At 61.6% G+C, this 105548-nt stretch carries 109 protein-coding genes and 2 pseudogenes; 52 read left to right on the top strand and 59 right to left on the bottom strand.

Translation table 11 applies throughout. The annotated features are described in order from the left end of the window. Both RWT78_RS00005 and RWT78_RS00010 read left to right on the top strand, forming a co-directional pair. A partial coding sequence (locus RWT78_RS00005) for a nucleotidyltransferase family protein (protein WP_314672854.1) occupies positions 1-532 on the top strand: 532 nt, incomplete at its 5' end. A gap of 58 nt (positions 533-590) precedes the next feature. Then, positions 591-1394 (top strand): transglutaminase family protein, encoded by an 804-nt coding sequence (locus RWT78_RS00010; RefSeq protein ID WP_030536536.1) that lies wholly within the window; start codon positions 591-593, stop codon positions 1392-1394. A 9-nt stretch (positions 1395-1403) separates the two neighbouring features. Here RWT78_RS00010 and RWT78_RS00015 read toward each other — a convergent pair whose 3' ends face one another. The 4 genes from RWT78_RS00015 to RWT78_RS00030 form a co-directional block, all read right to left on the bottom strand. Beyond that, a complete protein-coding gene (locus RWT78_RS00015) occupies positions 1404-2375 on the bottom strand; it encodes an alpha/beta hydrolase (RefSeq protein WP_054825391.1) in 972 nt (323 codons plus the stop codon). Between the two features lie 143 nt (positions 2376-2518). Further along, the gene (locus tag RWT78_RS00020; protein WP_054801947.1) at positions 2519-2956 is read right to left on the bottom strand and encodes an SRPBCC family protein; all 438 of its coding nucleotides are present in this window, start codon (positions 2954-2956) and stop codon (positions 2519-2521) included. 76 nt (positions 2957-3032) lie between these two features. Next, a complete protein-coding gene (locus tag RWT78_RS00025) occupies positions 3033-3563 on the bottom strand; it encodes a gluconokinase (RefSeq protein WP_020909302.1) in 531 nt (176 codons plus the stop codon). 12 nt (positions 3564-3575) lie between these two features. Next, positions 3576-4964: a gluconate:H+ symporter gene (locus RWT78_RS00030; RefSeq protein WP_314672900.1), complete on the bottom strand. Its 1389-nt coding sequence runs from the start codon at positions 4962-4964 to the stop codon at positions 3576-3578. Positions 4965-5097: 133 nt separating this feature from the next. Here RWT78_RS00030 and RWT78_RS00035 point away from each other — a divergent pair, with 133 nt between their 5' ends. Continuing rightward, positions 5098-5826, top strand: a complete 729-nt coding sequence (locus RWT78_RS00035; protein WP_047272025.1) for a FadR/GntR family transcriptional regulator — start codon at positions 5098-5100, stop codon at positions 5824-5826. Positions 5827-5923: 97 nt separating this feature from the next. Then, the gene (locus RWT78_RS00040) at positions 5924-6931 is read left to right on the top strand and encodes an NAD(P)H-dependent glycerol-3-phosphate dehydrogenase (RefSeq protein WP_003940093.1); all 1008 of its coding nucleotides are present in this window, start codon (positions 5924-5926) and stop codon (positions 6929-6931) included. Between the two features lie 54 nt (positions 6932-6985). On the opposite strand, the gene RWT78_RS00045 is transcribed toward RWT78_RS00040, so the two are convergent. The 13 genes from RWT78_RS00045 to RWT78_RS00105 form a co-directional block, all read right to left on the bottom strand. Then, positions 6986-7822, bottom strand: coding sequence for an NAD(P)-dependent oxidoreductase (locus tag RWT78_RS00045; RefSeq protein WP_314672919.1), 837 nt, complete (start codon positions 7820-7822; stop codon positions 6986-6988). Between the two features lie 173 nt (positions 7823-7995). Then, positions 7996-8715, bottom strand: a complete 720-nt coding sequence (locus RWT78_RS00050; RefSeq protein ID WP_003940327.1) for a M50 family metallopeptidase — start codon at positions 8713-8715, stop codon at positions 7996-7998. Beyond that, positions 8712-9899, bottom strand: coding sequence for an ATP-binding protein (locus tag RWT78_RS00055; protein WP_007729973.1), 1188 nt, complete (start codon positions 9897-9899; stop codon positions 8712-8714). Before RWT78_RS00055 ends, RWT78_RS00050 begins: the two co-directional genes overlap by 4 nt. A gap of 170 nt (positions 9900-10069) precedes the next feature. After that, a complete protein-coding gene (locus tag RWT78_RS00060; protein WP_314672931.1) occupies positions 10070-11500 on the bottom strand; it encodes an aldehyde dehydrogenase family protein in 1431 nt (476 codons plus the stop codon). A 4-nt stretch (positions 11501-11504) separates the two neighbouring features. Beyond that, the gene (locus tag RWT78_RS00065) at positions 11505-12602 is read right to left on the bottom strand and encodes an NAD(P)-dependent alcohol dehydrogenase (protein ID WP_054825389.1); all 1098 of its coding nucleotides are present in this window, start codon (positions 12600-12602) and stop codon (positions 11505-11507) included. Continuing rightward, positions 12602-13891 (bottom strand): cytochrome P450, encoded by a 1290-nt coding sequence (locus tag RWT78_RS00070; protein WP_314672935.1) that lies wholly within the window; start codon positions 13889-13891, stop codon positions 12602-12604. Before RWT78_RS00070 ends, RWT78_RS00065 begins: the two co-directional genes overlap by 1 nt. Before the next feature lie 240 nt (positions 13892-14131). Beyond that, on the bottom strand, positions 14132-15418 hold the full coding sequence (locus RWT78_RS00075; protein ID WP_314672937.1) for an MFS transporter: 1287 nt from the start codon (positions 15416-15418) through the stop codon (positions 14132-14134). Next, complete coding sequence (locus RWT78_RS00080) at positions 15408-16709, bottom strand: FAD-dependent oxidoreductase (protein ID WP_314672941.1); 1302 nt, start codon at positions 16707-16709, stop codon at positions 15408-15410. Before RWT78_RS00080 ends, RWT78_RS00075 begins: the two co-directional genes overlap by 11 nt. Positions 16710-16734: 25 nt before the next feature. Next, entirely contained in the window at positions 16735-19029 is a 2295-nt protein-coding gene (locus RWT78_RS00085) for a CoA transferase (protein ID WP_314672943.1), read from the bottom strand. After that, positions 19026-19874 (bottom strand): MaoC/PaaZ C-terminal domain-containing protein, encoded by an 849-nt coding sequence (locus tag RWT78_RS00090; protein WP_314672945.1) that lies wholly within the window; start codon positions 19872-19874, stop codon positions 19026-19028. The genes RWT78_RS00085 and RWT78_RS00090 overlap by 4 nt, the downstream gene beginning before the upstream one ends. A gap of 131 nt (positions 19875-20005) precedes the next feature. Further along, positions 20006-20482 carry an HtaA domain-containing protein gene (locus RWT78_RS00095; RefSeq protein WP_314672948.1) on the bottom strand — a complete coding sequence of 159 codons (477 nt, stop codon included), beginning with the start codon at positions 20480-20482 and terminating at the stop codon, positions 20006-20008. Continuing rightward, positions 20475-20669 (bottom strand): ferredoxin, encoded by a 195-nt coding sequence (locus RWT78_RS00100; RefSeq protein ID WP_054825380.1) that lies wholly within the window; start codon positions 20667-20669, stop codon positions 20475-20477. Before RWT78_RS00100 ends, RWT78_RS00095 begins: the two co-directional genes overlap by 8 nt. 2 nt (positions 20670-20671) lie before the next feature. After that, complete coding sequence (locus RWT78_RS00105) at positions 20672-21592, bottom strand: SDR family NAD(P)-dependent oxidoreductase (RefSeq protein ID WP_054825379.1); 921 nt, start codon at positions 21590-21592, stop codon at positions 20672-20674. Between the two features lie 179 nt (positions 21593-21771). Between RWT78_RS00105 and RWT78_RS00110 the strand changes: the two genes are divergently transcribed. Both RWT78_RS00110 and RWT78_RS00115 read left to right on the top strand, forming a co-directional pair. Beyond that, entirely contained in the window at positions 21772-22188 is a 417-nt protein-coding gene (locus RWT78_RS00110) for an OB-fold domain-containing protein (RefSeq protein ID WP_054825378.1), read from the top strand. Beyond that, positions 22185-23339, top strand: coding sequence for a thiolase C-terminal domain-containing protein (locus tag RWT78_RS00115; RefSeq protein WP_054831219.1), 1155 nt, complete (start codon positions 22185-22187; stop codon positions 23337-23339). Before RWT78_RS00110 ends, RWT78_RS00115 begins: the two co-directional genes overlap by 4 nt. A 54-nt stretch (positions 23340-23393) precedes the next feature. Here RWT78_RS00115 and RWT78_RS00120 read toward each other — a convergent pair whose 3' ends face one another. Together RWT78_RS00120 and RWT78_RS29160 are read right to left on the bottom strand one after the other, a co-directional pair. Next, positions 23394-23825 carry an FCD domain-containing protein gene (locus RWT78_RS00120; protein ID WP_314672959.1) on the bottom strand — a complete coding sequence of 144 codons (432 nt, stop codon included), beginning with the start codon at positions 23823-23825 and terminating at the stop codon, positions 23394-23396. A gap of 54 nt (positions 23826-23879) precedes the next feature. Next, a pseudogene (locus RWT78_RS29160) lies at positions 23880-24038 on the bottom strand (GntR family transcriptional regulator); the annotation flags it as partial. Between the two features lie 71 nt (positions 24039-24109). Between RWT78_RS29160 and RWT78_RS00125 the strand changes: the two are divergent. Next, a complete protein-coding gene (locus tag RWT78_RS00125) occupies positions 24110-24658 on the top strand; it encodes a hypothetical protein (protein ID WP_314672961.1) in 549 nt (182 codons plus the stop codon). A gap of 327 nt (positions 24659-24985) precedes the next feature. Here the strand turns inward: RWT78_RS00125 and RWT78_RS00130 are convergent, their stop codons facing one another. After that, positions 24986-26026, bottom strand: coding sequence for an FAD-binding oxidoreductase (locus tag RWT78_RS00130; protein WP_314672963.1), 1041 nt, complete (start codon positions 26024-26026; stop codon positions 24986-24988). Positions 26027-26149: 123 nt separating this feature from the next. Here RWT78_RS00130 and RWT78_RS00135 point away from each other — a divergent pair, with 123 nt between their 5' ends. After that, a complete protein-coding gene (locus tag RWT78_RS00135) occupies positions 26150-27004 on the top strand; it encodes a hypothetical protein (RefSeq protein WP_314672965.1) in 855 nt (284 codons plus the stop codon). A 76-nt stretch (positions 27005-27080) separates the two neighbouring features. Here the strand turns inward: RWT78_RS00135 and RWT78_RS00140 are convergent, their stop codons facing one another. Genes RWT78_RS00140 through RWT78_RS00150 form a run of 3 tightly spaced genes read right to left on the bottom strand, consistent with a single transcriptional unit; the run spans position 27081 to position 28621 of the window. Further along, complete coding sequence (locus tag RWT78_RS00140) at positions 27081-27521, bottom strand: MaoC/PaaZ C-terminal domain-containing protein (protein ID WP_314672967.1); 441 nt, start codon at positions 27519-27521, stop codon at positions 27081-27083. Next, on the bottom strand, positions 27518-27967 hold the full coding sequence (locus tag RWT78_RS00145) for a MaoC family dehydratase N-terminal domain-containing protein (RefSeq protein ID WP_019745537.1): 450 nt from the start codon (positions 27965-27967) through the stop codon (positions 27518-27520). The genes RWT78_RS00140 and RWT78_RS00145 overlap by 4 nt, the downstream gene beginning before the upstream one ends. Positions 27968-27976: 9 nt before the next feature. Next, entirely contained in the window at positions 27977-28621 is a 645-nt protein-coding gene (locus RWT78_RS00150) for a TetR/AcrR family transcriptional regulator (protein ID WP_003939902.1), read from the bottom strand. Positions 28622-28734: 113 nt separating this feature from the next. Here RWT78_RS00150 and RWT78_RS00155 point away from each other — a divergent pair, with 113 nt between their 5' ends. Further along, positions 28735-29616, top strand: a complete 882-nt coding sequence (locus RWT78_RS00155; RefSeq protein ID WP_314672977.1) for an alpha/beta fold hydrolase — start codon at positions 28735-28737, stop codon at positions 29614-29616. Between the two features lie 430 nt (positions 29617-30046). On the opposite strand, the gene RWT78_RS00160 is transcribed toward RWT78_RS00155, so the two are convergent. After that, the gene (locus RWT78_RS00160) at positions 30047-30559 is read right to left on the bottom strand and encodes a DUF4259 domain-containing protein (protein WP_314672980.1); all 513 of its coding nucleotides are present in this window, start codon (positions 30557-30559) and stop codon (positions 30047-30049) included. Between the two features lie 87 nt (positions 30560-30646). Beyond that, entirely contained in the window at positions 30647-31222 is a 576-nt protein-coding gene (locus RWT78_RS00165) for a TetR/AcrR family transcriptional regulator (protein WP_314672982.1), read from the bottom strand. Between the two features lie 123 nt (positions 31223-31345). Between RWT78_RS00165 and RWT78_RS00170 the strand changes: the two genes are divergently transcribed. From RWT78_RS00170 to RWT78_RS00185, 4 genes and pseudogenes are all read left to right on the top strand, one after another. Further along, positions 31346-32263, top strand: a complete 918-nt coding sequence (locus RWT78_RS00170) for an alpha/beta fold hydrolase (RefSeq protein ID WP_054825373.1) — start codon at positions 31346-31348, stop codon at positions 32261-32263. After that, complete coding sequence (locus RWT78_RS00175; protein WP_003939963.1) at positions 32260-33261, top strand: NADP-dependent oxidoreductase; 1002 nt, start codon at positions 32260-32262, stop codon at positions 33259-33261. The genes RWT78_RS00170 and RWT78_RS00175 overlap by 4 nt, the downstream gene beginning before the upstream one ends. A gap of 23 nt (positions 33262-33284) precedes the next feature. Continuing rightward, a pseudogene (locus tag RWT78_RS00180) lies at positions 33285-34142 on the top strand (alpha/beta fold hydrolase). Between the two features lie 296 nt (positions 34143-34438). Continuing rightward, complete coding sequence (locus tag RWT78_RS00185; protein ID WP_314672990.1) at positions 34439-36394, top strand: AarF/UbiB family protein; 1956 nt, start codon at positions 34439-34441, stop codon at positions 36392-36394. A gap of 389 nt (positions 36395-36783) precedes the next feature. On the opposite strand, the gene RWT78_RS29165 is transcribed toward RWT78_RS00185, so the two are convergent. From RWT78_RS29165 to RWT78_RS00205, 4 genes are all read right to left on the bottom strand, one after another. Beyond that, on the bottom strand, positions 36784-37140 hold the full coding sequence (locus RWT78_RS29165) for a hypothetical protein (protein WP_378504361.1): 357 nt from the start codon (positions 37138-37140) through the stop codon (positions 36784-36786). Positions 37141-37178: 38 nt separating this feature from the next. Further along, positions 37179-37463, bottom strand: coding sequence for a hypothetical protein (locus RWT78_RS00195; RefSeq protein WP_003939785.1), 285 nt, complete (start codon positions 37461-37463; stop codon positions 37179-37181). A 127-nt stretch (positions 37464-37590) separates the two neighbouring features. Then, complete coding sequence (locus tag RWT78_RS00200) at positions 37591-39198, bottom strand: AMP-binding protein (protein ID WP_314672997.1); 1608 nt, start codon at positions 39196-39198, stop codon at positions 37591-37593. Positions 39199-39301: 103 nt separating this feature from the next. Beyond that, positions 39302-39493 (bottom strand): hypothetical protein, encoded by a 192-nt coding sequence (locus RWT78_RS00205; RefSeq protein WP_042447067.1) that lies wholly within the window; start codon positions 39491-39493, stop codon positions 39302-39304. 25 nt (positions 39494-39518) lie between these two features. Here RWT78_RS00205 and RWT78_RS00210 point away from each other — a divergent pair, with 25 nt between their 5' ends. Continuing rightward, positions 39519-40034 carry a CGNR zinc finger domain-containing protein gene (locus RWT78_RS00210; protein ID WP_003940315.1) on the top strand — a complete coding sequence of 172 codons (516 nt, stop codon included), beginning with the start codon at positions 39519-39521 and terminating at the stop codon, positions 40032-40034. Positions 40035-40044: 10 nt separating this feature from the next. Here the strand turns inward: RWT78_RS00210 and RWT78_RS00215 are convergent, their stop codons facing one another. The 3 genes from RWT78_RS00215 to RWT78_RS00225 form a co-directional block, all read right to left on the bottom strand. Further along, entirely contained in the window at positions 40045-40677 is a 633-nt protein-coding gene (locus RWT78_RS00215; protein WP_042447070.1) for a hypothetical protein, read from the bottom strand. Between the two features lie 87 nt (positions 40678-40764). After that, positions 40765-41301, bottom strand: a complete 537-nt coding sequence (locus tag RWT78_RS00220) for a hypothetical protein (RefSeq protein ID WP_007729952.1) — start codon at positions 41299-41301, stop codon at positions 40765-40767. 150 nt (positions 41302-41451) lie between these two features. After that, positions 41452-42615, bottom strand: a complete 1164-nt coding sequence (locus RWT78_RS00225) for an LLM class flavin-dependent oxidoreductase (protein WP_003940457.1) — start codon at positions 42613-42615, stop codon at positions 41452-41454. A 157-nt stretch (positions 42616-42772) separates the two neighbouring features. Here RWT78_RS00225 and RWT78_RS00230 point away from each other — a divergent pair, with 157 nt between their 5' ends. From RWT78_RS00230 to RWT78_RS00240, 3 genes are all read left to right on the top strand, one after another. Continuing rightward, positions 42773-44104: an MFS transporter gene (locus tag RWT78_RS00230; RefSeq protein WP_064444197.1), complete on the top strand. Its 1332-nt coding sequence runs from the start codon at positions 42773-42775 to the stop codon at positions 44102-44104. Positions 44105-44245: 141 nt separating this feature from the next. Continuing rightward, positions 44246-44911, top strand: a complete 666-nt coding sequence (locus RWT78_RS00235; protein WP_007729937.1) for a TetR/AcrR family transcriptional regulator — start codon at positions 44246-44248, stop codon at positions 44909-44911. Further along, the gene (locus RWT78_RS00240; protein WP_314673014.1) at positions 44908-46563 is read left to right on the top strand and encodes an FAD-binding dehydrogenase; all 1656 of its coding nucleotides are present in this window, start codon (positions 44908-44910) and stop codon (positions 46561-46563) included. Before RWT78_RS00235 ends, RWT78_RS00240 begins: the two co-directional genes overlap by 4 nt. An 8-nt stretch (positions 46564-46571) precedes the next feature. Here the strand turns inward: RWT78_RS00240 and RWT78_RS00245 are convergent, their stop codons facing one another. After that, positions 46572-46709, bottom strand: a complete 138-nt coding sequence (locus RWT78_RS00245) for a hypothetical protein (protein WP_153211511.1) — start codon at positions 46707-46709, stop codon at positions 46572-46574. Positions 46710-46756: 47 nt separating this feature from the next. Then, a complete protein-coding gene (locus tag RWT78_RS00250) occupies positions 46757-49123 on the bottom strand; it encodes an arylsulfatase (RefSeq protein ID WP_007729931.1) in 2367 nt (788 codons plus the stop codon). Positions 49124-49240: 117 nt separating this feature from the next. Here RWT78_RS00250 and RWT78_RS00255 point away from each other — a divergent pair, with 117 nt between their 5' ends. Beyond that, the gene (locus tag RWT78_RS00255) at positions 49241-50452 is read left to right on the top strand and encodes a DUF2254 family protein (RefSeq protein WP_314673021.1); all 1212 of its coding nucleotides are present in this window, start codon (positions 49241-49243) and stop codon (positions 50450-50452) included. A 94-nt stretch (positions 50453-50546) separates the two neighbouring features. Continuing rightward, the gene (locus tag RWT78_RS00260) at positions 50547-52379 is read left to right on the top strand and encodes an APC family permease (RefSeq protein WP_314673184.1); all 1833 of its coding nucleotides are present in this window, start codon (positions 50547-50549) and stop codon (positions 52377-52379) included. An 8-nt stretch (positions 52380-52387) separates the two neighbouring features. Here the strand turns inward: RWT78_RS00260 and RWT78_RS00265 are convergent, their stop codons facing one another. After that, positions 52388-53461 (bottom strand): VIT1/CCC1 family protein, encoded by a 1074-nt coding sequence (locus RWT78_RS00265; protein WP_007729922.1) that lies wholly within the window; start codon positions 53459-53461, stop codon positions 52388-52390. 25 nt (positions 53462-53486) lie between these two features. Next, positions 53487-54332 (bottom strand): alpha/beta hydrolase, encoded by an 846-nt coding sequence (locus RWT78_RS00270; protein WP_003939910.1) that lies wholly within the window; start codon positions 54330-54332, stop codon positions 53487-53489. 190 nt (positions 54333-54522) lie between these two features. Between RWT78_RS00270 and RWT78_RS00275 the strand changes: the two genes are divergently transcribed. After that, positions 54523-55164 carry a DUF4232 domain-containing protein gene (locus RWT78_RS00275; RefSeq protein ID WP_314673030.1) on the top strand — a complete coding sequence of 214 codons (642 nt, stop codon included), beginning with the start codon at positions 54523-54525 and terminating at the stop codon, positions 55162-55164. Between the two features lies 1 nt (position 55165). On the opposite strand, the gene RWT78_RS00280 is transcribed toward RWT78_RS00275, so the two are convergent. From RWT78_RS00280 to RWT78_RS00290, 3 genes are read right to left on the bottom strand one after another with little or no spacing between them, the layout of a single operon-like run. Then, positions 55166-56236 (bottom strand): ABC transporter permease, encoded by a 1071-nt coding sequence (locus RWT78_RS00280; RefSeq protein ID WP_314673033.1) that lies wholly within the window; start codon positions 56234-56236, stop codon positions 55166-55168. Then, positions 56233-57102 (bottom strand): ABC transporter ATP-binding protein, encoded by an 870-nt coding sequence (locus RWT78_RS00285; RefSeq protein WP_314673034.1) that lies wholly within the window; start codon positions 57100-57102, stop codon positions 56233-56235. The genes RWT78_RS00280 and RWT78_RS00285 overlap by 4 nt, the downstream gene beginning before the upstream one ends. Next, positions 57099-57515, bottom strand: a complete 417-nt coding sequence (locus RWT78_RS00290) for a GntR family transcriptional regulator (protein WP_003939899.1) — start codon at positions 57513-57515, stop codon at positions 57099-57101. Before RWT78_RS00290 ends, RWT78_RS00285 begins: the two co-directional genes overlap by 4 nt. 308 nt (positions 57516-57823) lie before the next feature. Between RWT78_RS00290 and RWT78_RS00295 the strand changes: the two genes are divergently transcribed. The 4 genes from RWT78_RS00295 to cobU are packed head-to-tail and all read left to right on the top strand — an operon-like array spanning position 57824 to position 61932. Then, entirely contained in the window at positions 57824-58783 is a 960-nt protein-coding gene (locus tag RWT78_RS00295) for an ABC transporter substrate-binding protein (RefSeq protein WP_054827054.1), read from the top strand. Between the two features lie 7 nt (positions 58784-58790). Continuing rightward, the gene (locus tag RWT78_RS00300; protein WP_042953073.1) at positions 58791-59825 is read left to right on the top strand and encodes an iron ABC transporter permease; all 1035 of its coding nucleotides are present in this window, start codon (positions 58791-58793) and stop codon (positions 59823-59825) included. Beyond that, entirely contained in the window at positions 59822-60610 is a 789-nt protein-coding gene (locus RWT78_RS00305) for an ABC transporter ATP-binding protein (protein WP_314673045.1), read from the top strand. Before RWT78_RS00300 ends, RWT78_RS00305 begins: the two co-directional genes overlap by 4 nt. Then, the gene (cobU, locus tag RWT78_RS00310; RefSeq protein WP_314673048.1) at positions 60610-61932 is read left to right on the top strand and encodes a bifunctional adenosylcobinamide kinase/adenosylcobinamide-phosphate guanylyltransferase; all 1323 of its coding nucleotides are present in this window, start codon (positions 60610-60612) and stop codon (positions 61930-61932) included. The genes RWT78_RS00305 and cobU overlap by 1 nt, the downstream gene beginning before the upstream one ends. A gap of 2 nt (positions 61933-61934) precedes the next feature. On the opposite strand, the gene RWT78_RS00315 is transcribed toward cobU, so the two are convergent. Then, entirely contained in the window at positions 61935-62720 is a 786-nt protein-coding gene (locus tag RWT78_RS00315; RefSeq protein WP_003939697.1) for an IclR family transcriptional regulator, read from the bottom strand. Then, complete coding sequence (locus RWT78_RS00320) at positions 62717-64255, bottom strand: APC family permease (RefSeq protein WP_314673052.1); 1539 nt, start codon at positions 64253-64255, stop codon at positions 62717-62719. Before RWT78_RS00320 ends, RWT78_RS00315 begins: the two co-directional genes overlap by 4 nt. A gap of 348 nt (positions 64256-64603) precedes the next feature. Between RWT78_RS00320 and RWT78_RS00325 the strand changes: the two genes are divergently transcribed. The 8 genes from RWT78_RS00325 (at position 64604) to RWT78_RS00360 (ending at position 71114) form a co-directional block, all read left to right on the top strand. Further along, a complete protein-coding gene (locus RWT78_RS00325) occupies positions 64604-65194 on the top strand; it encodes a MauE/DoxX family redox-associated membrane protein (protein ID WP_314673055.1) in 591 nt (196 codons plus the stop codon). 44 nt (positions 65195-65238) lie between these two features. Next, positions 65239-65847, top strand: a complete 609-nt coding sequence (locus RWT78_RS00330; protein ID WP_314673058.1) for a redoxin domain-containing protein — start codon at positions 65239-65241, stop codon at positions 65845-65847. A gap of 75 nt (positions 65848-65922) precedes the next feature. Then, positions 65923-66594 (top strand): methylamine dehydrogenase light chain, encoded by a 672-nt coding sequence (locus RWT78_RS00335; protein ID WP_029256402.1) that lies wholly within the window; start codon positions 65923-65925, stop codon positions 66592-66594. Further along, the gene (locus RWT78_RS00340; RefSeq protein ID WP_314673060.1) at positions 66591-67910 is read left to right on the top strand and encodes a hypothetical protein; all 1320 of its coding nucleotides are present in this window, start codon (positions 66591-66593) and stop codon (positions 67908-67910) included. The genes RWT78_RS00335 and RWT78_RS00340 overlap by 4 nt, the downstream gene beginning before the upstream one ends. Next, a complete protein-coding gene (locus RWT78_RS00345; RefSeq protein WP_314673062.1) occupies positions 67907-69505 on the top strand; it encodes a multicopper oxidase family protein in 1599 nt (532 codons plus the stop codon). The genes RWT78_RS00340 and RWT78_RS00345 overlap by 4 nt, the downstream gene beginning before the upstream one ends. Positions 69506-69532: 27 nt before the next feature. Continuing rightward, the gene (locus tag RWT78_RS00350) at positions 69533-69880 is read left to right on the top strand and encodes a plastocyanin/azurin family copper-binding protein (RefSeq protein WP_003940240.1); all 348 of its coding nucleotides are present in this window, start codon (positions 69533-69535) and stop codon (positions 69878-69880) included. Next, positions 69880-70203: a cupredoxin domain-containing protein gene (locus RWT78_RS00355; protein WP_080712742.1), complete on the top strand. Its 324-nt coding sequence runs from the start codon at positions 69880-69882 to the stop codon at positions 70201-70203. Before RWT78_RS00350 ends, RWT78_RS00355 begins: the two co-directional genes overlap by 1 nt. A 74-nt stretch (positions 70204-70277) precedes the next feature. Next, positions 70278-71114, top strand: a complete 837-nt coding sequence (locus RWT78_RS00360) for a hypothetical protein (protein WP_042447112.1) — start codon at positions 70278-70280, stop codon at positions 71112-71114. Positions 71115-71209: 95 nt separating this feature from the next. On the opposite strand, the gene RWT78_RS00365 is transcribed toward RWT78_RS00360, so the two are convergent. From RWT78_RS00365 to RWT78_RS00390, 6 genes are read right to left on the bottom strand one after another with little or no spacing between them, the layout of a single operon-like run. Further along, entirely contained in the window at positions 71210-71899 is a 690-nt protein-coding gene (locus tag RWT78_RS00365) for a YdcF family protein (protein ID WP_314673078.1), read from the bottom strand. Positions 71900-71924: 25 nt separating this feature from the next. After that, positions 71925-73658, bottom strand: coding sequence for an ABC transporter ATP-binding protein (locus RWT78_RS00370; protein ID WP_314673081.1), 1734 nt, complete (start codon positions 73656-73658; stop codon positions 71925-71927). Beyond that, on the bottom strand, positions 73655-75469 hold the full coding sequence (locus RWT78_RS00375; protein ID WP_232508899.1) for an ABC transporter ATP-binding protein: 1815 nt from the start codon (positions 75467-75469) through the stop codon (positions 73655-73657). Before RWT78_RS00375 ends, RWT78_RS00370 begins: the two co-directional genes overlap by 4 nt. Further along, positions 75466-75813 carry a plastocyanin/azurin family copper-binding protein gene (locus tag RWT78_RS00380; protein WP_003940254.1) on the bottom strand — a complete coding sequence of 116 codons (348 nt, stop codon included), beginning with the start codon at positions 75811-75813 and terminating at the stop codon, positions 75466-75468. The genes RWT78_RS00375 and RWT78_RS00380 overlap by 4 nt, the downstream gene beginning before the upstream one ends. A gap of 10 nt (positions 75814-75823) precedes the next feature. Further along, positions 75824-77386 carry a multicopper oxidase family protein gene (locus RWT78_RS00385; protein ID WP_314673091.1) on the bottom strand — a complete coding sequence of 521 codons (1563 nt, stop codon included), beginning with the start codon at positions 77384-77386 and terminating at the stop codon, positions 75824-75826. Further along, a complete protein-coding gene (locus RWT78_RS00390) occupies positions 77383-78267 on the bottom strand; it encodes an ABC transporter substrate-binding protein (protein WP_314673093.1) in 885 nt (294 codons plus the stop codon). The genes RWT78_RS00385 and RWT78_RS00390 overlap by 4 nt, the downstream gene beginning before the upstream one ends. A 284-nt stretch (positions 78268-78551) precedes the next feature. On the opposite strand from RWT78_RS00390, the gene RWT78_RS00395 reads away from it, so the two are divergent. Then, the gene (locus RWT78_RS00395; RefSeq protein ID WP_314673096.1) at positions 78552-79283 is read left to right on the top strand and encodes a TetR family transcriptional regulator; all 732 of its coding nucleotides are present in this window, start codon (positions 78552-78554) and stop codon (positions 79281-79283) included. 64 nt (positions 79284-79347) lie between these two features. Here RWT78_RS00395 and RWT78_RS00400 read toward each other — a convergent pair whose 3' ends face one another. Continuing rightward, positions 79348-80511 (bottom strand): lipase family protein, encoded by a 1164-nt coding sequence (locus RWT78_RS00400; RefSeq protein WP_314673099.1) that lies wholly within the window; start codon positions 80509-80511, stop codon positions 79348-79350. 174 nt (positions 80512-80685) lie between these two features. Between RWT78_RS00400 and RWT78_RS00405 the strand changes: the two genes are divergently transcribed. Next, on the top strand, positions 80686-81126 hold the full coding sequence (locus RWT78_RS00405) for a VOC family protein (protein ID WP_003940268.1): 441 nt from the start codon (positions 80686-80688) through the stop codon (positions 81124-81126). A 21-nt stretch (positions 81127-81147) separates the two neighbouring features. Here the strand turns inward: RWT78_RS00405 and RWT78_RS00410 are convergent, their stop codons facing one another. Both RWT78_RS00410 and RWT78_RS00415 read right to left on the bottom strand, forming a co-directional pair. Next, positions 81148-81747 carry a TetR/AcrR family transcriptional regulator gene (locus RWT78_RS00410; protein ID WP_030536496.1) on the bottom strand — a complete coding sequence of 200 codons (600 nt, stop codon included), beginning with the start codon at positions 81745-81747 and terminating at the stop codon, positions 81148-81150. A 75-nt stretch (positions 81748-81822) separates the two neighbouring features. Continuing rightward, positions 81823-83256 (bottom strand): FUSC family protein, encoded by a 1434-nt coding sequence (locus tag RWT78_RS00415; protein WP_314673108.1) that lies wholly within the window; start codon positions 83254-83256, stop codon positions 81823-81825. A gap of 58 nt (positions 83257-83314) precedes the next feature. On the opposite strand from RWT78_RS00415, the gene RWT78_RS00420 reads away from it, so the two are divergent. After that, positions 83315-83830, top strand: coding sequence for a MarR family winged helix-turn-helix transcriptional regulator (locus tag RWT78_RS00420; RefSeq protein WP_003940222.1), 516 nt, complete (start codon positions 83315-83317; stop codon positions 83828-83830). 1 nt (position 83831) lies between these two features. Here RWT78_RS00420 and RWT78_RS00425 read toward each other — a convergent pair whose 3' ends face one another. Beyond that, complete coding sequence (locus RWT78_RS00425; RefSeq protein ID WP_003940256.1) at positions 83832-84236, bottom strand: PaaI family thioesterase; 405 nt, start codon at positions 84234-84236, stop codon at positions 83832-83834. Positions 84237-84353: 117 nt separating this feature from the next. Between RWT78_RS00425 and RWT78_RS00430 the strand changes: the two genes are divergently transcribed. Next, the gene (locus RWT78_RS00430; RefSeq protein ID WP_314673119.1) at positions 84354-84797 is read left to right on the top strand and encodes a helix-turn-helix domain-containing protein; all 444 of its coding nucleotides are present in this window, start codon (positions 84354-84356) and stop codon (positions 84795-84797) included. A 2-nt stretch (positions 84798-84799) separates the two neighbouring features. Here the strand turns inward: RWT78_RS00430 and RWT78_RS00435 are convergent, their stop codons facing one another. The 4 genes from RWT78_RS00435 to RWT78_RS00450 form a co-directional block, all read right to left on the bottom strand. Next, the gene (locus tag RWT78_RS00435) at positions 84800-85255 is read right to left on the bottom strand and encodes a PPOX class F420-dependent oxidoreductase (RefSeq protein WP_007729721.1); all 456 of its coding nucleotides are present in this window, start codon (positions 85253-85255) and stop codon (positions 84800-84802) included. Positions 85256-85288: 33 nt separating this feature from the next. After that, positions 85289-85798 (bottom strand): hypothetical protein, encoded by a 510-nt coding sequence (locus RWT78_RS00440; protein WP_003940463.1) that lies wholly within the window; start codon positions 85796-85798, stop codon positions 85289-85291. A gap of 70 nt (positions 85799-85868) precedes the next feature. Further along, positions 85869-86684 carry a DUF72 domain-containing protein gene (locus tag RWT78_RS00445; RefSeq protein ID WP_065454932.1) on the bottom strand — a complete coding sequence of 272 codons (816 nt, stop codon included), beginning with the start codon at positions 86682-86684 and terminating at the stop codon, positions 85869-85871. A 44-nt stretch (positions 86685-86728) separates the two neighbouring features. Then, positions 86729-86911 carry a hypothetical protein gene (locus RWT78_RS00450; RefSeq protein ID WP_003940600.1) on the bottom strand — a complete coding sequence of 61 codons (183 nt, stop codon included), beginning with the start codon at positions 86909-86911 and terminating at the stop codon, positions 86729-86731. Positions 86912-86992: 81 nt separating this feature from the next. Between RWT78_RS00450 and RWT78_RS00455 the strand changes: the two genes are divergently transcribed. The 5 genes from RWT78_RS00455 to RWT78_RS00475 all read left to right on the top strand — a co-directional run bounded on the left by RWT78_RS00455 (position 86993) and on the right by RWT78_RS00475 (position 90818). Further along, on the top strand, positions 86993-87313 hold the full coding sequence (locus tag RWT78_RS00455) for a GYD domain-containing protein (RefSeq protein WP_007729728.1): 321 nt from the start codon (positions 86993-86995) through the stop codon (positions 87311-87313). A 44-nt stretch (positions 87314-87357) separates the two neighbouring features. Next, on the top strand, positions 87358-88206 hold the full coding sequence (locus tag RWT78_RS00460; RefSeq protein WP_024487511.1) for an LLM class F420-dependent oxidoreductase: 849 nt from the start codon (positions 87358-87360) through the stop codon (positions 88204-88206). A 74-nt stretch (positions 88207-88280) separates the two neighbouring features. Then, a complete protein-coding gene (locus tag RWT78_RS00465) occupies positions 88281-89030 on the top strand; it encodes an SDR family oxidoreductase (protein ID WP_314673144.1) in 750 nt (249 codons plus the stop codon). Between the two features lie 62 nt (positions 89031-89092). Further along, positions 89093-89557 carry an Rrf2 family transcriptional regulator gene (locus RWT78_RS00470; protein ID WP_003940010.1) on the top strand — a complete coding sequence of 155 codons (465 nt, stop codon included), beginning with the start codon at positions 89093-89095 and terminating at the stop codon, positions 89555-89557. A 118-nt stretch (positions 89558-89675) separates the two neighbouring features. Further along, positions 89676-90818: a diguanylate cyclase gene (locus RWT78_RS00475; protein WP_116057796.1), complete on the top strand. Its 1143-nt coding sequence runs from the start codon at positions 89676-89678 to the stop codon at positions 90816-90818. 27 nt (positions 90819-90845) lie between these two features. Here the strand turns inward: RWT78_RS00475 and RWT78_RS00480 are convergent, their stop codons facing one another. Next, complete coding sequence (locus tag RWT78_RS00480) at positions 90846-91730, bottom strand: helix-turn-helix transcriptional regulator (protein WP_007729733.1); 885 nt, start codon at positions 91728-91730, stop codon at positions 90846-90848. Positions 91731-91897: 167 nt separating this feature from the next. Between RWT78_RS00480 and RWT78_RS00485 the strand changes: the two genes are divergently transcribed. Genes RWT78_RS00485 through RWT78_RS00500 form a run of 4 tightly spaced genes read left to right on the top strand, consistent with a single transcriptional unit; the run spans position 91898 to position 95254 of the window. Further along, positions 91898-92935, top strand: coding sequence for a zinc-dependent alcohol dehydrogenase family protein (locus RWT78_RS00485; protein ID WP_075834558.1), 1038 nt, complete (start codon positions 91898-91900; stop codon positions 92933-92935). Between the two features lie 36 nt (positions 92936-92971). Next, a complete protein-coding gene (locus RWT78_RS00490; protein WP_202427086.1) occupies positions 92972-94450 on the top strand; it encodes an MFS transporter in 1479 nt (492 codons plus the stop codon). After that, on the top strand, positions 94425-94811 hold the full coding sequence (locus tag RWT78_RS00495) for a DUF2255 family protein (RefSeq protein WP_003940152.1): 387 nt from the start codon (positions 94425-94427) through the stop codon (positions 94809-94811). The genes RWT78_RS00490 and RWT78_RS00495 overlap by 26 nt, the downstream gene beginning before the upstream one ends. A 29-nt stretch (positions 94812-94840) precedes the next feature. Further along, positions 94841-95254, top strand: coding sequence for a cupin domain-containing protein (locus tag RWT78_RS00500; RefSeq protein WP_003939933.1), 414 nt, complete (start codon positions 94841-94843; stop codon positions 95252-95254). Positions 95255-95267: 13 nt separating this feature from the next. Here the strand turns inward: RWT78_RS00500 and lexA are convergent, their stop codons facing one another. Next, the gene (gene lexA / locus RWT78_RS00505; protein ID WP_172827072.1) at positions 95268-95957 is read right to left on the bottom strand and encodes a transcriptional repressor LexA; all 690 of its coding nucleotides are present in this window, start codon (positions 95955-95957) and stop codon (positions 95268-95270) included. A 77-nt stretch (positions 95958-96034) separates the two neighbouring features. Here lexA and RWT78_RS00510 point away from each other — a divergent pair, with 77 nt between their 5' ends. From RWT78_RS00510 to RWT78_RS00520, 3 genes are all read left to right on the top strand, one after another. Continuing rightward, positions 96035-96493 carry a hypothetical protein gene (locus tag RWT78_RS00510; RefSeq protein WP_314673162.1) on the top strand — a complete coding sequence of 153 codons (459 nt, stop codon included), beginning with the start codon at positions 96035-96037 and terminating at the stop codon, positions 96491-96493. A gap of 184 nt (positions 96494-96677) precedes the next feature. After that, on the top strand, positions 96678-97547 hold the full coding sequence (locus RWT78_RS00515) for an aldo/keto reductase (protein ID WP_314673166.1): 870 nt from the start codon (positions 96678-96680) through the stop codon (positions 97545-97547). 121 nt (positions 97548-97668) lie between these two features. Further along, positions 97669-98415 carry a phosphotransferase gene (locus RWT78_RS00520; RefSeq protein WP_314673168.1) on the top strand — a complete coding sequence of 249 codons (747 nt, stop codon included), beginning with the start codon at positions 97669-97671 and terminating at the stop codon, positions 98413-98415. 368 nt (positions 98416-98783) lie between these two features. Here RWT78_RS00520 and RWT78_RS00525 read toward each other — a convergent pair whose 3' ends face one another. After that, positions 98784-100283, bottom strand: coding sequence for an NAD(P)/FAD-dependent oxidoreductase (locus RWT78_RS00525; RefSeq protein WP_314673171.1), 1500 nt, complete (start codon positions 100281-100283; stop codon positions 98784-98786). A 517-nt stretch (positions 100284-100800) separates the two neighbouring features. On the opposite strand from RWT78_RS00525, the gene RWT78_RS00530 reads away from it, so the two are divergent. Together RWT78_RS00530 and RWT78_RS00535 are read left to right on the top strand one after the other, a co-directional pair. Continuing rightward, a complete protein-coding gene (locus RWT78_RS00530) occupies positions 100801-101460 on the top strand; it encodes a LuxR C-terminal-related transcriptional regulator (RefSeq protein ID WP_003939969.1) in 660 nt (219 codons plus the stop codon). A gap of 168 nt (positions 101461-101628) precedes the next feature. Continuing rightward, complete coding sequence (locus RWT78_RS00535) at positions 101629-102516, top strand: ScbA/BarX family gamma-butyrolactone biosynthesis protein (protein WP_021331802.1); 888 nt, start codon at positions 101629-101631, stop codon at positions 102514-102516. Between the two features lie 38 nt (positions 102517-102554). Here the strand turns inward: RWT78_RS00535 and RWT78_RS00540 are convergent, their stop codons facing one another. Continuing rightward, the gene (locus RWT78_RS00540; RefSeq protein ID WP_003940238.1) at positions 102555-103199 is read right to left on the bottom strand and encodes a ScbR family autoregulator-binding transcription factor; all 645 of its coding nucleotides are present in this window, start codon (positions 103197-103199) and stop codon (positions 102555-102557) included. 86 nt (positions 103200-103285) lie between these two features. On the opposite strand from RWT78_RS00540, the gene RWT78_RS00545 reads away from it, so the two are divergent. Together RWT78_RS00545 and RWT78_RS00550 are read left to right on the top strand one after the other, a co-directional pair. Next, positions 103286-104128: an NAD(P)-dependent oxidoreductase gene (locus RWT78_RS00545; RefSeq protein ID WP_003940604.1), complete on the top strand. Its 843-nt coding sequence runs from the start codon at positions 103286-103288 to the stop codon at positions 104126-104128. A 360-nt stretch (positions 104129-104488) separates the two neighbouring features. Further along, positions 104489-105548 (top strand): hypothetical protein (locus RWT78_RS00550; protein WP_314673182.1); only part of this gene is annotated, 1060 nt, incomplete at its 3' end.

Consider the following 105548-nt stretch of genomic DNA (forward strand, 5'->3'; position numbering starts at 1 on the left):
CGGATCCCGCATGGGCAAACCCAAAGCGCTCGTCACAAACACCGAGGGTCAGTCTTGGCTCCACCACGGGGTGACGACACTGCAGTCCGCAGGCCTCTCACCGGTCATCGTGGTGCTCGGCGCGCAGGCAGAGGACGCCCTCGAACTACTGCCCACCACCGATGTCATTGTGGTGATATCGGATTGGCAACACGGAATGAGCGCGTCACTGCGCTGCGGACTCGAAGCCGCCATGCGAATCGACGACGCAGATGCGGCAGCGATCTCCCTGGTCGACGTCCCGGACCTCAACGCAGACACCGTGACGCGGATCGTGGGTCACAGCTCCCCATCACGAAACATACTGCGAAGAGCTGTCTTTCACGGCCGTCCCGGCCATCCCGTCCTGATCGGACGCGACCACTGGCCGACGCTTGCAAAGTCACTCACCGGGGACGGCGGCGCCAACACCTACCTACGCGAACACGGGGTCGAGTTGGTGGAGTGCAGCGACCTCAGCAGCGGCGTCGACGTCGACTACCCCGAAGCCTGATCGCACGTCACAATCCTCCCAGGTGGTGGGTGTCCGTATTCGGTGTAAAGATGGCCCGATGAAACGTACCGTCGCCGCCCTGCTCGACATCGAGATCGACGAGGCGACCAACCTGGAGTTCAAGATCGCGGTGACGCGCGCGCCGGGTGTCGAACTGCTGGAAACGATGTCGTTCGTCCATGACGGCAATCCGCTCGAACCCCGCGAGATCACCGCCGAACACGGTACCCGGATTCACCTACTCGACTGTGCCCCAGGCAAACTGATCGTCAGCTACGACGCAACCGTCATCGGCCGCGCAGAACCGGCGTCGGTCAGCGACTACGACGTGTCGAAATATCTGCGCCCCAGCCGGTATGCCGAGGCCGACAAGTTCTTCGGTTTTGTCGCCGGGCAATTCGATCTCGCCACTCCCCCGGCCGAACTCCTCCTCGAAGTCACTCGCTGGGTGAGTACACATTTGAGTTATGTTCCCGGCACCAGTCGCGGCACCGACAGTGCGGTCGACACCTTGCTCGCCGGCGCCGGAGTGTGCCGCGACTACTCGCACCTGACCATCTCACTGCTGCGCGCCGTGGGGATTCCCGCTCGACTGGTGGCCGTCTACGCGCCGGGCTGCGATCCGATGGATTTTCACGCCGTAGTCGAAGCCAATATCGACCACGTCTGGCGCGTGGTCGATGCAACGCAATTGGCGCCGCGCAGCAATCTTGTGCGCATCTCGACCGGCCGAGATGCCGCAGACACAGCCTTCCTCGACAATCACGGCGGTTCGATCACGTTGCACGCCTCGGAAGTTCGCGCAGTCGTCGACGGCGTTCTCGACAACGACGACTACGCAACACTCACATCGATCGGCTGAAAAGCAGCGTCAGGCGCTGATCTGGTTCTGCGATGCCATCGTTCGCTCGAGGAACTTGATCGTGAGATCGACGATCGCCTTCCCCTCCCGAAGAGCTTTCCCGATCACCGGGAAAGCATGGATCTGCCCACTCCAGATGTGCGTTTCGACGGCTTGTCCTGCCTTGATCAAGTTTTCGGTCATGATCTCGACGTCCGGACGCATCAGTTCGTATTCGGCGGACACCAGGAACGACGGCGGAATCAGACTGGCGTCGGCGTTGATCGGCGACTGCGCACCAGGAATCTCGTCCGGACCCTCGAGCCACCGGTCCTTGAGCTTTTCGACCTGTGACATCGGTAGGTAGGCATCACGTTTCATGAAATCGGGATCATGGTCCTCGAGGTTCACGTTGAGAAGAGGGGAATATCCCACCACGGCAGCGGGCCGCGTGATTCCGCGCAGTGCGGTAATTTCGGCGACCTTCATGGCCAGGTATCCGCCCGCCGAGTCACCGGCAACCACAATCTTGTTCGGGTTTTCGGCTGTCTCGAGCAACGCGGTGTACGCGGCCATTGCGTCCTTGACGGAGGTGCCGATGGAACCTTCCGGCAGCTGGCGGTAGCGCACGGAGATCACCGGTACTCCGGCCTTCGCAGAGAGCAAACCGCACAGTGCCCGGTGCGTTGCCAGACCGCAGAAGACGAATCCCCCTCCGTGGAAGTAGAGGATCGTGGCGCCGGCCAACTCGCCCTGCGCTTTGCGTGGATGCTGCACCTTCTCGCTGGGCACACCACCCAGCGTGAAAGGCTCGATATCGAGGTTCTTCGGCTTCGGCAGTTTGTCCGCCATCGCGTCGAGTCGCTCGAGTTGGCGGATACCACGTTCGGTGGTCGGCCAGAGGGTGAACATCGGCTTCACGAACGTCCTGGTCAGGCAGAAGATAACCCGCGCTCGCGGACTCACGTTCCAATGCCATACCGTCGAATCTCGCGTCCGCATAGCGTCCTCCCAGGTCAAGCCGTTTTGTGCATTTGAGTTACACATACTTGTCGGCTGCTGATGTGAACGATAACTGACGCTGCGTCAAAATGACACGACGGGTATGGATCAATTGCTCGAGCGTGTGCAAGTTCTGGTCGCGATCACGGCCGGGAGAGATATGCGCACAGTCCGCGGTGCCCTCCACGCATCATCGCTTCATGATTCCACTCGAACAGCGGCTTCGCGACCTTCGCGGCCAGACCAAGCGCTCCGGACACCGCTACCTGTTGCCGAAATTCGGCTGCGCAACCAGATCCAGCGGGGCGCACCGCCCAGCTACTCCACCCGGTCATTGCGCCGGTGAGACGCACTTTCAGATAGCGGTCAACTGAGTCTTCCACCTCGCGTCGCCCGAAGACCAGCAGCGTCAGAGGGACAGCGCTGCGGATGGACATGGAGCCTGAATGCTCGTCGATCGTCCCGACTCGGCGTATCTGAGGCCACCACTGCGAATACCGTTCGGCATCCGCGAGAACCTCGTAGACGCGGTCAGCAGAGGCAGGAAGCGTCCAGACGCTGTGGAAGTCGAAGTCGGTCACGGTTCAGTCCGTCTGCGCAGCAGCAGTCACCCAAGCACCGTAACCCGAACCTCGGGTGCTTACACGCCGGGCTTGCTCAGTATTCGAATGTCTCCACCCGTCGCAGGATCTCCTCCGCGATCTTGGCGGGACTCCCGCCCACGTCGACGACGATGGCCTGTTCGTCCGGGTCGACGGCCTCGAGTGTCGAGATCTGGGAGTCGAGCAGCGAGGCGGGCATGTAGTGATCGAGGCGAGCGGTCAATCGCTGGCCGATCTGATCCCGCGAACCGGCGAGGTGCACGAACACGACGTGCTCACCGCGAAGCACGTCGCGGTAACTCCGCTTGAGTGCCGAACACGTGACGATGCCCGGCTGACCGGCGTCGGTATGGCTCTTGATCCAGACGGCGATCTTGTCGAGCCAGGGCCAGCGATCGTCGTCGTTCAGCGGATGCCCGGTCGCCATCTTGTCGATGTTCGCCTGCGGATGCAGATCGTCGCCTTCTTGAAGGTCCCAACCCATCGCTCCGGCGAGCATGCCGCCGACCGTCGACTTTCCCGAACCCGAGACACCCATCAGGACGAGCACGGGATACTGCTTCTGCTGTGCCGCTTCGCTGTTCATGTGCTCGCCTACCTAGATGAATGCGCTCAACACGAGCACTCCGGCCAGGCCCGATACCGAGATGATGCATTCCATCACGGTCCAGGTCTTGAGGTTCTGTACCACGCTGACGCCCAGATACTCCTTCACCAACCAGAATCCGGCGTCGTTGACGTGCGAGAGGAAGAGCGAGCCTGCGCCGATCGCCAAGACCATCAGCGAGACATGTGCGGACGAGAGATCGGCCGCAACCGGAGCAAGGATGCCCGACGCCGTCACCGTTGCCACCGTCGCCGAACCCGTTGCGACGCGGATCAATACCGCTACCAGCCAGGCCAGGAACAGCACGGGGAGGCTGCTGCCCTTGATCGCGTCGGCGATCACTCCGGCGATACCGGTGTCGATCAGGACCTGCTTGAAACCGCCACCGGCGCCGACGATCAACAAGATGCCTGCGATGGGAGGTAGGGAACTCTCGAGTGACTTCGAGATGGCCTTGCGGTCCATTCCGCCGCCGCGACCCAACAGCACCATACCGACCAGAACCGCGAGACCCAAAGCCACAACGGGTGTTCCGAGGAAGTCGAGGACGGACTTGGGGAGTGCCTCGGAATCGGGTGCGATCACGTCTGCAAATGCTTTGCCCAGCATGAGAACAACCGGCAGGAGGATCGCTGCGAGGGTAGCCGCGAACGAGGGACGCTGCTTCTTCTCTTTCTCGCCTCGATCTTCGCCTGTGACAAAAAGATCCGGGACCGTTACGTCGACCCACCGCGCGGCGTACTTACTGAAGACCGGTCCGGCGAGAACAACCGTGGGGATCGCGACGAGGACACCGAGAGCGAGGGTGAGGCCGAGGTTTGCGTTCAAAGCCGAGACTGCAACCAGCGGCCCGGGGTGCGGGGGAACCAACCCGTGCATGGCCGAGAGGCCGGCGAGGGTGGGGATCGCGATGCGCATCAGGGACAAGCCGGAACGCCGCGCGACGAGGATGATGACCGGCATCAACAGGACGAGACCGATTTCGAAGAACATCGGCAGACCGATCACTGCGCCGACCAGAGCCATGGTCCACGGAAGTGCCTTGGTGCTGGAACGGCCGACCAGCGTGTCGACCACTCGGTCGGCACCGCCGGAATCGGCGAGGAGTTTGCCGAACATCGCGCCGAAACCGATCAGGATTCCAACGCTTCCCATTGTCGACCCGAAGCCTGTCGCGAATGCCGCGACCGACTCGGCCGATCCGAGGCCGGCCGCCAGACCGACGCCCACCGCGCCGATGGACAGCGCGAGGAAGGGATGCAGGTCCAGCCAGGTGATCAACGCGATGATGACCGCGACGCCGGCGACTGCAGCGATGATCAATCGTGCGTCGCTACCAGCGGGGACGACCTCGGCCGCCAGCAATGCTGTGGTGTTCATAGGGACTCCCAGTCCGATGAGTGATTGAGGTCACTGTTCCTTAATTAACCTACAATTTCAAGAGCAGACACTAATTTGTAGTATTTATTCGGCTTCCACCGGGCTTACTCCATACGCATGGGACGATCTACGTATGCCTTCTGTCCCGTTTCAGCAGTTACACGACTCGATGCTGGAACAGCTCGGCCAAGACATAGTCGGTGGTGTGCTCGCTCCGGGAACCACGATCTCCGCCGACGAGGTGGCAACGCGATACGACGTGTCGCGAACCGTCATCCGCGAAGTTGTCCGCGTTCTCGAATCCCTCGGACTCGCCTCGGTTCGTCGACGCGTCGGAATCACCATCCTGGGCTCCGAACACTGGAACTCGCTCGACCCCAATGTCATCCGCTGGCAACTGGCCGGTCCTGATCGGTTCGAGCAACTTTCGATCCTCAGTGAACTCCGTTCCGGCATCGAACCTCTGGCTGCGCGACTGGCCGCAACTCGCGCCACACCTGAGCAGTGCGGCGCTCTCACTGCAGCCGTCATCGGCATGTCAGCTACCTCGCGCGCTGCCGATACCGACGCATATCTCGGCCATGATTCCGACTTTCACCGCACATTGCTCGCCGCTTCCGGCAACCCGATGCTGCGGGCGATGTCGCAGATCGTCGTCGAGATACTCGAAGGCCGCACCCGCCACTCGTTGATGCCCCACGAGGCCGACCCCGAAGCGATTCACCTGCACGGAGTGGTCGCATCTGCTATTCAGGCCGGGGACGCCGACGCCGCGGAAGCCGCCATGCGCTCGATCGTCGCGGAATCCGCAGAAGCGGTCGAAACAATGCGCGAAAGCCCCGAACCGCCGCCTCATCTGTAAGTCGAGCCACAGACTCGGCGGAATTGGCCCGCAACTGCTCCGCAAGTGGAACGCTTGGCGCCATGACAGCACTCGCTACCCAGAACAGCGCACTCTGATGGCCCGCCCGGTACGCGTCGTCGTCCTCGGTGCCGGATCGTGGGGAACCACGGTGGCCGGCCTCGCCGCCCGCAACACCCCGACCCTGTTGTGGGCACGCAATTCCGAAGCAGCCGACGAGATCAATTCGCAACGGACCAACTCCAAATACCTTGGTGAGCGCAAACTTCCCAAGGGGCTCAAGGCAACCTCGGATCTGGTCGAAGCCGCCCGCGAAGCGGACGTACTCGTATGCGGGGTGCCATCGCACGCCGTTCGCTCCACCCTCGCCGAGATCGCCAACGAGGTTCGGGCGTGGGTCCCGGTGTTGTCACTGTCCAAGGGCCTCGAGCCCGGCACCCGGCAGCGTCCCACCGAAGTGATCGCCGAGTGCCTGCCCGGCCATCCCGTCGGATTGCTCGCGGGCCCCAACATCGCCAAAGAAATCGTCGACGGCATGGCCGCGGCATCGGTCGTGGCCACCCAGGACGATCGTGTCGCCGCCGCGCTGCAACCCCTGTTCGCATCGTCGGTCTTCCGCGTCTACCGCAACACCGACGTACTCGGCTGTGAACTCGGCGGCATCCTCAAGAACATCGTTGCCATCGCCTCGGGCATGGCTGACGGTCTGGGGGTCGGTGACAACACTCGTGCGATGGTGCTCGCACGCGGTCTCGCCGAGATGACCCGACTCGGTGAGGCGATGGGCGCCAACCCGCGCACCTTTGCCGGCTTGACGGGCGTCGGCGATCTGATTGCCACCTGCATGGCTCCGACTTCTCGCAATCGTCGCGTCGGCGAAGCTCTGGCGCAGGGATTGACCGTCGAGGAGGCGGTAGCCAAGCTCGGCCAGGTTGCCGAGGGCGTCAAGACTGCCCCCACCGTCATGGATCTGGCCCGTGAATACGGTGTCGACATGCCGATTGCCGCGGAGGTCGAGGCCGTCATCGGCGGTCGCCAAAGTGCCAGCGACGCATATCGCGGACTTCAGAAGGTTGCCCCGGGCGGCGAGCACGAAGTGGCGTGAGGAAGATCTACATGTATCTAGCGATTTGGCTAGATACCTGTAGATCGCCCGAGGTCACGGAATTGGAGCGTCGACGAAGATGTCGATCGCCAACGGTGACCGACCGCCGTACTGCGAGAAGTCCGAGATCCCCGCCTCGCGCAAGATCTCGACGTCGAGCACTGTACGACCGGTATCCGTGCCGGCGGGACGCCCGAGAATCTCGACAGCCGCATCGGCCATGATCTCGGGTGAACGCGAGTGCTCGATACTGTCGTCTCCCCCGAGCAGGTTTCCGACAGCGGCCGTGGCGATCATGGTCTCCGGCCACAGGCAATTACTCGAAATCGGTGCACCTGAATACTCTGCGGCGATGCCCAAGGCCGCCAATGTCATTCCGTATTTGGCCAACATGTAGCCCGGATGAGCACCCAACCAGTGCGGCGAAAAGTTGAGCGGCGGCGACAGCGTCAACACGTGCGCATTGGCCGAAACCCGAAGGTACGGAAGGCACGCGCGGGTGAGCGCGAAGCTACCACGGACATTGACCTGCTGCATCAGATCGAATCGCTTCATCGCGAGATCTTCGGTTTTCGAGATGTCGAGGACGCTCGCGTTGTTGACCACGATGTCGATGCCACCGAAGTGCTCTACCGCTGCAGCCACGGCCCGCGCGATGTCGTCGTCGTTCCTCACGTCGCCGACGACCGGAACGGCATGACCCTCGAGCTCGTTCAACTCGTCCACAGCCGTGTGGATAGTTCCGGGCAGCCTGGGATCCGGCGTATCGGTCTTGGCGAGCAACACGATATTTCCGCCGCGGCGCGCTATCGCACGGGCGATGGCAAGTCCGATGCCACGGCTTCCCCCGGACATGATCGCGGTTCGTCCGCGGAAGTTCTTGTAGTCCAAAACGAATCCTTGTCATCGTCGACGGTCTTCGTCGTTGCGGGTGTGGCCGTGTGAAGTCCCCACACGACCCCTCGTCGACTTCCACGATATGAGCGCCTTCATGCGATGACTACGTCCGCAGAGCATCAACAATCGTTGGTCCGTTGTCCTGACGGGACAACGGATCAATCCGGTCAGCCACCCACCGGGCGCAGAATCCACCATCCGCCGAGCACGAGCACCGCTACGTTCACGAGCAGGAACAACCCGACCCAGACGATCGCGGGTATCGGTGAGAGCCTGGCCAATTGGTCGGCGTCCGAGTCCGGTGCCCCGCCTCGTCGCATTCGCTGCCGTTGAAGTTCCACGACCGGGCGTGGTCCGGCAAAGAGGAGGAAGAGCGTCAGGAAGTACGCTGCGGCCACTTGCTGCTCCTGGGTCCCCCACCAGACGAGCCCGAACAACACGGCTCCCACGACTGCAAGTGAGAAGACTCCGTAGAGGTTTCGGATCAGGACCATCATCACCGCGATGACGAATACGCCGATCCACAGCACCGAGACCGCACGCTGCGCGCCCAACAACCCGGCCGCGCCGAGTCCGAGAATCGACGGTCCGACGTACCCCGCGAACGTCATCAGAATGACGCCGAAGCCGGTCGGTTTGCCCGACGAGATCGCAACACCCGACGTATCCGAATGCAGGCGAAGACCTTTCAACCGTCGACCGACCAGGACGGCGACGATCAGATGAGCACCCTCGTGTGCGATGGTGACGACGTTGCGGGCGATCCGCCACAGGTGTGGTTCGAGAACAATGATCACGGCGATCAACGCGGCCAGTTGAACTACCCACGCCGGTGGATTGGGACTGAGCGCCGCCACCCGATCCCACGCGGTTTCGAGCGCGTTCACTCCGCTTGTCCGCGCAGGTATCGGCCGAAGTGCGGGACCGTGAATCCGATGGATCCACGTTCTGCCGAATAGATCAGCCCCTTCTTGATCAGTCCATCGCGTGCCGGCGACAGGGAAGCCGGTTTGCGCCCCAACTCGACGGCGATCTTCGCGGTTGCGACGGGCCCGTCGTCACCGGCGAGATCGGCCATGGCGCGCATGTACTCACGCTCCGCGGGCGTTGCTCGCTCGTACCGCGATCCGAAGAAACCGACAGCGAGTTCTTCCTCCGCCGTCGGCGCGCCGACGCGCACGTCTTCTGCCGTGATCGGACTCGACGCCGCCACATCCCACGTGGCTTTTCCGTAGGCCTGAACGAAGTACGGGTACCCGTCAGCCGCTTCGTACAGAGCGTCGAGCGCGGATTCGGTGAACTCGACGTCCTCACGCTCGGCAGGTGCGATCAGCGCCTGATCTGCAGCTTCACGCTCGAGGCGGTCGATCCGGTGGTAGCTGAACAGGCGCTCCGAGTAGCTTTTCGACGCCGACAGCACAGCAGGCAGATGCGGAAGCCCCGCCCCGACGACGATCAACGGTGCCGCGTCCTGACTCAACTCGTGGCAGGCCCCGCAGATCGCCGAGACATCCGCGGCTCCGAGGTCCTGCATCTCGTCGATGAAGATGGCGATCCCGACGCCGACATCTCTGGCCAGCGACGACGCGTCGAGCAGCAACTCGACGAGGTCGATCTCGATGTCGCCGCTGTCTGCCCGACCTTTGATCGCGGGTGCATCGATGCCTGGCTGCCAGCGCTCGCGCATTCCCTTGTCCGCAGTGGCGCGTAGGGCAAACGATTTGAGGACTCCGAGGAACTGCTCGACCCGCTCCGGATCGCGATGGGAGACCGCGATCTCTCGGACTGCCATGTGCAGCGCCGACGAGAGTGGGCGTCGTAAATCCTGATCGGGGCGCGCCTCGATCTTGCCTGTCCCCCAGCTTCGGGAGATCGCGGCCGAACGCAACTGATTGAGCAGGACGGTCTTGCCGACGCCACGCAAGCCGGTGAGGACAACACTTCGTTCCGGGCGGCCACGCGCAATTCGCTCGAGAACGACGTCGAAGGCGTCGATCTGCTTGTCGCGCCCGGCGAGTTCCGGCGGGCGTTGACCGGCACCGGGGGCATACGGATTGCGCACGGGGTCCATGCCCATCGACGGTACAAGCCGCGTAGACGGATATCCCTCTCTCTAGCGCGTGTCCTAGAGAGAACTAGGGACGGCAATATTCGAACGACGATCGCCGACAAATTGGCATTGTCGACGATCGTCGCGCTGACCTCCGAGCCACGGGCGCGCAGGTGGGCGGTATCTCTCGCTCAGTTGCGAGGAGGAGCTGCGATAACCTGGATGTCTGTGAAGCCGTAAAGCCCCCAAGGGCCGTTCTCCACTCCTACGCCGCTTGCCTTGTGCCCACCGAACGGGAGGTGCGGCAGGACACCGCGACCGTGGCCGTTGATCGCTACCTGCCCAGCATCGATGTGGGACGCCACCGAGGCCGCATGATCTACGTCATTGCTCCAGACGGAAGCGGTCAAGCCGTACTCGGAATTGTTCGCCCGATCGATAGCATCACGCTCGTCCTGGAAGGAAACGATCGGTAGGACGGGGCCGAACTGCTCCTCATCTACAATTCGCATTCCGTCATCAACCCGATCGAGAATCGTTGGACTGAAGAAATAGCCGTCGCGGTCCAGCGGAGCGCCGCCGGCCACAGCCCGAGCGCCGTTCCCAATTGCATCGAAGACCAGTTCCTTGACCCGCGCGAATTGAGGCGCATTGTTCACCGGCCCCAGTTGGACTCCGCTGTCCATCCCGTCGCCGACTGCCACATCCTTCGCAATCGCGGCGAGCGCGTCTACCAATCTCGGCTTTATGCTCGCATGTGCGTAAACGCGTTTGACGGCAAGGCAGATCTGCCCGTTGTTGGCGAAAGCACCCCAAAACAGCTTTGGCGCGATCTCTTCGATGTTTGCGTCTGACAGGATGATTGCCGGATCGTTTCCTCCGAGCTCGAGCGTCACCCGCTTGAGATCTTCAGCCGCCGACACTGCCACTCTGCGTCCGGTGGCGGTGGACCCGGTGAAACTAACCTTACGAGGGATGCGATGACTTACCATGGCCGCACCCAACGGGTCTGGACCTGTCACGACATTGAAGACACCGTTGGGAAACACTCCGCGAAGTACGTCACCTATCGCGAGCGTGGCCAGCGGCGTGAACGGAGATGGCTTGACAACGATCGTGTTGCCGGCGCGTAGCGCAGGGGCGATCTTCCACATGGCGAGCATTATCGGAAAATTCCAGGGTGTGATCGCGCTGACGACACCTAGCGGACGGCGAACGACCTGCTCGAATGCTTCTGCATCGTCGCGGATGATTTCCGGCGGAAGCTCGAGATCTGCGTAGTAACGCAGCCAAACCGCAGCGGCGTGAAACTCCGCTTCGGCGTCACTGAGCGGCTTACCCTGTTCTGCCGTGAGCACCGGAGCAAGGTCCGCAGCTCTGGCGTCCAGTACGTCTGCGGCCTTGCGCATCGCCTCGCGTCGTGTGTTGTCGTCGGTGCGCCAAACGAGGTATGCCGCGTGGGCGGCCTCGAAAACACCGTCGAGCTGATCGACTGTCACTGACGGTGCTAAGCCGAATGGACGCCCGGTCGATGGATTGATCACCTCGAAATGGTCCGACACGGACAGGTCTTCACCGTTCGACGTCGCTGCAAAGACCTGGGAAATTGGTCTGGTTGTCATGAGGTCAGCTCCTCTCCGAGCCGAAAGTGAGGACAGGTTTGATTGTGTGACCGGACAGAGAATCGAGCACCGCTCGATTGATTTCCTCGAACGGATATACGTTCACGAACTGGTCGAAGGGGAATCGGCCGTCACGCCAGTACTCGATGAGTTGCGGAATGAAGATCTGTGGAACCGCATTGCCTTCGAGGACGAACGTAATACTCCTTCCAGCGAGAGCGGTCGGTGATACGCGGAGCTCGTCCGATCCCGCGCCGACCAACACGGCCTTGCCCGGGCGTGCAAGCACATCGACGGCTGTGGAGATCACTGCACCTATCGCGGTTGTGTCGAATGTGAAGTCCATCCCTGCGGTGCCGTTCCGCACTTGATCGGCCACATCGTCGGCGTCGCCGCGCACCACCCGGGTGGCGCCGACTTGGAGTGCGACGTCCAGCCTCGACTGGTGAAGATCCACCACGACGATGTCAGTTGCGCCGGCTATCTTGGCGGCCATCACTGCTGCGAGACCGACAGCTCCGGCGCCGAAGACGGCGATTGACTGACCGGGTGCAATCTTCATCTCATTCAAGACCGCACCGGCGCCGGTCTGCAGGCCACAGCCCAACGGTCCGAGCAATCCGAGCGGAAGGTCAGGATCGATGACCACGAGGTTTCGCTCGGTAGCAATGGCGAATTCACCGAACGAGGACTGCCCAAACCAGCGATTGGCGAGCGGCTTGTCATCGGTGTCTACGGCAGCCGTCGTGGCATCAGCCCGATAGCCGGTGAGATTTCGACGTTCGAACTCGTCACAGTACGCGGGTGATCCACTCTGACAGTTCTTACAGGTACCGCAGGAATCGAAACTCAATAGGACGTGGTCTCCGGGTCCGACCTGGGTGACCGCCGATCCGACTTCCTTGACGATCCCGGCTCCTTCGTGCCCCAGGATCGCCGGTCCTATCGCCTCCGCCAGACCGGGGTCTCGCAACAGCAGATCGGTGTGACAGATACCGACACCGACGATTTCGACCAGGACCTCGTTCTGCCGGAGTTCGCCGAGTTGTACATCTTCGATCGTGAAAGGAGCATCGTGATTCCGCAGTATCGCTGCGCGCATTATTTCGTCCTCGCCGGTAGAGACTTGACGCCATGGATGAAGTCGCTTCGGAGATCAACCGGTTCCCCGATCTGAAGATCGGGAAGCCTCGTGAGAATCTGTGAGAACAACGCCCGAAGCTGCGCTTTCGCGACACCATTGCCCAGGCAGTAGTGCACGCCACCGCCACCGAATCCCAGGTGTGGTCGCGGCTCCCGATTGAGGTCGAAGGTGTGTGCATCAGTCCACACGTCCTCATCCCTATTTCCCGAGCAGTAGAAAATCACTACTTTGTCGCCGGCCTGAATCTGCTGTCCGCGGATCTCGACGTCGCGAGTCACTGAGCGACCGAACTCGAGGACGGGTGAGGCATGGCGAATGAACTCCTCGATCGAACGGCCGATTCGACCGTCGAAGTCCTCCACGAGCCATTTGCGCTGATCTGGGTTGCGATCGAGAGAGATCACGGTGCGCGTCGTGGTCTGCTTCGTCGTGTCGTTCCCGGCGACGCTGAGAAGACCCATAATTGCCCCGATGTCTTCGGTGTCCAGGCGCCGACCGTCGAACTCCGCCTGTGCGAGCGCAGTCGCGATGTCGTCGGCAGGGTACTTTTTTCGATGTTCGACCAGATCTACGCCGATTTCCACAAGAGTGTTCATCTGTTGGCTCAGGAACTCGGACAGACTGACACCATCTGGGACTATGTCCGGATCATTGATCCCTACTGCATTGTCACCCGCCTGGGCGAACGCCTCCACGAGTTCTTCAGGGACGCCGATCAAGTCCGCGACTGTCATCATCGGCAGCCTGGCCGACACGTCGGTCACGAAATCGAACTCGCCTGCGTCGATCACACGATCGATGATTTGCTCGGCGCGCTCGTTGATCTTCTGGCTGAGTCTGGCAACTGCCTTCGGTGTGAAGGCCGCGCTCATGATCTTGCGATACCGAGTGTGATCCGGCGGGTCCATTGTCAGACAGTGCGACGCACCGACGATGTCCCAGTCCTGTGAGCGAAACATCTGGCCACCACGGCGCTGATCTGAACTGAAGGTCTGGTGGTCCAAGCTGATTGCAGTGATGTCTTCGTGTTTCGTGATCGCCCAGAAGCCTACGTCTCGATACTTTTCAGGGATTTCGGGCGTCTCTCGCGCGCGGTGCCAGCTTACTGGTGCCTCGCGGCGCAGCTTCGCGAATACCTCATCTCGAGCTATGAAATCCTGATTCCAGAAGCTGTCCGAACTGATGTCGACGTCTGTTGTGACGGGGTGCTCGTTCCGGAACATGCCCGGATACTTGATCATGGCCATTCGATCCTCATTCCTAGCGGTTGCGGTGCGGCGAACCGCCACACCTTGTTTCGATGAACTCATTAACCCGAATAGGCAAATTTCCGTGAAGCCTGGAAGCGGAGTCAAAACTGATCGAGTTGCTCCGAATATGTTGCTTCACAGATGTTTTAGAAAATTTCTGTCACGGTACGACCCCAGCCTGGATCCACTCGCCACGTTTGTCTTCAAACAAGACAGGCGCTTGAACTCGTGCCTACATCATTCGGCTGTGCGTGTAACCCGCCGCCAAGACACGAGAGAGTGAATGAGGGCCCAGGTCAATACGAGCACAGCCGCGGTGAGTACCACCCACATCCCGAGCTGCTCGGCAATCAACCCTCCGAGCGCCGGGCCGATGATGGCAAAAATGTCGAAGGTTATCCAGAAGGCACCCGTCGCAGCAGCCGACCGACCTCCCGGCGTGTCGGCAAGCAAGGCCCCGGTGGCGGATTGTTGAACGCCACCAGCGAAACCGAGGGCAGCAAACGCTACCAACGCGACCCACACGAGATTTCCACCGCCCAACAAAGCGAACCCGATGATCGCTGCCACGTACGAACTCGCCAACAAGGGAAAGCGACCGAACCTGTCCGACCCGACACCCGCACCGACAGTCCCGAGCACCTGTGAGAGCGCAGCAATCGTCAACGCAATGCCAACAAAGGCAACCGTGTGCCCGACCGACTCGAGATAGGCAGGCAAGATCGCGCTCCGAACTCCGTAATACACAGCGCCACTGATCATCTGGCCGACAATGACGGTTGCGAACACGGGACTTTTGAGCAGCCAGCGAAACGTAACTCGACTCATCCGATCATCACCCTCGGCCGCCTCGCTTCCGGGCTCGGGTCGATTCTCGACCGTACGGATCGACCGAACCCTGTGCAGGAAAACGAGTGTCATGACGGCGCCGACGATCAACACCAAACCATAGATCGCCAGCGGAAGACGTGGATCCAACAGGACTATCGCGCCGCCGATCGCCGGTCCCGAGACAGTTCCGATCCCGACCATTCCAGCCTGCAGACTCATTGCCCGACCACGGTGAAGCGGCGGGGAAATCGCCACCATCAACGCGGTCGACGCAATCGTGTATGCCGCACTACCGACACCACTGAATGTGCGAAACACGATGAAGGCGTTGTAATTGTCGGCAGACCCCGCCAACAGCGTCATACTCCCTTGGAATGCGAGTCCGCTCGCCAATATCGGTTGCAAGGGGACCCGCCGTAGAACGGACGTGAGTCCCACATTTGTCACCAGGCGTGCGGCGGCGAACCCGCTGATGGCAACAGTCATCGCCGCCACCCCCACTCCGTAGAGGCTGCCAAGCGCCGGCAGAGCGGGAACCACAACACCCAACCCGATCGACGACAGCAAACTGATCAGAGCGATGACCCAGATCTCGCGAGGCAGTCCGGCCGATCCTTCTGTCTCCTCCGGTTCTCCACATCGAGTGTCCGTGCTGGAGTCGGGAGACAACGCCCCCGAAGGCTCAGATGCCACTGGGCGCCTGCTCGTGCGGAGACAACAGCTCGATTGCGGAATCCCATTCGCCACCGTCCTGAATTATGCGACGTAGCTTCATGATTCGGCGACGCTCGTTGAGCGTCGCCGCCCCGACGAGGCGATTGTCTTTGCGGTACAAAGCTACGAACTTCTCTTCGTCTGGCCCGCCTGTCACGAATTCGACCGTATCTGCGAGAGCTGAACCGACGAACTGAATCCGATGCCCGTACCAGTCGCTCCAGAAGTACGGCACCGTTTCGAACGGCAATTGCTCGTCCTGCCCCAGCACCGCGTTCAAGCCGGCGCGCGCACCCTGATCCGCGGCGCTGGTCCAGTTCTCGAGGCGCATCGCGATGCCCATAGTCGCGTTCGGCCAATGCGCGACATCGCCCGCTGCGTACACACCGGGGACAGAGGTGCGCAGGTACTCGTCACATACCACCCCGCCGTCAACCGCGCTGAGAAGAATGCCGGAGGATTCGAGCCAGCCGGTCGCAGGAACCGCACCTATGCCCACAATGACCAGGTCGGCCGGAATTCGCTCACCACCCACCGTCAACACCTCGGTGACGCGGCCGTTGACGCCCCGGATCTCGTCGACACTGGCACCGCATATCAAGCGAACGCCGTGCCGCGCGTGCAATCCTGAGATCGCCTCGCCCACTCGGTCTCCGACCGCACGGACAAGAGGTACCGGAGCCGCCTCGAGAATTGTCACACGGGCACCGCGACTCTTTGCCGCCGAAGCCATTTCCGACCCGATGAAGCCTGCACCGATGACAACGACGTCCTTGGCCCGTCCGAGTTCTTTGCGGATCGCGACCGCGTCATCCAGCGTGCGAAGCGTAGCGACGCCTTGGAGATCACCGACAGATGGAATGAGTCTCGGTGATGCTCCGGTCGCAATAACCAGGACGTCGTAATCGATCCGCTCCTCGCCTACGACGATTTGCCGACGCTCGGGATCGAGTGCCGTCACCCGCGTCGACAGGCGCAACTCGATGTCGTCGGCCTCGAGTTCCTCAGGTGTCACGAAATAGTCAGGCTCCGCGTCGTCAGCGAGGTATGCCTTGGACAATGGCGGGCGATCGTATGGAAGGTGCGGTTCGTCTCCGATGAGCGTTACCGGTCCCCAGTATCCGTCCCGTCTGACGGCCTGCGCCGCGCGCAGGCCGGCCAGCGATGCTCCGACTATCACCAGGCCTGCGGCCATATCGAGATTCCTCAATCCTTTTGCATTCACGGCGAATCTCAACTGAGACAGCACTTCCACGTGGGTATCGGTCATGTCAATCGTTTTCAACTCGGAAACCTCACCGGTACGAGATGGGCAACACGTGCTCGAGCGGCTGCCCGGCGTGTACGACCTGGGCTTCGACGAGTGCACAAATCTGGGACTCGTCCATACCGACAGCGCGCAAAACGTCTCGCGTGTGCTCTCCGACTCCCGGGGGGACCATCGGTCCACGCCGTTGCGTCCTGCTGAAACCGGCATACTTACCGGTCTGAACAAAAGTGCTGCCGTCGTCCGACTTGCGAATATGAAATGCTTCGTGCTCGAGTAGTTCCGGGTCACGGACTACCGCGGAGACAGTCCGCACCTCAGCACAGGGAATCTCCGCATTCTTCAGGTCGGCCAGTGCGTCAGCGGTGTTGCGCACAGCGATGGAAGCTCTGATGTCTTCTCCCAGATTTTCAGTCGAGATGATGCCGACCGATCGCAAACGGCGGATCGCCGCCTCGCGGTCGCGTTCGTCGACGTCTACCGCAATCCATCCATCCCTTGTGCGGTAGTAGGACTGGAGCGAATGAGCGCCCCGATAGTCGTGACCCCCCTTGACGGGCGCTGGCGCCCCGTCGAATCGCACCATGCTCTCCATCTGTAAGAACACCGACGTGGCCGCAAGAGAATTCCAACTGCGCTGCCCAAGTCCCGAGATCTGTCGTTCGTAGAGACCGAGCAATGCGAGAAGGGCGCTGATCGAAGCGGTGGCAACGTCCGTGATAGCGACGGTGTTCGCCACCGGAATGTCGTCACCTCCCCATGCCGACATCATTCCGCTCTCCGCTTGAAGCACCATGTCCACGCCGGGACGCATCGCGTTCGGACCGCGCTCGCCGTAGGCGGACAGCGATTGCGTCACAATCCGTGGGTTGACGGAGGCAAGGGCGTCATAGTCGATTCCCAGCTTCTTCATGACCCCCGGGCGCATCGCGTCCATCACCAGGTCGGCCTCTGCCGCCAGGCGGAGGAACACACTGCGTCCCTCGTCGCCGGAAAGATCGATCGCAATACTCCGCATCCCGCGATTGAATGTGTACGCCGACAACCGAAACGGGTCACCTGCATAGGGCTCGACCTTGATGACGTCGGCGCCCAGTTCGCTGAGTAACATTCCCGCGTACGGCGAAGCGACGAATGTTCCCATGTTCAACACTTGAAACCCGGTGAGCGGCCCGGGCACGAATCGTGGTTCACGGCTCTCGGACAGTTCCTTGGCCGGCCATGGAGGGATACCGTCATGTTCGCCAGGCCGCGGTGCGTACAAACGGACCGCTCCCGGTGTCCTCGTCAGATTGATCGGGATCCCCGGCATTTCAACCGAACCACGTGCCGGGTCCTCTATCTGCACACGCATGTCAATTGCGGCAACCTGCTCGCTGTCGAACCACTCCTCTCGCGAGTTCATCGGCCCACAGGGAATTCCCGCGTTTTCGATGAGGGTAAGCATGTCCGACCGACTCTTCGATGCAAACGCCGCTTCCACCAACGCTTGCACCCAGGGCAGATTCTCTGGCAGTGCCATCCTCGCGGTGACTCCGCCTATGCGAGGGTCCGTCAGCACGTGCTCGAGTTCGAGGACACGTAGAATCCGTTCCTCGAACTTAGATCCGAGTGCACCCACCGACATCCACAAACCGTCTCCGCAAACGAAGTGCCTGTAGGTCGGGTGCCGACCCGTCGCGCCGATCGCGGTGTCCGGATCCGGTGCGGCCGGACTGACGGTAAGCGAACCGACAGTTGCCTCGAGGATCGCTTGAATCCCCGTGACAGTAACAACCTGACCAGCGCCGGAGACCGTGCGCTCGATGAGCGCGGCGACTGTACACACCGACGCCCAGATGCCGTGGATGTAGGAGATGAACGGTGACATGCTCGCGACGGGTCCGCCCTTCACCGACGACTGACGCATCGCCTGTCCCGCGATCCCGGCAAGAATGTGATTCGATTCCCCTCCGATCCACGCGGGATCGCTGTCGAGGTACGCGGGCAATCTCACCGTGACGAGTTCCCCGTTTCGTGCGCCCTGTTCGGCTACCTGATGTCCCCAGTCCGAGAGCTCTGCATCCGCACCCAGTATCACCACGTCAGCAGCCGCGACAGACTGTGTCAGCCAGTCGACGTGGGCTCGATCCATGGGATCGACGCGTACGCTTCGCTTGTTTCGGTTCCAGACCGCGTATCCTGAACTGGAGCTTTGCGGGTCACCGGCTGTACCTTCGACTCGAACGACGTCGGCACCGAAATCACCGAGGAACATTCCGACAATCGGGCCTGCAATGCCGACGGACAGGTCGAGCACGCGCACACCGGACAGAGCACTCATCGTGCACTCCTGAGGCTCATCCGGCCACGATCGATAACCACGTCACCGGACGAATCCATGGTGCGAAAGAGCGCGCCGTCGGCGGTCTTCCACACCTGCACTTCGAGCGTCTCACCCAATTGAACTGGCTTGGTAAACCGGCCGTACATGCTACCGAAGCATGAAGGATCCGAGTCTGCAACAGCGTGTAGCAGTGCACGCGCCGTGAACCCATAGGTCGCCATTCCGTGAAGGATCGGCGCTGGAAACCCGGCCTTGACCGCGAACTCAGGATCGCTGTGCAGCGGATTTCGGTCACCGGTCAGGCGGTAGATCAGTGCCTGTTCCGGCAACGTCTCGTAGGTCAGAATCGAATCGGGTTCCCGCTCAGGACTGGCCCAGCCATCTGTTGGTCCGCGCTGACCGCCGAACCCACCCTCGCCACGGACGAACATCCCCGACCCGAGGCGGGCCAACAGCTTGCCCGATTCGAAGTCGACTACATCGGTAGTTGTGGCGATCAATGCGCCCGAACCCTTGTCGTATATGCCGTCGATGCGCATAGTCGACCGCACATGGCCGTCGGCAGGTATGTCACCGAGAAGCTCGAAATGCATGTCAGCGTGGAGCATTCGAGTCATATCTACCGAAAAGCCAACTGGCAAAACAGATCTTGCAGCGACGCAGATGAACGATGGCAGAACCCGGTGTCCGACAGCCGAGTTCTCGGTCGTGAACTCCAACTCCGTACTGGGATCGCCGTGACCGGCGCCCACGGCCACAGCGTAAAGCAACGTGTCTTTCGCGGTCCAGCGCTGTTCGGTCTCACCCCCTGCCGCTCCGACGAACGCGAGGTCGATTGCCATGTGTAATTCCTTAATGATTGATGCGGATTGTGCCGCCATGTCCCGGTACCGAGCACTACCATTTGCAGCAAGTCACTGCTCGGCGGAGAGTCCCGGTTCATGCGGGCTGATGAGTGCAGGCCGAAGACCATTCAGGCGTGCAAATACTCGATAGGGTCGAGTTCCGTTCCTGGCGGATAGGTACCGTTGAAATGAGAGACGGCTTCTTTGCGCAGTATCATTGGGGCCGTGGTGGATTCGCCCGGCGATACCGCAACGGCCCAACCGATCACAATCCTCTTCCTCGCATCGTTGACCAGTCCGGAAAGCTCCTCGATCTCGCCGACTCTGTGCAAGTGGAGGTTTCCGATAGTCAGATCGAGAAGTCCGTCGTGTGCCAGAAAATGGACGCTCCCAACGGTGATCAGAGCATCGCGCGTCGTCGCCACAACCGGAAAGCCGAAGCTCTCACCGAGGTCGACGGCCCCACCAGTAGGTACAGCCGAACCGCCAACTCCTCTCAGATAAGTACGGAAGGAGCCGCGAACTCCCCACCCGAGAAGATTCGAGTTGGCACGATCCGAACATCGCGCCCGCAAGGGGTTCGCGCCAGAAGCACGCTCAGTCATCGACGATTTTGAGTGCGGTTGCTGGACAGGCTCGGACTGCCTCCTCAACTTCAGCACGGTCGTCGTCGGCGATAGTTTCCCTGAGAATCCAGAGCGCACCATCGTCGTCTACCTCGAAGTGCGATTCAGATACCGACTCGCAGATCCCGATACCAGTACAGCGTTCACGATCAACCACTACTCTCATGGTCAGCTACCGATCTGTGCGGCGAACGGAGTCGCGGGTAGGCCATCTGCAAGGGGGCGGAACCTGCGCTCGATCTCAGGAGCTAGTGTCGCGACATTCCAGGGCGCCTCGCCACTGATCGTCTCGATTTCTTCTGGCACGTTGTAGAGACCGACGTCGAAGCCAGCTGCGGAGATGACCCGCCCGGACAGCCAATCAGATTGCTCGGACGCGAGGTACGCGGTCACTGGTGCGATGTTCTCAGGCGAGAAGCGCGCGTCTGCGAACTCGCTTCCGATGCTCTTGTCAACAGGAATCGTCGCGGTCAGACGGGTCGCTGCACCCGGCGCAATGGCGTTCGCCGTAACTCCGTAGCGGGCAAGCCCATTCGCGAGCGACTGTGTGAGTCCGACGATGCCCATCTTGGCAGCGGCATAGTTGGGTTGTCCGGGCGATCCGTGCAAACCCGACGACGACGTGAAGTTGACAACTCGGTAGTGCCCGTCTGGATTTCGCTGCTTACGCCAGTAAACCGACGCGGGCTTGAGCGTGCTGTAGTGACCGCGCAGGTGTACGCGGATGACGGCATCCCAATCCTCTTCGTCCAGGTTGAAGATCATTCGGTCGCGGAGAATACCGGCGACATTGACGACGACATCGAGCTTGCCGAAGATTTCCACCGCCATATCGACGAGACGCTGACCTGTCGTAGTTTCTGCGATGTCTCCGCCATCGGCGATGGCAACCGAATCTCCGACGGCGGCATTCAACTCTTTCGCAATTTCATACGCCGGCCCCGCATCAGCACCGGTTCCGTCGCCTTGCGACCCCAGGTCGTTGACAACGACTCGGGCGCCCTCATTCACATAGAGCCGCGCGATCGACGCTCCGATTCCACGCCCCGCGCCGGTGATGATAGCCACCCGGCCGTCCAAGACTCCCATTTTCAAACTCCTCCTTGTGCAATGAACCCCACGTATGGATACAAACATGATGCGCACAACTTCCGCAAGACCCATTTTCGTGCGACTATTCATCGCGATCACGACCTGGTGTATACATCCATGTGAGTTGTACACAATCGCGAACAGGCGATTTGATCGCTCGAGCACAGAGGAGAAACATGATCCAATACGCGCCTGCACCAGTACCCACGCCCGATTCCATCCCGTTCTGGGAAAGCACGCGAGAGCACGCCATGAAAATCCAGCATTGCCTCGAGTGCGGCAAGGCCGTGTTCTACCCGCGCAGCCAATGTCCGAATTGCAGTTCCTCCCGACTCGAATGGCGGCCTGTGTCCGGTCGGGCAACGCTGGCGTCGTACGTGATCAATCGACGACCCGCTCTAGGCTTCGGCACCGCTTCCCAGATAATCGCGTTGGTGAACCTGGCCGAAGGCGTTCGTATGATGACGAATCTTGTGAACGTAGAGGCTGATCCGAGTCACCTCACGCTCGGAATGCCACTGGAAGTCGTCTATGAAGAACGGGATGACATGGTGCTTCCGATGTTCACGCCCACCCGCGAGGCAGTCGAATGACCCGCATGCATGGGGGAAACATTGCGATCGTCGGGGCGGCAGAGACCGCCAGGCTCGGGAAGATTCCGAATCAATCGGTCACCCAACTTCACGCCGAGGCCGCTCTGGCTGCTCTGGCCGATGCAGGCGTGGCGTTGAGTGAGGTCGACGGGATCGCAAACGACAGCTTTGCCCCGTACGAAGTGTCCGACTACTTAGGCATCCGGCCGCAATGGGTGGACGGTACTTCGGTCGGTGGTTGCAGTTTCATGCTCCATGTCCGCCACGCCGCGGCCGCAATCGCTGCCGGCGCCGCGAATGTCGTCCTGATCTCGCACGGTGAGTCCGGACGCTCCCGCGTCGGCGCGAGTCCTTGGGTGATGGACCCGGCCTCCCTCGCCGGCCAGTTCGAATTTCCCTTCGGTGCACTGGCCCCCTACGCCAGCTTTACCGTCCCGGTCATGGCATTTCTCGAAAGCCGCGGCATGTCACAGCGGGACCTCGCAACTGTCGCTGCCGCGCAACGCGAGTGGGCAGTTGGCAATCCTCGGGCCGCACGCAACGACCCCGTGACGATTGACGAAATTTTGGCTGGACCGGAGATCGCGTACCCGTTCACGCGTGACATGTGCTGTGTGGTCGCAGACGGTGGCGGCGCGCTCGTATTGACGTCAGCCGAGCGCGCGAAAGATCTTCAATCCGCGTCGCGTGCTGTCTACCTGCTCGGATCAGGCGAGGCTGCAGAATCACCACTCGTCTCCCAAATGGATGATCTGGACAGTTTCGGAGCCTTTCGGCGGGCGAGCCGGGACGCGTTCGCCTCAGCCGATATCTCACATGCCGATGTCGACCATGTCATGTTCTACGACGCATTCGCACATCTACCGCTCTATATGCTCGAAGACACCGGCTTCGTCGGTCGAGGCGAGTCAGGGGCATTCTTCGCCGAGGGCCACACGAAGCCTGGAGGTCGATTGCCCATCAACACGAATGGTGGCGGCCTGTCATACACGCATACCGGCAAGTACGGAATGTTCGCGATTCAAGAAGCCGTGCGCCAGCTTCGGGGCGAAGCTTTCCGTCAAGTACCGGATCTGGAAATCAGCTTCGTGCAGGGTGTCGGCATGATGTTCGGCGCTGCCGGATCCCTTGTCCTCACTAACCGAGCGTGATTGCACTTCCGCCGGCATGGTGGCTATTCGCCTCTACGCCGGCGGAAGTCGCCGTCATTTCTCAGGAACAAGTGACGGCAGCGAGTCAAGGATATTGGACAGACTGTTGTGCAGATGTACCGCGGTGGCGCCCATAGCCAGGCTCTCGTCGCCGAGCCAAATGGCTTCAGCGATTTGGATGTGTTCTTCGGTCACCTTCCCCATTCGCGCCGGATTGGAACGCGAATGGTGACTGACGCGTGCCATCTGACCTCGAAGATCCTCGAGTGAGGTGCGAATAAAACGACTTCCTGCAGCTTCATCGATCGCAGCTTCCAACTCGTCGGACAAGAAGTACGGCCGATGAGCAGCTAGCTCGTCACCGTCGTCCGGTCCCCTGCGAAGCTCATAGAGCAATCGCTCGAAGCGCTTGGGGTCTCTACGTCTCGCTGCGAGCTTGGCGGCATAGATCTCCAACGACTCTCTCAACTCGTACAGCTCGATCACTAGTGCTCGGGTAAGCGGAGCGACGTGTACAGTTCGGCCGACGTTGGTAGCCAACCCCTCCGCCACCAGGCGTGAGAGCGCCTCGCGAACCGGCGTTCGAGAAACGCCGAGGCGGTCCGCGGTCTCGATCTCGCCCAGCGGGCGTCCCGGTGTAAGCGCCCACTCTATGATTTCGGAGCGAAGCCTCTCATAGACCAAATCGCTTGCACGCACTCACGGATTCTATACGCGTGACTGACCAAGTGCAGATACCAGGTGATACCGGAGCTTCTATGATCAAGAACATGACGAACCACAATGCGGTGGAACGGCTTCGTGCGGCGGTACTCGGGGTAGTAGCCGAAAACCCCTACGAAGAACCGACTGTCGCAAGCATCTGCGCAGCAGCGGCGTTGAGTCGTTCGGAGTTCTACAGATACGCCTCTTCCCCGATGCAACTTCTGAGTGAAGCGTTGGCCGACGACATACTTACCCAGCTCGAGCCCTTGCCTCCACCCGACAACACAGAGGTGCGGGCTCGGCTGGCCCTCGAACACATCAAACGCTGGCTAGAGGTCTACCGTGGGCCGCTTCGCCGAGAACTCATGGCAATGCTCCGACAGACGTTGGTACCGGCGCTCCAATCCATGAATGAGAGAGAAATACACAATCGCGCCGCCTCGTTGCCAGCAGGCATCGACGTCGATGAAGAGTCCGAGGTCTCAGTTATCGCGGCCTACATTGCCGGCGGCAGCATGGCCGCGATCGAGCGCTGGATCGAATACCCGGAGCCCGACGTAGACAGCGGCGTCAGGCTCTTGCGAGCAGTCTGGCCCAGCTTCTGGGTTTGGTAGATGATTTCGTTGGGTACGGCGAAGACCCTGTTTCGAAACGAACGACTCGACCATCAAGTTCGATCCTGAATACTCCGTTCATCAGAATCGGTACGTGACGCTGCCGGCCTGGATTGTCTGAGCCTCCAAGCACAGACCGAAGGCACCGAGTCCAGAACGGGGCTTTCCACACACCGGTGACGAAGCACCTACATCGGTTGAGATCGATTGCAGGAGAAAGATTGACGGACGATTCACCGACACCGCGCGTTCAGTTCTTCGGGTCGGCCCTCTAGCAGCACTACCAGCGGTACGTGGGACGCTCGTCGCGAACTCGGGAACGGGCATTCAGATGAAGTCCCCGGCCACGTGGGCCCCAACTGCTCCGGCCAGAATGATCGCCGGATGCGTCGCGGCCAGATAGAGCCCCGACACGCCTTCGGCGAAGCCCAGCAGCGGGCGGCCACCACGCGGGATTGGACGGTCAGCGACTACCGCCTCGATCAGTTCCACTTGGTCACCATCCACGAGTTGACTGCGGACCGCCTGCAGCGTCGGCCCCGCAAGCTCACGAGCATCTCCGGAGAACCCGACCGGAACATCTTCAGCCGCAATCAGTGTCGTGTCGTCCAATTGCCGGATCTCGAAATCCGGAGAGGAGAGTATTCCGTTCACCAATGGGTAGGGCGTCGAGAATCTGATGAGGCAACACGGGGAGGCGTCGACCTCGACGTCCACTCCCGCCGACGCCGCGAGTCCAGGGATCGCGGTACCCGCAGCGAGCACGGTGGCCGACCCGTAGACGGGACCGTCGGCAGTCATTACTCCGCACACTCTCATGCCCTCCGTGAACACCCCGAGCGCACTGACACCGGAATACACTGTGGCACCGTATGCTTCGGCACCTTGCAGGAGCGATCGAACGAACGCAACCGGGTCAACGCCACCGTCATCAGGCGCGTACGCTGCCACCACCGGGGCCGTCCGCAATCCCGGCTCACGAGCAAGGATTTCCTCTTTACCGATGAGGTCGACGGGATGGCCGAGTGCTCGATGAGCATCTACGAACGCTCGGGTGTCCGCATCCGTCTCTTCCCAAGTGATCGCGCCTCTGCGGCGCAAACCGATTGGCTCGACGAGTTCGCGCTCCAGGCGGTCGAATTCGACTGCAGCGCCTTGCCGGAACGGATCTGCGTAAGTTTCTGCGGCACTCTTCGAGAGGCCGACCCAGGCAAAGGAGTTGCCGGTCACCCCTCCCGCCACCGAGCCGTGCTCCAGCACGGTGACTCGGAGACCAACGCGCGCCAGGTGATACGCGATCGACGCGCCGACGACGCCGGCACCAATCACCAGGATCGGACTGTCGTTTCGACCATTCGGATGCGTCACCAGTGGACCATATCTGCGAGCCGCAACCTGGATCCACTCAATTCGGATGCAAGGACGTCGGCGGTTAGCGAAGGACTAGGCCTGTTCCCGCTCGGCGCACATCGGAACCGATACGGTGTGCTCATGCTCTGGCGTTGGTTCGCAGTCGTGATCGTCATCCTCGCTGTCGCCGGCATTTGGCGGGTGACCACCCCCGAACGTCCTGTTGCCGCAATAGTCGACGCCGAAACGCTGACGTGCGCGCCCCCGTATCCGATCGGCCCACTCCAGACGACACCAACGGCAACGGTTCCAGACGATTTCGTACCCGTCGCCGCCGTCACGTGCGACCCGTACATCAGCGACAACGTGGCAGCCGACCGAACCGTCAGCTTCTATGCTCACCGTTGGGAGGGCGATTTCAGTCGGGCAGTGAAAATGCTGAACCGCTCGTCCGCGCACAAGACTTGGTTCCCCGGAAGCTGCGGTGACAACTACAGCCTGGCTGTGCTGGACCAATTCTGGTTGGTCGACGATCGAGGCCGAGCAACTCGGCCGGGGCACCCCTCCGACTCGTGTGGACTACCGAAACCCGGTGGCCTGGCGGCCATCAAGGAGCTGACACCGGTCGGCAATACCGAACACCGAATAGCGCTGTCCGACGACCAGATCTACGAACTGTCGCATTGTCGGCCGGCCTACCGACCAGCCACAACAGGTACCACGGCGCTGACATCGCTGTCGGCGGGCAGCGTTTTCTGCCGATTCTCCTCCACCGAATTCGTAGGCACATCGTCTACGACGGAAACCTTCGACGGACTTCCACCCGCTCCCGACTGTGACGCGGTGGCCACCGAGGTGGCGTCGACGATCTATGTGGACCGTCCTACGAACGAGGAACGACTACTCACCGTCGAGATCGACGGCTGTCGGCGCGTCATCGCCGACGGATACGCACCGATGCAAGCGTCGGACGAGCTGTTGGTGTCTTTCCGGTAGTGCTGCGCCACAATGCAGTTGATCTCCCGCCCGGATGCGTAGGTCCCGATGTGACCAGTGACAGCCCGCAATCCTGTCAGGCGCCCGGGAACTGAAGGTGCGCCTGGGTCTTTCCCAGAACCGTCTGGCCCTTGTGCGTGACGGTGACATCGATACGCACAGTCCGCGTTGTGGAGTCGATCCGCGCGATCTTCGCAGCGATGGAGAGGTCAGCACCATCGACGGCATCGACTACGACGGGCCGAGTAAAGCGAGTTTCATACGAGATCACACCGCTCGGGTCACCAACCCAGTCGACGATGGCCTGCAAAGCAATTCCGGCAGTGAGCATTCCGTGCGCCAGAACTCCCGGTAGCCCAGCCGCGGTAGCGATTGCGTCGTTGAAATGGATCGGGTTCATGTCGCCGGAGGCACCGGCGTAGCGAACTAGGTCATCACGAGTGAGGACCAGATCAACCTTCGCGACGATGTCACCGAGGACGAGGTTTTCGAAAACCGGCACGACGGGTACGGTCATGCGCCTTCTCCTCGCGCCAGCAGCGTCGAGGTGACCGTTGCTACCAAAGCGTCGGTCACGTCGTGGATCTCGGAAACTGTCGACAGGATCGCACTGCCTGCTCGCACTGTCACCCCTGTAATCGTCAGTGTCGTAGACAGGTCGTCGCCGGCGACTATCGGACGCTGATGCTCGATCTTCTCGGAAGTATGGACCACACGAGTCGGATCGAGCCCGGTATCCGGCGTGCGCAGCAGTGCCATGATCGCTCGTTGCTGGACAACGGTTGTGAATGTTGTCGGTGCGATGACATCGACGAACCCGGCCTCCCTGGCGACACCGACATCATGGTGCAAGGGATTGCTCGAACGCACCGCCAGAGCGAACTCGCGAATCTTCTCGCGCCCGACAAGGTACGAAGACGAGGGAAACACCCGGCCGGCGAGCGCTGGGTTCACAGGAGACATCCCGGAATACTAACGGCGGCCGACTTCGGGTTGATTCGTGGCCTGAGGTCTCGTCGGCCCGAGAATGCGATCGAGGAGACGCTCAACCAACTGGACCGCCAATTCTGCTGTGGCGTAACCGGGAAGCATCCCCTGGGCGAGCCCGGCGACAGCCGCCAGAATGAGCTCGGCGTCGAGGTCGGGATCCATTGACGGTGCAACCGCGTCCCGATTGGTCACTCGTTGAAGCTGGCCGGAAATGAGCGCTGTCAACTCTCTTGGGGCAGTGAGGGTTTCCTCGGCGGCGATTCCTTGTCCGGTCAGTGCGGCAGCGTGGAAGGCGCCGAGAACAATCGCTTCCTCCCGACGTTGTCGATCGAGTGGGAGCATGCCAACAAGGAACGCTGAAATAACCTCGCGGGGTGTCGCTTCCGCGCCAAGAACAGACAACTCCTGCATCAAGCGAGCACCCGCATCCTGACGCACAGCTTGATGCGTCGCGAGAAGGAATTCCCGCTTCGTGCCGAAGTAGTACTGCACGAGTCGCACCGAAATCCCGGCCTCGGCAGCAACGGACTGAAATGTCACCGCCGCGAGCCCACCGTCGACAATTACTCGCCGCACCGCGTCGGTGATCTCCCGTTGCCTCACTTCATGGTCGACCAGTCGCGGCATGAGGCTGTCCTTCCCCTTTCGATATGGATGACTTTGACCCGTTAATGATACGCACGTACCGCATTAGTGATACGGTCATACCATCAAAATTGAAAGCAGCGAGAGGGAGGCTCATGCCGAAGATCGGACGATTCAAGAACGAGGCATCAAAGCAGGCGTACGAGAGCATCTACCGAGAACTGGAGAGCACCTGGCCGGTTCCGTCGACACAACTCGACGTGCCGACATCGTTCGGAACCACCCATGTCCGTAGGTCGGGGACCGGCACGGAGACGCCGATCGTCCTGCTGCACGCCGTCGGCGCCAATTGCCTGCAATGGCACATCGTCATCGAGGACCTGTGCCGAGACCGAGTCGTTTACGCGCTGGACACGATCGGTACTGCAGGCCGCAGTGTGCAGACCGCTCCATTGACCGGGGAATCCGACTTCGCCACCTGGGTGGGCGAGGTATTGAACGAACTCGGGGTCGATCGCGTCCACCTGGTCGGCTACTCACATGGTGCGTGGCACGCCGTTCTCGTAGCACTTCACGCCCCTGAACGACTGGCGAGCGTGACCCTCATCGAACCGGGTGGAGTCTTCGACAAGCCCTCGTGGCGTGTGCTGCTGAAGATGGTCCGCGCCGGTATGCGCCGCACCGACAAGAATATTCGCAAGCTCAACGATTGGCTGTCCCCCGGGTACGTCATCGGCGATCGCGAGTTCGCTTTGGTTACAGAGGCATTGAACTACCGGCCCGGTGTCGGGTGGGCACGAATGCTCAAAGATGCAGAAGTGCAGTCGATCTCGGTTCCCATGCTCGTAATCTCCGGCGCTGAGACGGTGGTCTCCAACCCCGAGCAGGTGGCCGCGAGGTTGGCTGATCTTGTACCTGAAGCCGAAGTGGAGATCTATGCCGGAACCGGCCACGGAATCCTGGGACACATACCTGATCGGGTAATTCCCCGACTCATGAAGTTCGTCCGCAATCATGACGACGCGAAGCGGACGTGATCTCGCGGACCAGCCGCCGACAAGGTGGTGATGAAGCCGGTCAATCAGCTGGCCAAGGCGGTACAACTGACAGAGGAGAACATTCCTCTCCGACCGCCGCGGTCAGGTAACAGTGGCCGTTGCCGCCGCCATTTTGGTCGTAGCAGGAGGTCTGTGGTGGCCGAAGACCATCTCCTCGCGCAGATACTCGGTGGCAGTGCTTCCGACTAAGAGTCCGATCTGACGATCACAGATGCGGACGCACCTGGGCTCGCGGTGACTGCCCGAGGTCGAACCCCCAACGCTGCCCGAGCATTGGCGACCGACGCCGCCGAAGCTCTCTGTTCGATCTTCGAAGAAACCAACGCAATGACTTCCGGAGGGTTCACGTTCACCGTCGTTCCACCGGGGAACTGACGGATCTATGGTCAGTAGCGCGGCCGCACCAGGTTTATGCCTGTTCCCGCTCGGCGGCGAGGGCAACAGCCCGCTCGAAGGTGTGGACGAGCACTGTACGTCGAGCGACCTTGTGATCCTCGTCCGGTTCGAGTTCGTCAATGTAGCCATCCCACACGCGCAGATATCGATCGCGCCAGTCGATCAGCACTTGCGTCGATGGAAACGTCACACCGACTCGTTTCGTCTGGGCGATATCGGTGAGGATCTCGAGCCACGCCGGCACCATCTCCCCGCCCCATTCATCCGGCTCCAGACTCGAATCGTCTTCGAACTTGGCAGTGATGTCGTCCACGATTCGACCGGTCAGGGCCCCCAACCCATCGGCGACGGTGTCACTGTCAAAGTTCCCCGGACCCCAGACTCCCACAAGCCCTCCCATATCGATTGCGGATAAATTCAGGTCGACAGTCGCGTTCCCGTCGCAGCAGGCCGTGAGCGTGCTCACAAGGCACGGCCTGTCTGCGAACTGATGCTCGCGAGACAAAACAGGGTTGACCACCGTCATGTCCCGTGTGAGCATTCTCCAGACCGGCTCTGCAGACCGACCGACGCGACTTACGCCCGACTGAACGGTGCGAAGTCTCGCCACACGTCATGCCTGGAGCAAGAGGCTGACATTCACGAGACCAGAAGAGAGAATTTCGTCGGAGAGTCCCGGATCCGACACTGACCGTGACAGTTGAAGGGCCCCAATAAGGATGGACATCACCCCGATAGCAACTGATCGCGCAGCAACGCGCTCCTTGATTCGAGTTCGATCGGCGACGACACCGATCATTGCCTCCAAACCATCTGTATATGATTGCTGCACAATACTATTCGAGCGACTAATCTCACCGAGTAGCGCGGCCGATGGGCATCCGACTTCTGGATGATCACGATGACTCGCCGACAGATAGCTCTCGATGAAAGTCCGCAATGCCTGACCGTCGTCGGGTAGTCCCCGAAGAGTGTCGAGTTGCGTCGCCAAGTGATCAGCCAGCACCACCGCGACGAGTTCGTCCTTGGACGAGAAGTGCGCGTAGAACGCACCGTTGGTCAGTCCGGCATCGGACATCAAGGCACTCACGCCAGACCCGTCGATCCCATCCTTTTTGAGGCGTCGCCCCGCCGCGTCCACCACGCGAGCACGGGTCTTCGCTTTGTGTTCAGTGTCGTATCTCGCCATGTCAGGATCCCTCCATGCCCTTGCCTCGCCCGATTGTATCCGATAGCCTTACGACCATAATAGTATGACCGTAATATAAAGGCTTCTCTCACGGGCCACGCTCACCACTTCGGAAGGACAGACTTGGCGACACGCCACGACGCACCGTCCAACACGCCCACGTGGAAAACCGTCCGGACGAAAACCGTGCACGCGAACGGCGTGAAGTATGCATACCGCGAACTCGGCACCCCGGGAGGCGTGCCCGTGGTGTTCCTGCACCACTTCGCCGCCGTCCTCGACGACTGGGATCCGCGCATCATCGACGGAATCGCCGAGAATCACCACGTCATCGCGTTCGACAACCGAGGCGTAGGAGCAACCGACACCGCGGTACCTGCAGACCTCGAACAGATGGGCCAGGATGCGGCTGCGTTCATTCGCGCCCTCGGCCATGGCACCGTCGACCTGATCGGGTTCTCCCTCGGCGGTGCAGTCGCCCAGATGATCGCCCTGCACGACCCGACTCTGGTCCGGCGAATTGTGCTGGCCGGCACCGGACCTCGCGGTGCCGGCGGGGTCGACCAGATGGGCAAGATCGTCGGGTTCGCCTACCTCAAAGCCGCCCTCGCGCGTAACGACGCCCGACACTTCCTGTTCTTCCCACGCACCGACGAGGGAAAAAGCGCCGCCGATGACTATTTCGCGCGACTCGCCGAACGAACAGTCGATCGTGACACGCGCATTTCGATGCAGGCACGAGTCGCCCAACTCAAAGCAATCGTGGGCGGTGGCAAGGCGGCACCCGACGACCTGGCTCGCATTACCCAACCCGTCTTCGTAGCGAACGGCGACAACGATCTGATGGTCGCGAGTGATCACTCCGCTGACCTCGCGCGGCGCATCCCGAATTCGAAGCTGACGATTTATCCGCGTTCAGGGCACGGCGGGATATTCCAATACCACCAGGATTTCGTCCCGGCAGTTCTCGACTTCCTTGCCGCCGGAGGCAGTACTCCCGTCCCGACACCATCTACAAGCGCTACAGGAGATCAGCCATGAGAGCACTCACATTCACCGCATACAAACGACCTCTGCAGGAAACGACGGCGCCGGAACCCGCTGTCGGCGATCATGACGTGCTTGTGAAGGTGCAGGCGGCCGGCTTGAACCAGCTCGACGAGAAGATTCGCACGGGTGAGTTCAAACAGTTCCTGCACTATTCGTTTCCGCTCACGCTCGGACACGACATGGCAGGCACAGTCATTCAGATCGGTGCCCTCGTTCGTCAATTCTCGATCGGCGACGAGGTCTACGCCCGTCCCCGGGACGGGCGCATCGGAACCTTCGCCGAACGCATCTCGGTGCACGAGGACGACGTGGCGTTGCGGCCGACATCGATCAACATTGTCGAAGCTGGTTCGCTACCGCTCGTCGCACTCACTGCATGGCAGGCACTCGTCGAGAGAGCCAATGTTCAACCGGGACAGAAGGTTCTCATCCACGCCGGTGCCGGCGGGGTCGGGTCGATCGCCATTCAGCTCGCAAAACACCTCGGGGCGACGGTCGCCACGACCGCGAGCAGTTCGAACTCGGACTTCGTTCGGGGACTCGGCGCCGATGTCGTCATCGACTACCGCAACCAGGATTTCGAGCAACTGCTCGCCGGTTACGACGTGGTTCTCGACAGCCTGGGTGGCGACAACCTCGAAAAGTCTCTTCGCGTGCTCAGGCGGGGTGGACTGGCAATCGGCATTGCAGGCCCCCCGGACCCAGCCTTCGCCCGCTCCGTCGGCTTGAATCCCATCATGCGTCTTGCGATAGCCGCACTGAGTCGCAAAATCCGCAAACAGGCCGCAAAGGCAGGGGTGAGCTACGAATTTCTGGTCATGCGCGCAAGCGGTGACCAACTTCGCCGCATCGCCACACTCGTCGACGACGGCGTCATCCGGCCGATCGTCGGGAGAATTCACGCATTCGACGAAGCACCGGAAGCGCTTGCAGCACTCGTCAAGGGCGGTATCCGCGGCAAAGCCGTCATCACCCTGCCCACAAACTGACACATCACCCGGAGATCATTCGAATGTGCACCTCGAACCACCCCGTCGGCACCACCTACGCGTCAGCGCCGACGAAGACCGTCACGGCAGGCGGAACGACGTACGCCTACCGCGAACTTGGACCAAAAGGGGGCATCCCCGTCGTCTTCCTCGTTCACCTCGCTGCCAACCTCGACAACTGGGACCCCGCATCATCGACGCGATCGCCCGGAACCGTCACGTCATCACGTTCGACAATGTCGGCGTCGGTGCATCATCCGGGAAGGTTCCCGACACGATCGAAGCGATGGCAGCGGACGCCTACACCTTCATTTCGGCATTCGATTTCGACACCGTCGATCTCTTCACGTTCTCGATGGGGGGGCTTCATCGCCCAGGATCTAGTTCTCGCGCACCCCGGCCTGGTCCGCAAGCTCGTGCTTACCGGCACCGGCCCACGTGGAGGCAAAGACATCGACAAGGTTGCCGGACTGACATATCGGGATTTTCTGCGCGCGACGTTGGTCAGAGCGGACCCGAAGGAATTTCTGTTCTTCAACCGCAACGCCGCGGGTAAGACCGCCGCGAAAGAATTCATACAGCGCTTGCACGAACGCACCGTCGACCGCGACAAGACCGTCGGAATCGGTATATTGCGAACACAACTCGACGCCATCAAGAAATACGGCCGTTCCGCCCCTTCCGATCTGTCACGAATCACCGCCACGACGCTCATCGTCAACGGCGACCACGATCGAATGGTCCCCACCCCACTTTCGGAAGATCTACGACGACGCATCCCCGGCTCCGAACTGATCATCTACCCCGACTCCGGGCACGGCGGAATCTTCCAGTACCACAACATATTCACCCCGATAGTAGTCGACTTCCTCGGACACTGACCGCCGAGATTCGTACGTCGGTTCTCGAGAGCCCGGACACCCCGCCACACGGGAGGCACCGTCGCGGTCATGAATGAGACAAGGCATGCACAGGTACCTGTGATTGTTTCCTCGCGGCGGCCTCGATATCTTCTTCTAGACAGTCGATCAGGACGAGTCTACATCGGAGCGAATGAACAACGAAGTACCCAAGCATGTTCGACGCTTGGGCACTGTCGGGCTTGTTTCCCGTCAGTCGGGGTGGGCTCGGGGTTTTCCTGGATGTATCGCAGATTGCGAACCCGTACGCTATCGCAATGGACTTGATGGTCTGGATCGTCACGACGCCATTTCTTGCAGCAGCACTGGCGGGCGTGATGCGACGAACGCTGGGGACGAGGGTCGGATGGCCACGAACACTTCTGGTCGCGGTGATAGCGCTCTCGGTGGGTGTCCCCCTGTCTGGCTACGCCGCGACATTCGCAGGAATTGCCAGCCAGGACGATCAACTTCTGGTGAGCGTAGGAACAGCGCTCATATTCTTCGGAGTTGTCGCGCTCTGGGTGTTCGCAGCATGCCTGGCCGCATTGGTTTTCCTCGAAGTTGTCCTTCCAACAGGGTCCATCCCCGGACCGCCAGAAGCATTGCAGCGCAGCCGCAAATCGTGGCGACGAACCAAGCGATACGTCCAGATCATGGGCATCGTCGTGCGAGCGGGAGGCGGGCCGGCTCTCCGTGCTGGGCCATCAGCGCCTCAGTTCGGGGATACACTGGTGGAAGTAATCAACCGGTGCGGTGTGACTTTCGTCAAGTTGGGACAGATCCTCGGCACGCGAGACGACCTCATACCACCCGAGTTGGCTCGCACTCTCTCGTCTCTGCAAAGTTCGGCACGACCGGCTGATCCAGTCCGCATTGCGGAGCTACTGGCATCGGAACTCGGCGACGCACCAGAGTCGGTGTTCGCATGGTTCGATGTGGAGCCGTTCGCCGCCGCCTCTGTCGCACAGGTACATTCCGCGCACACGGTTGAAGGCGTCGACGTTGTGGTGAAGGTTCAACGCCCCGAGGCGAGCGCACAAGTGAGCGTGGATTGCGATATCTTCCTTCGCGTGTCATCCCGCGCGGAGACCCGTTTTCCCTGGGCACGCGATATCGGCGTTCACCGACTCGCCGGGGGCCTCGTCACGTCACTGCTCGAGGAACTCGACTACCGCACCGAAGCAGCGAATACCGGCGCGATTGCTTCCACCATGTCGAACCGCCCGGATATCGTCGTTCCGCATATCTACCCCAACCTCAGTAGCGGACGGGTGCTCGTGATGGAACGTCTTCACGGCACACCGCTCTCCGGCGGTGAGTCGGCGCTCACCGGCCTCGACCGCGACACCCGCAGCAGCATCGCCAACGAACTTCTTGCGTCGTTGCTCGACGGGATCTTTGTCCACGGCGTGTTTCACGCGGACCTGCACCCCGGCAACATCATGATCCTCGATGACGGCCGGGTCGGGCTCCTCGACTTCGGCGCAGTAGGGGTTCTGGACGGCGAGACACGGATCTTGTTCGCCGTGCTCCTCAACGCTGCCCTCGCAGGTGATCCGGTGGCGACAGTCGACGCGATGCTGATGGCATTCGACGTACCGCCCGAAGTGGATCGCGGAGCACTACGTCACCAGGTGGGCCGAGAGATCACCCTGCTCAGTGTCCAACCCAATGTTTCCATGGCATCGTTCGCGCGAATGTTCACCGTGCTTCGAGAACACCGAATCGGAGTGCCGGGAGACGTCGCCGCCGCTTTCCGTTCGCTCGCGTCTTTGGAGCGCGCCCTCCGGCTCCTGGATCCGCAGATCGACCTCGTCGCTGCTGTTCGGGCCGAAGTACCCCGACTGTTGACCCAGGTCGCCAGCCCGACTGCAGCCGCGCAGGCAATCCTGTCGACGACGGCGGTCACAACCGCGGTGGTCCGGCGCCTGCCTGGTCAGCTCGACCAGATCGCGACCTCGATCGCCTCGGGAAGCTTCACACTTCGCACTCGCTCGGTCGCACACCCCGACGACAGGCGATGGCTACGACGGTCGGCGAACAACGCCCTGGGTATGGCGGCAGGAGTGACCGCGCTGATTGTCGCGGCGATCCTTCTGTTCGTACCTGGCGGACCACAACTCACACCTCAGCTGTCGGCCTACGCACTCGCGAGTGCGGTACTGGGCTTCGTCGGCGTCGTTCTGTGCATGCGGACCGTGTTCCGTTTGTTCACACTCGACAACCGGTAACCAGTAACTGATGTTCATCGCTTGATCTCGATGTCGTCGAAGTCGAGCGCCAGGAGCGTCGGCCGCGAGGGAACGCGGCCGCCTGGGCCTCTCGGGAGCACACGTCGTCGAGTGGGAAAGGTGAGACCGTCGAACTCGCGATGCTGGTCGCAGTAGAGAGCAGCTTTCGCCCAGCTGCCTACCGGTTCGGCGACGAAGTCGTGACGGCGGATGAGGCCACCGTTGTCGACATAGAAGGTCTGCTGCCGGCAATGGGTGTCGATTTCTGGCGCAAATGTGGCTTGTAGTCGTCGCCATTGCTGCCCGGATTCCTGCCAAGGTTCGGCTTCGGTGACAGTGATGTCGTCGCGGGCGAGCAGCAGCGGTGCGTTCAGATAGTTCCAAAAGGCTTAGCCGGCAAAGTAAGCGGTGTCGAGCGCGTCCCAGTGGAGGTTGCGCCGGACTCCACTCAACCCGAAAAACTCTGGACGTGGGTCGGTTCGACTCCCGAGTTCTTCGCCGTCACGAGCTTCGATCCGCACGACGCCCTTGTCGAACACAGCGCACTCGCCGACACGCGGAAAGTCTTGGAGGACAGTGCGTTGCTCGGCGACTTCAACCTCGACCGTGAACTTCGCCAGCTTGTTGCCGGGGAAGCGCTGAGGCAGCAGACCGCCCAAACGTCCCCGTGCCGTGATCGCTGAAACAGACTGCCAACGTTCGACTCCGCCATGTGCGGTGAGGACTTCATCGAGTAGTTCGGTCATATGTCGACGCTCTCCGTCCCCTGACGGAACTGTGGAAATCAGCGATCAGACGGACGCGTAGTTGTAGTTGCGTTCCTCCCGCGGTACCACTGCCACCCCGCGGTGATGATGACAGCGCCGGCAAGGGACCCGAGGATGCCGCTCGGGCGCAATGATAATCCGTCGCCTGCAATCAAACTCACGAGCAATCCGCCGACCAGCGAACCACCGATTCCCGCGATGAACGCGAAGGTCCAGTCCACTCGTGCGGTCGTTTTCCCCAGAATCAGCTGGGCTCCCGCTCCGATGACGATCCCGAACAGGAGTATTCCGATGATGAGCATGAGACAAGGCCCTTTCGTGGAGTGACGACGCAAGGCGCGAACGACTTACTCTGCACCATCTTTCCGGTATGTCTCTTATGTCGTGGTGAAATCCGTGTGAAAGGTCGTCGTCGCCCAATCCACGTTGCTAGGTCGATGCCAGTGTCGTCGCCCAGCGGTAGTCCGCCTTACCAGCCGGGGTTCGCTTGACTTCATCGACCAGCACGATCGTGCGCGGCACCTTGTAGCCGGCCAACGTCTTGCGGCAATGTTCCTGTACCGCTTCGAGAGTCAACTCGTCGGATCCGGGGTAGGTCGCGATCACCGCTGCGACCTGCTGCCCCATACGCGGGTCGGGCGCGGGGACAACGAGTGCGTCCGATATTGCCGGATGCGCGTGAAGGGCGGCCTCGACCTCTTCGGCGAAGACCTTCTCGCCACCGGTGTTGATGCACTGCGAGCCACGACCCAGGAAGACAATAGTGCCGTCCGCTTCGACCTTGCCCATGTCGCCGAGCACCGAAAGGCGGGTGCCGTCGGCGCGGGTCGGAAACGTGCGGGCGGTCTTCTCTTCGTCCTTGTAGTACCCGAGCGGGACGTTTCCGATACGCGCGATGTAGCCCACGTCGTCGGAGCCGGCGGGGATCTCTTCGAGCCGCTCGTCGACCAGGATCATGTTCGGCGAGGGCGGCATTCGCAGATTCCCCGCCTCGTCGATGGAGAAGGCGCCGTCGTTACCGGACTCGGAGGCTCCGAAGTTGTCCCGCAGCAGCAGGTCCGGCTTCACCGCCAGCATGCGGTCTCGAACGCTGGTGGACCAGATCGCACCACCCGACGTGATCGAGAAGAGACTGCTGAAATCGACCTCGTCTTTGCGTCGTTCCATCTCGTCGACCAACGGCAATCCCATGCCGTCACCGACGATCAAGATCACCTGTACCGAATCCTTCTCGATCGCTTCGACGACCTTCTCCGCAACGAATTCTCGTCGTAGTACCACGCGCGCGCCGAGGGTGAGGAACGTGAACAGCGAATACAACGCTGCGCCGTGCATGAGGGGGGCGGCAATGAGGAACGAGAGTTCCGGAAATTCCTTTGCAGCGCTGGCTATCTCGGCGAGGTCCTGTCGAGCTTCCTCGCCGTACGGATTTCCGCCGGAGAGCGGCTTACGGAAGAAGTCGTCGTGACGCCACATGACACCCTTCGGGTATCCGGTCGTCCCGCCGGTGTAGAGGAGGTACACGTCGTCGCCCGAACGAGAATCGAACTCCCCTACCGGTGACATCTCGCGAGCGTCGTCGAAGGAAATCACCGACACTTCATGGACTTTCGCGGCAGCGACCAGTTCGGCCTCGACCTCGCCGATCACGATCACCGTCTTCACCTTCGGGCATGCACCGAAAAGGGAAGCAAGGACACGCTGATGCTCGGGGAGTTCCACGACCACTGCGACCGAGTCGGAGTTGGTGAAGATGTACTCGAGCTCGGCGGGCGTGTACCGGTAGTTCACGTTGATCGGGACCGCACGGATCTTGATCAACCCGAGGATCGACGTGACATGTTCGACGCTGTTCTTCAGGAACAGGGCTACATGATCGCCGCGCGAGATGCCGGCTTGCGCGAGCAGGTTGGCCGTTCGATTGGCTTCCGCGTCCAGCTCAGCGTAGGAGAAGTTCTCTCCCTCGTAAGTCAAGGCGACGCGATCAGGCACCGAGCTGGCGACGGTTTCGAATACATCAGCGAGGTTGAACTGCATCGTCTTCCCTTTCAGAGTCTGCGCCGCGATACCGAGGCATACAACCCTGAATCTAGAACACGTTCCATGTCACCCGAGGCAAAACGGAGCGATTAGCTGACCATTACCTGGACCTGACCTTGATCGGCGCAGCGACGGCCGAGCCCGTACCGCCCGACACCCATTCGGCGAGCAAGGTCTGCCACGACCCGCAATGGCAGCGCAGGTAGGTGACCGTCCCCTCGCTGGTCCGATGCCGAGATTCGATCTCCCAGCGGTGGATGCAACTTATCGGCGCGAAATCTGTTTTCTTCATACGACGAGCATGATGTAATGGCATTGTGCATCTCAACCCTTACGGCGAATATGCGGTGACGCTGGCCGCCGACCTGGCCAATCGAAATCCCGAGACCTTGGCCGAACTCGTCGAACGCTGCGTCGATGCAGGCATCATTCTCGATTTCCCCATCGCCGAGAAGGACCTCGACGAGACCCTCGACCTTCTGATCGAGTGGTCGAAAATCGTCGACGTCACGGAGGAGGCAGCCCGCGCCGAGTTGGTGAACGTCATGCTCGAGCAAGCGTCGGCGTATCCGCGCATGACCAACCACGCCAACGACGGGTGGCATCTGCACTACCGCGATCCGCAACAGTCGCTCGCCGAGGTCCTCAAGGCCCTCTTCTCGGTAGGCACGGCGCTGCACCTCGTCGGCCGCGGAATGCACAGATTAGGTCGGTGCACCCTGGACGAGTGCACCAACATCTATGCGGACACCTCACGCAACGGCAATCAGCGGTACTGCTCCCCCACGTGTGCGAATCGCGACGCGGTGCGGCGTCATCGTGCACGCAAGTGAGCTGCACCTACTACGACGTCGGACCCACTACCTCGAAATCCGAGCCACCTTGGTACTCGAACTGAAAGCTACCGCCGCTGCTTCCCGAGCTGATCCGATTCCATGCGTCGATCAAGTCCTGGACCGTGTTGTATCCCAGGTCCTCCAAAGAACCTGAGAGACTTCCAGTTCCGGCGCCCTCGAACCAGCCGCCGACCACAACGGCCTGCGGAATCGCGATAGTGGGGTTGGTCGGATCGAGCAGTCGAACGCACGCTCCCGCAACGGCGTACACCCCGGCCGGCAGATTGCCGACGGTCCGCGTGATCGTCTGCCCAGGCGAAACGGCAAACAGATCGAGGATGTTGCTGACGGTCGGATACACCAACACGCCGGGCTGGAGCAGCTTTGCCGGATCGCGGATCACGTCGGGGACATCCCTGGCGTTGAGGATCGCCACTGTGCAGTTGATGAAGCTGAACCGCGGGTTCGGATTGGTGATGGTGAAGGTGATCGCATTGTCCGCTGCGCTCACCGACACCGGAGGCGGGAGAATCGCCGGTGATGCCGACGCCGACGCCGGAGTCATGACAACCAGTCCCACGACGGCGGCCGACGCCGCGACAATGCTTCCGAGAACGCGTTTGAATCCACGACTTCGCATTTCCGAACCTCCAGGCAAGTCGGTCAGATCACCAGATGCCTGAAGAATAGACCGCTCAGTCGGAAAATTGGGGAGACAGACGGTGAGCTACCCGAAAAGTCCTTCGAGGCTGCCGCTGCCGAACAGGTCGCTCAGGCTTCCGGTATTGATGCCGCTGAACGGTCCACCGATGACAACGAGGCTCGGCACGCCAGGAACAGGCTTACCCAACGTCTCCAGATCGAGAAGATCGGAGCAGGCACCGAGCACGGCGTAGGTTCCGTCCGGAACATCGGTCACGGTGTTGGTGACCGTCTGCCCCTTACCGACGGCGAACAGTGAGGACGGGTCGGTGATCTTGGGGTACACCACAAGGTTCGGATCGAGCAGCTTGAGCGGATCATCAAGCACGGCAGCAGAATCCGCGGCGTTGACGACAAACGCCTGGCACAACGGGGCAATGCCCGTGTTGTTGTTCGTGATCGTCAGTGCCAGATCGTTTCCGGTCACCTTGTACGAGACGACCGGTGGGACCACCTCGGCCGACGCAGTTGCAGGATTGACCATCGCGACGCCTGCCGCGGTTGCAGCGGCGACTGCCACGGTTCCCACGACGCGACGTACTCCACTCGTGCCCAGCTTCATCGAGGATCCTTTCGTACTGCGCCTTGAGTTCGGCAACAGTGCGCAGCCTAGATCGGATCTACTGACCGAATTGCGTGAATAGTCCCGGAGGGAGGCCGTGCCCGAAAGATCGGGACAAACGTCCCCTTCTCGAAGAGCTCGCTGTTCGACTCAGTTCCCACTGGAGACGAAGGGCGTTCGCACCGGTCCGCCGACCGAACCGTGCGGTGCTACCAATCCACGCTTTTCGAGGATCGGACGCACACCCTCACCGAACTGATACGCCTCTTCGAGATGGGGATAGCCCGACAATACGAAGTGATCCAGGCCGATCGCCGCGTACTCGGCAATCCGATCAGCCACTTCTTGGTGCGAACCGACCAATGCGGTGCCTGCACCCCCTCGCACCAATCCGACGCCGGTCCACAGGTTCGGCGCAATCTCCAGCGACCTCGCTCCGACGCCCTCCTTGTAAGCCGAACCGCCGCCGTGCAATTCGAGCATTCGACGCTGACCTTCGGAGCCGGATCGCGCAAGACTCGCCTGAGCCTGCTCGACGGTCGCCGGATCGAGCGCACTGAGCAGCCGATCCGCTTCTGCCCATGCCTGTTCCGAGGTGTCCCGGCTGATGACATGCAGACGGATTCCGTAGTCGAGGTGACGACCTTGGACTTCCGCGAGGTCGCGGATCCAGGCGATCTTGGCGGCAACAGCGGACGGCGTCTCACCCCAGGTGAGATACGTATCCGCGTAACGCGATGCGACGGTTCCGGCCGCCGGCGACGATCCGCCGAAGAAGATGGGCGGTACCGGATCCGGAATACGCTGCAGCGTAGCCTTTTCCACGTTGACGTACTCGCCGGAGAAATCAACCGGACCGTTACCGGACCACAACTGGCGGATCACGTCGAGGAACTCGCCGCATCGTGCGTACCGTTGGTTCTTGTCGAGGAAGTCACCGAACGTGCGCTGCTCGTGGTCCTCCCCGCCGGTCACGACGTTGAGCAGCAGACGACCGCCCGACTGCCATTGGAAGGTTGCGGCCATCTGGGCGGCCAGCGTCGGGCTGAGCAATCCCGGTCGCAGAGCAACCAGAAACTTGAGCGTCTCGGTGGTCTCGAGCATCATCGCAGTCGTCAGCCATGCGTCTTCGCACCACGCGCCGGTCGGCGTGAGGACGGCCTCGAAGCCGTTCGTCTCGGCGGCCGCGCCGATCTGATTGAGGTATTTCAGCGTCGCCGGACGATCACCGGACATCGAGCTGCCGTGCCCACCCGCCATCAGATTCCGGGAATCACCGTAAGTAGGCAAGAACCAGTGGAAGCGCAGTGACACGGTGATTCCTTTCGTCGACGAACAGGCAGAACTCTTCTGTCATTACAACCACAGTCCACCTCGAAGAACAGGGTTGAAATCACCCTGATCGCTACGGGTGCCCACTTTCGGCTCCGGCGATACCTTCGTGAATTTGCACCGCGACCCGGGGGCTCCGATGACCACGTTTGCCGAAGTCGAGCACAATTCACCGTTCTCGAACGAGACCGACGACGAGCGGCGATCCAGACTGAGAACCGTCGTCGCCGCGAGCCTGCTCGGCACGACGGTCGAGTGGTACGACTTCTTCCTCTACGCGACGGCCGCGAGCCTCGTCTTCAACCAACTGTTCTTCCCCAACCAGAGTTCCTTTGTCGGGACCATGCTTTCTTTTGCGACCTTCGCGGTCGGCTTTCTCGTTCGCCCCATCGGCGGAGTGGTGTTCGGTCACATCGGCGATCGCATCGGGCGCAAGAAAACGCTTGCCCTCACGATGTTCATCATGGGTATCGCGACGGCGCTCATGGGTGTCCTTCCGACCGCAGCTCAAATCGGGGTCGTTGCACCGATTCTGCTTCTGCTGCTTCGTATCCTGCAGGGATTTGCTCTCGGTGGTGAGTGGGCCGGAGCCGTTCTTCTGGCGGTCGAACACAGTCCGGAGAAGAAGCGCGGGCTGTTCGGCAGCATCCCGCAGATCGGACTGGCTCTCGGCTTGGCTTTGGGCACAGGAATGTTCGCACTACTTCAAACGGTCTTCGACGACGAACAGTTTCTCCGTTTCGGCTGGCGCATAGCCTTTGTTCTGAGCTTGGTACTCGTGATCGTGGGGTTGGTGGTCCGTTTGAAGGTCGACGAGACGCCGGCATTTCAGGCCGTTCGCGACCTCGAACAGCGCTCATCCGCCCCGCTCAGGGAAGTCTTTCAAGGAAGAGTCGCGCGAAACACCGTACTGGGCATGCTGTCTCGCTGGGGCGAGGGCGCCGCGTTCAACACCTGGGGCGTCTTTGCAATCACGTATGCAACCAAGACTCTGCATTTCGAAAAGGTTCCGGTACTTCTTGTGGTCACCGTGGCCGCAGTAGTGATGGCGATCTTGCTGCCGTTTTCCGGTTCACTCGCTGATCGGTTCGGCCCGCAACGGGTCTACATCGTGGGCATCGCCGCGTACGGCCTCGCGATCTTCCCCGCCTTCGCACTGTTCGGTACCGAGAATCTCCTGCTCTTCGGAGTCGCGATGGTCGTGGTCTTCGGAGTGATTCATGCCTTGTTCTACGGCGCCCAGGGAACGCTGTATGCGAGCCTCTACCCCACAGAAATCCGGTACACCGGGTTGTCGGTCGTCTACCAGTTCTCTGGTATCTACGCCTCCGGCGTCACACCTCTGATCCTTACTGCACTGATCGGCGCCACCGGCGGTTCACCGTGGCTGGCCTGTGGATATCTGGTGGCCACCTCGGCGATCAGCGTCGTCGCCACTGCGGCGATCAGGAAGCGTGATCTGCATCTGTAGCGATCACATCTGAATATTCACCTCTCTTGCACATTTACTAGATATGCATAGAAATACCTGCGAAGAAGAACAGATCGAGATACGCCTGCGCATCGGATACATCGGTGTATCGTTTGGGGTCCCACCCTGACGGAGGCGCCGATGACGACTGGAACGGACAACTCTCCGGCCAAGCGTGTCACCAAACGCCGTGGTCAGACCCGGCAGCGCCTGCTCGACGCGGCTGCAGATGTCTTCTCCGAATCCGGGTTCGGGCACGCCACGGTCGAGCAGATCTGCGAACGCGCCGGATACTCCCGAGGCGCGTTCTACTCCAACTTCGATTCACTCGACGAATTGTTCTTCGCGATGTGGGAGCAGCGATCCGCAGCAATGCTCGCCGATCTGCGGTTGGCGACGGAGTCGATCACCGCCGGTAACACCGTCGACATCCATGCCGCTGTCGCCCGGATCGTGGCGGTGGTTCCGGTCGACCCGCAGTGGTACCGGATCAACGCGGAATTCACAGCCCACGCGCTCCGTAACCCGGCACTTCGCAAAGCCCTTGCCGACCGTGAAGACGCGATCCTTCGCACCCTGTTGCCCATCGTGGAGTCCGCACTCAGCGACGTCGGGCGAACAATCGTCGGCGACCCGACGGCGTTGGGACGGGCATTGGTCGCAGTGCACGACGGCACCAGCGTGCAGTGCCTCGTCGATACCGACACCAACGCCGCCTTTGCACTGCGCCGCGATATCTTCACTCGAATTCTGCTGTCCTACAGCGAAATAATCCAGAACAACCAATCGGAAGAGGAGTTGTCGTGAGCGAACAAGCTGACGTCATCGTTGTCGGGGCAGGGCTGGCGGGACTGGTCGCCACCTACGAACTGACGCGCGCGGGCCGCAAAGTCCTTGTCGTGGAACAGGAGAACGCTGCCAACCTCGGCGCGCAGGCATTTTGGTCTCTCGGCGGACTCTTCCTCGTGAACAGCCCCGAACAACGCCGACTCGGCATCAAGGACTCCCTCGAGTTGGCGATGCAGGACTGGATGGGCACAGCGGGATTCGACCGCGACCGCGAAGATCACTGGCCGCGTCAGTGGGCCAAGGCGTACGTCGAGTTCGCGGCCGGCGACAAGCGTCAGTACCTGCACGATCTGGGGCTTCGCCTGATGCCGAATGTCGGCTGGGCCGAACGTGGCCGCGGAATGGCTCTTGGACACGGCAATTCGGTACCGCGCTTCCACCTCACCTGGGGCACCGGACCTGGCGTCGTCGATGTCTTTCTGACCAAAGTGATCGCCGCTCAGAAGCGTGGACTGGTCACGTTCAAGCACCGCCACCAAGTCGATCAACTCGTCGTCACCGATGGTGCGGTCACTGGTGTACGCGGAACCGTCCTCGAACCTTCCAGTGATCTGCGCGGCGTGAAGAGCTCGCGCACCCCCATCGGCGAATTCGAGTTCGCCGCACAGGCCGTCGTGGTCACCTCCGGTGGAATCGGCGGCAACTACGAACTGGTGAAGAAGAACTGGCCCGAGCGACTCGGCAAGGCACCCACGCACATGCTGACGGGAGTACCGGCGCACGTCGACGGGCGCATGCTCGAAATCACCGAATCCGCGGGCGGAAACATCGTGAACCGCGACCGCATGTGGCACTACACCGAAGGCATCCAGAACTGGAATCCCATCTGGCCGAACCACGGAATCCGAATCATTCCCGGACCGTCCTCGATGTGGTTCGACGCCACCGGCAAGCGTCTGCCGGTCCCCAACTTCCCGGGCTTCGACACGATGGGAACCTTCAAGTACATCCTGGACAGCGGCCACGAGTACACGTGGTTCATCCTCGACCAGAAGATCATCGAGAAGGAGTTCGCACTCTCGGGATCGGAACAGAACCCGGACTTCACCAACCGCGACTTCAAGCTCCTCCTCGAACGAATCAAGAAGGGCGCGCCGGGACCGGTCGAGGCGTTCAAGCAGAAGGGCGCGGACTTCGTGGTGCGCAACAACCTTCGTGATCTGGTCGACGGCATGAACGCCCTCACTGACGAACCGCTCCTCGACTACGAGGACATCGAGCGCGAGATGATCGCCCGCGACCGCGAAGTCGACAACAAGTACAGCAAGGACTTCCAGGTCACCGCCATCCACGGTGCCCGTAATCTGTTGGCAGACAAGATCGTGCGCGTCGTTGCACCGCACAAGATCCTGGACCCCAAGAACGGCCCACTGATCGCGGTCCGGTTGCACCTACTCACACGCAAGACCCTCGGCGGCTTGGAAACCAACCTGGATTCGCAGGTCATCAAAGCCGACGGCAGTGTCTTCGACGGTCTGTACGCAGCCGGTGAAGTCGCGGGCTTCGGCGGCGGCGGAGTCCACGGTTACAGCGCACTCGAGGGGACCTTCCTCGGCGGCTGCATCTTCTCGGGCCGCGCAGCCGGACGAGCATTGGCGCGCGACCTGTAGCTCCGAAATCAGGCGAGCGAATGCGTGACCAGAATGTGGTGGGCACGCATTCGCCGCGCCTCGTGCACGGATTGATGGTGGTGATGGTGCGTCGGCCCGCGCGCGTGGCGGACCAGATCGTGAACAGTTCGGATGACCGTCGGCATTACGACCCTCCCTCAGGAGATTGTGACTGCTGCTCTTGCCTGTGGAATCACTGTCTGGACACCGCCACTCGCGCCACCTCCTCCGGATCGATGAGGTGGGTATGGTCGTCGTCACCGACATCGATCTGCACGACGTCGATACGTGCGTTGAATGTGGTTGCGCCACTGTAATCAACACTGACAGGCATGCCGTAGTCATCCCCGATGTCGGTGGTCTCGTCCGCGGAGAAGACCATCGGTTGCGTCTGCTCGACGCGACCTGAGCCCACTTCGCGACCGTCGTGATAGATCGTGACCCCACCGCCTCTCGCGAGACCACCTCCGTCGTAAGTGAACTCAGCTCTGATCTGGTGTGATCCTGCCGGAATGTCAACGTCGGAAGCGATGACGAACTCGGTCATGCCCAATAGGTTGTAGACGAATTTGGCGCGGCCTTCCCGCGCGTAAAGTGCCCAGCCACCAAATCTGCCTCCCTGCGCGATCATCACACCGTTGGCAGTAATGCCATCCGCGACGTCGACTGCTGCTGTGACACTGAATGATCGGTTCTTGATACTCAGCACGCTGTGCTCGCTCAGCCGTTTCATTCCGGGAAACAGAACCTGTCGATTCCCGGACACCAACTGCGGACGCCCCGCGATGTGAGGGTTGAACCTCTCGAATCTTCGGTCGTCGATCGGAAGCACGTTGTACTTGACCGCTTCGATCAACCACAAGCGTTGCAGTGCAGCGAGTTTCTCCGGCATCTCGGCCGCCAAGTCTTTGGACTGCGTCCAATCCTGAGACCCGTCGTAGAGCTCCCACACGTCGTCGTCGAGTGCGGGGAGTGCCTCCGCGAACAGCCACGGAGTGCTGTGTCTGGTGACCGCACTCCAACCCTTGTAATAGATTCCACGGTTGCCGGCCATCTCGAAGTACTGCAGATCGTGACGTTCGGCGACTTCGGCGTCGTCGAAGGTGTAGACCATGCTGGTCCCCTCGATGGGTGATTGCTGGACGCCGTTGACGAAGGTCGGTTCCGGCAGTTTCGCGACCTCGAGGATCGTCGGTGCGACGTCGATGACGTGGGTGAATTGCGACCGCGTCTCACCCTTGGTCCGAATCCCTGCAGGCCAGTGCACGATCGTCCCGTTGCGAGTGCCACCCCAATGCGACGCAACCTGTTTCGTCCACTGGTACGGGGTACACATTGCCCACGCCCACCCCACGGAATAGTGGTTGTATGCGTCCTTGGTACCGAATTTGTCTTTCACTTCCGCCATGAACTCGGGCGTCTCGATGGCGGCGAGTCCGTTGAAGTTGGCCATCTCGTTGAAAGCGCCGTTGATCGTCCCCTCTGCGGACGCTCCGTTGTCTCCGATGATGTAGTACACGAGGGTGTTGTCGAGAGCTCCGAGTTCTTCGATCGCATCGACAAGCCGGCCGACATGGAAATCGGTGTGTTCGAGAAATCCTGCATAGACTTCCATTTGGCGTTCGAGGACGGGCTTCATCTCCTCACTCATGTCCTCCCACGCCGGAATGGCCTCGGGACGCGGGGTGAGGACCGCATCCGCGGGAACGACTCCCCGCTGCTTCTGCTGCTCGAGAATCGATTCGCGTTGAGCGTCCCAACCTCCTGCGAACCGGCCCTCGTACTTGTCGGCCCACTCCTTCGGAACATGGTGCGGTGCATGTGTGGCGCCGGGTGCAAAGTAGACGAAGAACGGCTTGTCCGGAGCCAATGACTTCTGCATCCGAACCCAGTCGATCGCGTGATCGGCAAGGTCCTCGGTGAGGTGGTAACCCTCCTCCGGTGTCTTGTCCGGCTCGACAGGCGCGACGCCCTCGTACAGCGCCGGGTAATACTGGTTGTTCTCCCCGCCGATGAATCCGTAGAAATGCTCGAATCCGCCTTCTCCCGTCGGCCACGACGTGAACGGACCCACCGGGGATGTTTGCCACGGCGGAACCTCGTGACACTTGCCGAACTGCGCCGTCGAGTATCCGTTGAGTTTCAACGTCATCGGCAGTGCGGCTTTGGTATTCGGCCGCAGGCCGGAAAGACCAGGAGCCGAGGTAGCGGTTTCGGTGATCGATCCCATGCCGACCGAATGATGGTTGCGCCCGCTCAGAAGAGCGGCGCGGGTCGGAGCACACAGTGCCGTCGTGTGAAACCGCGTGTACGTGAGCCCGTTACTTTGCAATCGCTCAGCAGTCGGTGTGTCCGCTGGTCCTCCGAAGGCACTGCTCGCGCCATATCCCACGTCGTCCAACAGGACCACCAGAACATTGGGTGCGCCGGCCGGCGGTAGTAGCGGAGTGATCGGCGGAAACTCGGTGTCCGGATCCTTCGCGTCGTACGTCACCAGACCAAGATGTTGTCGATCCGGAATCGGTAGTACGGCGCGGCTCTGGTCTGTCGGATCCGTCATGACGTCTCGCCTTCTGTCTCTCACATGGCTCTTTCAAGCGTTTCAGGATCACGACGACGTCGACATCATCCGTTTCGGGTGAAGGCGCACCATTGCCGCAGCGTGGAGGCTTGAAGTGTGGATCAGCCCGGACGTTTCGCTCCCACCCCGATCGGGCATGCCTTCCTCGTCCCCCGGCGCCGTGTACGTGCAGGCCTGACCCAGATCCTGTGCGTCGTCGTGGGACTGGCTGCCGGACTGGGGATGCCGTATGTCCGGAGCGGCCCGATGATTCCCGCCCGTCAGGTCAGCGAGATGCTCGTTGCCCTCGGACTGGGGCTATTGGGTGTAGTGGCAGTGATCTTCTCGCTGCTGTTCCTCGTCGTCCAATGGGCCGCGACCACCTTCACCCCTCGCTTGTTGTTGTTCCGCGACGACCCCATCGTGTGGCGGACATTTGCCTTCGCGATAGGCCAGTCGGTTTTCGACATCACGGCGGCGCTCGCCATCAGCAACGAAACGGATGTGTCCGTGGTTGTGCCAAGTCTCGCAGTGCTGGCGCTCTTGGCCACGCTGACGCTGATCAGGCTGCTCCAGCTGCGCGCATTCTCGGCCATCCAGTTGGCTCCGGTACTGACCACGATCTCGAGTCGTGGCCGAGCAGTCTTCGCCGCCGTGTACCCCACCACTGATCTGGAGTTGCCTCCTCTACCAACACTTCCGGTGATCACGACAATCGAGTGGCATCGACCGCCGGCCGTTCTGCAGCAGATCCTCGTCGAAGATCTGCTGCAGAACGCTCGGAACTGCCGATCCATGGTGGTCCTCCGAGTGTCGCCGGGTAGCACGCTGCGAGACGGATTGCCGCTCGCCGACGTCTACGGCGGACCCATGCCCGCCAACACGATCCTTGACGCCTTGGTCAGTGGGAGTGAGCGGACCTTCACCCAGGACCCCCTACTCGCGATTCGGTTGTTGGCTGACATCGCGCTCAGAGCGCTCTCACCCGCTATCAACGATCCTGCGACGGCCGTGCAGGCTCTGGACGAGATCGAGGACCTCCTCTCTCTGGTGACCTCCGTACGCGCAGATTCGATCCGGGCCGTCGACGAGCATGGTGATCTGCGTGTGGTGATTCCACTGCCCGACTTCACGAGCTTCGTCAGAACCGGACTGGACGACGTCATAGCCTCGGCATCGAACTCGCCACTCGTTCTGGGCCGACTTCGCGACCTACTTTCGCACGTCGCCGCCCAATCGGAGTCTCGGAACCGCGATATTCTCGCCACGCGCGCTCGCTGGATTGATCAGCTGTCACAAGGCTTCCCGCGACTCGAACCCCCGTTGTGAACCCGTACAGATTTGCAGGCCATCGCGTCAAAGCATCGTCAAGATCAGTCTCAGAGCTACGGGAAATGACGATACTGACTCGGTGAGACATGCAGTGATACTCGGACACCGTGGAGTCATATCGTCGACCATCCGCGCCGGCGGCGAACCTGAGAAGCAAAAGCTCTCCGTCGCAACCGGACTGGCGGGTCTGTCGCTCGACGCGATGGCCTCGGTGTCGTACGGTCCAGAGGCCATCGTGTTGGTGTTGGCCCTCGCAGGCGGCGCGGGGATCGGCTTCACCGTGCCGGTGACGATCGCCATCGCAGTGCTGCTTGCAGTCCTGGTGGCGTCGTACCGCCAAGTGATCGCCGCATTTCCCGAAGGCGGTGGCGCCTACGCCGTCGCAAAGAAGCATCTGAGCCCGCGGGCAAGTTTGACCGCCGCCGCGTCGTTGATCGTCGACTACACCCTCAACGTCGCGGTATCGATCGCAGCCGGTGTCGCGGCTCTGACCTCCGCCTTCCCTGCGCTTCTTCCCTACACGGTCTGGATCGCACTGGCGATACTCGGCGGCATCACGGCACTGAATCTGCGGGGCATCGCAGATTCCGCGCGGGTATTCATGTTGCCCACCGTGGTTTTTGTCGTCAGCATCTTCACGGTGATCGGTGCCGGACTACTTCGGGAAAACCCTGCCGCCGCCACGGCTCCCTTCCTCGCCGACAACGCACACACGATCGGCATTCTCCTTCTGCTCAAGGCATTTTCGAGTGGTTGCGCCGCATTGACCGGAGTCGAAGCCATCGCCAATGCGGTACCCAGTTTCAAGAAGCCTCGCGTGCGTAGCGCTCAGCGTGCCGAAGTAGCTCTGGGAATCCTGTTGGGCACCATGCTGATCGGCCTTGCGGTGTTGATCGAAAAGTTCTCACTGGCCCCAGTCCCCGGAACAACGGTCCTGTCGCAACTCACTTCCGCTGCCCTCGGAAATGGTGTGGGCTACTACGTCGTCCAATTCTCCACCGTGATTCTGTTGGCGTTGGCCGCGAACACCTCGTACGGCGGACTTCCGAACCTGATGCGGATCCTCGCCGACGACAACGTGCTCCCGCACCGCTTCAGCCGGAAGTCGACGCGCGACGTCTTCACGTACGGCGTCTTGTCGCTCGGAGGCGTCGGTGCTCTCCTGCTCATCGGATCCGGCGGAAACATGAACACCTTGGTGCCGCTGTTCGCCATCGGTGTGTTCATCGGATTCACGCTCGCGCAGTTCGGCATGGTGCGCCACTGGCTCGCCGAACGAACACCGGGCTGGAAGTGGCGATTGGCGCTCAACGGTTTCGGGGCTGCGTTGACTTCGATCGCAGCAGTGGTGACTACCGCCATGAAGTTCACCGAGGGCGCCTGGCTGATCGCTCTCGCGCTCCCTGCGCTCGTCCTCGGCATGGAACGCATCCGCGGTGCGTACACACATATCGGTACGCGGTTAACCGTTCAGGGTGAGAACGATTCTCTGTCCATCGGATACAAACCAGCGGTCCTAGTACCGGTGTCCGAAATTACGTCGCTCTCCACCCGCGCGATGGCCGCGGCAACGGCGATGTCGTCACAGCCCATCGCAATTCGAGTCTGCCTGGCCCACGAATCGACGACGGACTTCACACGCCGATGGCAAGCCCGACATCCGAATTCGCGTTTGATCGTCATCGAGGACACCGAGAATTCCGTGGGGAACACCCTCGCCCGATACATCCGCACACACTTCCCCCACCGAGAGACCTTTGTTGTCGTCGCCACCATCGACCCGGCGACCAGATGGCACCGGTTCCTCCCGAGCCAACGGACCGATGAGATCGCTCATGCACTGCGCAAACACACCGAGGCCGTGGTGTGCCAGATTCCGGTTCGGATCGATCCGGCTCACCGCGATCCCGCCCTACGCGCGTAAGCCGACGCTCAGAGCGAAGTCCCGAACAACATGCCGAGCAGATACGTCGCGCCGGCAGCGCCGTAGCCGATCGCAAGTTGGCGTAGCGCCCGCTTGAATGGCGGCCCGCCCGAGAGCAACCCGACCACAACGCCCGTCGTCAGCAACGCGATCCCCACGAGAACAGATGCGACGATCAGAGCCGTCATGCCTTCCAGGCCGAACAGATACGGCAGCACCGGAATGATTGCGCCCGAGGCGAAGAAGCAGAAACTTGCCGCCGCTGCGCCCAACCCGGTTCCGACAGCTTCATGGTCGTCGACAACGTCGGCGGCGCCGAAGGTGCTGTTCGCGAGGACCTCGGCGGCGCGCTGATCCGCTTCCTCGGCGGACATGCCGCGGGCCCGGTAGACCAGGGCCAATTCGTTCGCGTCGACGTCGAGCAGTCCGACAGCTTCGCTGGCAGCCGGACCAGGATTGGACGCTTCCAACAACTCTCGCTGCGAGCGGACTGAAACGTACTCGCCGGCGCCCATCGACAGGGCGCCGGCCAGAAGCCCGGCCATGCCGGTGATCAGAACGATCTGATTGGAGACGCCGCTACCGCTGATGCCGAGCACGAGAGCGAGATTGCTGACGAGGCCGTCGTTGGCTCCGAAGACGGCGGCACGAAACGTCCCCGAAAGTCTGTTCCGACCCCGAGTGGCCAAGGCCCGCACCACTTCTTCGTGGATCTTCTCGTCCGCGCCCATCGATGCAGTCGCGTCGGCGTCGTTGGGATACGGGGATCGCGTCTCCGCGCGCTGTGCAAGAGCGAGCACGAAGACGGAGCCGAAGCGCCTGGCCAGAAAGCCCAGTATCCGAGTGCGGATATCGCCGCGAAGTGGTTTGCCGACGTGATCGCCGAGTAGCGCTCGCCAGTGCGCCTCGTGTCGCCCCTCCGCGTCGGCCAGTGCGAGAAGGATTTCGCGCTCCTCGCCGCTGCGCCTACTCGCGAGGTCTCGGTAGACGGCGGCCTCGGCTTGTTCGTCGGCGAGGTATCGTCTCCAGCGCTTGACATCTCGCGGGTCTGGATCGGGTCGTGCGGCCGGAACTGTGGACATCGTGTTCCCCTTTCCGGTGAGGCGGTCACGCTTCTAGTACGCGGTCCATCCACGTCGTCAGATCGTTGATGACGTCGTCGCGGTTGGTCTCGTTGAAGATCTCGTGTCTGGCACCCGGATAGGTGTAGTAGGTGACGTCTTCGATCCCCGCCGAGTTGTACCGTTCGACTGCGACGTCGGTACGGCTCAGCGCGGCGTTGAGAGGATCCGAGGTGCCGACGAAGACCAGGATCGGAAGGTCTTGTCGCACGCCCTCGACGTCGACGAACCTCGGTCCCGCTGCGATAAGTCCACCCATGCCGGCGTCGTCCAGGCTGAAACCGCACAGCGGATCGTTGATGTACAAATCCACCTGCGCTTCGTCACGGCTGAGCCAGTCGTGCGGAGTACGGGCCGGTTCGAATTCCGCATTGAACTGGGCGAGGACGTCCGGGCCGTCGTTGACGAGGCTCTCGATCAGTTGATCGACCGCGGTGGTCCCCGACAGTGCGACGGCGTCGATCAGGTGCGAATGATCGAGGATGTACTGCTGCGAAGCGAACGAACCGAGGCTGTGGCTGAGCAGTACGACGGGCAGGCCGGGGTGTTTGTCGCGGATGATGCCCGTGAGGGTCACCATGTCTGCCACCAAGCGGTTCCAGCCGTCGTCGCCGATGTTGCCTGGGCCGGCGTGCATGCTCTCACCGTGGCCGCGGTGGTCCGCCGCGTAGACGTGGAAACCGCGAGCATTCAGGGCTTCGGCAACGTGTGCGTAGCGTTTTGCGTGCTCACCCATACCGTGCGCGAGTTGAACAACCCCTCGAGGTTCCTGCTCGGTGGGCCATTCGTGGACATGAATGACCACTCCGTCGTCGCTGGTGAAGGTGAACATGCGCTACTCCCGGTGGTCGCGATCCGGACAGGTCATTTCTCATGCTAGATCCGCAACGGCAATCCATCCGGGAAGTAGGTCCTGATCACCGGCGAGCCTGATTCGTTTCTGCACATCCGGCTTCAAACTCGGATATACCGGACACGGATGTTCGGAAACAGTTGTCGACCAGCCTGAGGAGTACAGAGCGATGAATTCGAACCGCATGCGCAACGTCGGCTTGTTGGCGGCTCCACTTGCTGCTCTCGCCCTTCTCAGCGGTTGCGGCTCGGATGAAACGGGAACGGCCGAGAGTTCACCGGCACCCGCCTCAACGACTACCGCCTCTGCGCCGACGACCCAGACCGGCACCGCTTCACCTTCGACGACCCATACCGACCACACCCAAACGACAACCTCGACGGCACCCAATCCCGAAGGTTGCACGATCGGGGAACTGAACGTCACCCTCGGCGAGTCGAGTGGCGCCGCCGGTTCTGTGGAGCTTCCGGTGGTCTTCACCAACACGGGCAGCCGCACGTGCACGCTCGACGGTTTCCCCGGCGTCTCCTATGTCACGGGAGCATCCGGAAGCGAAGTGGGTGCTGCAGCCGGCCGCTCCGGATCCGGTTCACTCGTCTCCCTTGCCCCTGGCTCTGCCGCAACGTCTTTGGTGCGAGCTACGAACGTCGAGAACTACCCGGCAGATCAGTGCGGTGTGACCGACGTTGCGGGACTGAAGGTTTACCCGCCCAACAGCTACGACTCGGTCTTCCTCGCCTACCCCACCAAGGGTTGCTCGATGACCGGCGCAAACATCAATCAGCTGACGGTCGCGCCGGTCGCCCGCTGAATCACGGCTTGAGGCGTCGTAGACCCCAGAGCGCCGGCAGGAGGAACAATCCCGAAAGGATCAGGACGAGTGCAGCTTCCGTGAACTGGAAACGCCAGAACCGATCAGCTGAGTGGTAGCGAACTTCGTAGTGGTCGACCCCGTGCTGCCGCAAACAGATCTCCATCTCTCTGTTCTGCTGCGCTGAGAGCACATCCATGCGGAGGCTGTACTCGGCGCCGGTCTCCTCCGGGCGCTGGTCGTACGGGTCCTCATCGCCTGATCCACCCCACATGCACTCGTCGTATCCGATGTCGACCCAGTTACCTCGGAGGTCGACATATCCCTGCGCGAGTTCCCAATTGACCGCGGGGATACTGGTATCGCTCGAATAGTAGGAACTGAATCCGGCGACGGGTGATGTTCGGACACTCGGCTCGGCGTAATCGGGTCGTGCAACCAACTGAAATCCTGCCAGGATCGCAACAACACCGACCATCGTGATCGCCATTGCGCCGATCGAACTGCGCACCAGCAAAGCCAGTGCTGCTCCGAGCAAGAGTGACATGGATGTGTACGCACCCAAGACCAGTCCGCTGGATTGAAAGAGTGGATACGACAGGTTCGATATCTCGACGAAAGTCGAACGCCCGGCAACAAATCCATACCGGGAGTTGTCCGGGAGGGATCGAGCCCATTGCAATGCAAATCCGAGCAATGCGGACGCCACAGAAATCGGCAGGAAGACGATCAACACACGGGTCCAGAACCACCGAGTCCGACTGACCGATTGAGTAAGCCCCAGTACGTGTGTTCCTTGTTCGACATCCCGCGAAAACACGGTTACCCCGATCAACACGCCGAGGAACACCGGCAGAGCAGTAGCAACCACTGTCGTCAGGGTGAGAGCCGTCTCTGCCGTGCAGATCGCGGTGATGTCGTCGAAGCAACTGAGTGGCGATCCGAAGCGTTGGGTTTGTCCGCTGCTCTTGATGATCGCACCACTCGACAAGACAATGACTGCTAGTGCCGCGATGAATCCCAATGACACAATGAGCGATGTCCGGTGGTGCCGCCACGTAACCCAGATCATGCCGCCACCATCGTTTCTGCGCTCAGGTGCCCGAGCACCACGTCGTCGAGAGTTGCGTCGTCGATCACCCAGCCGGCCCGAGGGCTCGGACGGACTCCCTCCACCACATGAGAATTCGACCGCATCCCCTTGTCGGTATGAATGACCGCACCGGCGCCGACCACGTCCGAGGGGTCGCCGTCCCCGATCAATACGTAATGGGCAGAGATCAATTCATCCAACGGACCGGACAATCTCGCGTTTCCGCCGCCCAGCAGAAGAAGTCGATCCGAGACGTCTGCCAATTCGGAAACGATGTGTGACGACAACAGAACTGTGGTGCCGTACTCGGCAACGTCTTCGAGCAGAGTGGTCGCCACAGACCGCCGCGCCACGGGATCGAGATCTGCCAGAGGCTCGTCGAGTAGAAGCAACTGCGGTCTGCGTCCGAGCACCAAAGCCAGTGCAACCCTGGTTCGTTGACCTGGTGACAGAGTCTTCGCCTTTGCATCGAGAGCAATCCCAGCGCGCTCCACCAGATCCAGAGCGTACTTCGCATCCCACTCGTCGTTGGTATATGCGCCGAATCGAAGAAGTTCTGCAACAGTGAATTTGGGATACAGCGGCTTGTGCTGAGCGAGGTACGACAGGCCTGGGCAGATGCCGTCCTGATCCGGCGTGCTGCCCAGGACGGAGATCGAACCGTGGTCAGGCATCGTCAACCCGACCGCCAAGGACATCAGTGTGGACTTACCGGCGCCGTTCACCCCGACCAGGGCAGTGATGCTTCCTGTTGCGATCTCGAATGTGCAGGCGTCGAGCACCTTCTTCTTGCCGAAGCGCTTGTCCACGTCCTGCATTGTCAGTGCCGATTCTTGCGCAGTCATGATGTCTCCCCCTGCTTTCCGGACGGATCCGTTTCGATGAACGTCTTCTCGAGTTCCAAACTCACCAGTGCTTCGATGTCCGTGCGCTCGAGTCCAGCGGCCACGGCATCTGCCACCCAACGCGCCAACTCGCGCCGTAGCGCAGAGCTTTCCGCCATACCGGGCTTGGCAAGGGACTTGACGACGAACGTGCCCAATCCGGGCCGCGGAGCAACAAGTCCGTCGCGCTCGAGTTCCTTGTAGGCCTTCAGGACTGTGTTCGGGTTGATCGCGAGCGCTCCCACGACGTCCTTGGCTGTGGGCAGCCGATCCCCGACTTGGAGATCACCGAGCCTGAGCGCCTGCTTCACCTGAAGGACCAATTGCACGTAAGTGGGAATGCCGGATCGGCGGTCGATACGGAAGTCGATCATCCGAACCCTTTCACTAGTTCATTAGTGGAATAGATATTTACCCTGCCTTGACCTCCCGGGTCAAGCCAGACGACCCCTGTAAAGTGCAGATGCCCCGGTTCACCGGGGTGCCACGCTGCTCGTGTGAAGTTCGGTGAAACCCCGGCACTGTCGACGCAACTGTGAATTCGCCCGTCACTACTCGAGGCGAACGAGTCAGGTCACCGGCCTCGTGGCGACACGATGGTTCTCGGACGAAGGACCGCTCGTGGCGCTTCGCCTCGCGGCCGCGCTGCTCGCGACCCTTCACCACTAGCGGAGGGGTGGCTGTGAGTACTCGGCCGACACGTAAATTCAGATCTGTACTTGCAGCACTGACGGTGAGCACCGCACTGCTTGCCGGTGCGTGCAGTAGCTCGACGTCCGATGCACCCGCAACCACAGCCGCCTCGGACGGCTCGTTCCCGGTGACTGTTGTTTCCGGTCCCACGGATTCCGGCACGGACATCAGCATCGAGTCACGCCCTCAGTCGATCGTGTCACTCAGTCCCAGCGCCACCGAGACCCTGTGGGCAGTCGGCGCGGGCGATCAGGTGAAGGCCGTCGACAATCAGTCCGACTACCCGGCCGGTATCCCGGTCACCGATCTCTCGGGCTTTCAACCGAACGTCGAAGCCATCCTCGGCTACGCACCGGATCTGGTGATCGCATCGGATGACATGAACGATCTTGTCTCCGGACTGCAAAAGGCGAAGGTGCCGACACTCCTACTACCGGCAGCGACGAGCATCGACGACGTCTACGCCCAGATCGAGCGCGTCGCGAAGGCCACCGGCCACGAGGACAAGGGCACCGAAGTTGTCGACACCATGCGCTCGGACATCGACGCCGCTGTCGCCAGTGTTCCTGCGCGCCAACAGCCGCTGACGTACTTCCACGAACTCGACTCCTCGCTCTACACCGTCACGAGTTCGAGCTTCGTCGGGCAGATCTACTCGCTGTTCGGAATGAAGAGCATCGCCGACGCCGCGGGGCAGGGTGACTATCCGCAGTTGTCCGCCGAATTCGTGGTACAGGCCAATCCCGATCTCATCTTTCTCGCAGACTCCCAATGCTGTGGAGTGACAGCAGAATCCGTCGCCGCTCGACCCGGGTGGAGCGGCATGAAAGCGGTTACCGGCAACCAGATCCATGTGCTCGACGAAGACCTCTCCAGCCGGTGGGGACCTCGTGTCGCCGATCAGGTGAAGGCCGTCGCGGCCATCGTTGCCCAAGTTCCCGCGGCCTGAGCACTCGATGATCAAAGCCGGTATCTCCCATCATCGGACCGCCGTTCTGCTCGGCGCCGCGCTGATTCTGTGCGCTGCCTTGCTGATCGGTGTTCTGGTGGGGCCGGCCGGTTTGACGCCTGATCGGACCATTCTCGAACTTCTGGACGGAATACCCGGCATCCATATAGATTCCGGCCTCACCGCAACACAGCAGGCGATTCTCTGGCAGATCCGGCTTCCGCGAGTAGTCCTGGGCGCGTTGGTCGGAGCAATGTTGGCCGTAGCCGGTGCCGCCTACCAGGGCGTGTTTCGAAATCCCTTGGCAGATCCGTATCTCCTCGGAGTTTCCAGCGGAGCCGGACTGGGCGCAACCCTCGCCATCGTTTCGGGTGGAGCGCTGGGCATGTTCGGAATTCCCATGGCCGCCTTCGTCGGTGGTGTGCTGGCAGTGTTCGCAACTTATTCGCTCGGTCGAAGCATTGGCGGGCCGCAGAACGCGGTAGTCATCATCCTCGCCGGTGTCGCAGTCGCAGCGTTCACGAATGCAGCGCAGACTTTTGTTCAGCAGCGGTTCGACGATTCACTGCGCGAGGTCTATTCCTGGCTACTCGGCGGACTGTCCACCGACGGTTGGTCGGAAGTTCTGGTTGTCCTGCCGTACGTTGCGCTGGCCTCAGCCGTCATCCTGGTACACCGGCGTGTACTCGACGTGATGGCCGTAGGTGACGTCGAAGCCGCCAGCCTCGGCGTCGACCCGGCCAGATCACGCCTGGTGCTGGTGCTCGCCGCAACTCTGGGAACGGCCGCGGTCGTGAGTGCAAGTGGACTCATCGGCTTTGTCGGAATCGTTGTTCCCCATGCGGTTCGACTGGTCGTCGGCCCGTCTCATCGGCTGCTTCTCCCCCTGTCACTCATGCTCGGAGCAGCGTTTCTCGTCCTCACCGACGTTGCCGCCCGCACGGTCATGGCACCGGCCGAACTCCCCATCGGAGTTGTGACCGCGATGATCGGCGCTCCGTTCTTCCTTCTGGTTCTGCGCCGCAGCCGGGTCTCGGCATGACCGACAGCGCAGTGCGGTGCCGCGACCTCCGAGTCAACCTCGGCGGCAAGGACGTCGTCGACGGCATCGATCTCGATGTGACACCAGGCGATTGGGTTGCCGTGGTCGGGCCGAACGGCGCCGGCAAGACAACCTTGATGCATGCCCTCGCTGGATTGATTCCGTCTACCGGTGAGCTCTCGGTCGGGGGACTGAGTCCTCGCAATTCCAGCCGCAAGGCGATGTCCGCCGTAGTCGCGCTGATGCCGCAGCGCCCGGTGGTACCCGAGGGTGCGACGGTTGCCGAACTGGTGGCGCTCGGCCGTACTCCGTATCTACGACGCTTCGGAACCGAAACCGCCACTGACCGTTCGGTGATCTCTTCGGTGATCGAGAGGCTCGACCTCACCGAGTTCGCAGATCGACGAGCCACCGAACTTTCCGGCGGCGAATTGCAGCGCGTGGTCCTGGCTCGGGCGCTGGCTCAAGAACCGCAGGTACTGCTCCTGGACGAACCCACCAGCGCGCTCGACATCGGTCACCAGCAGCAGGTTCTCGACTTGGTGGAGGAACTGCGAGAAGCCGACAACATCACGGTCATCGCCGCGATGCACGATCTCACTCTCGCGGGTCAGTACGGTCGACGAATTGTGTTGCTGGACAAGGGCAGCGTGGTTGCCGACGGCACTCCCTCATCGGTGCTGGAGGCAGACCTCCTCGGCCGCGTGTACGGAGCTCGGGTCGAAATCCTGGACCGACCCAGCGGTCCCATAGTTGTTCCGATTCGGCAGGAGGGCACCCGCTGATGGAACTGATGTTGCTCGGCACCGGTGCTGCCGACGGTTGGCCGAACCCGTTCTGTACCTGCCCTTCCTGCCTGGAAGCCTTGTCGAGTGGAACCATTCGCGGGCACACTGCTGCCCTGGTGGACAACAGAATCCTGTTGGATTGTGGTCCGGAAGTACCGCGTGCCGCGTCGCGATTCGGTCGCACGCTGGCACACGTCGAACACATCCTGCTGACGCATTCTCATCCTGATCACCTCGGCCCGATGGCATTGCTGTTCCGGTCCTGGGCATCGCGCAGCGAACCACTCGAGGTTCTCGGACCACCCGACGCGCTCGCTCTCTGCCGAGACTGGGTGGGCCCGGATGACCCGGTGACCTTCACACCGCTCGAGACCGGCCAGTCGATCATGTTGGGCACCTATCGTGTTCGCACACTCGAAGCCGCGCACGAAGTAACCACCCTTCTCTACGACATCACCGACGCATCCGGAACCCGAATCTTCTGGGCCACCGACACCGGGCCTCTGCCCGAATCCACTGTCGACGCCCTTGCCGACGCGCGTTTCGACGCCGTCTTTCTCGAAGAGACCTTCGGCCACAAGACCGACCACGGCACCGGGCACCATGATCTGCCGAGTTTCGCGGAGACGGTGAGCCGACTACGCAACTGCGACGCGATCACCGATCGAACCGATGTGGTCGCCGTACACCTCGGGCACCACAACCCCGTCGAAAACGAACTCTCGGAAGCACTTCGTGTGTCCGGGGCGCGAGCGGTTCCGGATGGAGCTGTGCTCGAGATCGGGGTAGGACAGAGCCATCGAACTCTGGTCACCGGTGGCGCCCGCTCGGGCAAGTCCACTTACGCGGAGGGCCTGCTTGCCGGCTACCGGCACGTCACGTACATCGCCACCGGGGATCCGCAGGACGACGATCCCGACTGGATCGAACGAATTGCGTCGCATCGCGCGCGGAGGCCGTCGACGTGGACGACGGTAGAGACCTCCGAAGTGACCGAGATTCTCGCAACCGCAACAACACCGATCCTGCTCGATTGCCTCGGCACGTGGCTGACCGCATGTCTGGATCGACATCGGGCCTGGGCCACAGAAGATCTCAGCGCCGTCCACGCAGATATCGACCGGTTGGCCGACGCCTGGACCGCCTGTCCGGTTCCGATTGTCGCCGTCACGAACGAAGTGGGAAGCGGCGTCGTCCCGGACACGAAGTCCGGGAGACTGTTCCGCGATCTACTCGGTCTGGTGAACAGCCGAATCGCCAGTGAATCGGAGTCCGTGGTCCTGATGACCGCCGGGCTCCCCCTGAGCCTGCGCGTGTGACGTCAGAGCAATCCGGTGAGCTGACGCGCACAATCGAGTAGGAAACCGACCAACTCTCGATCCTCGTCCGTCACTCGCCCGCTCGCTCCCTGAACACACAACCCGCCGGCCACCTGGTCTGCGTGATCTCGAACCGGTACTGCCACCGCGGATCGACCCAGGCGACATTCCTGGTTCTCGAATGCAAAACCCTGCAGGCGAACAGACCTCAACTGCTCATACAACGCATCGAAATCACCGAGGGTGAACTCCGTGACCCGGCGAAGTTCCAAACCCGAAAGCAACCGCTCGTCGTGCGCCAACAGAACCTTCCCCAGCGCATTCGCGTGAAGGTTCTTGGCCAGTGCCGCTATTCCAATGATCTCGTGATCCGGATCCTTGTCGACGAACCTCAAGCGCCCACCGGCGAATGAGGCGACGTGCAATCCGAACCTCGTGTGTGTCCGCATGTCCTCGACGCGCTCGTGCAGCGTCGGCGCCGGACCACTCGACGACGCCGCATGCGAGAGCTCGGCAGTCCGACGCCCCAACGCGAACCCTGACAGGTCCGGCACCCGCACGAGAAAGCCCTCCGCCACCAGCAGATTCAGCATCCGGTAGGCCGTGGCCGATGGAACGCCTGCAAAAGTGGCGATCTCCTTCGCGGTTGTTCCCGGTCCCAGATGAGCCACCGCCTCGAGCATCCCCAGCGCCTTCTGAACCGCACGCGGTTGTTGTCCACTGAAGTGGGTCTCTTCGCCGATCCGTTTGTCTGATCGTGGACCAGCGGTTGCACGGTCCGCGGTCACCGCCCATGCTCCGGCGAGTTACCCTCGGCGGCCCCACGATCCGGCACGAGTCGCCTTCGCCCGTCACCGTCGATCAGCAGAGTGCCCGCACCGGGCAACAGGTCCGCCGTCTCGACGCTGTCGAAAGCTCCGACCATCAGAAGGCTTTCCGGTCTGGCTCTACGGAGCAATGCGCTCCACACTGTCCCCGACACAGCAACAGCAAGAGCAGCGATCGGCAGTGCCCACATCCCGTGAACCGCACCGTCGAGAACGATGTAAACCAGTAGACCGGCACCGGCGGCACTCACGGACAGGGTGCAAATCCGGGTCAGCGACGTATGTTCCCCGATTCGGCGCAAGAACTTCCACGAAGCAAAGGCCACCAGCGTGTAAGCGCAGACCAACGCGGTCTCCACCACGCCGTCGAAGGATCCCGAATCGTCGCGAACCGTATCCGAATAGATGAATACGCCCGCCGCACTTACCGCGACGAACGCCAGTACCGCAACGTACGGGGTACGAAATCGTCTGTGCACGCGGGCGAGCGGCGACGGCAGTACCCGTTCGATCCCCATCGAGTACAGCAACCGCGAGCCCGCCTGCGCACAACCGAGAGTGGATGCGAACCAGGAACACGTCATTCCGATCTTGACTGCCAGAACCACTTCCGCGCTGGCTCCGGATGCCGTTCCTTCGAAGTACGCTCCGACGATCGTTGCGCCGTGACCAGTCATCGCCGCCCAGGCCGCAAAAACGAAGAGGACCCCGCAGATGATCGGCGAAATGAGAACCGTGCGTGTGACGCTGATGAGTGGTCGCTTCGCTTCCGGGCCGAAGAAGGCCGAGCTTTCGAAGCCCGCCATGCTGAGCACCGTCAGCATGGCGAGAAACGGCACAGCGCTCAGCGACGGATTCGGCAGGGCAACAGCAGTTGTCGTGTCACTGTGCGTCGCCAGCATGACCACGACGATGAGAATCAACGAGCACGCTTCGACGACCAGGATCGCTCGGGTGGCGAACCGGACGCCTCGCACTGCAATCCACGCGACGGCCAGGGCAATCGCCACCGTCGTGATCACCGTCGCGGCAGTTCCTCGCACGTCGGGGCCGACAATGGCGATGGTATCGAGCAGACTCGGAACTGCCTGCGAGAAAACCGAAACCGAGATTCCGAGATACCCGAGTACCAGTGCGGCACCCGCCGTCAGTGTCGCCCGGATACCGGAGCCTTGGAAGACGAAGCTGTACAACGATCCAGCTGCGGCCAGTCTCCGCGTGAATTGAGTGATGCAGAACGCAACGAGAAACACCGCCGAAGTTGTCGCAGCAATCGCAGCCAACCCGACGTAGCCGGGACTGTAGGTGATCATCCACAGGGCGATGAACACCATTCCCGTTGCCGGAGCGATCGTGGAGAGTGATTGCCCCAACAGGTCGATCGGGGTCAAACGTCCTCGTCCGAGACCACGGAGCGGGGAGAACACGGGCTCACTGTGTTGATCCGCATTCTGCGCTCGCGTGATCGCTGCACGCAGTGCCGCACTCACGGCCATGTGTCACCGTCCGTCGCGTCCAGGCCCGAACCTACGAGCGAATTGTCAGAATTCGGTCAAGTTAGTCCGCTTATGTTTCCGCGCAGTTTCCACGATGGCGCGCACAGAACTTTCAAGTGAGAATCCGACTCTGTTTCCCACCCAGCGTCATGCCGGATCAAGGGCGGCCGACGGTATCCGGCCCCTCCGGGAGCACCTTGACCTGCGAGTTCTCCGATTCTCACACGACAACTGCTCTCTCAGTTGCACCTCGTCCAGGCGTAGCGCGGTCGACGCGGATTCGCAGCATCGCCCGTACAGGATGTGTCCCACACACCACCGGCACTACCCGAGAGGAACGGAGGAAGCATGGACTTGGTCAGCGCCACCACTTCGGCGATCATCGGATTTGTTCTCCTGCTCGCCGGCATTCCCAAGCTGAACGACCACGACGGGGTCCTTCGTTCGGTGCGCGGATACAAAGTGTTGCCGGTGCGATTCGAAGTACCGATCGCTCGCATCCTTCCCGTCGCGGAAACCGTCGTAGGCATCCTTCTGGTTCTCGGCGTGGCCCATCGCCTCGCCGCCTTGGTTGCTGCCATCATGTTCGCGTCGTTCTTCACGGGCCTCACGATCAACCTCCTGCGTGGTCGACGCGATCTGGACTGCGGATGTTTTGCATTCGGAGTCGGCGAGATTCCGCGTATCGGATGGTTCCACGCCGTTCGCGCCGGAACACTCGCGGTGATCGCTGTGGCACTGTCGGTCACCGCCGGACAGGCTGAGATCGGCGTCCAGGTCGTGGCGGCGACCTTCGGATTCCTCCTCGTTCTGGCGGGAGTTGCTCTCGCACAGATTCGTTCGGTGGTCCACCTCGGACGACGCCCGGTCGACGACTACCTGTCGAGTGCCTCCATTCGCCTCCGAACCGCCGAAACCGCGTCCCGGTACGGCTCGTGAACTCACATCCCCACCACTGAAAACTCGAAGGCAGGACTACCACGATGACCACTCTCCTCCTTGTCGCGACAGTGATCCTGGTGATCGCCGTAGCCGTACTGTTCTTGATGGTTCTTGCTCTGGCTCGTGAAATCGGCCGCGTACAAGTACGTCTCGGACCTCTCGGTGCCCGGATGATGGATACCGGGCCCAAGGTCGAACAGGCAGGCCCGTCGTTTGCCGGTCTCATCGATCAGGAAGGACGGACCGTCGGAGTCGGTGGTCACCGCGACAAACCGCAACTTCTACTGTTCACAGCACCGAGTTGCTCGACATGCAAGAGCCTTCTTCCCGGCGTAAGGGCAATGGCCCGAGCCGAATCGGATCTCGACGTGATCATCATCTCCGACGGAACACCCGAAGAGCATCGCGAGTTCCTGGCCGGCAGCGGGATCGGTTCCGAGCTCAGTTACATCGACGCTCGAGACGTCGGTATCGCATACCAGGTGGGCACCACTCCGTACGGCGTGATTCTCGACGAGCACGGCAAGATCCGAGGAAAGGGCCTGTGCAATCACATGGCTCAGGTGGAAAGCCTGCTCAATGCGCTCGAATCCGGCACCCCCTCACTCCAGCACCTTCATGCCCAGGCGAAATCCGGCAGCGCGGCCTGATCTTCCTGCACAGTTCGATCCTCTTCACGAATCAGGAGAAAATCGTTGGACGACAATGAATTCCCGCAGCACAACATGACGGAGAATCGATATCCCGTCGACGAGGCGACAGTTCAGGCCCAGGCCGAATGGATGGCGGGCCAGGGCGGTTCGCTCACCAGCCGAACCGGACGTAAACTCTCCGAACGAGTTTCGCGGCGCTCGATGATCAGTCGGATCGGCAAGTGGACCATGGGTGTGTCAGGAGTGGCACTGATCAGCACACTTCCCGTGACACGTAGTGCCTTCGCCCAAGAGCCCGAGGTTCCTGCGCCGGCACCTGGCCCCGAACCTCTTGTCCCTGTCTACGACGGTAAAGATCCGGCCGAGTGCGAGTACTGGCGCTGGTGCAACATGGACGGAACGTCCTGTGCCGCATGCAACGGCGGCGGTGTCACCACCTGCGCCCCCGGCAGCAAGCCCGGCGCAGAGTTCTGGGTCGGATGCTGCACCAACCCTGATACCGGCAAGACCTATCTGATCGCCTACTACGACTGCTGCGGTGCGCCTTCGTGTTCCAACGCATTCTGCGGCGAACCGGACATGCAAGCCGTGATGTACAACCCGGTCTCCGGAAGCTACGACCAGGAAATCATCTGGTGTGTCTCCGACGAGTCTCAGGCATACACCTGCACGATGGCGCCCATCATCGGTGAGGACTGCCAGACTCGACCGGCCGAGCGCCCCAAGGTCGGTGCCGGATCATGAGCAGTCCGCGAACCCGAAAACTGGCGCGACCCGCCGTTGCCGTCATCCCACTCACCGTCGTACTCGCGCTGGCCGGTTGCAGTTCGTCCGACAACGACGAACCCTCCAGCGCAAGTGATGTCACCTATCCGACAGTTCCGTTCACTGCACCGGGCGAGGGAATCTCCCTCGGTCACGACGACCAGGAAATCGGCGACACCATTCCCGAGCCGTTGCACGTCGGTTCGATCACCCCGATCGCAGCTGACCGCTTGCTGGGCGTCGAAGGTGGATTCGGCCAACTCGAACTCAGCGTCAACGTCATCGATCCGAAAACCGGTGTGGCCGAGAGCCGAATCACCGTCGGCCCGGGTATCTGGGATCCGGTCATTCACGGATTCGTCGGGGATTCCGCCGAGGATCCTGCGGTGCTCGCTGCCGAGGTGTGGCGGCCCCGAGGTTCCCGCGGCGCAGCAGATTTCACGGTCAGCACCTACTCCGGAAACCTGCTGGAACCAGCCGAGGTCATGCTTCCGGACGTCGCACGCGTACATTCCCGTCCCGGCTCGAACGCCGTGACCTCCGACGGCAAGTTCTTCGTCACGTGGGACGACGGTTTGTACGGCATCAGAGTGGTCGACCTCGAGAAGAAGGAAGCGACCGGTGCACTCCAGATAGTCGGCTGCGGTCCGTTCACGTGGATGGTCGATCACGAGCTGTACAGCGTCTGCGAGGACACCCGGGAACTGCTGCACGTCACGATCGGTGACGACGGTGTTCCGAAGGAAACCGCCCGAAGCAAGGTCCTACCCGAGGATTTTGTCTCCACCCGCAAGGTCACGTGGGCATCGAAAGCGAATAAAGCCTTGCTGGTCAGTGAGAACGGCGATGTGTACGTCTTCGACTTCTCCAACGGACTACCTCAGGAAGGTGTCAAGCCGATCGGAAACGCCGGGCAGGACTCCGGTCGATTCTCGGAGAACGTCATCAACGCCGACGCAACCCGGCTCGCAATCGCGTACACGGACAAGGCTATTCATCCGGACTCTGCTCGGGGAGGCTCACTGGTCAAGATCGACTTGTCCGACGCAACGACCTTCGCCCCGGTGAAGAGCTTGACGCTTGCAGACCTCGGCCTGACAGACATCAAGAGCATGACCTTTTCCGTCGACGGCGCCACGTTCTACGTGCTCGGTACCGGACCTGAGGTCGAAGGCTCCGCTCCGCAGAAGATCGTGGGTTACAACGCGAGCACCGGCGAGCAGGTCAGTTCCGTCGATGTCTCGGGCAACGTCGGGGATGTCAGCGGGTTGATCACACCAGAAGTACTCCGATGAGTCGTCCCGGATCCGGTGTGGTGATGGGCCGGCGCCGCTTCCTGAGTTTGGGAGCACTCGGCGCCGGAGCACTCGGGCTCGGCGCAATGGGGACGATTGCCGGATGCAGTTCCACTGCAGCATCTCCGACGCCCACAACCGATCTCGACTACATCCTGCCCACCGACCCCGAAGTTGCCGCCGCAGAATCGGCGCGAGCCTGGAACGGGACCACCGCTGCGTTTGCCCTTGCCGCCGGATTCTCGACGGTAGATCTTGGCGGACGCCTCGTGGACACGTGGACGTACGGAGGCGCTGCGGTGGCTCCGGAACTTCGCCTGAAGTCCGGTGACCGGGTGAACGTCAGCGTCCAGAACGGCCTCGACGCCGAAACAACACTGCATTGGCACGGAATTCGAATCCGCAACGACATGGATGGCGCGGCACCCACCACGCAGGCTCCCATCGGCGCCGGTTCGAGTTTCGAGTACAACTTCATCGCACCGGATCCGGGAACGTACTGGTACCACTCGCACAGCGGATTACAAGCCGATCGGGGGCTGTTCGGCGCCTTGATCGTCGAGAACCCGAACGACATCACCGGGGCCGACGTCGATGCCGTTCTGGTGCTCGACGACTGGCTCGACGGATTGGGTACCACCCCGGATTCCGTCCTGATGGCCCTGAACCCGGCAATTTCGGGCGGGCACGGCGGACACGGCGGACACGGCGGTGGGGCAACAACTCCGGCGGAACACTCGGAAGCCGACATGTCCGTCGCGCAACAGTTGGTGAGCGGCGGACACGGTTCTTCCGAACCACTCGGCGGGATGACTCAACACATCGCGTATCCACTGCACTTGATCAACGGGCGGCCACCCAATGATCCTGCTGTCGTGACTGCAGCGCCCGGTTCGACCCTGCGACTGCGAATCATCAACGCAGCCGCCGAAACTCCGTACCGGTTTGCTGTGGCCGGTCACGAGATGACAATTGTCGCTACCGATGGCTACGACGTGGAACCAACTCCCGCCGACACCATCATCGTCGGAATGGCGCAGCGCTACGACGTGCTGGTGACGGTGAAGTCGGGAACATGGCCGGTGGTGGCGAAGGTCGAGGGCCGAGATGGTTATGCGTCGACCGTCCTACGCAGCACCGACGCGTTGGCGCTGGCGAACCCGGATGTGGGCGGAAACCTCTCGGAACTGGCCGGCCGACTGGTCACCGAAAGCGAACTCCGGCCCACGGAATCCGCACGGCTCGAGACGAAATCGCCTGATCGCGACTACCGCATCGAGTTGATCCAGGCCGGCGATCGGTACGTCTGGGGAATGGCGGGAGCCGATGCGGGCAAGCTCGTCATGAAACAGGGCGAACGGGTCCGGATCACGATGAAGAACGCGTCCACGATGTGGCACCCCATGCACACCCACGGCCACACGTTTGCGGTACCGGATTACGGCGGACTTCGCCGCGACACCGTCAACGTCCTACCCGGCACCGAGCTTGCCATCGAGTTCGACGCCGACAATCCCGGCGAGTGGATGTTCCACTGCCACAACGCCTACCACTTCGAGGCCGGCATGACGGCAAATCTGCGTTACGTCCGCTGACAAGTCGAAGAATGGAGAGAACACCTCATGAAGAAACTCGTTCCCGCTTTCCTGGCCGCGTGCGCTGCCCTGAGCCTCACCGCCTGCAGTAGTGATGCCGGTGCGTCGTCGGACGAACCTGCAGTCGTGATCGAGGTGAAGAACATGGCGTACACACCGGCATCGGTCACCATCGAGAAGGGACAGACCGTCGAATGGAAGTTCGACGACAGCGGACTCCCCCACGACGTGGTCGGCAACGGTGATCTCGACGGGAAACTGAAGAGCGAGTTGCTCACCGAGGGAACCTTCTCGTACACGTTCGACGACGCCGGAACCTTCACCTACCACTGCACGCCCCACCCGATGATGGTGGGCACCGTGATCGTTCAATAGTGAGGAGGTGGATCGCCGGCTTCGGCCTCGCCGTCGCGGCGACGTGTGTCCCAGCTTGCGGCACAGAAGATCCCGTCCCCGACGTGGTGGTCGAGATCAGCAATGTTCAGTTCAGTCCGATGGACGTCACCGTGGAGCACGGCGGCACCGTCGAGTGGCGCTTCGACGACGGCGGACTCCTGCATCACGTGGAATCACCCGGCCTGTTCGACAGCGGTATCACCGGAGACGGAACGTTCCGGCATACGTTCGAGAGCGTCGGAGTCTACGAATATTCGTGCTCCGTCCACCCGTACATGATCGGAGTCATCACAGTGCTGTGAACTCTGGCTCATCACTTTTCGCTGCGACTTCGGCTCGACACTTTTCCTGAACCACAAACACTTCGGAGGATCTGATGACTACTGTTCTCTCACACGGCCCACTGCAGACCGACGTCCCTGACATCCGGCCGACCCTTCAAGGATCGGTCGGCACCGCGACCCGTGTCAGCCTCGTCGCGGCGGGCGCCGCTGCGGGTGCCGGCCTCGCACTCGTGGCCACGCCATCTGCGACAACAGCTTTGACCACAGCTGTTATCGGCGCCGGGCTGGTTACGTCGCTGGCCGCGAACTGGTCGACCTGCGGAATGTCCGTCGCCGGAGTTGTTGCGGCGCCGAAGCAAGTCGATCGGAAGGGATCCTCGACTCCCGTCCGCCGACTCGGCTGGCACGCTCTGGGTTCGGTCACGACGGGAGCCGTCACCGGGGCATTGATCGGCGCTCTCGGTGCGGCGATGTCCGGGTACGTGCCGGTCGGCTGGGCGCTGGGCGTCTGGGCCGTCGTCGCGGTTGCATACGGGCTGCACGAGTTGGGTGCGGTGAGCATGCCGACTCCGATGCGGCGCCAACAGCTTCCGCGCCATCTGCGCCGCACGATGGCGCCCTGGAAGGTCTCGCTGATCTTCGGCGCGATCATCGGTCCGGGATTTCTGATCTTCATCCGCTCGAGTGCGTACTACCTCCTGGCACTCGGCGTCATGGCTTCGGGTTCACCGGCTCTCGGGGCGGCGCTGTTCACAGTCGTATCCCTTGGCCGCTGCATGCCCAGCCTCGCGGCAATCGTGCACACCAAGCGCGGTGGCTCGATGCCGGGATTCCTCTCGATCATGTGCGTCGTGGACCGTCGCGTGCAGAGCGTCACCGGCGCGGCATTGATCGCACTGGGAGCATTCGCCGCCGCAGCACTGATCTGACTCTCGACCGAGCACCCTTCACCTCGAGTGAACACACGCTCCGACTCTCCGGAGCGTGTGTTCACTCGACAGAAACCGTGCGCACTCACCCCGCGTCAGGGAATCGACAGCGCCACCTGGACCGAGTCCTCCGACGGCGACGTCACCTTTGCGTCCCGGCTCCACAGCATGTCGAGCGCCGCCTTGGGCTTGGCAAGGACCCACTCCCGCGCGGCGTTCTTGATCAGCGTCGGACTTGCGCACCCGCAATCGCTGTTCACCCCGTCTGCGTCGATGCCGACGTCTCGGCACAATGCCACGGCGCGTGGCACGTGATACCCCTGAGTGACGATCAACGCCTTGGTCACCCAATACGTATGTATGGCCCGGAAGCAGGTGTCGTAGGTGTCGAGGCCGTACGGATCCCCCACGATGCGACGCGCATCGATTCCCTGCTCCACCAGGTAGTTCGTCATCGCGGCGATCTCGTCACCCGAGCCGCCGTTCGCGTCGCCGGAGACCAGGACCGCTTTAGCCTTTCCCGCTTCCACCAGTTCTACTGCTGCGTCCAGCCGCCCTTTCAGGAAAGCCATCGGCTTGCCGTCCTTGATCTGCGCGCCCAGCACGATCACGACCGGAGCATCGGGAGCATCGGCGGCGTCCGACGTGTGGCCGGCCGACGCCACGGAAATCCACACGATCGAGCCCGCGTAGACAACCGCTCCGAGCACCGCAATGCCTGCGACCCAACGAGGCCACCGGCGCTTGCGCGGCGGTTTCACTGGATCTGCAGCGGCTTCGTCCATTCGTCGATCAAACCACACGGTTTCTTCACCGCTTAGGCGCTCGGTCGATCCTCCATCCCTCCGCGCCACTGCGCTCGGCCCACAAATCCGAGTACTTCCCACCTCGCGCGATCAGGTCTTCGTGGGAGCCGACCTCCTCCACCCCACCGTCTTCGAGGTAGACGATGCGATCTGCTCCCTCAATAGTCGACAGGCGATGAGCGATGATCACCACCGTTCGACCACGGGCCAATCGGTGAATTGCCTCGGTGATGGCGACTTCGTTCTCTCCGTCGAGGGCGGAAGTCGCTTCGTCGAGAAGAACTATCGGAGTGTCCTTGAGGAATGCCCGCGCAATCGAGACCCGCTGACGTTCACCGCCGGACAGCAGTGATCCGCCTTCACCTACCCTGGTCTCCTCACCGCTCGGCAAACGGTCGATCACTTCGCCTAGCCTGGAGTCCACCACTGCTTGACGGACCTCCGACTCGGTGGCATCCGGACGCGCCAACCGAACGTTCTCCAGGATGGTTCCGTCGAACAGGTAAACCTGCTGTGAGACAGTCGATATCCGAGACATCAATGCTCTCGTTCCGATCTCGCGAACATCGGCTCCCCCGATGGTTACCGCACCTTCGTCTACGTCCCAGAATCTGGAGATCAGCCGAACCAGAGTTGTCTTTCCGGAACCGGAAGGACCGACCAGAGCAGTGACCGAGCAGTCCGGGAATTCGAGACTCACGTTACGAATCACGCGATCCGGGCCGTAGCCGAAGGAGACCGATTCGAACCGAATATCATACGACGTAGGCTCTTTCGGCACCTCAGGTTCCGCCAGCACCGGTACATCGATCATCTCTCGGACAGATCTGAGCGACACCCGGGCCAGTGAGATACCTTCACCGAATCCTGCGAGCATCTGCATCGGCTCCACGAACCTCACGGCCAACACGAGAACAACGATCACGCTTGCTATGTCGATGGACCCGGTGGTGACCAGCAGTGCCGCCAGAACCAGGACGGTGAGAAAGGCAACCTGAACGACGATCATGAAGCGCAGCAGATACTTGTCGACCGATCCGATTTCCTGCAGGTGTGCGTCCCGGTTGGACACAAGAGCTTCGTCCAACCGAGTCCAGCCTTCGCCACTCTTACCGGCCGAACGTAGAACTTGCTGCGCCTGTGCATATTCGACGACGCGCGATGCCAACTCGGATTCGCTCTTGCCGATCGCCTCGTATTCGGGAACAACCGCACGCTGCACGTTGCGGTAAGCCCGAATCCCCAGTGGAACGAAGACGACCATCGCGAGGGACAGTCGCCAGTCCACAAACAACACAGCGATCGCCACTGTCGCTGGAGTCACCGTGACGGTGACGAGTTGCGCGATGATCATTCCCGGGATGCTCATCAAGATAGCCGTGCCCTCGGTGACCAGGCGAGTGAACGCTCCACGGTTTGCCTTGCTGAACCACCCGAGCGGAACCTGCACCAAGTGATCACCGAGGCGATGCATGATTCCACCGGCAAAACCCTCGATTCCGATGCGGTATGCCCGATTCTCGGCGATCCACCGTACGGCGCCACAGGCCACCGCCACGAGAGCAGCCGTGACAACCCACGGCACTGCGGCGTCGTAATCGCCGCGAACCACCGCTTTCAGGATCGGAATCATCAGTGCAAAGACGACACCCTCGAGTATCCCGGCGAGCGTGAAACCTGCTATCTGACCTCGCATCCCATTGTCGCGCCCGAGGATTTCGTCCAGGTCTCGAATCATTGCGGCGCCTTTCGCGGAGAGATGTCTTCGACGAGGGGGTTCTGGAGCGCCCACATCCGCGCGTAGGTTCCGCCGAGCGCCGACAACTGTTCGTGCGTACCCTTTTCCACGATCCGTCCGGCGTCGAGAACGAGTATCTGATCTGCGTATCGGACGGTGTGCAGTCGATGAGCGATCACCATCAGGGTGCCGCCGTCCGCACTGATCTCGCCCAGTGCGCGTTGAACGGCCGATTCACTGTGGGGATCGGCCTGCGAAGTCGCCTCGTCCAGGATGACGATCGGCGGGTTCTGAAGGATGGCGCGGGCGATCGTCAGGCGTTGCTTCTCCCCACCCGACAGCTCACCGCCCGAACCACCACCGATCTCGGTGTCATACCCGTCCGGCAGTCGCATGATCACGTCGTGAATCTGCGCCCGCCTCGCCGCTGTCTCCACTTCCAGATCCGTTGCATCCGGTCGACCGAGCCGAATATTCTCGCGCACGCTGTCCCGCAGGAGCACAACATCTTGGAAGACGATGGCCATTGATCTCAAGACTTCGCGACTGGACTGATCTCGTAAATCGCTTCCGCCCAGTCGAATAGACCCGTCCGTGACGTCCCAGAACCGCGGAAGTAGACGTGCCAAAGTGGTCTTTCCGGAGCCGGAGGGGCCAACGATCGCGGTCACGGTGCCCGGTTGCATCTCGAAGGAGATGTTCTCGAGGACGCGCTGCCCAGTGGTGTACTCGAAGCCGACGCTGTCGAATTCGACCAAAGTGCTGCGAGCAGGCACTGCATCCTGAGGTTCGGCCAACTCTGGTTCGCCGAGGATGCTCTCGACGTGAGTCGCTCCCAGTTGGCCTTCGCGGTAGAGGTTGGCCATCGTTCCCATGTGCAGAACCGACGACGGAACACCGATTCCGACGACCAGAAAGGCAACAAGAGCTACCGGGGTAATCCAACCCCCGGACAACATTGCAGTTCCCGTCGCCGTGATGACCACGATGAGTACCGCCGGTGAGAGGAGGATCGACATCGCGACCACCGGCCTTCCCATCCCCGACATCCATCGCACGCACACCGCAACCATCGAATCGACAGCGCTCGAGTAGCGCGCGAATGCGCGACTCCCACTCCCGTACGTCTTGACAACCTCGATACCGTCGCCCAGTTCTACTGTCGCAGAGGTCAATGTCGACATTGCAAGATTCCAGGAGTCGACGTTCGTTCGATAGGCTCTGCGCATCGACGGCGCGGCGAGAGCGAGACACACTCCGATGTAGCCGACCAGGACCAGGCTGAACTTCCAGTCCATCGCCACCAGATAGATCAGGGCCACTATCGGCGACAGGATCGCGGGCACCACGTCGGCGGGAAGGTGAGCGACGAGAAGATGCATCCGCTTCACGTCGTCCGTCATCGCCTGCTTCACTTCACCGGTGCCACCATTTGCAAACCACCCCAGAGGAACTCGGGACAGATGCCGAGCGATACGCGAGCGGATCGAGTATTTGAAATGCGCGTCGGCGGTGTGACACACGGTCAGTGCTGCGTTGTAGACGACAAAACCGAGAATTGTGCCCGCTGCACCGATTGCTGCCCACATCCAGACCAGGTTCAACGACGAGCCGGTCAGGAGCACCCGCGCGATCTCGACCACCGCAACGTAGGGCAGGAATCGCAGTGGCACCGACAGTGCCGACAGACCCGCCCCTAGGAGGAGTTGATTTCTCACCGGCGCGATCATCCTGCCCAAAGCGTCTCGGTCGACGAGTCCAGGCGAGTCTTCCGGGGCTGCGGACTCGTTCACTTTCATTGCCGCACTCACTCTTCGACGATGATCGTGCCGGTCATGTTCGGATGTGGTGTGCACGTGTAGGTGAACGTTCCGGCTTTGTCGAAGGTCTGACTGTAGGTTCCGCTTCCTTGGAGATCGCTCTTGATCCCCAACTCGGCGAACACGACATCGTGCGGCATTCCCTGGTCCTCGAAAATCCACGTGACGGTCTGTCCTGTGTGCACGGTGACGGAGTTCGGTGTGTACGCAAGGTTTTTCACCGAGATCTCGACCGGCGCTTGCTCGGTAGATCCCGTCGAATCGTTGCCGCACGACGTCAGTGTGAACACCGCTGCAACAGCGATCAATGTGGTCAATCCGGTGCGAACTGACATTCTGCTCTCCTCATCGAACGTAGTGGAGGTCGGCAGTCATCCCGGCCTCGAAGTGGTACGCGTTGTGACAGTGAAACATCCACCGTCCTGGATTGTCGGCGTCGAAGTCGATCGCCATTTGTGTACGCGGAAGTACGATCACAGTGTCTCGGCGAAGCCCGCCGTAGGAGGGAACCGAGAAGGTGTGCCCATGGGTGTGCATCGGGTGCCACATGTCGGTGTCGTTGTTCATGACGATTCGTATTCGCTCGCCCTGCTTCATTCTCAACCGACCTGCATCGGCGCCCGCCATTCCCCAGACGTATCGATCGCCGGCCTGAATGAGATCCACCGAATACGCACGATCCGGTGCCCTCTGCTCCAGCGCTCCTGACGGGCGAAGCTCCGATTCCAGAACGAGCCGACCGCCGGAACCTGACAGCACTGCAGGCGAAGTCAGGTCGACGACCGCTACCGAATCCGGCGTCCGAAGCAGGCACGCGACGCCACCTGACTTCCCTTCCACCTTCGCGGCGATGGGCCACGAGCCGGACTGCACCGTCACCAATACGTCGTATCGCTGCGCGGGTGCGATCAGAATCTCGTCTCCGGCTATGTAGGCAACGTCCTGCCCGTCAGCACTGACAACGGTCATCTCGTGCCCGGCGACCGAGAAACGGTACGGAGTCTCCGCCCCGGCATTGATCACCCGCAATCGAAGCCGAGTTCCGGCCGTCGCGCTGACGACGAAGGGATCTTCCACAGGCCGTCCGTTGATCAGGTGCAGTGGATACGTGATGTGCGTTGCCATTCCACCGAGCGCCTCGGAATTACCGTGACCGCTGGCGAGAAGTTCTGCGGCAGAATCAATCTCTGCATCATCGACTTCCGGTGGAGCTCCGCCGTGCCCGTGGTGTCCTCCCTGCACGTCCGGTGACAATGCGCGAAGCACTGCATCCGGGGTTGTTCCCAGCCCGTCGAGCCAGTCGTCGATCACGATGACGACGTCCTCGTCGGCTCCGGTCCGGTCGTTCGGGTCCTCGACCACGAGTGCACCGAATAGCCCTCGATCGGCCTGCAAGCCTGAATGGGAGTGGTACCAATATGTTCCGTGATCCGGGGCCACGAAGTCGTAGGTGAACTCGGCACCTGGTTGGATTCGTTCCTGGGTGACCGGCGGGACGCCGTCCATGTCGTTGCGGATCGCAATGCCGTGCCAGTGCACCGAGGTCTCCGTCGGAAGGTCGTTCTGCAAAAGAACGTTGAGCCGGTCTCCCTTGGAGATTCGAAGCTCCGGGCCAACTGCTTCCGCACCGTACGACCATGTGTCGACCTCTCTGGCGCCCAGACTCACCCGAGCCGGTGCAGCTGTCAGATTCCGTTCGACTGTGCGCCCGCTATGAAATCTCGCCTGTTCGGCAGCACGAACTTCGTCGTCGAACGGTGAAATCTCAGAACTGGATTCGTTCGCCGAACCACGGCTGCACGCACTCAATGCCACAGAACCCAAAGCCGCAGAACCCACAGCCGCAGAGCCGAGCGTCACCGCTCCCCATCGCAGAGCCAGGCGCCGACTCAACGCACTCGAACTCATGCCGTCAGCGCCGTGAATTCCTGATAGCGCGTCGCGGCAACAGCTTCGGTTCCGGTGCCGGTCAGATTGCCGGCAGCCATGGCATCCATGTCCTCGATCATCCAGAAGGTGGCGAAGGGATGAGTGGCAAGCCACATGTCTCCGTTGACCTTGGCCACTCGGTTCTCCTGCACCGCTGAAAGACTCGAGAATCCGGGAACACCGGCAACCTTGCCGAACTCGTACACGCCCTCGTCGAACACGGCTATGATCCGAGCATCCTGCGCCGGGATCGCCTCGTCGGACAGGGGCGCATACGGCAGTCCTCCAGCCGCATTCGCTCGCTGGGATTCCGGACGCCCGAAGCCGCTCTCCGCCAACAGCAACGACGGCGGCGCCTGCTCGGTGGTGGTGGCAAGGATTCCAGAACTGCTCATCAGCACCGACACGGTGTTCGCTTCACCACCGGACCGAGCAGAGACGTCAGCGATCTTGCCCTCCAAGGCGACGGTCAGCTTGTCGGCAACCGACTGACGATCAAAAGCGCGTCCGAAGAAGGCAAGATTCTCACGCCACGGAGTGGTGACGGCCGGGACCGGCACTGTGGGGACGGTCGATGCGAGGGAGTCGTAGTAGCTCCGATCGCCCATAGACGTGAAGATGACCAGTCCGGGATCCTGGGCGAGGACCTGCTCGATCGGGGGTGCACCGAGCGGCGGCACCGTGACCACCTCGGTACCCGCTGACGCCAAGATGTCCTGGCCGATCTCCGATCCCCACGACGTGAAGACCACATCAGGGGTGATGCCGACGGCAAGGAGACCGAGTGCGGCGTATTCGTCGAGGGAAACAATTCGCCCGAGGTCGCCCGGAACCGACGTCTCACCGAATTCGTGGGACACAACACGCGTTCCCTCGGCAGGTTCCGTCGTCGGTCCCGCCTCACTCGAGCTACAGGCGGCCGCAGTCAGGGCAACGACACTGACCAGCAGCGAAGCACCCAGCCTCGATAGGTAACCTGGTCGCGTTTTCAACTTCATGGTGTCCTTCAGCTTCGAAAAATCGGGGGGTTCGCATAAATCCGAGCACTGCTCGGATTTGGCAAGTAAACCTCACCTAAGTTCATCCGTCAATCGCTTGCGTCGACTACGCACACCGATCCGACGCCGCTAAGCTCGGTCGGACCATGACTGCGCCATCACCTGACAAGAAGTCCGCCGCGACATCGGAGCGCCGCCGGAGTTACAACACCGGGATCACTGCGGACGCAGTGGTGACCGTGGCGTTCGGGCTCAGTCGCGAGCACGGAGTCGAGGGCTGGTCGCTGCGGCAGCTGCTCGGCGAACTCGATACGTCGTTCTCCGTCGTCTATCGACTCGTCGGAGATCGGGTCGCACTCTCGGCTGCGGTGGTCGACAGTGCGGTGTCGGCCGTGAACGTGCCATCCGCACAGGAAGATTGGCGTCGATGGCTGACACATCTGCTCTTGCAGATGCGAGAGGCCTTGATCGAGTGTCCAGGTGCGGCGCAGTGGCTGCTGATGAACGGAGTTGCCACCCAGCACAGCCGGGAACTCATGGAGGCCGGATTGGCATCGCTGATCGACGCCGGGTTCGGGGAAGAAGCCGCTCAGGCTTACACCGTCGCCTTCACCTCGACAACCACACTGATCGCCATGAACGACGCCAGGCGCATTCCCAGCGGACAGCCTTCACCCGATCACAGCGCGATGCTGGAACGACTGAGTAACGACGGACCCTCAGATCCTCGTTCATCGATGGAGACACTGATCGGGAAGTTCGCCGGTCCACCGGATGCTGCGGAAGCAACACGGGCAGAACACTATCGCTACACACTCGACCGTGTCCTCGACGGCCTCGAGGCGCGGCTGTACGCAATCAAGGAGTCACAGAAATGACCGCGGGGTCGCTGTCACACTTGTGCGACAGCGACCCCGCGGATGATCTGGATTCTCGGTATGCCTAGCGGAACAGGTTCGCGACGAACGGAATCGTGTCAGCCTGTGATTCGACCAAAGCGCCGCTGTGATCGGTGTTGTAGGTCTTGAACGTGACCGGTTCACCGTTGGCGACCAACGCTGCAACCAGCGAAAGTGCAGACGGTGCAGGGACATCCACGTCAAGCAGGCCCTGGCCGATGAAGATGGGGCGATCGTATCCACTGGTCGGTACACCCATGTAATCGTTCAGCAGACCCTGGAAGTTCGGGATCTGACTGAGCGGGCGGGAAAAGATGTCACCGAGGACCAGATCCTTGGAAGCCTCGTCCAGGTCTGCGGCGCAGAGCTTTTCGGCCGAGTCGACCTTTTCCCTTCCCAAGTCGTTCAGGTAGGAATTCAAGTCGATCTCGGGGTGCGCTTCCCGCAAGCCCGCGAGGATGTAGAGCGCGTACGACGTCAATCCGCCGCCGAGGGCGATGGGAGGGAAGCCCGGACCGGCAGGCAGGAGGGTCAACTCGATGTTGGCCGGCACTCCGGTACCCACCCCGCCGCGATAGTCGAGAGAATCCCCACCGTATTCAGTGGCGTAGCGCGCCGTCGTGATGGCCGCTCCGCCGCCCTGCGACTGTCCGACCACTGCCCACCGATTCGAGATGGTGGGTTCGATCACCCGAGCAGCCTTGACCGAGTCGACGACGCTGTGCGCCTCCACCTTTCCGTCGAGATACGGCATCAGCCCCGGTGTTCCCAGACCGACGTAGTCGGTGGCGACTACGGCGTAGCCCTCGGAGAGCCAACGCCCCAGGTAGGGGTAGTCGCGCTCGGGCAGGCCAGGCCCGACCAGCGAAGGGGCACAGGAATCGTCGAGTCCCGTGGTGCCGTGCGCCCACGCGATGACGGGCCAACCACCTTCCGGTGCCGGGCCGGCCGGGACGTAGTACGCGCCACTGCTCAGCGCAGGCCCGCCGTTGGAACCGATGGTCCAGTACGTGAATCGCTTGGCGTCGGCGGTACCCGGAATCCACAGATCTTTCGGTAGCGGCTCACTCGACACCACAGTGCCGGTGGCTTGCGACGCGCTCGGTGCCTGTGCGGACGCGATGGGCGCAGCAACGGCGGAGCCGATCGTTGCAGCACAGAGGGCTGCGATGGATACGCGGGCAAACGACTTCGACTGGAATTTCACGTCTGACGACTCCGGTTCGTGCGGTGGGCGACCTCGTTGGACGTTATCGTAGATTTTGTTTAACCGATCGGTCAAGCAAAATCTTGCAGCTTCGTGAAACGTATATGTCGAGATTCACGCCCTAACTCCGACCTAGCATCGAACCGCACGAAAAAACAGTAGGAGGATGGGCACATGGCACACGTACAGCGTTTCGACCACATCGGCATCACCGTCGCGGACCTCGAATCAGCGACGGCATTCTTCGTCGGTCTGGGTCTCGAGGTGGAGGGCACCGGATCCGTGGAGGGTGAGTTCGTGGAAACCGTCTGCGGTATCCCTGGAGCCAAGTGCGAAATCGCCATGCTGCGCCCGCCGGGCGAAGGATCACGGCTCGAGCTCTCGTCCTTCGTCACGCCCGAGCACGTACCCGGATCGCCTGCTCCGATGGCCAACGAGATCGGGATACGCAACGTGTCTTTCGAGGTGGGCGATCTCCAGGCGGCGGTCGATGCGGTGGCTGCGGACGGTTACGGGCTCATCGGCGGGATCGGCGAGTACGAGAACAGCGTGCGCATGGCCTACGTCCGGGGGCCTGAAGGGATCATCGTGTCCCTGTTCGAGCAGATCGCCTGAAGCGTCACGGCATTCGGTGCGTCAGATCGCCTTCCAGGAGCTGGCCAGAGCGCCCATCGCGGCCGCGAATTCGGCGAACGCCGCGTCGATTCTGACGCGGTCACCGGTGGTCACCAGATCGAGCGTCAACCCGCGAATCTGCGCCAACACGATCGTCGCGTAGCGATCAGCGCGATCGGGTGGACATCCGTGCGCGAGCGCAGCTTCCGCCAAACCACCCAACCAGTCCCCCACCACATGGTCGAGAAACTCGCGATACCGCTCCGGATGCAACAACGCCTGTCCGTAGATCTCGAACATCAAGCGAAAGTTCGGCAACGATTCCGCTGATGTGCGCCCATTCCAGTAACTCGTCAACATCTCGACGATGTCGGTCCCGGAAGAGATGTCGAGAGAAGAACTGTCTCGCAGGGTGGCAACTACTTCAGTGAGCAGTTGTTCCTTCGAACCGAAATGATGGATGAGTGTCGCATGACTGATCCCCAGATCCTTGGCCAATGGCCGCATGGACAGTTCACCGACGCCGTTCGCCGTGACGTACGCGGTTACCTGCTCGAGCAATTCGGCACGGCGATGCTGGTAACGCAGTTTCCGGCCGTCGACCGGCGTGCTGTCCTCCACCTGCAGGAGCCTACGCAGTACCGGAAACACGGCAGTACCGGAAACACGGCAGTACCGGAAACACGGCAGTACCGGTTACACGGTGACGTGGTGGCGATCCGATCGACTGATCGTCACAGCGGCGACGACAACACCGATCACCACGCCGATGAGAGTGTCCGCGACGCGAGCCACTGCCGCTTCGGTCCCGATCGGAGCACTGAAACCGATGAGGAGCAGTGCCATCGGGGTGACGGCCAGTGATGTCAGTGCATAGTTCTTGATCACGAGCAGCTCAGCAGCAGTCTGCAGAATCACGACCACGGCAACCGCTTGCCAGTAGCCGAGCGTCAATGCGATGAGAGCAGCAGCGACGACGGCGCCACCGACATTTCCCACCAACCGCTGAATCCCACGCTGGACGGTCTGCTTGTAGTTCAGCCCCTGCATCGCGGCGATGGCACCCATCGACGCCCAGAGCGGATGCTCCAACCCGGCTCCCGCCGCGAGCCAACCGGCCAGAGCCGACGCTGCCACGATGCGGAGAGCATTCATCCGCACCGGGCGCGAATACAGCCGATTCAATCCTTCGAGAAAATAGCCTTCGGGCGCGGCCAGGTTCTTTGCCGGTGCGAGATCGTGTTCGATCATGCTGGAACGCTTGAGCTTCCGAAGCTCCTTCTCGTGCCGAGCAATGCTGCGAATCAGGGTGGCGTCGCCGTGCAACTGCCACTCCTGAACTGCCGCTTCTGCTTCGTCGAGCACCGCCACCAGTTCGCGTCCGTGATCGACGGTCGACTTGATCCGGCCACTCGACGCAATAACCAAGCGGGCGTTGGCAATCGATCCGAGCGCCGGTTCCACTCCGCCTGCGCCGGACTGTTCGAGACGCCCTACCGCAGAAACTGCACGGGCAACTGCCAGGCGGGCAGGTCCCATCGGCAGTACGAGCGCTGGGAGCATCGCGGCCGCCCAACCGACCAGAACTCCGAGCGCACCGGCAATGACCAACCGCGCCAAATCATCAACGCTGGAGGCATATCCGGCTGCACCGGTCGCCGCGAAGACGAGGATGACGGGCCCTGGTCCGGTGATCCGGAAGCCCGACATGAAGCAGTACGACGCACCCGCAAGCAAAGAGAGGATGCCGATCTGCAACCACATCGGAACGCCCGCGACACCCATGGCGCCGCCGAAGGCAATCGAAGCCACCAGTGCAGCACCCACCATTGCCAGCTTGCCGGCCAACCGTGGGTACGGCTCGTACCTGCCGAACGCGGCACACAGCGCACCCAAGGCCGCGAAGCCGGCCAATTCCCGCTGCCCGAGCAGTCCGCCGACCACGAGGACTACGGCGGTGGCGAGTCCGACTCTGATCGCCGGGGCGATGGTCGCGTCCGCGGATCCGATACGAAAAGCCGCTCGCCACGTCGCCCCGGAGACGGTATGTGCAATGGCCTCACTCGAATGAGTGAGACGGCTGGGCGTCCTGGCTGCGGTTTCGGTTCGGGTCACCCACCCAGCATACATTTATTTCACTAGTAAATTACTTGTGAAGTAATGTGAAATCTGTCGCTAAGATGGGGCCATGGGCGCGGCGAACAGATCCGAAGACGACTTCATCGACAAAGTCCGTCGCGAATGGAAGCGCGCCTACCCGGAGTTCGACACCGCCCCCGTCGAAGTGATGGGCCGGATCGCCCGCATCAACGCGCAGTCTCTTCACCAGCTCGACCGCGCACTGGCGTCCAGCGGGGTCTCTCGCGCCGAATTCGACGTGATGAGTGCACTCGCTCGCAGTGACCGTCCCCTGCGGGCGAGCGAAGTCACCGCCGTCACGATGGTCAGCGGCGCCGCCACCACAAAACACGCAGACCGCCTGGCCAAGCTGGGCTTTGTCGAGCGTCAGCGCTTCGAACACGACGGACGAGTGGTTCTGCTTCAACTCACCGATGCCGGTCGCGCATTGGTCGAGGCAGAGTTTCCCCGACGCGTCGAGCGAGACCGTCAAGTACTCACCGGACTCGACGAGGACGAACGTGCCCAACTGACGGCACTGCTCAAACGCATCTCACTCAACATCGACTCGGGGATCTGGGACTGACCTACTTCGGCAGCGGTACGTTCTGCAAACGCACCTGACCGCGCGCCACCTCCTTGCCCGATTCCGGATCGGTGATGACCACCGACCACAACTGCTGAACCCGGCCCTGCTGTATCGGCACAGCCACGACGTCCACGCGCCCACCCGTACGCGCCCGCAGGAAATCCGTTCCGTTGTGCACTCCGACGGCAAATTCGCCACGGTCCGCCACTGCAGTACTGGCCCCGATGCTCGCGGCGGACTCGACGGCGGTCGTGTAGACACCGCCGTGGACTACGCCCCACGGCGTGTGATGCTCCTCGGACAGATCGATGTGCCCGACAACCTTCGTGCCGGACACCTCGTCCAGTTGCAATCCGGCAGCGCTGACAAATCCGCTTGCTGCCTCGAGATTCAATTCCGTCATGACGACCCCTCATCTGCTCCGTTGGATTTCTCGACCTACCTTCCGCCCTCGAATACATGCCGTCAAGTGCTAAGTTGGAATTCCCAACTAACATTTCCAACTAACAGGGGCCCAGAGATGACGGCGACAAAAGGACGCAACTGCTCCATCGCCAACGCCTTGGAGGTCGTCGGCGAGAAGTGGTCACTGTTGGTGCTCCGAGAAATCGTCCTCGGGCAACGACGGTTCGACGAGATCGCCGCGGGCACGGGTGCGAGCCGCGACATCCTCGCCGCGCGTCTACGCACCCTTGTCGACGCCGACGTCCTCACGAAGCGACGCTACGAAGACCATCCACCGCGCTACGAATACGTCACCACCGAATCAGGGAAGGCGCTCTATCCCATTCTGATGGCGCTCATGGAATGGGGGGACGCCTTTGCGACGACGGGTCCACCGCCAACCGTCGTCGAACACCGTTGCGGTGAGATCCTGCACGCCCAAGTTGTGTGCGCGCACTGCAAAGAGCCGCTGGCCGCCAAAGACGCGCATGTAGTCGAACTCTCGCCGCCTGCTCGATAACGTCAGCGTCCGGGCGGAAACCCGCCTGTTGCGATCGGACCCCAGGAGTCGACGGTGACGCGGATCAGGCTCTTACCCTGCTTGCGCATGGCTTCGCGGTACTCGTCCCAGTCGGGATGATCACCGGCGATGGATCGGTAGTAGTCGACCAACGGTTCCACCGAGTCCGGGAGGTCGATCAACTCCGCGGTTCCGTTCACCTGGACGTACGGGCCATTCCACTCGTCGGAGTGGATACACAGAGACACCGCCGGGGTGCGGCGGACATTCGCGGCCTTGGCCCGTTCCGGGTACGTGGAGATGACGATCCGACCCTCGTCGTCGACCCCGCACGTCACCGGAGAGATCTGCAGCTCGCCGGATTTCTTCACCGTGACGAACGTGGCCCGATGGCGCGGCCTGATGAACTCGAGGAGTTCGGCAAACGACACACGATCTGCGCTGGCGATCTTGGACATGACCTCAGCCTAATTCGATTTACGAACTGACGCTCAGGGCATCTCGATGGTCTGTGCACGTGCGATTTCGTCGATTGCACGAATAATGTACGCGCTCTGAGCTTTCTTCACTCCGGTCGACAAACTCCCGATGACCAGAACCGCCGAACGCAGGTACGCGCCGTGCCCGATGCGGAACGAATCGTCTTCCAGATCCGAAATCCCGAGCGCCCCGGTGTAGACCGCAGCGAGCGCCTGCACGTCCAGATCCGGCAGCCACACGATCGTGGACTTGGCGCAGGCGGTGAGCGCATCCTGCACGTCCTCGCTGGACAAGCCGTCCGGATGCGTGTCCTCGAGCAATTCGCGCACGATCGCCGCGTGAACCGAGCTGACCTGCTCGAACGAGAGCCCGCGCAGTTCCTCGACAGCCACGAGTAGTCCGTCACGATTTGCCGCCCGCACCGCGGCGAGTGCGTCGGCCGTGGCATCGGCGATGTCACGGGCGACCTTCGGCCAATGCGTCGGCCAGCTCTGTTCTGGCGTCCGCTGTTCTGGCGTCATCGTGGTATCTCCTCGGTCCTCGTGTTCATGCGGAAGCCTTCCACATCCCACCGACATGAGAGGCGATCCGTCAGCGCAGTCGCTCCAACAAGGACATTGCGTTGTGCGGCGCAAAGCCTTTCATGTCGTTGTCGAAGTAGACGTACACGTCGAGGCCCTCGTCAATCCAATCCCGAAAGCGCTTGGACCACTTGTCCAGAGCTTCGTCGGTGTACCCACTCGCATACAGTTCCTTGTCCCCGTGCATCCGCACATAGACAAAATCGGCAGTAGGAGTGGTGATGCGGGGATACCTGCCGGCTGTGTCTGCGACGACAAAACCGATGGAGTGCTCGCGCATCAGGTCCACGGCTTCGTCGGTCTCGAAGCTGGCGTGCCGCGCTTCCACCGCGTAACGAATCGGCACGTCCCTCTCGGTCTGGGCGAACACTCGGTCTTCGGTGAGTTTGTCGTCGTGCTGTGCTGCCAGATCGGCTGCAGCCTGAGTGGTACGGGGAAGACCGTCGAAGAAGTCGGCCAATCGCTGCGATTCGAACTGCAGCGTCGGAGGTAGTTGCCACAGAATCGGCCCGAGCTTGGGGCCGAGGGCGAGTGTTCCGGCGGCAAAGAAGTTGGCGAGTCCGTCACGGGCGTCGAGCAGCCGTTTCATGTGTGTGATGTACCGGCCGCCCTTGATCGCGAACACAAAATCTTCGGGAGTTTCGCTGCGCCATTTGGTGTAGCTTTCCGGCTTCTGCAGCGCGTAGAACGAGCCGTTGATCTCGATCGACGTCAATCTCTCTGCGGCATAAGACAATTCTTTGCGGTGAGCAAGACCTTTCGGATAGAAATCTCCGCGCCACGCGGGATACGTCCACCCGGAGATACCTACCCGAATATCTGCCATCGATTCAGACTAAGCGGCACTCGAGCGTTTTGGCACTCCGTGTTTCAAACTCCGGCGCTGAGCGCGACGGATACCGGTACGACGGTCAGGCACACCACCGCACCGATGAACAACGCGATCACGAGGCGACGGTCCCACTTTCCGCGTGCACCACTGGCAGCGAGCATGAAGATCACAAAACCTACACACACGGACACGATAGTCACGATCACCGGAGTTCCAACCATGCCGTGATTGTCCCCTACCCATTGCCACCGAGCGCCCTACGGGTACACGATCGAAGTACCCATCCCGAGCTAGGAGTGGAAATGCCGAAATACCTCTGGCAAGTGACGTACTCACCCTCCGGCGCCGCCGGTCTACAGCAGGAGGGAGGCACTGCGCGGCGCGACGCGATAACGCGAATGGTCGAAAGCATCGGTGGCACTGTCGAATCCTGCCACTTCGCACTGGGCGGTCACGACATGTTCGTGATCGGCAACCTGCCGGACGACGTCGCGGCAGCCGCATTGAGCATTCGCACGGCTGCGGCAGGTGCAGCACGCTCGGAGTCGATCACACTGCTCACGCCGGAGCAGATCGACGAGGCAGTCAAGCGACCGACTGACTACCGCGCGCCGGGCAAATGACGACGGAAGGAATAGATCCCGGCAGCAGCCGAGTTGCACCCGCTGTGACGGAGACTACGAAAACACCTGACCTGGGCACCTACGGAATCTGGCGAGGAGCGGCTGGTTTGCCGCCCGAGCTGGGAACTGCGATCGAGAAACTCGGTTTCGGCACCATCTGGATCGGCGGCTCCCCACGCGCCGATCTACGGATCGCCGAGAAACTTCTCGACGCGACCGAGCACATCACCGTGGCAACCGGAATCGTCAACATCTGGTCCTCACCTGCGGCTGAGGTGGCGGAGTCCTATCACCGACTCGAAGCGGCGCACCCGGGGCGATTCCTGCTCGGCGTAGGCGTCGGACATCCGGAGGCGACCGGCGACTACACCAAGCCGTACGCCTCGCTCGTGTCGTACCTCGACGAACTCGACGAGGCCCAGGTCCCGGAATCGCGGCGCGTCCTCGCCGCACTGGGACCGAAGGTGTTGAAACTGTCCGCAGATCGCGCTGCCGGCGCGCATCCGTACCTGACCATCCCCGAACACACCGCCGAAGCTCGTGAAATCCTCGGCCCTTCGAAGATTCTTGCCCCTGAGCACAAGGTTGTTCTGGAAACCGATCCGGAGAAGGCCAGAGCAATCGGTCGCCCCGCCGTCGCCAACCCGTATCTGTATCTGCGCAACTACACGAGCAATCTCGAGCGCCTCGGTTTTGCGCCCGAAGAGTTGGCGAACGAAGGAAACGATCGCGTCATCGACGCTCTGGTTGCGCGCGGTACCGCGAAGTCCATCGCGGATCGACTTCGGGAGCATGTCGCGGCAGGTGCCGATCACGTTGCGATCCAAGCACTTCCCGCCGAGGGTGATCCGCTCGCGACCTACGAAGCACTCGCAGCCGAACTCTTCGGCTGATCAGACACCCTTGACTTGGATAAGTTGTGTCCGAGTATACTTGGACATGACTTATCCGAGTAAAGGAGAAAATCATGAAGATCGTCATTTTCGGAAGCGGACTGATCGGAAGCCAGGTCGCCGCCAAGCTCGCTGACGCCGGGCACGACGTGAAGGCGCTCGGTCGGGCAGACGGGATCGACATCACCACCGGCGCAGGAATCGCCGAAGCAGTCGAGGGTGCCGACGTCGTCGTGGATCTGACCAATTCTCCGTCGTGGTCGGACGAAGACGTCTTGGCCTTCTTCCGTGACGGAACCAGCCATATCCTCGCCGCAGAAGAGAAGGCGGGCGTCGGGCACCACGTCATCCTGTCCATCGTCGACGCCGATCGACTGCCCGATTCCGGGTACATGCGAGCCAAAATCGCCCAGGAAGACCTGGTCAAAGCCGGCCCGACCCCCTACACGATCGTCCGATCGACCCAATTCTTCGAGTTCGTCGCCGGAATCGCCGACGCGGGAACCACCGACGGCGCCGTCCACGCAACGCCGGGACATCTGCAACCCATCGCGTCTCGAGACGTCGTGTCCCACGTCGCCGAGGTAGTGACCGCCGCGCCGCGAAACGGCACGGTCGAGATTGCCGGACCCGAACCGCTGGGCATCGACGAACTGGTCCGGCGCTTGTTCCTCGTCACCGGCGACAAGCGTTCGGTGATCTCCGATCCCGAAGCCGGCTACTTCGGCGCGAAACTCGACAACTCGGCACTGACCCCGACACCCGGTGCAGATGCATGGATCGCGCCGACAACATACGACGCGTGGCTTGCCGAGAAGGCCTGACGTCGACAACTCGAGCGACGTCCGGCCCTCACCGCTTTCCGCGGCGTCGATAGAGTCCAATCATGAAGCTTTCCGGAGGCGTGGAGTGGTCACTCCACTGCTGCGTGGTTCTGAGCCAGTCCGAGGGGCCGGTACCCACAGCCAGACTCGCCGAACTTCACGGGGTGTCGAAGACATACCTGGCGAAGCATCTGCGAGCGCTCGCGCACGCCGGTCTGGTCAATCCGACCGAGGGCCGAGACGGCGGGTACGTTCTCACCCGGGCTCCCGAGAAGATCACCGTTCTCGACGTCGTACAGGCCGTTGACGGCACCGAACCTGCGTTCCGGTGCACGGAGATTCGACAGCAAGGAATCCTCGCCGCCCCACCGGAACAGTGCCGTTCCGCCTGCGGAATCGCCAAGGTCATGGCCGACGCCGAAAAAGCCTGGCGCGCATCACTGTCGGGGGTCACTATTGCAGATCTTGCTGCAACCCTGGACCTTCCGGCACTCAGAAAGATCCTGACCACAGCGATCACACCCTAGAGCAGCCCACACCCCACGAGACGGCAATCCATCGTTCAACTATCGGGTACCTTGTTCGGGGATCAAATCTTGACGAAGAATCTTCCGGGAATTTTCGCAAGATCTCGGAGGGGGTTTCATGGGAGTCAGTGGCGCTGCGGGGTTGGGGCAGAACATTCGTCAAACAACTGGACTGTTGAGTCGCTGGTGGTCTCTTGCATACGACGGCGAATGGTTCCCGAGGTTCCTGGCTGCTCGATCGATGTTGGGGACAGCCAGGGTGGTCGTCACCTTTTGGTGCGCTGTGTTCGTGGCACTCGCCGTACTGGCTCAATTCGTGAAGGGTGGCGCAACCGAACTCCCTGAACGGCTCGCGGCGGGCGCAGCATGCATGATCGCGCTCTACTGCATGATTCGCTGGTCACTCGGACGGTCTTGGCCGAGTCACCATCAATCCGTTCGTTTCGTTTCGCTCACCAATATCTGCTTGTCCTTGATACTTCTCGCCGGAATCCATTCGAGCTTCCTGGCATTGACCGGCACCGTTCTGTTCGTGGTCGTCGCGAACTATTCGTCGGTATTCCACAGCCCTCGAATAGTCACAGCACAGATCACCGGCGCGCTGTTCGTCGTTGCGCTACTGACAATTCGAGCTGTAACCGATCCGGATACCGACTCTTCGCTGTCGGTGTCCACTGGATTCGTCATCGGGTGTGTTATCGCTTCAGCTTCGATGACCGTGCATTTCCTCGTCCTGTATTTGACCGACGACGCACGACACTCTTGGCGCGATCCACTCACCGCTGCCCTGAATCGACTTGGGCTGCACAATGTCTGGCAACAGTTGTTCGGTGTCGGCGAACTCCAAGGACACGTAGTCCTTGCGGTGGTGATCGATGTCGATTCGTTCAAGAGCGTCAACGACAAACTGGGTCACGCGGAAGGCGATCGGATGCTGGTGACAGTCGGCCGGCGCCTGAACTCGGTGGTCGGAGAGGTCGGGCTGGTTGCGCGGACTGGCGGCGACGAGTTCGTGATTCTCATGCCCGTGGAGCCACGTCGCATCGAACAAACCGTGGTGGACATTCACAATTCGATATCGCGGCCCGCCGGCCGGCAGTCGATTTCCGTGAGCGTCGGAGCCAGCGTGTGGCTGTCCTCGACAATCCCGGACGCTTCGGGAACCATCGATCGGATTCTTGCCGACGCCGACAACGCGATGTATCGGGCGAAACGACGAGGTGGAGACCAGGTAGCTTGGGCAGTAACGCATCTGAGCTGAATCGGCACGATTACCTGCCGATCGAATTCAGAGCGCCGCTTCGCTGTCGTTCGCCGGATCCAGCTGATCCTGGGTTGCCGCCCAACTCGCCAAGAGTTTGAGTGCGTCAGCCGTGGGCGTCCCAGGCGCCGCGGTGTAGACCAGCAGTGTCAGCCCGGGATTGGACGGCAGTTCCATCGCCTCGAAGTTCAGCTCCAGGTCTCCGACGACGGGGTGACGAACCTTCTTGAATCCCGTCCGATGAAAGCGCACATTGTGTTTCGCCCATCGGGTGCGGAATACCTCACTGCGAGTGGCAAGTTCGCCGATAAGCTCGGTCAACGCCTTGTCATGAGGATTGCGCCCCGCTTCCGAGCGGAGCATCGCGGCGATGTCGTCTGCCGCGCGCTCCCAATCCACGAAGAAGTCCTGCGATGCCGGGTCCAGGTACACGAACCGGGCGTTGTTCGCCGGCCTACGTGGATCGGCCAACACCGGCGAATACAACGCGCGCGCCATACGATTGGCCGCCAGCATGTCGTGCCTGGCATTACGTACCCACGCCGGCGCGTCGGTGATGGCGTCGAGTATCTGCTGAATCGCCGGGCTCACGCCCTTGGGGGCGGGCCGCTTTCTACTCGGTGCGCCTGCACTGGCCGCCTTCGCGAGGTCGTACAAATGGGCAGTTTCGGCTTCGTCGAGTTGCAGTGCTCGGGAAAGGCTTTCGAGCACCGAGTCCGACGCTCCCGCCAGATTTCCGCGTTCCATGCGCACGTAGTAGTCGATGCTCACACCGGCGAGCAGAGCGACTTCCTCACGGCGCAACCCCTTGACGCGACGGTTTCCGCCGTAGGCCGGCAGCCCTGCCTGCTCGGGTGTGATGCGAGCACGACGGGAGCTGAGGAATTCGCGGATCTCGGCTCGGTTGTCCATGCAGTTCACGTTACTCGAGCGGAGAAGACCGAGGGAGGTACTGCCGTTACCTGGAACAACAGACACTCCCGCGCCCGCGAGGCGCGGCGTTGACTGATTGCAGTCGACCGGTCCACGCCGAAACGTCGACTTCGAAGCACGCGACACCAGAAGCAAGAGGGGACACCATGCGAGCAACCATCATGTACGGCGCCGGAGACGTTCGAGTCGAGACCGTGCCCGATCCGGCACTGCAGCAGCCGACGGACGCGATCGTGCGGGTCGTCAGGGCGTGCGTTTGCGGCTCTGACCTGCACCCGTACCACAACATGCCGGCCACGCCCGGTGGTTCCCCGATGGGCCACGAATTCGTCGGAGTGGTGGAAGAGACCGGTCGCGAGGTGTCCACGTTGAAGAAGGGCGACTTCGTCATCGCCCCCTTCGCCTGGTCCGACGGGACGTGCGACTTCTGCCGCGAAGGCTTGCAGACGTCTTGCCGACACGGTGGATTCTGGGCCGGAAACGGGATCGGAGGCGGTCAGGCAGAGGCCATCCGAGTGCCGTTGGCAGACGGCACCCTGGTCAAGGCGCCGGTCGGTGAGGATTCCGAACTCCTACCGTCACTGCTCACACTCTCCGACGTCTTCGGCACCGGCTATCACGCGGCGGTCAAGGGTGGCGTCAACCAACGCACGACGGTCACGGTCATCGGCGATGGAGCCGTGGGGCTGATGGCAGTGCTCTCCGCCAAACGCCTCGGCGCCGAGCGCATCATCCTCATGGGGCGCCACAAGACCCGCACGGATCTCGGTCTCGAGTTCGGAGCCACCGACGTGGTTGCCGAACGTGGAGACGAGGGCATCGAGAAAGTCCGCGAACTGACCGGAGGCGACGGCACTCATGTCGTCCTCGAAGCGGTAGGTCACATGCCTGCCTACGAGCAGTCGCTCGGAGTTGTCCGACCGGGCGGCATCATCAGCCGAGTCGGAGTACCCCAATACGAAGAAGCTCCAATCGGATTCGGGACACTCTTCGGACCCAACATCACACTCACCGGTGGACCGGCCCCGGTGCGCGCGTACATCGAAGAGCTGATGCCGGATGTGCTCGATGGAAAGATCGAGCCGGGCAAGGTCTTCGACCACACCGTCGGACTCGACGACGTAGCGGAAGGCTACCGAGCCATGGACTCCCGTGAATCGTTGAAGGTCCTCGTCCGCCCGTAGTCCACCACTTGCGAAAGTCCACCACTTGCGAAGAAGATGCGCGTGACCCACATTGCCACCCGCCCTGTTGCCGGTCGCATCAATCCCACCGCGATCCTGGCGATCATTCTGATCAGCTATTTCATGATCCTGCTCGACAATTCGATCATCTTCACCGGGCTACCCAGCATCCAAAGCAGCATGGGTTACTCGGCAACCGGGCTGTCCTGGGTCCAGGACGCCTACACCCTGGTGTTCGGCGGGCTTCTCCTGCTGGGTGCTCGTCTCGGGGACATCTTCGGCCGTCGACGCGTATTCGTGGCCGGTCTCGCGATCTTCGCGATTGCGTCGTTTCTCGTCGGGGTCGCGCCGAACGGTTGGTGGCTCATCGCAGCGCGCGCTCTCCAAGGCGTCGGAGCCGCAGTGGTGGCCCCGGCGTCGCTGTCACTGCTGACCGCCAGCTTCCCGCCCGGCCCGGAGCGAACGCGCGCTGTTGCCTGGTACGGCGCTGCTGCGGGAATAGGCGCCAGCCTCGGACTCGTGATCGGCGGCGCCCTTGCCGACTGGGTGTCTTGGCGCGCAGGCTTTTTCATCAACGTTCCGATCGGTATCGCGATGATCGCTCTCGCTCCCCGGTTCATTCCGGAAACCGAGCCCAACTCCGGACGTTTCGATGTGGCCGGCGCTGTTCTCGCCACACTCGGGATGACCGCGCTCGTCTTCGGCACCGTCAACTCGGCCGAAGCGGGGTGGACCTCACCGATCACCGTTGCGACACTGGCGGCCGGGGCGATACTACTGACCTTGCTCTTCCTCAACGAAGCGAGAGCGGAGCAGCCGATCATGCCACTGAGGTTGTTCCGTAGCCGGGAGCGATCCGGGGCGTACGCCGCCCGAATGCTCTATCTGGGTGCCATGATCGGATTCTTCTACTTCACGACTCAGCTACTCCAAGGCGTCATGGGCTTCAGCGCGTTCCAAGCAGGCATCGCCTTCTTCCCGATGACGATCGTCAATTTTGCTGTGGCGATGCTTATTCCGCGACTGACACCGCGATTCGGAAATTCCGCAATTCTGTCGGTTGGCATTGCCGTCACCCTGGCCGGGATGGCGTGGCTCAGTCTGGTCCATCCCGGCAGCACGTACCTCACTGCGATAGCACTTCCGATGATCTTGATCGGCGCCGGACAGGGGTTGGCTTTCGCCCCTCTGACTTCTGCCGGCATCTCCGGGGTACAGGCCGAGGATGCCGGTGCCGCATCAGGATTGGTCAACACTGCACACCAACTGGGTAGTGCCCTCGGACTCGGCATCCTCGTCGCAGTCTCCGCGGGCGCCGGATCCTCTGCCGACGACGCTACAACGGCACTCACCGATCACGTATCAACGGCTCTCACCGCAGGCACCGCCCTGCTCGCCGCTTGTCTCGTCATCGTCCTCGCACTGATCGTCCCGGCTACGAGAACGCGAAGTACCGCAAAGCAATTCGACCAGGAGAAAGGAAGCCGAGATGTCGCACTCGTGGACCGAGGCTGAACTGACCAAGATCGGCGACGCCGAGGAGTTGCAGGTCTCCTCGTACCGCCGAGACGGAACCGCAAGGCCGTACGTCACGATTTGGGTTGTCCGTACCGACAACCAACTGTACGTTCGCTCGGCCTACGGAACCGACAACCCGTGGTTCGTCCGAGCAAAGGCAAGTGGAACGGGCCGAATCCGAGCAGGAGGAATCGAGCGGGACGTGGCGTTCGAGTCCGCCGCACCGGATGCCCACTCGTCGATCGACTCCGCCTATCACACCAAGTACGACCGCTACGGCCCGCAGATCGTCGGCTCCGTCACCGGCCGCGCCGCCGCACCCAACACCATTCGACTTGTTCCGCTGACGCAGAACTGAACCGCCCCTTTCGATTCCGAGGAGACCTCATGGAAATCTTGAAGCCCCAGCCCACCAGCAAAGCACCCAGCGACTGGTTCACCGGCGACGTCTGGTGGGACGTCATCTACGCCGGACAGGAGCCGTCGAGGATGCGCGCCAACATGGTTCGCTTTGCACCGTGCGCGCGAACCGACTGGCACTCCCATGCAGTCGGACAGACCCTCCACATCGTCTCCGGTACCGCGCTGGTTCAAGCTCGCGGCGGCGAGATCGTCGAAGTCCACCCGGGTGAGACCGTCTACACCCCAGCGGGAGAGGAACACTGGCACGGCGCGGCACCCGACCGTTTCATGAGCCACCTCGCACTGTGGGAAGGACCCGGCGACGGAGGCACCGAAACTACATGGGGCGACAAAGTCACCGATGAGGAATACGGCGGTCCCCGCGCCAACCATCGCTGAGACCGGACACCTCTCAGATACGTCGCATCACGGAAACAACTTTGCCCAGGATGACCGCGCGATCGCCGTCGATGACGCTGTATGCGGGATTGCGAGGCTCGAGGTACACGTGACCGTCGCGACGCCGGAGCACCTTCACCGTGGCCTCGCCGTCGATCATCGCGGCGACGATCTCACCGGAATGAGCTTCGTCCTGGCGGCGCACCACGACGACGTCACCGTCACAGATCGCTGCGTCGACCATCGACTCACCACGCACCCGAAGTCCGAACACCGTGCCGGAGCCCACGAGCTCGCGAGGAAGCGCAAGCACCTCGTCGGCGTGCTCCTCCGCGAGGATCGGCGCGCCGGCCGCGATGTCACCGACGACCGGAACCGTCACCGTATTCGACGACGACTGTTCCTTCGCGCCTACGAGGAACGGCCGCACGTCCAGCTGCCGAGCCATGGCCGCTCCCCTACGGAGGAAGCCCTTCTCTTCGAGACTCTTGAGGTGCTTGGACACCGTCGACGTCGAGCGCAGACCAACCGCGTCTCCGATCTGCCGTGTGCTCGGCGTGCACCCGTTGGCAGCCACGAGATCCCGGATGGTCATCAGAATCTGCTGCTGGCGGAGCGGCAGGGAGGAGGCGTCGAGGCCACCGAACATGTCGAGATCGTCGTAATCGGTCACGACGAGAATCGTAGTGAGGGGTCCCGACATCCAGGCCAGGCAGTCGGAGTCCGCCAGAAACGGCACAGGCAGTTTGTTTCCCGAGCGGCGCATGGCACGCTGAGCTGATGGAGCCTCTCGAACCGATGCGCCCGATCAGTGTTGCAGTCGACACGCGGACCAAGACTCCACTCTGGAAGATGGTGGTGCTCTATCCGGCAGTGACATCGGTGTTCATGTTTGCCGCGCTCACCACCCGAACGGGAATTGGTCTTGTCGTACTCGGACTGGCCATTTTCGTAGTCGGCGCGACCACTTACGCGATGTCGGAGCGACGGATGCTTCGGGAGAACTCAGGCGTTCGAGTTCCATACTTCGCCGGACCTCCTGTCGCCCCGCGGCACGTCGATCTACTCGCGGCAGCAGGGATGCCCCTGCTTACGAGTGGAGCTGTGTTGACCGTCCGAGCATCCGAGACAGAACGTCCCTGGGTTTTCATATCGGTGCTCGTGATAGCGATGGTCCTGGCAATAACTGTCCCGATGGTTGTGCATAACGCGCGGGTCAAGCGGACAGAATCATCCTGAGCAAGTCAGGACACTCGACATTTCGCAGCGTGATATTCAGCTGTTTACGCCCACTTCCGAACAGCGATCGACAGCTGCACCGCGTCAAGCGCTGAACGGGCGATGCAGCGAGATGTCGAAGTCGCCGGAATCGGCCTCTTTGGCGACCTGGTTCTGATCAGCGGCCCCGATAATGTACTCATTCATGACTGTCGCGCCGAAAACATTCGATGACGGGCCCATCCAGGGCCTGGGCCTGATGCGATTGACCGACAACGGGTGGGGTGATGCTGACCGCGACCCCGCCGCACTGGTTCGCGCCGCGATCGACTCCGAGGTGCCCATGCTCGACACAGCCGAGATGTATGGAAACGAAGAGCTGGTTGGTCGGGCAATTGGCGCCAACCGTGAACACATCACGTTGTGCAGCAAATTCGGTGTCTACCGCGGGCCGTCCGGTCGTCCTGATGACTGGAATGTTCGGGCGGACTCTGCAACGGTGCGCGCGGCCATCGACGGCTCACTCAGGCGCCTCGACGTCGATCACCTCGATCTTTACTACCTGCATCACCGCAGCGAGGACACACCAATCGAGGAGACCGTCAACGCTATGGCCGAGCTCCGCCAGGCAGGGAAGATCCGGGCTCTGGGGCTGTCCAATGTCACGCTCGATGACATCCGACGAGCTCATGCCGTACACCCGATCACTGCCGTGCAAGAGCAATGGTCCCTTATACGGCGAGATGTTGAACTGTTCCTCCCAACGCTCGCCGACCTCGGGATCACACTGGTCGCACATTCGCCGATGGGGCACGGCGACCTCAACCACTCCACCGGCAATCTTGTCGCTCGGTCCCTTGCCAGCATCGCTTCTCGTGTCGGAGCGACGGCTGGCCAGGTCGCTCTTGCGTGGGTCCATCAGCGCGGGCGCGGGGTCGCGGCCACCGTCATTCCCCTGCCCGGCACCACGAGCATCGCTCATCTACAAGCCAACATTGCTGCTTCGCGAATTGATCTCAGTGAGAATGACTTGGCGGACCTTGATGATGTCACGCAGCAAACAAGGGAGCAGTAAGGCAGTTGTTGAGAAAGTTTGAGGTGCGGGAGGTCAGCGGAACATACCGCGCTCCGATCGCGAATGACCGCACGCGACAAACCCGGCGACGCCACGGCGCATCCCAGCCATACTGACCGACGTGACAGAAGTCGAGGTTGTCGTCGCCCATAGCGAGCGCGCGACTCTGCGCGTCGGCGAGGTGTTCCTCAAGATCGACGCCGATCAGTCGAATACCGACGTCGAGGTCGAAGCAATGCTCCGAGCCCCAATCCCGACAGCGCAGATTCTGTGGCGCAAGCCGCCCGTGCTCGCGCTCGCCGCTCTGCCGGGAAACGCGCTCGGCCGCTTAGGCAGACCGTCGACCACGTCTTCAATGGCGTGGGCCGCGACGGGTGCCACCGTTCGAATGCTGCACGACGCACCGTTGCCGCCCTGGCCCGGCCGTTGTCTCGACGACATCGCCTCGGAGCTGGACCGTGAATGTGCATGGCTGACCAGGAGCGGAGTGGTTGACTCCGGCGTGATTGCATCCAACCGTCGGATTGCCGAGATTGCGCTCAGGTCGTGGACTCCGGTGTTCACACACGGTGATCTCCAAGCCTCCCATGTGTTCGTGACCGGTGACGAAGTCGCCGGTGTCATCGACTGGTCCGAAGCCGCTCAGGGCGATCCCTTGTACGACCTCGCAACACTGACCGTCGGCCACCCGGAACATCTCGATAACGTCGTGGAGGGCTACGGCGCTGACGTCGACCTCGAGGTCATCCAGGCGTGGTGGTCGTTGCGCAGCTTGAGAGGCGTGCGCTGGCTGATCGAGCATGGTTTCGATCCGGCCGCGCCGGGCTGCGAAGTAGACGTGCTGAATCGACAGGCGATGCGCGACTGACAACAGCCGAACTATCAGGACGTTCTCCCCCGATCTGCCAAACCTTCGACTCGCGCCAAAATTGCTGCAGCCAAAAGCATTTCGTGTCGATGACGGCACGGTTAGGCAGGTCGCGACGCGTTCGCGCCGCCGTTGATTGCCGTCAGCCGGCAAACGCCTGGCTATTGTCAGCGAGCGGTGGTCGTCTCAATCGAGCTTCGGGCCGCGGCGAGCACGTCGAGCCGCCCAGATGGCAGACCAAAGTCTGGACTCGCTCTTCCTGCAGCAACTTTCGGAACGCCGGTGGGCGCGAACCGTGACCCTCCAACGAAAACGACAAGATCACGGATACATGCGAGGTACAGCCCGTTGATTCAAGTGAAGCCGGCTCAGGCGCTGGCGGCCTTGCCTGCTGCTTCGACGGGGGTCTCGACCTTGCTGAACTGCAGCACACCGTCTTCGATCTCGGCGTCGTGCATCAGCTTGCGGTCGCGGTAGTAATTGTTGACCACTTTCCACGCACCGCGGGCACCCTGACGCGGCATCTCTCCGTCGCCACGCTGGATGTAGCCCGATGTCAGGGCTCCGCCCATGAGAGATTCTTCCGCGAAGTCCTCAGGTTCGGCGTGAACCTCGAAAGTCGTGTAGTCGCGCTTACGCATGATCTTGAGTACGCGACACAGATAGGACGCGGCCAGGTCGGCCTTGAGCGTCCAGGATGCGTTGGTGTAGCCGAGGATCATCAGGAAGTTCGGGATGTCGGAGTAGAGCACGCTCTTGTAGGCGACCGTCTCGTTGAGCTTGACGGGCTCGCCGTCGATGCTCATGGTCGCCCCGCCCAGGATCTGTACGTTCAAGCCGGTCGCCGTGACGATGACGTCGGCCTCGATTTCGCGGCCCGACTCGGTCACGATGCCCTTCTCGGTGAACGTGGCGATACGGTCGGTGACGATGTCGGCCTTGCCGCTCTTGAGCACCTTGAACAGGTCCCCGTTGGGAACCACGCACAGGCGCTGATCCCACGGGTTGTAATTGGGGGTGAAGTGACGCAGGTCCACGTTGTTGCCGAGTTGCAAGCGGATCTGGGTGAGGAACAGCTTCTTCGCCAGCTTCGGATTGGTACGTGAGAGCTGAAAGCTGGCGCGTTGCAGTGCGATATTGCGGGCTCGACCGATCTTGTAAGCGATCTGGTCGGGAACGCGTGCAAGCTTGAGACCCTTGGCCACAGGGTCCTCGGACGGTAGCGCCTGGATCCACGTGGGCGAGCGCTGCAGCATGGTGACGTGACCGGCAGTGGGGGCCATCGACGGGATCAGGGTGATCGCGGTGGCACCGGAACCGATGACCACTACCTTCTTTCCGGTGTAATCGAGATCCTCCGGCCAGTGCTGCGGGTGCACGATCTGACCGCGGAAGTCGTCCTCACCGGGGAAGGCGGGGCGGTATCCCTTGTCGTAGTTGTAGTAACCACAGGCGCCGACGAGGACGTTCGCGGTCCACGTCTCGGTCTCCCCCGTCGCCTCGACCAGGACGGTCACGGACCACTGAGCAGTCGCGCGATCGAAGTCCATTGCCACGACCTTGCGGCCGAAGTTGATGTGGTCGGTGACGCCGTATTCCTTGGCGGTTTCCTCGACGTAGTCACGGATACTGGCGCCGTCTGCGAGCACTTTGGTTCCGATCCACGGACGGAAACCGAATCCGAAGGTGAGCATGTCGGAATCCGAACGGATGCCGGGATACTTGAACAGGTCCCAGGTGCCACCGATGTTCTCGCGGCGTTCGAGGATCGCGTAAGTGCTTCCGGTCTGCTCACGAATGAGGTGGCAAGCCGCGCCGATTCCGGACAAGCCAGCGCCGATGATCAGTACGTCGACATGCTGTGTCATGAGGAAACTCGTTTCGTCGGTCGTCGCGAAGCTACTTCTGGCGTCGGCAGTGACCGAGAACGATCGGCCGGTTCAGGCCGGGTTCCCTAAGGTCAGCGCCAATGAACAGGGTATGTGCAACTGACGGTAACAGTCAATATCTCGACCCGGCCGCGCACGGAACATTGAGGCGCGACGCACCGGCCTCGCGGAAACTCGATCGAGACGCCTGAATGCCTCGAGCCATTGGGGAGTCGTTCACGTCGTCGACGGAACGCCCAATGGCTCGTCTACGCGGGATACTCATCGCCCAAATATTCAGCGCCCTAGCATAATTCGAAGGTCCACGATCAGGTGTCGAACGCGCGAGTTTCCATGGGAGGACGGGCAACTGCGATATCGCCGTAACCTTCGTGCGCATCAGCGGAAAGGTCACTGCGATAGCTAACCTGCTGACGAAACCACGCTGAAAGCAACGGTTTTGGTTCCGCAGCGAAGAGAGCGGGCGGAGTGGACCTCCACCGGAGATGTAGTCGCTATGACACTCTCCAGCACAGTCACCCTGTACACCACTCATAGCGATCGAGAGTTCGCCAATGCAATCGCTGCCGGAATCAGCGCCAGGGCTTATTCCGAGCCACAAACCGCAGACATGAGCCTGTTAAGGCATCACACCAGCGATCACGGTAGAGCGCTCGTTCTCCTACCACTCGGGGGCGTCGATTGGCAGGTGAAGGAGCTCTCCGCGCTCGAGGGATCGGTCCTGGTCGGCGATCTCAGTAGCGGCAACTCCATGATTCGGGGGCTCGCAGCGGGCGCCCACGCCGTGCTCAACTCTCAACTGCCATTCGCATCCCTGCTCGATGAGCTGCAGGCCGCGATCAACCCCAACTCCGCTCGGTCTGCACACGACAAGTCCTCGCTCGTACAACGCATCCGGTTGCGCACCGAAGAATTCGCACGAATCAGCAGTCTCACCGATCGCGAGTTCGAGATCGTGGGCCTTCTCTACGGAGGCTCGAATGTCGACTCGATTGCTCGAACCGCCCACATCGCACCGACCACGGTTCGCGCCCACATCCGAAGCATCCTGCAAAAACTGGGGGTGCATTCCCAGCTGGAGGCATGCGCGATGCTCCGCCGCTCTGGTCACGACGCACGCAGACACCCACTGGAACTTCGGATCGGACGCTTCTAGCAGGAAGTGTCCCAGACACACTCGCCGAGATGGGGTGCCGCCCCTGATCGAACTCGACCTTCGAAAAGATCGTCAATTTTGACGATTCGATGACGCGCCCGGACGTCGAATATTAGGTCCTACACGACACCGAAGACACGAGTGAACATCGAAAGGTGCATTCAATCAATGGAATACACACGCACAGTGCCGCGGCATCTCGTCCACAGACATGCTGTTGCCGAGGTTTTCTTGACGGACTACCGGATCGAATCGGACTCGGCGTACCAGGTTGCTGTGCAACTCCCGGTCTCGCACCGGATATTCGACGTATCGAGCGAGCAACACGATCCGCTCGGGGTGGCAGAAGCATTTCGACAGGCAGTGGTGCTTCTGTGCCACACCCGATACGAGATTCCACTGCACTACAAGTTCCTCATGGAAACGTTCAGCTTCGAGATGCTGGACGCGCTCGACGTGCAATCAGTCGCGGAGCCGTTGAGTTTCTCGATGACAGTGGACAACCTCACTCATCGCGACGGAGCGGTTTCGGGGGTCGAAGTGTCGGGGATCCTCAGCGAGGGCAACCGGCACGTCGCCAGATGCAACGCTGTTGCGCGAGGAGTCAGCCCCGAGGGATACCGTCGAATTCGGCAAGGACGAGAAGACCACCGCCCGAGCCGGCGCATCCTTCCTTCCGGAGCCGCGGTGGTCGGATCGGAGCGAGTCGGACGCCTAACCGATGGAGATGTGCTCATCAGCACTGATCCTGCTCGGCACGCGATGTTCTGCGCTCCCGATCCGCGCAACCACTCCCTTTTCGATCACCCCGTCGACCACATCCCAGGAATGATTCTTTTCGAGGCCGCCCGACAAGCGCTCCGATTTCACATCGGCAACCCAGCAACAAAGATCGCCTCGCTCTCGGCGGTCTTTCCGAGGTTCACTGAATGGGAAACGCCGTGCGAGGTGTCAACGATCCCCCTTGACGCGTCGGGCCATGTGCACCGAGTTCGGTTCACTCAAGAACTGGAAACCACCGCGGAACTCGAAATTACAGTTGCGGACCAATCATGAGAGGGAACGAACACGTTCTTCTCGTCGCGTCTTCCACGTCAAGCGCTCGGTGCTTCCCACTCTCTCGGTGCAAGCGCCGCCAGTTGCATGACGTGCGCCAACTTGTCCTCGCGGACGATCGTTGGCAGCACCAGGTTCCACATCTGACTCAACCGCTCGTACAGATCGGTTCTGCCCGTCAGCATTTCCGAGAGAATCTGCACTCCGGTGAACGACCCCACCACAAATCGAGCCAACGCGTCGATGTCGGTGCCCGGGACGATATCGCCGGCTTCGGCCGCTTGGGTTGCCACCTGCTTGATAGCCTCGATCCAATCGAGGTACGGCTGTTCGATGGGGCCTTGAATACTGCCGATCTCCATCGTCAACCGCATGCCACCTCGCGCGATGGGCTCGGTCACAAGCTGCCGAGCCATCTCCTGCGAAACGAGCACCAGGGTTTCGACCGCGATGTCGGAGTGCGCAGCAACCCGCCGGGTACCCTCCATCGCCATACCGTGCTGCGCTGCGATGACCGCGTGCGCAAGCTCCTCCTTGGACGCGAAATGAAAATACATCGCCCCCTTCGACACACCCCCGTGCTGCAAGATCGTGCCCAAACTGGCGGAGTACCCGAACTTCTCGAAGCTCTTCGCAGCACCCAAAATGACGGCCTGGCGCGTCAGGACAGCACGCTCCTGCATGATCTACCCAGCTCTCGTTGCCGACGGAATGAATCTCAACGATACGTCGAAAGAGCCCGCAGCAACGCTCTCGACACGGACACACCGTGACGACTCTGGTACTCGGGGCCACTGGTTTCATCGGCTCCGCAGTGATGAAACAGTTGGTTTCCCGCGACGGAAACGCTGCAATCGGTTTCGTTCGCACGGCCACCGCAGCCAAACAGTTCGGCCGTGAAGGAATCGCCACCGTGATCGGCGACATCAACGAAAGTGCTTCTCTACGAGTTGCAATGAGTCAGGCGTCGACCGTCATCTGCTGCGTGTCGTACGTGGGCGACGACGAACAACAGTGCGTTCACGTCAACCAACACGGCGTACAGAACGTTGCGTCGATGGCCGCCGCCGTCGGCGTCGAACGCTTGCTCTACGTCAGCACCGCGGCCGTGTACGGGCCGGGACCGTTTCGAGACTTGCCGGTCAACGGCGCACCTCTCAGCCCCTTCTCACCTGCCAGTCGCACGCGCGCTCTCGCCGAGAAGTTCGTGCGCGCAGCCGGAGGCCTGGTCGTCCGGCCGCATCTTGTGTACGGACCCGGCGACAGATGGTTTCTTCCGACACTGACGCGAATTGTCTCTCGCCTCGACTCGATCATCGACGGCGGTAGCGCTGTCCTGTCGGTAGTCGACGTAGACCTACTCGCCCGATCCATCTACGAGTTGTCGATAGAACAGCAATTTCGCTACGGCTCAACACTTCACGTCAACGAGCCTGTCCCGCGGACAGTCATCGACCTTCTCGAGCAACATGCACGAGAGACCAACTGGACTCTGCCCCAGAACTCTATCCCCCGCGCCGACGCGGTGAAAGCTGCTGCCCAGCTGAGTCTCGACATGCACCAGATCGACATGATCAGCCTCGATCACTGGTTCCGGTCGAGACTGTACTGATGGCACACGGATCACTCTCGCCAAAATACCTGTCTCCCAACCTTTTCAGCCCTCTCTATTGTTCAGCCTCAGCAATCAATAGGACCTATTTCGCAGTCACTACAGGCGAACAGAGAGAGCTCTGATCGACGAAAACCACGGCTGCACAAAGACGGCAGTGATCGCGCACACCCAAGAAGCGGCGTTCACGCAACTGGCAGCAGCCTGGGGCTCCCTTCCGTCCGCCTTCGCCGCCGAATGCAGTGTGTGGCGATCATGTCGTGCGCGACGAAACGGCCAGGAGCTCTGACATCACGGGAGAAGGCTCTCCATCTCACTGACCTCGGCTACCTTCATCTGAACCAGAAAACGGGAGAACAGATGCTCACTGCGGATATTTTGCTGTCGGGACCGCGCGGGCGACGGATGCTGCTCGCGTATGCGATCGACGCCGAACGCGCCCTGCGGCCCGAGCCAGGCGACGGCATGTTCCGCATCAGCGCTCACCGGGCGGCTTATCACCTCGACGTCAGGCAAGGCACCTCCCGAGTGTTGTTCGGCCCGGGCGCCGAAGAGGCCCGGCGGACAATAGTCACCGCCGAGGATGTGGCGCGTAGCCTCTCGGAAATCTCGCTCCCCGACGTCACCGCCGTCGATCTACGCTCCGCCCTCGCAGAAGCCGTCGATGCGGCACGCTACTGGCAGGAACCCGACGGAGAAGACGTCCTCGTCGCCACCGAGGTTATGCAAGATGAGCTTCGACGCGTCGCGGAGCACATTGCCGGATCCGAACAGGCGCAATGGTGGAGCAGCCCGCTTGCCGCGCCCGACCAATGGTCGATCATGAGCCGAGGTGAGGAATCTCCAGACACACGCGAGGTGCCTGCTGCGCAACAACTCCTCAGCGAGTGGCGCACGAGCACCCTGGAATCGGAAGCGAGAGCTGAACGTGACCGCCCGGTGGATCCCGCGGCGAACTGGTCAGGTTATTGGTGGTCGAATCCACCCACTCAGGGTTCGACGAGGGCGCTGTTCGACGGGACTCCGGCGGGCTTGTGGTTCGTCGAAGACAGCATGGAATGGGAGCGGGTCGTCGTGCGAGCATTGCGGCCACCGACTGGCGCACGCATCTACGAGATCGACAGCGCGCAAGCCTGGTCGGAGCTGTGCAGACGGTTCCCGCTCGAGGTCACCGCAGAAACGCGGCAGGTTTGGTACCGGACGACCGGCCGATCAGGCAGGTGGGTCATCCCGGACTGGGTGCAGGTCGCGGAAAGATTTGAGGGAGTGCACCTTACCGTGACGGGATACCTCGCGGCGGCAGGAACCGCGATCGAGGTCGATGCCGACACGGCGAGCGTCATCGCGGGTTGGGCACCCGACGAAACATACTGGTTCACCGATGCTGCCACCTACATTTCCGAGCCGTGTGCTTGGGTGC

The sequence above is a fragment of the uncultured Rhodococcus sp. genome (assembly GCF_963525155.1).
GTDB lineage: Bacteria > Actinomycetota > Actinomycetes > Mycobacteriales > Mycobacteriaceae > Rhodococcus_F > Rhodococcus_F qingshengii.

Bases quoted from the DNA above. Each gene is read 5' to 3' on its own strand.
- RWT78_RS00540 (WP_003940238.1), bottom strand. From the start codon at position 103,199: ATGCAGGAGCGTGCTGTCCTGACGCGCCAGGCCGTCATTTTGGGTGCT.
- RWT78_RS00420 (WP_003940222.1), top strand. From the start codon at position 83,315: ATGGGCGCGGCGAACAGATCCGAAGACGACTTCATCGACAAAGTCCGT.
- RWT78_RS00095 (WP_314672948.1), bottom strand. From the start codon at position 20,482: ATGACTGAGCGTGCTTCTGGCGCGAACCCCTTGCGGGCGCGATGTTCG.
- RWT78_RS00100 (WP_054825380.1), bottom strand. From the start codon at position 20,669: ATGAGAGTAGTGGTTGATCGTGAACGCTGTACTGGTATCGGGATCTGC.
- RWT78_RS00250 (WP_007729931.1), bottom strand. From the start codon at position 49,123: ATGACGGATCCGACAGACCAGAGCCGCGCCGTACTACCGATTCCGGAT.
- RWT78_RS00435 (WP_007729721.1), bottom strand. From the start codon at position 85,255: ATGTCCAAGATCGCCAGCGCAGATCGTGTGTCGTTTGCCGAACTCCTC.
- RWT78_RS00530 (WP_003939969.1), top strand. From the start codon at position 100,801: ATGACACTCTCCAGCACAGTCACCCTGTACACCACTCATAGCGATCGA.
- RWT78_RS00300 (WP_042953073.1), top strand. From the start codon at position 58,791: ATGATCAAAGCCGGTATCTCCCATCATCGGACCGCCGTTCTGCTCGGC.
- RWT78_RS00080 (WP_314672941.1), bottom strand. From the start codon at position 16,709: ATGACCGATACCCACGTGGAAGTGCTGTCTCAGTTGAGATTCGCCGTG.
- RWT78_RS00125 (WP_314672961.1), top strand. From the start codon at position 24,110: ATGACGAACCACAATGCGGTGGAACGGCTTCGTGCGGCGGTACTCGGG.
- RWT78_RS00370 (WP_314673081.1), bottom strand. From the start codon at position 73,658: ATGATTCGAGACCTGGACGAAATCCTCGGGCGCGACAATGGGATGCGA.
- RWT78_RS00415 (WP_314673108.1), bottom strand. From the start codon at position 83,256: ATGTATGCTGGGTGGGTGACCCGAACCGAAACCGCAGCCAGGACGCCC.
- RWT78_RS00425 (WP_003940256.1), bottom strand. From the start codon at position 84,236: ATGACGGAATTGAATCTCGAGGCAGCAAGCGGATTTGTCAGCGCTGCC.
- RWT78_RS00395 (WP_314673096.1), top strand. From the start codon at position 78,552: ATGACTGCGCCATCACCTGACAAGAAGTCCGCCGCGACATCGGAGCGC.
- RWT78_RS00340 (WP_314673060.1), top strand. From the start codon at position 66,591: ATGAGCAGTCCGCGAACCCGAAAACTGGCGCGACCCGCCGTTGCCGTC.
- RWT78_RS00500 (WP_003939933.1), top strand. From the start codon at position 94,841: ATGGAAATCTTGAAGCCCCAGCCCACCAGCAAAGCACCCAGCGACTGG.
- RWT78_RS00440 (WP_003940463.1), bottom strand. From the start codon at position 85,798: ATGACGCCAGAACAGCGGACGCCAGAACAGAGCTGGCCGACGCATTGG.
- lexA (WP_172827072.1), bottom strand. From the start codon at position 95,957: ATGTCGGGACCCCTCACTACGATTCTCGTCGTGACCGATTACGACGAT.
- RWT78_RS00110 (WP_054825378.1), top strand. From the start codon at position 21,772: ATGATCCAATACGCGCCTGCACCAGTACCCACGCCCGATTCCATCCCG.
- RWT78_RS00385 (WP_314673091.1), bottom strand. From the start codon at position 77,386: ATGAGTTCGAGTGCGTTGAGTCGGCGCCTGGCTCTGCGATGGGGAGCG.
- RWT78_RS00345 (WP_314673062.1), top strand. From the start codon at position 67,907: ATGAGTCGTCCCGGATCCGGTGTGGTGATGGGCCGGCGCCGCTTCCTG.
- RWT78_RS00155 (WP_314672977.1), top strand. From the start codon at position 28,735: ATGCCGAAGATCGGACGATTCAAGAACGAGGCATCAAAGCAGGCGTAC.
- RWT78_RS00365 (WP_314673078.1), bottom strand. From the start codon at position 71,899: ATGGACGAAGCCGCTGCAGATCCAGTGAAACCGCCGCGCAAGCGCCGG.
- RWT78_RS00455 (WP_007729728.1), top strand. From the start codon at position 86,993: ATGCCGAAATACCTCTGGCAAGTGACGTACTCACCCTCCGGCGCCGCC.
- RWT78_RS00030 (WP_314672900.1), bottom strand. From the start codon at position 4,964: ATGAACACCACAGCATTGCTGGCGGCCGAGGTCGTCCCCGCTGGTAGC.
- RWT78_RS00200 (WP_314672997.1), bottom strand. From the start codon at position 39,198: ATGCAGTTCAACCTCGCTGATGTATTCGAAACCGTCGCCAGCTCGGTG.
- RWT78_RS00115 (WP_054831219.1), top strand. From the start codon at position 22,185: ATGACCCGCATGCATGGGGGAAACATTGCGATCGTCGGGGCGGCAGAG.
- RWT78_RS00430 (WP_314673119.1), top strand. From the start codon at position 84,354: ATGACGGCGACAAAAGGACGCAACTGCTCCATCGCCAACGCCTTGGAG.
- RWT78_RS00330 (WP_314673058.1), top strand. From the start codon at position 65,239: ATGACCACTCTCCTCCTTGTCGCGACAGTGATCCTGGTGATCGCCGTA.
- RWT78_RS00405 (WP_003940268.1), top strand. From the start codon at position 80,686: ATGGCACACGTACAGCGTTTCGACCACATCGGCATCACCGTCGCGGAC.
- RWT78_RS00150 (WP_003939902.1), bottom strand. From the start codon at position 28,621: ATGCCGCGACTGGTCGACCATGAAGTGAGGCAACGGGAGATCACCGAC.
- RWT78_RS00285 (WP_314673034.1), bottom strand. From the start codon at position 57,102: ATGACTGCGCAAGAATCGGCACTGACAATGCAGGACGTGGACAAGCGC.
- RWT78_RS00450 (WP_003940600.1), bottom strand. From the start codon at position 86,911: ATGGTTGGAACTCCGGTGATCGTGACTATCGTGTCCGTGTGTGTAGGT.
- RWT78_RS00535 (WP_021331802.1), top strand. From the start codon at position 101,629: ATGGAATACACACGCACAGTGCCGCGGCATCTCGTCCACAGACATGCT.
- RWT78_RS00070 (WP_314672935.1), bottom strand. From the start codon at position 13,891: ATGGCCATGATCAAGTATCCGGGCATGTTCCGGAACGAGCACCCCGTC.
- RWT78_RS00215 (WP_042447070.1), bottom strand. From the start codon at position 40,677: ATGCGAAGTCGTGGATTCAAACGCGTTCTCGGAAGCATTGTCGCGGCG.
- RWT78_RS00360 (WP_042447112.1), top strand. From the start codon at position 70,278: ATGACTACTGTTCTCTCACACGGCCCACTGCAGACCGACGTCCCTGAC.
- RWT78_RS00290 (WP_003939899.1), bottom strand. From the start codon at position 57,515: ATGATCGACTTCCGTATCGACCGCCGATCCGGCATTCCCACTTACGTG.
- RWT78_RS00335 (WP_029256402.1), top strand. From the start codon at position 65,923: ATGACGGAGAATCGATATCCCGTCGACGAGGCGACAGTTCAGGCCCAG.
- RWT78_RS00205 (WP_042447067.1), bottom strand. From the start codon at position 39,493: ATGAAGAAAACAGATTTCGCGCCGATAAGTTGCATCCACCGCTGGGAG.
- RWT78_RS00495 (WP_003940152.1), top strand. From the start codon at position 94,425: ATGTCGCACTCGTGGACCGAGGCTGAACTGACCAAGATCGGCGACGCC.
- RWT78_RS00515 (WP_314673166.1), top strand. From the start codon at position 96,678: ATGACTGTCGCGCCGAAAACATTCGATGACGGGCCCATCCAGGGCCTG.
- RWT78_RS00465 (WP_314673144.1), top strand. From the start codon at position 88,281: ATGAAGATCGTCATTTTCGGAAGCGGACTGATCGGAAGCCAGGTCGCC.
- RWT78_RS00065 (WP_054825389.1), bottom strand. From the start codon at position 12,602: ATGCGCGCAGCGATACTGCGGAATCACGATGCTCCTTTCACGATCGAA.
- RWT78_RS00235 (WP_007729937.1), top strand. From the start codon at position 44,246: ATGACGACTGGAACGGACAACTCTCCGGCCAAGCGTGTCACCAAACGC.
- RWT78_RS00320 (WP_314673052.1), bottom strand. From the start codon at position 64,255: ATGGCCGTGAGTGCGGCACTGCGTGCAGCGATCACGCGAGCGCAGAAT.
- RWT78_RS00475 (WP_116057796.1), top strand. From the start codon at position 89,676: ATGGGAGTCAGTGGCGCTGCGGGGTTGGGGCAGAACATTCGTCAAACA.
- RWT78_RS00090 (WP_314672945.1), bottom strand. From the start codon at position 19,874: ATGGCAATCGACCTCGCGTTCGTCGGAGCGGCAGGGGGTGAGACCGAA.
- RWT78_RS00195 (WP_003939785.1), bottom strand. From the start codon at position 37,463: ATGCTCATCATCGGAATACTCCTGTTCGGGATCGTCATCGGAGCGGGA.
- RWT78_RS00480 (WP_007729733.1), bottom strand. From the start codon at position 91,730: ATGGACAACCGAGCCGAGATCCGCGAATTCCTCAGCTCCCGTCGTGCT.
- RWT78_RS00350 (WP_003940240.1), top strand. From the start codon at position 69,533: ATGAAGAAACTCGTTCCCGCTTTCCTGGCCGCGTGCGCTGCCCTGAGC.
- RWT78_RS00470 (WP_003940010.1), top strand. From the start codon at position 89,093: ATGAAGCTTTCCGGAGGCGTGGAGTGGTCACTCCACTGCTGCGTGGTT.
- RWT78_RS00145 (WP_019745537.1), bottom strand. From the start codon at position 27,967: ATGTCTCCTGTGAACCCAGCGCTCGCCGGCCGGGTGTTTCCCTCGTCT.
- RWT78_RS00035 (WP_047272025.1), top strand. From the start codon at position 5,098: ATGCCTTCTGTCCCGTTTCAGCAGTTACACGACTCGATGCTGGAACAG.
- RWT78_RS00015 (WP_054825391.1), bottom strand. From the start codon at position 2,375: ATGCGGACGCGAGATTCGACGGTATGGCATTGGAACGTGAGTCCGCGA.
- RWT78_RS00245 (WP_153211511.1), bottom strand. From the start codon at position 46,709: ATGCCGACGGTCATCCGAACTGTTCACGATCTGGTCCGCCACGCGCGC.
- RWT78_RS00175 (WP_003939963.1), top strand. From the start codon at position 32,260: ATGAGAGCACTCACATTCACCGCATACAAACGACCTCTGCAGGAAACG.
- RWT78_RS00280 (WP_314673033.1), bottom strand. From the start codon at position 56,236: ATGATCTGGGTTACGTGGCGGCACCACCGGACATCGCTCATTGTGTCA.
- RWT78_RS00275 (WP_314673030.1), top strand. From the start codon at position 54,523: ATGAATTCGAACCGCATGCGCAACGTCGGCTTGTTGGCGGCTCCACTT.
- RWT78_RS00490 (WP_202427086.1), top strand. From the start codon at position 92,972: ATGCGCGTGACCCACATTGCCACCCGCCCTGTTGCCGGTCGCATCAAT.
- RWT78_RS00135 (WP_314672965.1), top strand. From the start codon at position 26,150: ATGCTCTGGCGTTGGTTCGCAGTCGTGATCGTCATCCTCGCTGTCGCC.
- RWT78_RS00105 (WP_054825379.1), bottom strand. From the start codon at position 21,592: ATGGGAGTCTTGGACGGCCGGGTGGCTATCATCACCGGCGCGGGGCGT.
- RWT78_RS00305 (WP_314673045.1), top strand. From the start codon at position 59,822: ATGACCGACAGCGCAGTGCGGTGCCGCGACCTCCGAGTCAACCTCGGC.
- RWT78_RS00270 (WP_003939910.1), bottom strand. From the start codon at position 54,332: ATGTTCACCTTCACCAGCGACGACGGAGTGGTCATTCATGTCCACGAA.
- RWT78_RS00510 (WP_314673162.1), top strand. From the start codon at position 96,035: ATGGAGCCTCTCGAACCGATGCGCCCGATCAGTGTTGCAGTCGACACG.
- cobU (WP_314673048.1), top strand. From the start codon at position 60,610: ATGGAACTGATGTTGCTCGGCACCGGTGCTGCCGACGGTTGGCCGAAC.
- RWT78_RS00185 (WP_314672990.1), top strand. From the start codon at position 34,439: ATGGACTTGATGGTCTGGATCGTCACGACGCCATTTCTTGCAGCAGCA.
- RWT78_RS29165 (WP_378504361.1), bottom strand. From the start codon at position 37,140: ATGACCGAACTACTCGATGAAGTCCTCACCGCACATGGCGGAGTCGAA.
- RWT78_RS00265 (WP_007729922.1), bottom strand. From the start codon at position 53,461: ATGTCCACAGTTCCGGCCGCACGACCCGATCCAGACCCGCGAGATGTC.
- RWT78_RS00060 (WP_314672931.1), bottom strand. From the start codon at position 11,500: ATGACAACCAGACCAATTTCCCAGGTCTTTGCAGCGACGTCGAACGGT.
- RWT78_RS00165 (WP_314672982.1), bottom strand. From the start codon at position 31,222: ATGGCGAGATACGACACTGAACACAAAGCGAAGACCCGTGCTCGCGTG.
- RWT78_RS00160 (WP_314672980.1), bottom strand. From the start codon at position 30,559: ATGACGGTGGTCAACCCTGTTTTGTCTCGCGAGCATCAGTTCGCAGAC.
- RWT78_RS00525 (WP_314673171.1), bottom strand. From the start codon at position 100,283: ATGACACAGCATGTCGACGTACTGATCATCGGCGCTGGCTTGTCCGGA.
- RWT78_RS00010 (WP_030536536.1), top strand. From the start codon at position 591: ATGAAACGTACCGTCGCCGCCCTGCTCGACATCGAGATCGACGAGGCG.
- RWT78_RS00220 (WP_007729952.1), bottom strand. From the start codon at position 41,301: ATGAAGCTGGGCACGAGTGGAGTACGTCGCGTCGTGGGAACCGTGGCA.
- RWT78_RS00085 (WP_314672943.1), bottom strand. From the start codon at position 19,029: ATGAGTGCTCTGTCCGGTGTGCGCGTGCTCGACCTGTCCGTCGGCATT.
- RWT78_RS00445 (WP_065454932.1), bottom strand. From the start codon at position 86,684: ATGGCAGATATTCGGGTAGGTATCTCCGGGTGGACGTATCCCGCGTGG.
- RWT78_RS00380 (WP_003940254.1), bottom strand. From the start codon at position 75,813: ATGTCAGTTCGCACCGGATTGACCACATTGATCGCTGTTGCAGCGGTG.
- RWT78_RS00040 (WP_003940093.1), top strand. From the start codon at position 5,924: ATGGCCCGCCCGGTACGCGTCGTCGTCCTCGGTGCCGGATCGTGGGGA.
- RWT78_RS00055 (WP_007729973.1), bottom strand. From the start codon at position 9,899: ATGGACCCCGTGCGCAATCCGTATGCCCCCGGTGCCGGTCAACGCCCG.
- RWT78_RS00025 (WP_020909302.1), bottom strand. From the start codon at position 3,563: ATGAACAGCGAAGCGGCACAGCAGAAGCAGTATCCCGTGCTCGTCCTG.
- RWT78_RS00230 (WP_064444197.1), top strand. From the start codon at position 42,773: ATGACCACGTTTGCCGAAGTCGAGCACAATTCACCGTTCTCGAACGAG.
- RWT78_RS00325 (WP_314673055.1), top strand. From the start codon at position 64,604: ATGGACTTGGTCAGCGCCACCACTTCGGCGATCATCGGATTTGTTCTC.
- RWT78_RS00140 (WP_314672967.1), bottom strand. From the start codon at position 27,521: ATGACCGTACCCGTCGTGCCGGTTTTCGAAAACCTCGTCCTCGGTGAC.
- RWT78_RS00485 (WP_075834558.1), top strand. From the start codon at position 91,898: ATGCGAGCAACCATCATGTACGGCGCCGGAGACGTTCGAGTCGAGACC.